Annotated in this window: 108 protein-coding genes and 1 riboswitch (1 of these 109 running past the window's edge); of the genes, 45 read left to right on the top strand and 63 right to left on the bottom strand. The window is 65.2% G+C overall.

Annotation, left to right across the window (positions count from 1 at the left end):
* From VDP74_RS03625 to VDP74_RS03590, 8 genes are all read right to left on the bottom strand, one after another.
* A protein-coding gene (locus tag VDP74_RS03625; protein WP_322998262.1) for an OmpA family protein crosses the window boundary here: on the bottom strand, positions 1–1,126 show its 5' portion. Its footprint begins 227 nt before the window's first position; only the first 1,126 of its 1,353 coding nucleotides appear in the window; it begins with the start codon at positions 1,124–1,126; the stop codon falls past the left edge of the window.
* The gene (locus VDP74_RS03620) at positions 1,123–1,932 is read right to left on the bottom strand and encodes a motility protein A (protein ID WP_322998261.1); all 810 of its coding nucleotides are present in this window, start codon (positions 1,930–1,932) and stop codon (positions 1,123–1,125) included. Before VDP74_RS03620 ends, VDP74_RS03625 begins: the two co-directional genes overlap by 4 nt.
* 187 nt (positions 1,933–2,119) lie before the next feature.
* Positions 2,120–3,085: a LysR substrate-binding domain-containing protein gene (locus VDP74_RS03615; protein ID WP_322998260.1), complete on the bottom strand. Its 966-nt coding sequence runs from the start codon at positions 3,083–3,085 to the stop codon at positions 2,120–2,122.
* Positions 3,086–3,136: 51 nt separating this feature from the next.
* The gene (locus VDP74_RS03610; protein ID WP_322998259.1) at positions 3,137–4,312 is read right to left on the bottom strand and encodes an ABC transporter substrate-binding protein; all 1,176 of its coding nucleotides are present in this window, start codon (positions 4,310–4,312) and stop codon (positions 3,137–3,139) included.
* A gap of 20 nt (positions 4,313–4,332) precedes the next feature.
* On the bottom strand, positions 4,333–6,225 hold the full coding sequence (locus tag VDP74_RS03605; RefSeq protein ID WP_322998258.1) for an FAD-dependent monooxygenase: 1,893 nt from the start codon (positions 6,223–6,225) through the stop codon (positions 4,333–4,335).
* Positions 6,226–6,415: 190 nt separating this feature from the next.
* Positions 6,416–7,054, bottom strand: a complete 639-nt coding sequence (gene yfcF / locus VDP74_RS03600; RefSeq protein ID WP_322998257.1) for a glutathione transferase — start codon at positions 7,052–7,054, stop codon at positions 6,416–6,418.
* A 48-nt stretch (positions 7,055–7,102) separates the two neighbouring features.
* Positions 7,103–7,651, bottom strand: coding sequence for a sterol desaturase family protein (locus VDP74_RS03595; protein ID WP_322998256.1), 549 nt, complete (start codon positions 7,649–7,651; stop codon positions 7,103–7,105).
* 107 nt (positions 7,652–7,758) lie between these two features.
* Positions 7,759–8,331 carry a TMEM165/GDT1 family protein gene (locus VDP74_RS03590; protein WP_322998255.1) on the bottom strand — a complete coding sequence of 191 codons (573 nt, stop codon included), beginning with the start codon at positions 8,329–8,331 and terminating at the stop codon, positions 7,759–7,761.
* 7 nt (positions 8,332–8,338) lie between these two features.
* A riboswitch (yybP-ykoY riboswitch) is annotated at positions 8,339–8,516 on the bottom strand.
* A 120-nt stretch (positions 8,517–8,636) separates the two neighbouring features.
* Between VDP74_RS03590 and nadA the strand changes: the two genes are divergently transcribed.
* On the top strand, positions 8,637–9,773 hold the full coding sequence (nadA, locus tag VDP74_RS03585) for a quinolinate synthase NadA (RefSeq protein WP_416232924.1): 1,137 nt from the start codon (positions 8,637–8,639) through the stop codon (positions 9,771–9,773).
* Positions 9,770–10,648 carry a carboxylating nicotinate-nucleotide diphosphorylase gene (gene nadC, locus VDP74_RS03580; RefSeq protein WP_322998253.1) on the top strand — a complete coding sequence of 293 codons (879 nt, stop codon included), beginning with the start codon at positions 9,770–9,772 and terminating at the stop codon, positions 10,646–10,648. The genes nadA and nadC overlap by 4 nt, the downstream gene beginning before the upstream one ends.
* A 78-nt stretch (positions 10,649–10,726) precedes the next feature.
* Here nadC and nadB read toward each other — a convergent pair whose 3' ends face one another.
* Together nadB and VDP74_RS03570 are read right to left on the bottom strand one after the other, a co-directional pair.
* The gene (gene nadB / locus VDP74_RS03575) at positions 10,727–12,364 is read right to left on the bottom strand and encodes an L-aspartate oxidase (RefSeq protein ID WP_322998252.1); all 1,638 of its coding nucleotides are present in this window, start codon (positions 12,362–12,364) and stop codon (positions 10,727–10,729) included.
* A gap of 19 nt (positions 12,365–12,383) precedes the next feature.
* On the bottom strand, positions 12,384–12,716 hold the full coding sequence (locus VDP74_RS03570; protein ID WP_322998251.1) for a c-type cytochrome: 333 nt from the start codon (positions 12,714–12,716) through the stop codon (positions 12,384–12,386).
* Between the two features lie 147 nt (positions 12,717–12,863).
* On the opposite strand from VDP74_RS03570, the gene VDP74_RS03565 reads away from it, so the two are divergent.
* Positions 12,864–13,358, top strand: coding sequence for a redoxin domain-containing protein (locus tag VDP74_RS03565; RefSeq protein WP_322998250.1), 495 nt, complete (start codon positions 12,864–12,866; stop codon positions 13,356–13,358).
* Here the strand turns inward: VDP74_RS03565 and VDP74_RS03560 are convergent.
* The 6 genes from VDP74_RS03560 to VDP74_RS03535 form a co-directional block, all read right to left on the bottom strand.
* Positions 13,243–14,100, bottom strand: a complete 858-nt coding sequence (locus VDP74_RS03560; RefSeq protein ID WP_322998317.1) for a slipin family protein — start codon at positions 14,098–14,100, stop codon at positions 13,243–13,245. The genes VDP74_RS03565 and VDP74_RS03560 overlap by 116 nt on opposite strands.
* Positions 14,100–14,429 (bottom strand): NfeD family protein, encoded by a 330-nt coding sequence (locus VDP74_RS03555; RefSeq protein WP_322998249.1) that lies wholly within the window; start codon positions 14,427–14,429, stop codon positions 14,100–14,102. The genes VDP74_RS03560 and VDP74_RS03555 overlap by 1 nt, the downstream gene beginning before the upstream one ends.
* A 66-nt stretch (positions 14,430–14,495) precedes the next feature.
* Entirely contained in the window at positions 14,496–14,885 is a 390-nt protein-coding gene (locus VDP74_RS03550; protein WP_322998248.1) for a DUF488 domain-containing protein, read from the bottom strand.
* A gap of 3 nt (positions 14,886–14,888) precedes the next feature.
* Positions 14,889–16,292, bottom strand: coding sequence for a class II fumarate hydratase (fumC, locus tag VDP74_RS03545; protein ID WP_322998247.1), 1,404 nt, complete (start codon positions 16,290–16,292; stop codon positions 14,889–14,891).
* Positions 16,293–16,355: 63 nt separating this feature from the next.
* Positions 16,356–17,399: a type I glyceraldehyde-3-phosphate dehydrogenase gene (locus tag VDP74_RS03540; protein ID WP_322998246.1), complete on the bottom strand. Its 1,044-nt coding sequence runs from the start codon at positions 17,397–17,399 to the stop codon at positions 16,356–16,358.
* A gap of 17 nt (positions 17,400–17,416) precedes the next feature.
* On the bottom strand, positions 17,417–18,391 hold the full coding sequence (locus VDP74_RS03535) for a D-2-hydroxyacid dehydrogenase (RefSeq protein WP_322998245.1): 975 nt from the start codon (positions 18,389–18,391) through the stop codon (positions 17,417–17,419).
* 127 nt (positions 18,392–18,518) lie between these two features.
* On the opposite strand from VDP74_RS03535, the gene VDP74_RS03530 reads away from it, so the two are divergent.
* On the top strand, positions 18,519–19,130 hold the full coding sequence (locus VDP74_RS03530) for a glutathione S-transferase family protein (RefSeq protein ID WP_322998244.1): 612 nt from the start codon (positions 18,519–18,521) through the stop codon (positions 19,128–19,130).
* Positions 19,131–19,290: 160 nt separating this feature from the next.
* Here the strand turns inward: VDP74_RS03530 and VDP74_RS03525 are convergent, their stop codons facing one another.
* From VDP74_RS03525 to proC, 6 genes are all read right to left on the bottom strand, one after another.
* Complete coding sequence (locus VDP74_RS03525; RefSeq protein WP_322998243.1) at positions 19,291–19,992, bottom strand: ABC transporter ATP-binding protein; 702 nt, start codon at positions 19,990–19,992, stop codon at positions 19,291–19,293.
* 2 nt (positions 19,993–19,994) lie between these two features.
* Positions 19,995–20,759: a high-affinity branched-chain amino acid ABC transporter ATP-binding protein LivG gene (livG, locus tag VDP74_RS03520; RefSeq protein WP_322998242.1), complete on the bottom strand. Its 765-nt coding sequence runs from the start codon at positions 20,757–20,759 to the stop codon at positions 19,995–19,997.
* Positions 20,756–21,982, bottom strand: coding sequence for a high-affinity branched-chain amino acid ABC transporter permease LivM (locus VDP74_RS03515; protein ID WP_322998241.1), 1,227 nt, complete (start codon positions 21,980–21,982; stop codon positions 20,756–20,758). The genes livG and VDP74_RS03515 overlap by 4 nt, the downstream gene beginning before the upstream one ends.
* Positions 21,982–22,911 carry an ABC transporter permease subunit gene (locus VDP74_RS03510; RefSeq protein WP_322998240.1) on the bottom strand — a complete coding sequence of 310 codons (930 nt, stop codon included), beginning with the start codon at positions 22,909–22,911 and terminating at the stop codon, positions 21,982–21,984. The genes VDP74_RS03515 and VDP74_RS03510 overlap by 1 nt, the downstream gene beginning before the upstream one ends.
* An 88-nt stretch (positions 22,912–22,999) precedes the next feature.
* Entirely contained in the window at positions 23,000–24,118 is a 1,119-nt protein-coding gene (locus tag VDP74_RS03505; RefSeq protein WP_322998239.1) for a high-affinity branched-chain amino acid ABC transporter substrate-binding protein, read from the bottom strand.
* Positions 24,119–24,344: 226 nt separating this feature from the next.
* Positions 24,345–25,178, bottom strand: coding sequence for a pyrroline-5-carboxylate reductase (gene proC / locus VDP74_RS03500; protein ID WP_322998238.1), 834 nt, complete (start codon positions 25,176–25,178; stop codon positions 24,345–24,347).
* 243 nt (positions 25,179–25,421) lie between these two features.
* Here proC and ugpB point away from each other — a divergent pair, with 243 nt between their 5' ends.
* The 4 genes from ugpB to VDP74_RS03480 are packed head-to-tail and all read left to right on the top strand — an operon-like array spanning position 25,422 to position 29,563.
* Positions 25,422–26,732 carry a sn-glycerol-3-phosphate ABC transporter substrate-binding protein UgpB gene (ugpB, locus tag VDP74_RS03495; protein WP_322998237.1) on the top strand — a complete coding sequence of 437 codons (1,311 nt, stop codon included), beginning with the start codon at positions 25,422–25,424 and terminating at the stop codon, positions 26,730–26,732.
* Positions 26,733–26,735: 3 nt separating this feature from the next.
* A complete protein-coding gene (gene ugpA / locus VDP74_RS03490) occupies positions 26,736–27,617 on the top strand; it encodes a sn-glycerol-3-phosphate ABC transporter permease UgpA (protein WP_322998236.1) in 882 nt (293 codons plus the stop codon).
* 13 nt (positions 27,618–27,630) lie between these two features.
* Positions 27,631–28,473, top strand: a complete 843-nt coding sequence (ugpE, locus tag VDP74_RS03485) for a sn-glycerol-3-phosphate ABC transporter permease UgpE (protein ID WP_322998235.1) — start codon at positions 27,631–27,633, stop codon at positions 28,471–28,473.
* Positions 28,474–28,486: 13 nt separating this feature from the next.
* Positions 28,487–29,563, top strand: a complete 1,077-nt coding sequence (locus tag VDP74_RS03480) for a sn-glycerol-3-phosphate import ATP-binding protein UgpC (RefSeq protein WP_322998234.1) — start codon at positions 28,487–28,489, stop codon at positions 29,561–29,563.
* An 84-nt stretch (positions 29,564–29,647) separates the two neighbouring features.
* Here the strand turns inward: VDP74_RS03480 and VDP74_RS03475 are convergent, their stop codons facing one another.
* From VDP74_RS03475 to VDP74_RS03450, 6 genes are all read right to left on the bottom strand, one after another.
* Positions 29,648–30,769: a branched-chain amino acid ABC transporter substrate-binding protein gene (locus VDP74_RS03475; protein ID WP_322998233.1), complete on the bottom strand. Its 1,122-nt coding sequence runs from the start codon at positions 30,767–30,769 to the stop codon at positions 29,648–29,650.
* Between the two features lie 121 nt (positions 30,770–30,890).
* Positions 30,891–31,415 (bottom strand): Dps family protein, encoded by a 525-nt coding sequence (locus tag VDP74_RS03470; protein ID WP_322998232.1) that lies wholly within the window; start codon positions 31,413–31,415, stop codon positions 30,891–30,893.
* Between the two features lie 97 nt (positions 31,416–31,512).
* Positions 31,513–32,469 carry a LysR substrate-binding domain-containing protein gene (locus VDP74_RS03465; RefSeq protein WP_322998231.1) on the bottom strand — a complete coding sequence of 319 codons (957 nt, stop codon included), beginning with the start codon at positions 32,467–32,469 and terminating at the stop codon, positions 31,513–31,515.
* 24 nt (positions 32,470–32,493) lie between these two features.
* Positions 32,494–34,551: an ATP-dependent DNA helicase RecG gene (recG, locus tag VDP74_RS03460; RefSeq protein ID WP_322998230.1), complete on the bottom strand. Its 2,058-nt coding sequence runs from the start codon at positions 34,549–34,551 to the stop codon at positions 32,494–32,496.
* 14 nt (positions 34,552–34,565) lie between these two features.
* Complete coding sequence (locus VDP74_RS03455; RefSeq protein WP_322998229.1) at positions 34,566–34,952, bottom strand: Rid family detoxifying hydrolase; 387 nt, start codon at positions 34,950–34,952, stop codon at positions 34,566–34,568.
* A gap of 70 nt (positions 34,953–35,022) precedes the next feature.
* A complete protein-coding gene (locus tag VDP74_RS03450) occupies positions 35,023–35,799 on the bottom strand; it encodes a ferredoxin--NADP reductase (protein WP_322998228.1) in 777 nt (258 codons plus the stop codon).
* Between the two features lie 268 nt (positions 35,800–36,067).
* Between VDP74_RS03450 and VDP74_RS03445 the strand changes: the two genes are divergently transcribed.
* From VDP74_RS03445 to VDP74_RS03435, 3 genes are read left to right on the top strand one after another with little or no spacing between them, the layout of a single operon-like run.
* Positions 36,068–37,111, top strand: coding sequence for an extracellular solute-binding protein (locus VDP74_RS03445; protein ID WP_322998227.1), 1,044 nt, complete (start codon positions 36,068–36,070; stop codon positions 37,109–37,111).
* A gap of 11 nt (positions 37,112–37,122) precedes the next feature.
* A complete protein-coding gene (locus VDP74_RS03440) occupies positions 37,123–38,772 on the top strand; it encodes an iron ABC transporter permease (RefSeq protein WP_322998226.1) in 1,650 nt (549 codons plus the stop codon).
* Between the two features lie 11 nt (positions 38,773–38,783).
* Positions 38,784–39,566, top strand: coding sequence for an ABC transporter ATP-binding protein (locus tag VDP74_RS03435; protein ID WP_322998225.1), 783 nt, complete (start codon positions 38,784–38,786; stop codon positions 39,564–39,566).
* A 10-nt stretch (positions 39,567–39,576) separates the two neighbouring features.
* Here the strand turns inward: VDP74_RS03435 and ntrC are convergent, their stop codons facing one another.
* The 6 genes from ntrC to rph all read right to left on the bottom strand — a co-directional run bounded on the left by ntrC (position 39,577) and on the right by rph (position 46,259).
* Positions 39,577–41,076 (bottom strand): nitrogen regulation protein NR(I), encoded by a 1,500-nt coding sequence (ntrC, locus tag VDP74_RS03430; RefSeq protein ID WP_322998224.1) that lies wholly within the window; start codon positions 41,074–41,076, stop codon positions 39,577–39,579.
* Positions 41,073–42,026, bottom strand: a complete 954-nt coding sequence (gene glnL, locus VDP74_RS03425; RefSeq protein ID WP_322998223.1) for a nitrogen regulation protein NR(II) — start codon at positions 42,024–42,026, stop codon at positions 41,073–41,075. The genes ntrC and glnL overlap by 4 nt, the downstream gene beginning before the upstream one ends.
* A gap of 11 nt (positions 42,027–42,037) precedes the next feature.
* The gene (gene glnA, locus VDP74_RS03420; RefSeq protein WP_322998222.1) at positions 42,038–43,450 is read right to left on the bottom strand and encodes a type I glutamate--ammonia ligase; all 1,413 of its coding nucleotides are present in this window, start codon (positions 43,448–43,450) and stop codon (positions 42,038–42,040) included.
* A 229-nt stretch (positions 43,451–43,679) separates the two neighbouring features.
* The gene (gene hemW, locus VDP74_RS03415) at positions 43,680–44,900 is read right to left on the bottom strand and encodes a radical SAM family heme chaperone HemW (protein ID WP_322998221.1); all 1,221 of its coding nucleotides are present in this window, start codon (positions 44,898–44,900) and stop codon (positions 43,680–43,682) included.
* A 10-nt stretch (positions 44,901–44,910) separates the two neighbouring features.
* Complete coding sequence (gene rdgB / locus VDP74_RS03410; protein ID WP_322998220.1) at positions 44,911–45,525, bottom strand: RdgB/HAM1 family non-canonical purine NTP pyrophosphatase; 615 nt, start codon at positions 45,523–45,525, stop codon at positions 44,911–44,913.
* Positions 45,522–46,259: a ribonuclease PH gene (rph, locus tag VDP74_RS03405; RefSeq protein ID WP_416232923.1), complete on the bottom strand. Its 738-nt coding sequence runs from the start codon at positions 46,257–46,259 to the stop codon at positions 45,522–45,524. The genes rdgB and rph overlap by 4 nt, the downstream gene beginning before the upstream one ends.
* A gap of 92 nt (positions 46,260–46,351) precedes the next feature.
* On the opposite strand from rph, the gene VDP74_RS03400 reads away from it, so the two are divergent.
* The 4 genes from VDP74_RS03400 to VDP74_RS03385 all read left to right on the top strand — a co-directional run bounded on the left by VDP74_RS03400 (position 46,352) and on the right by VDP74_RS03385 (position 50,534).
* Positions 46,352–47,260, top strand: a complete 909-nt coding sequence (locus tag VDP74_RS03400) for a YicC/YloC family endoribonuclease (protein ID WP_322998218.1) — start codon at positions 46,352–46,354, stop codon at positions 47,258–47,260.
* Positions 47,261–47,609: 349 nt separating this feature from the next.
* On the top strand, positions 47,610–47,861 hold the full coding sequence (locus VDP74_RS03395; RefSeq protein WP_322998217.1) for a hypothetical protein: 252 nt from the start codon (positions 47,610–47,612) through the stop codon (positions 47,859–47,861).
* Positions 47,858–48,823 carry a c-type cytochrome gene (locus tag VDP74_RS03390; RefSeq protein WP_322998216.1) on the top strand — a complete coding sequence of 322 codons (966 nt, stop codon included), beginning with the start codon at positions 47,858–47,860 and terminating at the stop codon, positions 48,821–48,823. Before VDP74_RS03395 ends, VDP74_RS03390 begins: the two co-directional genes overlap by 4 nt.
* Before the next feature lie 13 nt (positions 48,824–48,836).
* Complete coding sequence (locus VDP74_RS03385; protein WP_322998215.1) at positions 48,837–50,534, top strand: cbb3-type cytochrome c oxidase subunit I; 1,698 nt, start codon at positions 48,837–48,839, stop codon at positions 50,532–50,534.
* Here VDP74_RS03385 and VDP74_RS03380 read toward each other — a convergent pair.
* From VDP74_RS03380 to cbiM, 10 genes are all read right to left on the bottom strand, one after another.
* Positions 50,529–52,454 carry a chloride channel protein gene (locus VDP74_RS03380; RefSeq protein WP_322998214.1) on the bottom strand — a complete coding sequence of 642 codons (1,926 nt, stop codon included), beginning with the start codon at positions 52,452–52,454 and terminating at the stop codon, positions 50,529–50,531. The two genes, VDP74_RS03385 and VDP74_RS03380, sit on opposite strands and share 6 nt — an antisense overlap.
* Positions 52,455–52,510: 56 nt before the next feature.
* Entirely contained in the window at positions 52,511–53,371 is an 861-nt protein-coding gene (locus VDP74_RS03375) for an urease accessory protein UreD (protein WP_322998213.1), read from the bottom strand.
* The gene (gene ureG, locus VDP74_RS03370) at positions 53,371–54,213 is read right to left on the bottom strand and encodes an urease accessory protein UreG (protein WP_322998212.1); all 843 of its coding nucleotides are present in this window, start codon (positions 54,211–54,213) and stop codon (positions 53,371–53,373) included. The genes VDP74_RS03375 and ureG overlap by 1 nt, the downstream gene beginning before the upstream one ends.
* 22 nt (positions 54,214–54,235) lie before the next feature.
* A complete protein-coding gene (locus VDP74_RS03365; protein WP_322998211.1) occupies positions 54,236–54,985 on the bottom strand; it encodes an urease accessory protein UreF in 750 nt (249 codons plus the stop codon).
* Positions 54,986–55,000: 15 nt separating this feature from the next.
* Positions 55,001–56,710, bottom strand: a complete 1,710-nt coding sequence (locus tag VDP74_RS03360) for an urease subunit alpha (RefSeq protein WP_322998210.1) — start codon at positions 56,708–56,710, stop codon at positions 55,001–55,003.
* Positions 56,703–57,014 (bottom strand): urease subunit beta, encoded by a 312-nt coding sequence (locus VDP74_RS15300; RefSeq protein WP_416232922.1) that lies wholly within the window; start codon positions 57,012–57,014, stop codon positions 56,703–56,705. The genes VDP74_RS03360 and VDP74_RS15300 overlap by 8 nt, the downstream gene beginning before the upstream one ends.
* 278 nt (positions 57,015–57,292) lie before the next feature.
* The gene (gene ureA, locus VDP74_RS03350; RefSeq protein WP_322998208.1) at positions 57,293–57,595 is read right to left on the bottom strand and encodes an urease subunit gamma; all 303 of its coding nucleotides are present in this window, start codon (positions 57,593–57,595) and stop codon (positions 57,293–57,295) included.
* Positions 57,596–57,677: 82 nt separating this feature from the next.
* Positions 57,678–58,517 (bottom strand): ABC transporter ATP-binding protein, encoded by an 840-nt coding sequence (locus VDP74_RS03345; RefSeq protein ID WP_322998207.1) that lies wholly within the window; start codon positions 58,515–58,517, stop codon positions 57,678–57,680.
* Between the two features lies 1 nt (position 58,518).
* Positions 58,519–59,364 carry a cobalt ECF transporter T component CbiQ gene (gene cbiQ / locus VDP74_RS03340; protein ID WP_322998206.1) on the bottom strand — a complete coding sequence of 282 codons (846 nt, stop codon included), beginning with the start codon at positions 59,362–59,364 and terminating at the stop codon, positions 58,519–58,521.
* Positions 59,357–60,397: a cobalt transporter CbiM gene (gene cbiM / locus VDP74_RS03335; RefSeq protein WP_322998205.1), complete on the bottom strand. Its 1,041-nt coding sequence runs from the start codon at positions 60,395–60,397 to the stop codon at positions 59,357–59,359. Before cbiM ends, cbiQ begins: the two co-directional genes overlap by 8 nt.
* Positions 60,398–60,562: 165 nt before the next feature.
* Between cbiM and VDP74_RS03330 the strand changes: the two genes are divergently transcribed.
* Together VDP74_RS03330 and VDP74_RS03325 are read left to right on the top strand one after the other, a co-directional pair.
* Positions 60,563–61,789: an MFS transporter gene (locus VDP74_RS03330; RefSeq protein WP_322998204.1), complete on the top strand. Its 1,227-nt coding sequence runs from the start codon at positions 60,563–60,565 to the stop codon at positions 61,787–61,789.
* Entirely contained in the window at positions 61,786–63,015 is a 1,230-nt protein-coding gene (locus VDP74_RS03325; RefSeq protein WP_322998203.1) for an MFS transporter, read from the top strand. The genes VDP74_RS03330 and VDP74_RS03325 overlap by 4 nt, the downstream gene beginning before the upstream one ends.
* Before the next feature lie 88 nt (positions 63,016–63,103).
* Here the strand turns inward: VDP74_RS03325 and fabB are convergent, their stop codons facing one another.
* From fabB to VDP74_RS03310, 3 genes are all read right to left on the bottom strand, one after another.
* The gene (fabB, locus tag VDP74_RS03320) at positions 63,104–64,321 is read right to left on the bottom strand and encodes a beta-ketoacyl-ACP synthase I (protein WP_322998202.1); all 1,218 of its coding nucleotides are present in this window, start codon (positions 64,319–64,321) and stop codon (positions 63,104–63,106) included.
* Between the two features lie 11 nt (positions 64,322–64,332).
* Complete coding sequence (gene fabA, locus VDP74_RS03315; protein WP_322998201.1) at positions 64,333–64,845, bottom strand: 3-hydroxyacyl-[acyl-carrier-protein] dehydratase FabA; 513 nt, start codon at positions 64,843–64,845, stop codon at positions 64,333–64,335.
* 109 nt (positions 64,846–64,954) lie between these two features.
* Positions 64,955–65,392 carry a flagellar protein FlhE gene (locus VDP74_RS03310; RefSeq protein ID WP_322998200.1) on the bottom strand — a complete coding sequence of 146 codons (438 nt, stop codon included), beginning with the start codon at positions 65,390–65,392 and terminating at the stop codon, positions 64,955–64,957.
* Here VDP74_RS03310 and VDP74_RS03305 point away from each other — a divergent pair.
* Both VDP74_RS03305 and VDP74_RS03300 read left to right on the top strand, forming a co-directional pair.
* Entirely contained in the window at positions 65,391–66,161 is a 771-nt protein-coding gene (locus tag VDP74_RS03305) for an NRDE family protein (protein ID WP_322998199.1), read from the top strand. The two genes, VDP74_RS03310 and VDP74_RS03305, sit on opposite strands and share 2 nt — an antisense overlap.
* Positions 66,162–66,239: 78 nt before the next feature.
* Positions 66,240–66,701 (top strand): GatB/YqeY domain-containing protein, encoded by a 462-nt coding sequence (locus VDP74_RS03300; RefSeq protein ID WP_322998198.1) that lies wholly within the window; start codon positions 66,240–66,242, stop codon positions 66,699–66,701.
* A 42-nt stretch (positions 66,702–66,743) separates the two neighbouring features.
* Here the strand turns inward: VDP74_RS03300 and VDP74_RS03295 are convergent, their stop codons facing one another.
* On the bottom strand, positions 66,744–67,760 hold the full coding sequence (locus tag VDP74_RS03295) for an alkene reductase (RefSeq protein WP_322998197.1): 1,017 nt from the start codon (positions 67,758–67,760) through the stop codon (positions 66,744–66,746).
* A 142-nt stretch (positions 67,761–67,902) separates the two neighbouring features.
* Here VDP74_RS03295 and VDP74_RS03290 point away from each other — a divergent pair, with 142 nt between their 5' ends.
* The 10 genes from VDP74_RS03290 (at position 67,903) to VDP74_RS03245 (ending at position 77,824) form a co-directional block, all read left to right on the top strand.
* On the top strand, positions 67,903–68,559 hold the full coding sequence (locus tag VDP74_RS03290) for a TrkA family potassium uptake protein (RefSeq protein WP_322998196.1): 657 nt from the start codon (positions 67,903–67,905) through the stop codon (positions 68,557–68,559).
* A gap of 9 nt (positions 68,560–68,568) precedes the next feature.
* Positions 68,569–69,933, top strand: a complete 1,365-nt coding sequence (locus VDP74_RS03285) for a TrkH family potassium uptake protein (RefSeq protein ID WP_322998195.1) — start codon at positions 68,569–68,571, stop codon at positions 69,931–69,933.
* Positions 69,934–69,994: 61 nt separating this feature from the next.
* Entirely contained in the window at positions 69,995–70,810 is an 816-nt protein-coding gene (locus VDP74_RS03280; protein WP_322998194.1) for a transporter substrate-binding domain-containing protein, read from the top strand.
* Positions 70,811–70,933: 123 nt separating this feature from the next.
* A complete protein-coding gene (locus tag VDP74_RS03275) occupies positions 70,934–71,650 on the top strand; it encodes an ABC transporter permease subunit (protein ID WP_322998193.1) in 717 nt (238 codons plus the stop codon).
* Positions 71,647–72,330, top strand: coding sequence for an ABC transporter permease subunit (locus VDP74_RS03270; protein WP_322998192.1), 684 nt, complete (start codon positions 71,647–71,649; stop codon positions 72,328–72,330). The genes VDP74_RS03275 and VDP74_RS03270 overlap by 4 nt, the downstream gene beginning before the upstream one ends.
* Positions 72,331–72,429: 99 nt before the next feature.
* Positions 72,430–73,116: a hypothetical protein gene (locus tag VDP74_RS03265; protein ID WP_322998191.1), complete on the top strand. Its 687-nt coding sequence runs from the start codon at positions 72,430–72,432 to the stop codon at positions 73,114–73,116.
* A gap of 8 nt (positions 73,117–73,124) precedes the next feature.
* Positions 73,125–74,507 (top strand): MFS transporter, encoded by a 1,383-nt coding sequence (locus VDP74_RS03260; RefSeq protein WP_322998190.1) that lies wholly within the window; start codon positions 73,125–73,127, stop codon positions 74,505–74,507.
* Between the two features lie 88 nt (positions 74,508–74,595).
* Entirely contained in the window at positions 74,596–75,825 is a 1,230-nt protein-coding gene (locus VDP74_RS03255; protein WP_322998189.1) for an ABC transporter substrate-binding protein, read from the top strand.
* 93 nt (positions 75,826–75,918) lie between these two features.
* The gene (locus VDP74_RS03250; RefSeq protein WP_322998188.1) at positions 75,919–76,800 is read left to right on the top strand and encodes a pirin family protein; all 882 of its coding nucleotides are present in this window, start codon (positions 75,919–75,921) and stop codon (positions 76,798–76,800) included.
* Positions 76,801–76,843: 43 nt separating this feature from the next.
* Positions 76,844–77,824: a quinone oxidoreductase family protein gene (locus VDP74_RS03245; RefSeq protein WP_322998187.1), complete on the top strand. Its 981-nt coding sequence runs from the start codon at positions 76,844–76,846 to the stop codon at positions 77,822–77,824.
* Here the strand turns inward: VDP74_RS03245 and VDP74_RS03240 are convergent.
* The 3 genes from VDP74_RS03240 to asnB form a co-directional block, all read right to left on the bottom strand.
* Positions 77,812–78,942, bottom strand: a complete 1,131-nt coding sequence (locus VDP74_RS03240) for an alkene reductase (RefSeq protein ID WP_322998186.1) — start codon at positions 78,940–78,942, stop codon at positions 77,812–77,814. The two genes, VDP74_RS03245 and VDP74_RS03240, sit on opposite strands and share 13 nt — an antisense overlap.
* A 65-nt stretch (positions 78,943–79,007) precedes the next feature.
* Complete coding sequence (alkB, locus tag VDP74_RS03235; protein ID WP_322998185.1) at positions 79,008–79,658, bottom strand: DNA oxidative demethylase AlkB; 651 nt, start codon at positions 79,656–79,658, stop codon at positions 79,008–79,010.
* 11 nt (positions 79,659–79,669) lie between these two features.
* Positions 79,670–81,625, bottom strand: a complete 1,956-nt coding sequence (gene asnB / locus VDP74_RS03230; protein ID WP_322998184.1) for an asparagine synthase (glutamine-hydrolyzing) — start codon at positions 81,623–81,625, stop codon at positions 79,670–79,672.
* Positions 81,626–81,739: 114 nt separating this feature from the next.
* On the opposite strand from asnB, the gene VDP74_RS03225 reads away from it, so the two are divergent.
* From VDP74_RS03225 to VDP74_RS03185, 9 genes are all read left to right on the top strand, one after another.
* A complete protein-coding gene (locus tag VDP74_RS03225; RefSeq protein WP_322998183.1) occupies positions 81,740–83,080 on the top strand; it encodes a hypothetical protein in 1,341 nt (446 codons plus the stop codon).
* Positions 83,073–83,750, top strand: coding sequence for a hypothetical protein (locus VDP74_RS03220; protein ID WP_322998182.1), 678 nt, complete (start codon positions 83,073–83,075; stop codon positions 83,748–83,750). The genes VDP74_RS03225 and VDP74_RS03220 overlap by 8 nt, the downstream gene beginning before the upstream one ends.
* Positions 83,750–86,563 (top strand): ATP-binding protein, encoded by a 2,814-nt coding sequence (locus VDP74_RS03215; protein ID WP_322998181.1) that lies wholly within the window; start codon positions 83,750–83,752, stop codon positions 86,561–86,563. The genes VDP74_RS03220 and VDP74_RS03215 overlap by 1 nt, the downstream gene beginning before the upstream one ends.
* A gap of 10 nt (positions 86,564–86,573) precedes the next feature.
* A complete protein-coding gene (locus tag VDP74_RS03210; RefSeq protein WP_322998180.1) occupies positions 86,574–87,800 on the top strand; it encodes a hypothetical protein in 1,227 nt (408 codons plus the stop codon).
* A gap of 196 nt (positions 87,801–87,996) precedes the next feature.
* Positions 87,997–88,791: an exodeoxyribonuclease III gene (gene xth, locus VDP74_RS03205; RefSeq protein ID WP_322998179.1), complete on the top strand. Its 795-nt coding sequence runs from the start codon at positions 87,997–87,999 to the stop codon at positions 88,789–88,791.
* A gap of 33 nt (positions 88,792–88,824) precedes the next feature.
* Positions 88,825–89,172, top strand: coding sequence for a hypothetical protein (locus tag VDP74_RS03200; protein ID WP_322998178.1), 348 nt, complete (start codon positions 88,825–88,827; stop codon positions 89,170–89,172).
* Positions 89,169–89,828, top strand: a complete 660-nt coding sequence (gene gmk, locus VDP74_RS03195) for a guanylate kinase (RefSeq protein ID WP_322998177.1) — start codon at positions 89,169–89,171, stop codon at positions 89,826–89,828. Before VDP74_RS03200 ends, gmk begins: the two co-directional genes overlap by 4 nt.
* An 11-nt stretch (positions 89,829–89,839) precedes the next feature.
* Complete coding sequence (gene rpoZ / locus VDP74_RS03190) at positions 89,840–90,043, top strand: DNA-directed RNA polymerase subunit omega (protein WP_322998176.1); 204 nt, start codon at positions 89,840–89,842, stop codon at positions 90,041–90,043.
* A 17-nt stretch (positions 90,044–90,060) separates the two neighbouring features.
* Positions 90,061–92,325 (top strand): bifunctional (p)ppGpp synthetase/guanosine-3',5'-bis(diphosphate) 3'-pyrophosphohydrolase, encoded by a 2,265-nt coding sequence (locus tag VDP74_RS03185; protein ID WP_322998175.1) that lies wholly within the window; start codon positions 90,061–90,063, stop codon positions 92,323–92,325.
* A 238-nt stretch (positions 92,326–92,563) separates the two neighbouring features.
* Here VDP74_RS03185 and VDP74_RS03180 read toward each other — a convergent pair whose 3' ends face one another.
* Positions 92,564–94,519, bottom strand: coding sequence for a SurA N-terminal domain-containing protein (locus tag VDP74_RS03180; RefSeq protein WP_322998174.1), 1,956 nt, complete (start codon positions 94,517–94,519; stop codon positions 92,564–92,566).
* Between the two features lie 265 nt (positions 94,520–94,784).
* On the opposite strand from VDP74_RS03180, the gene ugpQ reads away from it, so the two are divergent.
* Together ugpQ and VDP74_RS03170 are read left to right on the top strand one after the other, a co-directional pair.
* On the top strand, positions 94,785–95,552 hold the full coding sequence (gene ugpQ, locus VDP74_RS03175; protein ID WP_322998173.1) for a glycerophosphodiester phosphodiesterase: 768 nt from the start codon (positions 94,785–94,787) through the stop codon (positions 95,550–95,552).
* 8 nt (positions 95,553–95,560) lie between these two features.
* Positions 95,561–96,517, top strand: coding sequence for a 23S rRNA (adenine(2030)-N(6))-methyltransferase RlmJ (locus tag VDP74_RS03170; RefSeq protein WP_322998172.1), 957 nt, complete (start codon positions 95,561–95,563; stop codon positions 96,515–96,517).
* Here VDP74_RS03170 and VDP74_RS03165 read toward each other — a convergent pair.
* A complete protein-coding gene (locus VDP74_RS03165; protein WP_322998171.1) occupies positions 96,490–97,221 on the bottom strand; it encodes a pseudouridine synthase in 732 nt (243 codons plus the stop codon). The genes VDP74_RS03170 and VDP74_RS03165 overlap by 28 nt on opposite strands.
* A 69-nt stretch (positions 97,222–97,290) precedes the next feature.
* Positions 97,291–97,629, bottom strand: coding sequence for a P-II family nitrogen regulator (locus VDP74_RS03160; RefSeq protein WP_322998316.1), 339 nt, complete (start codon positions 97,627–97,629; stop codon positions 97,291–97,293).
* A gap of 83 nt (positions 97,630–97,712) precedes the next feature.
* Between VDP74_RS03160 and argH the strand changes: the two genes are divergently transcribed.
* The gene (gene argH / locus VDP74_RS03155) at positions 97,713–99,146 is read left to right on the top strand and encodes an argininosuccinate lyase (protein ID WP_322998170.1); all 1,434 of its coding nucleotides are present in this window, start codon (positions 97,713–97,715) and stop codon (positions 99,144–99,146) included.
* A 96-nt stretch (positions 99,147–99,242) separates the two neighbouring features.
* Here argH and VDP74_RS03150 read toward each other — a convergent pair whose 3' ends face one another.
* The 7 genes from VDP74_RS03150 to surE form a co-directional block, all read right to left on the bottom strand.
* A complete protein-coding gene (locus VDP74_RS03150; RefSeq protein ID WP_322998169.1) occupies positions 99,243–99,980 on the bottom strand; it encodes a sulfurtransferase in 738 nt (245 codons plus the stop codon).
* 129 nt (positions 99,981–100,109) lie between these two features.
* Positions 100,110–101,300 (bottom strand): MFS transporter, encoded by a 1,191-nt coding sequence (locus VDP74_RS03145; protein WP_322998168.1) that lies wholly within the window; start codon positions 101,298–101,300, stop codon positions 100,110–100,112.
* Between the two features lie 37 nt (positions 101,301–101,337).
* Positions 101,338–102,648 carry a 23S rRNA (uracil(1939)-C(5))-methyltransferase RlmD gene (gene rlmD, locus VDP74_RS03140; protein WP_322998315.1) on the bottom strand — a complete coding sequence of 437 codons (1,311 nt, stop codon included), beginning with the start codon at positions 102,646–102,648 and terminating at the stop codon, positions 101,338–101,340.
* 4 nt (positions 102,649–102,652) lie between these two features.
* The gene (locus tag VDP74_RS03135) at positions 102,653–103,432 is read right to left on the bottom strand and encodes a 3'-5' exonuclease (protein WP_322998167.1); all 780 of its coding nucleotides are present in this window, start codon (positions 103,430–103,432) and stop codon (positions 102,653–102,655) included.
* Positions 103,429–104,265 (bottom strand): peptidoglycan DD-metalloendopeptidase family protein, encoded by an 837-nt coding sequence (locus VDP74_RS03130; protein WP_322998166.1) that lies wholly within the window; start codon positions 104,263–104,265, stop codon positions 103,429–103,431. Before VDP74_RS03130 ends, VDP74_RS03135 begins: the two co-directional genes overlap by 4 nt.
* 13 nt (positions 104,266–104,278) lie before the next feature.
* A complete protein-coding gene (locus tag VDP74_RS03125) occupies positions 104,279–105,094 on the bottom strand; it encodes a protein-L-isoaspartate(D-aspartate) O-methyltransferase (protein WP_322998165.1) in 816 nt (271 codons plus the stop codon).
* On the bottom strand, positions 105,091–105,837 hold the full coding sequence (gene surE / locus VDP74_RS03120; RefSeq protein ID WP_322998164.1) for a 5'/3'-nucleotidase SurE: 747 nt from the start codon (positions 105,835–105,837) through the stop codon (positions 105,091–105,093). The genes VDP74_RS03125 and surE overlap by 4 nt, the downstream gene beginning before the upstream one ends.
* Positions 105,838–105,972: 135 nt before the next feature.
* On the opposite strand from surE, the gene plsY reads away from it, so the two are divergent.
* Complete coding sequence (plsY, locus tag VDP74_RS03115; RefSeq protein ID WP_322998163.1) at positions 105,973–106,614, top strand: glycerol-3-phosphate 1-O-acyltransferase PlsY; 642 nt, start codon at positions 105,973–105,975, stop codon at positions 106,612–106,614.
* Between the two features lies 1 nt (position 106,615).
* Here plsY and tsaD read toward each other — a convergent pair whose 3' ends face one another.
* Positions 106,616–107,662, bottom strand: a complete 1,047-nt coding sequence (tsaD, locus tag VDP74_RS03110; RefSeq protein ID WP_322998162.1) for a tRNA (adenosine(37)-N6)-threonylcarbamoyltransferase complex transferase subunit TsaD — start codon at positions 107,660–107,662, stop codon at positions 106,616–106,618.
* Positions 107,663–107,768: 106 nt separating this feature from the next.
* On the opposite strand from tsaD, the gene VDP74_RS03105 reads away from it, so the two are divergent.
* The 3 genes from VDP74_RS03105 (at position 107,769) to VDP74_RS03095 (ending at position 111,037) form a co-directional block, all read left to right on the top strand.
* Complete coding sequence (locus tag VDP74_RS03105; RefSeq protein WP_322998161.1) at positions 107,769–109,061, top strand: NCS2 family permease; 1,293 nt, start codon at positions 107,769–107,771, stop codon at positions 109,059–109,061.
* Positions 109,062–109,145: 84 nt separating this feature from the next.
* Positions 109,146–109,526, top strand: a complete 381-nt coding sequence (gene trxA, locus VDP74_RS03100) for a thioredoxin (RefSeq protein WP_322998160.1) — start codon at positions 109,146–109,148, stop codon at positions 109,524–109,526.
* A complete protein-coding gene (locus VDP74_RS03095; RefSeq protein ID WP_322998159.1) occupies positions 109,523–111,037 on the top strand; it encodes an MFS transporter in 1,515 nt (504 codons plus the stop codon). Before trxA ends, VDP74_RS03095 begins: the two co-directional genes overlap by 4 nt.
* A gap of 14 nt (positions 111,038–111,051) precedes the next feature.
* On the opposite strand, the gene VDP74_RS03090 is transcribed toward VDP74_RS03095, so the two are convergent.
* Positions 111,052–112,038, bottom strand: coding sequence for a serine hydrolase (locus VDP74_RS03090; RefSeq protein WP_322998158.1), 987 nt, complete (start codon positions 112,036–112,038; stop codon positions 111,052–111,054).
* Positions 112,039–112,247 lie beyond the last annotated feature (209 nt).

Genomic DNA, 112,247 nt, shown 5'->3' with positions numbered 1-112,247 from the left:
CCCGGGCACTGGAGAGTTCCCAGTTCGAGGGATACCGGCCGTTGTTTCGCACGGGCACGGAATCCGTGTGGCCTTCGACTGTGATGTCGTAGCCGCCTTTTGACAGGACCCTCGCCATGCGCTTGAGCACGGCCAGGCCGTGCGCACTGAGATCGGCCTGGCCTGTGCCAAAGAGGATCTCGCTGTTGATGCGCAGGCTGACCGAGCGCTTGTTCACGATCACTTCGACTTCGCTGCCCAGATCATCCAGGGGCAGGGCGGCCGCCAGCGACTGACCTTCGGACTGCGCGTTGGCAGCCGGCTCGGCGGGTGCCGGAGGCTGCAGCGCTGCGGCAACTGCTGCAGGTTCGGAGGCGGGGCTGGCACCTGGCGCAGGCCGCGCGGAGACAGGGGGCGTCGGCGTGGGTTCCACTGCTGAGCCGGGGGCGGCAGTCGTTGGCGCCGGGTGTGAGGTCGCGGCAGCTGCCGGCGTTTCGGCGGGCACTGGAGGTGTGGCGGCCGCTGGCGCCGGCGCTGCACCCGGCGTAGCCGGCGAGGGCGTGGCAGCATCGGATTGTGGTGCAGCTGCCACCGGTGCGGGGGCTGGTTCGGCCGGGGGTTTGGGCGTCAGGTCTGCGGGGGTCGGATAGGCCGACGCCATGGCTGCCACAGCCTGAGATGGATAGGCGGACTGCTCGAAAGCGCCTGCGGGCGCCGCCGGGTAGGGGAACGCATCGTCCGGTGCGGGGATGCCGCTGGCGTGATCCGCCGCTGTCGCCCCTGCGGCGGCTGGCGCCGCAGGCAAAGGTGCTGCCGCGCCGGTTTCATCCGTGTCCCGGGTTGTGGGCTGGGAATGCAGGACCGGTTTTGCCGCTGCATCGGGATCGCGTCGCATGACGCCCCCCGAAAACGCCAGCATGACGATCATGGCGACCAGCAGCAGGGTCATCATGTCCAGGTAGGTCAGGAACCAGCCCTCCTCCTGCTGGGCCGGCGATCGGGTTTCCAGCCCCCAACGCGAGGGCGCGTCCGGGTCGGCCTTCAGGCGGCGCTGGGCCTGGCGGGCCCGTTGCAGCTCGGTTTCGAGTTCATGCATGCGCTGCACGAACTCGCGCGCTGGCTGCAGTTCCAACGGGCCGGATCTCATGAGGCCTGTTCCGTGCGCGGCACGGCTTCGCTGTCCTTGATCTCGTCGCGCACGTCGGCCACGAAGGCCTTGAGTGTTTCGCGCATCAGGGCTGGGCTGCGCTTCTGGCTCATCATGGAGATGCCCTGCATGATGGTGTTCATCAGCACCAGACGCTGTTCGGTGCGGCGTTCAAGCTTGACGGCGATGGGCTTGAACAGCAGGTTGGCCAGCAGCACCCCGTAGAAGGTCGTCATCAGGGCCAGCGCCATCTGCCGCCCGATCGCCGTGATGTCGCCATCGCCCAGCAGGAACAGCAGATTCACCAGGCCCACCAGGGTACCGACCATGCCAAAGGCCGGTGCGAAGCCCGCCATGACGCGAAACAGCTGCGCCTCGGCGTGTTCCTTGGCCTTCATGCGGGCGATGCGCCATTGCAGCAGATCCATGATGTCCTGTTCCGGGACATTGTCGATGACCAGCTGCACGCCGCTGCGCAAGAATGGATTGGAGACTTTTTCCAGTGCCTGTTCGACGGCCCGGATATCGCTTTGCATCCAGATCTTGGAAATCTGAACCAGGTCTTCGAGGTCGCGGTCCACGTGCAGTTTCTCGTGGTGCACGACGCTGCGGATCAGGCCGAAGACGCGCATGACTTCGCGTAGCGGGTAGGCGATGAAAGTAGCCGCAGCCGTGCCCAGCAACACGATGCCCAGGCCGGGCATGTCGACGAACAGTTTCGGGTCTTCGGCGGAAAACACCAGCACGACGGCCAGCAGCAGAATGCTGGCGACGATGCCGATCAGGGTCGAGGGATTCATGCGCATGACGGTGAGCAGGTCCGCAGGTGGACAGGAAGATGTAGCATCTTACCTTGATCCGTCCTGATGTCGGGGTTGGGCCAAAAGCCTGGGCAAGGCTCTTGCCGATGCCGCTCTCTCCATCCTCTTTAGTTCGCATAATGTGTATTATGTAAAGTCAAAGAACCTTCGGCAACCATCTATCTGTTCGGCCTCAGGAAGCCTGTCCCGCCTGTGATGCCGTCTTGCCCTTGCTCTTGCCCGCCTCGATCACCCAGCGGATGCATTCGAGGGCCTGCTCCACCGATTTCGGCAGCAACTCGTTTTTACGCCAGTACAGCGACACCGAACCGGAACCCTGCAGCGTCAATGGCAGGATCCGCAGCATGTCCATGCCCGACAACATCTGCGCGGACCGATGTGATGCCACGCCGATGATGTCGCTGTTGTTCAGCAGCGTGACATTGGCGATCACGGAATTGGATTCGATGTAGTTGGCCGGCAATTGGTAGCCGGCGACCGCTAGTGCGTCTTCAAGCGCCTTGCGGATCGGCGAGCCCTTGGGCCAGACAATCCATTGGTAGCGCAGGACGTCGGCCCAATCGACCCTGGGTTGCAGCAGCAGCGGATGCCGACACTGCACCACCAGATCAACGGGCTCGGTGTAGAGGACTTCGGTATTGAAGGCCGGCAGGTTCCCGGGCACGTCGACCGTGCGCCCCAGGACGATGTCCAGGTCGCCTTGGGCCAGCAGTCCCAGAAGCAGGTCCATGGAACCTTCCATGAGGTCGATGCGCAGCCCCGGCATGCGTGCCGTCATCTCCAGAACCGACAAGGGGCCGGCTTCCGTGGCCGCCACGCCCGATGCGCCCAGCGCGATGTGCCCTGCTCCGCCTTCGCTGAGGATCTTCATCTCGGCTGCGGCGCGATCCAGGGTGGCCTCGACGCGCCTGGCGTAGCCGATCAGCACCTGTCCATGGATCGTGGGCACCAGCCCGCGTGCGTGCCGGTCGAACAGGGTCAGGCCGATGTCGTGTTCCAGATCCTTGAGCCATTTCGACAGCGCGGGCTGCGTCGTGTGCAGCGCCGCCGCCGAATGGCTCAGGTTGCGCGTCTGCGCCAGACTGAGCAGGAAGCGCAGGTGGCGCAGGCGGACGCGGTCGGTCCAGTCAGTGCTCATGGCGGCTCGTCGTGCCGGATGACGCTGCCCAATGGGTTGCTCGTGGGCTCATCAGCCTTGCTTCCCCGGATCCTTCACAGCCTTGATGGTGTCGAATTCGACGTTCTGCAAGACTCCGTTGACGCGTTCGAGCTTACGGATGTATTCGTTCTGCACGATGTCGCGGGTCTCTGGGTCGATTTCCACGGGGCCGCGCGGGCTCATCCACTTCATGCCCTTGACCGCCGCCATGAAGGCATCGCCGCTGGCATCCCCACCGGTTTTTTCCAAGGCCTTGTAGATCAGTTGCATGCCGTCGTAACCGCCAATGGACATGAAGTTCGGTGCGTCGCCCGGGAAGCTCTTGGCATAGGCCGCCACAAAGGCCTTGTTTTCCGGCGAGTCGTGGGCGGCTGAATAATGGAATGCCGTGATCATGCCCAGGGCGGAATCGCCCAGTGCCGGCAGCGAATTTTCATCCGTCATGTCACCCGGCCCGATTTCCTTGATGCCCAGTTTGTCCAGCCCCAGTTCCCGGAAATTCTTCACCAGCGAGACCATGGAACTGCCGGGCGGGACGAAGAAGAAGAGCGCGTCGGGCTTGGCGTCCTTCACGCGCTGCAGGAAGGGCGAGTAGTCCGCCGTGTTGACCGGCGTACGAACTTCGCCGACGATCTTGCCGCCCAGCGAGGAGAAGGTCTTCTTGAACTGATCCTGGGCGTCGTGGCCGGGGCCGTAATCAGCCACCAGAATGTAGGCCGAATGGATATTGTTCTGGTAGGCCCACTTGGCCATGGCCCAGGAGCTCTGTGGCAGCGTCATCGACACGCGGGCGATGTAGGGCGATTTCTCGGTGATGGACGAAGTGGCCGCGTTCATGATGATCATCGGGACCTTGGCCTCGGTAGCCAGAGACGCCGCAGCAAAGGCATTGGGGGTCAGATCGAACCCCGCGAGGATGTCGACCTTGTCCTTGATCAGCAGTTCCTGGGCCTGGCGTTTGGCCACGGCGGGCGCAATGCCGGTGTCGTCCTTGACGATCAGGGTGATCTTGCGCCCTGCCACCGTGTCGCCATGTTCGGTCATGTACAGATGGACACCGTTCTGGATCTGCCTGCCATAGTCCGAGAACGGGCCGGAAACCGACAGGACCAGACCGACCTTGAGCTCTTTCGCCTGGACGACACCAGCCATCAGTGCCGCGCCCATCGACAGGGCGACGGCGCCCAGCGTGATCTTCAATTTCATAGTCTCTCTCCTTTGTATTTTCAACGTTGAGGTACAGCGAATGTTCCGATGAATGCCGCCAGGCGATCCATGGCGTCCAGCGGCAGCACCTGGGCGACATACTGATCCGGGCGCACCAGGACCAGCGCGCCGCGCCGGTCGACACCGCGCAGATCGAAGATGTCGATGTCCGGCAGCGCCGCGTAGATGTTCTCGACGTCGGCCAGGCGATAGGGGCCCATGCGCGGGATGAAGCCCACAGGCACCTGTCCGATATCGATCTGCGTGTGGTCCTGTTGATAGATGACCTTCACGTCGAATCGAGCGTTGTCATCGGCCCCGGCCGGCGTGTGGCGGCGCAGCGGTGATTCGGGAGATTCCGTCAGCCAACGCCCCAGCGCGGCGGTGGGCGAGGCCACGCCTGGCGCAGCCGAATCCGCAAACACGTACAGGCGCCAGCGGCCATCCGCTTTGGCCTCGTGCCCCAGGTGCCGGCGATTGGCGTCTGCAACCCGCATGACTTCGGCCGACCAGAAGCGTTTGCCGATGGGGAAACCTGTGGCCAGCGCCTGATCGTCGGGACGCGCCGTGATCATGGATGGCGCGTACTGGGTCATGAAGCCCTGAGCGAATTCGGTGATCCGCAGATAGGCGTCTTCGAATTCCGCCTGGCTGGCGAAATCCTCGGGTGCCTTTGCCATCTGGGCTGCCCAGAGCTTGTCCTGATCGATCAGGTCCCGGCCGATTTGCTGGCGTTCCGTTGCGTAGGTGGCCAGCAGCGACTCGGGGCTGCGTCCCTCCAGGACGTGGCCCAGCTTCCAGCCCAGGTTGAAGCCATCCTGCATGGACGCATTGGTCCCCTGCCCGGCCTTGGCGCTGTGAGTGTGGGCCGCATCGCCGGCGATGAACACCCGGGGCGTGCGCAGGCCGACCTGATCCTGGGGCACGTCATCGAAGCGCTCGCACAACCTGTGTCCGACTTCGTAGACGCTGTACCAGGCCACGTGACGTACGTCCAGCCGATAGGGATGAAAGATCTGCTGTGCCCGAGCGATGGTCTGCTCGACCGGGGTGCGGCGAACAGCGCCCTTGTCGCCGGCTGCGACGTCTCCCAGATCGACGTACAGCCGAAACAGAAAGCCGCCCTCGCGCGGGATCAGCAGGATGTTGCCGTGGGATTCCGACTGGATGGCGCATTTCACGCGGACGTCCGGGAAATCCGTCTCCGCCAGGATATCCAGCACGCCCCAGGCGTGATTGGCGGATTCACCGTGCAACGGCAGGCCCAGGGCCTTGCGCACGCCGCTGTGCGCGCCGTCCGACCCAATCACGTACCGGGCGCGGATCCTGCGTTCCTGTCCGGCTTTCGGGCCCGTGCTGTAGGCGAGCCTGACCTCGACCGGGTGATCGCCCGAGGGGGCGATGTCCAGCCCCTGGAACTCCAGGCCGTAGTCCGGCTTCATGCGCGTGGGCGCATAGGCCATGAATTCGGCAAAATAATCCAGCACCCGGGCGTGATTGACCGTCAGGTGCGGGTATTCGCTGACCTGCCTGGGGTCCTCGTCCAGGCGCGACACGCGCCGGATGTTTGTCGGGGTCTCGGGGTCCGGTTTCCAGAAGGCCGTCTCCGTGATGTGGCAGGCCTCAGCCATCAGGCGTTCCGCGAAGCCAAAGGCATCGAAGGTTTCCAGGCTGCGCTTTTGCATGCCGTCGGCCAGCCCGACTTCCAGCCGGGAGGCCCGGCGATCGATGATGCGTGTCGTGACCCCGGGAAACTGCGACAGCTGGGCAGCGGCGATCATGCCTGCCGGGCCGGCCCCGACGATCAGCACGTCGACGGTGTCTGGCAGATCTTCAGGCCGGTCGATGCCGACGCCCGCCGCATCCTGTATGCGCGGGTCGCGGGATACGTATTCGTGGTGGTGGTACTTCATGCAGTCTCCTGATTCCTGATCGCCAAGGTCGGCGCGGGCTGCGGAGCGCTGCGGAGCCATCCGCAACGCCCTCGCCCAGCCTCGGACTGCTGAGTAGTGTATGGACAAAAAGTCCGAATATTATACTTTTAGAGATGAAATATTCTTATTATCGATATGAAAAAATGTATACCTGGCATGCCTGGGGCACTCAGGTCTGCTGCCGCTCGTGAAAGCCGACCCAGCGTTGAACGGACGATCGGCCCCACTGCTCGTGGACATAGCCCGCCAGGTGGCTGGGAACCGGATCCCCGCAGGCGACCAGACGGTGCAGCATGAAAGCAAGCTCGAAATCGGCGACGCACCAGGCGCCAAACAGGTGTTTTCCTGTCGATGGCACCAGTCGCCCGGCCACGGACAGCAGTTTCTCGGCGGCCTGCCCGCCGGCGGCAGTCAGCGGCGGCAAGGGCTGGGACGGCCGGGTGAAAAGGTTTTCGGATGAGCGCTCCTGGCGCAGCGCTGCCAGGTCGGTGCGCACCCAGGCCTGGATCTGGCGCGCGCGTGCCCGCTGGCGCGCGTCCCGGGGATACAGCGCGGGGCCGGGAAAGGCCTCGTCCACGTACTCGATGATGGCCGATGATTCGGCCAGGGCGAAATCCCCCTGGACCAGGGCCGGCACCTTGCCGGTCAGAGACAGGTCGACGTATCCAGGCGCGCGCTGATCACCCCGCCCCAGGTCGACCGGAGTCATTTCAAAAGGCACGCCCTTTTCCGCCAGCGCAACGAACACCGACATGGCGTAGGGGCTGATGAAACGGGAATCGGTATACAGCATGAGGGGGGCGGACATGGGGTGGGCTCCTGGGCGATGAGAATGGGGGATCTGTGGAAAGGACGGTCAGCGATTCCGGTCCGTCAAGAATACTCGATCCCAGAACGATGTCGTCACCCCGTACCAGCCGTGAGCGCCGGGCCGGTGGTGCAGCGCGTGATCTCGTTTGCGCGCGTACATCCAGGATCCGGGGGCTGCCTTCCAGTGGTGCGTGGCATGGTGGACGAGCACGTAGAGCAGGTATCCCGCAGCCACCCCCAGGGTGGCCGACAGGCCGATCCAGCGACCCAGGGTCAAAGACAGGGGCCAGAGGACCAGCAGCCCCATCAGGGACAGGCTGACCACCGTAGATGTGCCGATCAGAGCGAAGGGCCGCTGGTGATGGATTTCATGCCAGCGCCTGAAGGGCTGCACGCCGTGCAGTACGAACCGGTGCAGGCAATACTCGATCAGGGTCCAGGTCAGGAAACCCAGAACCGCTGCCAGCAACAGCACCCAGCCGGGGCCGGCTCCCTGCCACAGCAGCATCCCCGTTCCGACGGCGAGCGCCGCCGGATACAGAACGAAATCCGCAAAATACCAGACAGGGGACTGTTCCAGCCTGAAGAGTGTCATGGCGAATCCGTATTCGGTTGGCTATCACCAGTATAGACATTCTCCTGGGGAAATCCCTAATCTCCGATATGCCCGAGCAGGTATGGCCGGCGGGATTTCCGTGTACTTCAGGACAGCCAGCCCGCCGCGTTCAGCAAGGTACCGATCCCGATGACAGCAAACAGTCCTGCGGCAGCCCCGTGTACCCATTTCAGCGGCAGCTTGCTGGCGGCCTTGTCGCCCAGGTAGACGGCCGGGACGTTGGCCAACATCATGCCCAGTGTGCTGCCAGCCACGACCGCCAGCAGACTGTCGAAGCGCGCCGCCAGGGCGATGGTCGCGATCTGGGTCTTGTCGCCCATTTCAGCCAGAAAGAACAGCACGATGGTGGTGGTCAGCACTCCCATGCCGTGCAGAGGCTTGGGTGTGTCGTCCAGCTTGTCGGGAATCAGCAGCCAGCCGGCCATCAGCAGGAAGGAAATGCCCAGTATCCATTGCAGGGTTGTCGGGTGCAGCAGATCGGCTACCGCAATGCCGACGGCCCCCGCCAACGCGTGATTGACCAGGGTGGCGATCAGGATGCCCAGACAGATGAGGCCGGGACGATGGTAGCGGGCCGCCAGCACCATCGCCAGCAATTGGGTCTTGTCGCCGATTTCGCCCAGAGCGACGACGCCGACAGAGATCAGGAATGCGTTCATGGAATGGATATCGGGGGCTGGCGCGACCACGTCTGCCGTCGGCCCCTTGCGACGGGAAACGCAGTCAGCGGTCTTGCCAGGCCATCGATGGCTGCCGGTGCCATGGTCGGACGACCAAGCGTGTTGACATCGGCTTCGGATGCGCCGCAATGGCGCCCGATCGGCTACTCCCCGGTGACGGGTGCGAAATTATAACCACCGCGACCGAAAAGCTCCAGTCCAAGGGGATGCAAGCGGCATACGCCATGGCTTTGGCGTATGATTCCCCGGTTCATCCTGTCTCTCTTCAAGCCCCCATTCTCATGATGTCTCCAGGTACCCGAATCGTCGAATTCGACCGCCCGGACATGGCCAGCGGAACTCTCAGCCCGGCGCAAGCCTGGGCGCGAGTCAATCCGCCCGTGTCCGCCGAGGAACGCGCCTTCCAGAAAGCCCGCATCCGCGCCCTGCTGGCGTCACGAGATGCCGTGTTGGTGGCCCACTATTACGTGGATGCAGACATCCAGGACCTGGCCGAGGAAACCGGTGGTTGTGTGTCAGATTCACTGGAGATGGCCCGATTCGGGCGCGATCACAGCGCCCAGACCCTGGTGGTGTCGGGCGTACGTTTCATGGGCGAGACCGCGAAGATACTGAGCCCTGAAAAACGCATCCTGATGCCCGACCTGGACGCAACCTGTTCGCTGGACCTGGGCTGCGATCCGGTTGCCTTCGCTCAATTTCGCGCCCAGCACCCCGATCGTACGGTGGTCGTCTACGCGAACACCAGCGCGGCGATCAAGGCCCAGGCCGACTGGATGGTGACCTCCTCGATCGGCCTGGAGATCGTGGCCGACCTGCATCGCCAGGGGAAAAAGATTCTCTGGGCGCCCGATCGCCACCTGGGGTCCTACATCCAGCGCGAGACCGGCGCGGACATGGTGCTGTGGCAGGGCTCGTGCACCGTGCATGACGAGTTCAAGGGCATCGAACTGGATCTCATGCGCAAGGAACACCCGGGCGCCCTGGTCCTGGTGCACCCGGAATCCCCGGCCTCGGTGGTCAGCCAGGCGGACGTGGTCGGGTCCACGTCGCGGCTGCTCGCCGCCGTCACGGAATCCTCCGCCATGACCTTCATCGTGGCCACCGACCAGGGGCTGCTGCACAAAATGCGCCTGGCCGCGCCTGAAAAGACCTTCATCGCCGCCCCCACGGCCGGCGAATCCGCCACCTGCAAAAGCTGCGCGCATTGTCCCTGGATGGCCATGAATTCCCTGAAGGGAATTGCCGACGCCCTGGAATTCGGCCGCAACGAAGTTCATCTGGATCCGGCACTGGGCCGTCAGGCGAAAATCTGCATCGACCGAATGCTGGATTTCGCCGCTGCACGTCGCCGCCCGGTGCGCCCCAGCGCCGATCTGGCCCAGGAACAGGCGTTGTTCGCCAAGGTCGGCCCCGCATGAGCAGCCGTCCGCCCTCTACCCTTCGCAATCCTCACGCGCCCTTCTCCCCCGCCCTGCAGGCGGCGTTCGATGCCCACATCGACCAGGCGCTGGCCGAGGACATCGGCACGGGCGACGTCACGGGCCTGCTGATCCCGGATCAGCAAGTCGAATCGGCCCGCGTCATCGTACGAGAACCCGCTGTGCTGTGTGGCGCCCCCTGGTTCGAGGCCGTCATGCACCGGGTCGATGACCGGGTCCTGCTGGACTGGGCATACGCAGAGGGTGATTGGATGGAACCCGATTCCGTCGTCTGCCGGCTGCACGGCCCGGCACGCGCCCTGCTGACGGCCGAGCGCACGGCCCTGAATTTCCTGCAGCTGTTTTCCGGCGTGGCCACGGCGACCCGCCGCTATGCGGACCTGGTCAGCGGCACTCGCGCTGCCGTCCTGGATACCCGCAAGACCCTGCCCGGCCTGCGTCTGGGGCAGAAATACGCGGTCCGGGTGGGCGGTGGCCGGAATCAGCGGCTGGCGCTGTACGATGGCGTCCTGATCAAGGAAAACCACATCGCCGCCGCAGGGGGCATCGCGCCTGCGCTGCAGGCCGCACACGCCTTGCCTTACGACGTCCCCGTGCAGATCGAGGTCGAGAGCCTGGACGAACTGCGTCAGGCGCTGGATGCCGGGGCGGCATCCATCCTGCTGGATAACTTCAGCCTGGATGATCTGCGCGACGCCGTCGTGCTGACAGCAGGGCGAGCGCTGCTCGAAGCCTCCGGCGGCATCACGCACGAAACCGTGCGGGCCATTGCCCTGACCGGAGTCGACCGGATCTCGGTCGGCAGCCTGACCAAGGACATCAAGGCCGTGGATTATTCGATGCGGATACTCTGATCCTGAAGCCTGTAGCCGGCGGCATGCTTCCGCCCACCCCGCGTTCGGGCCCGCTCATTGCAGCGGGCCCGAACGTTTTCAGCGGAAACCGGCATCAGGCGTCATGACGGTGGGCAGCGCGCGTGGCAGCGTCCAGGGGAAATCCTGGCAGTAGTGCAGGCCCCGGCTTTCCTTGCGCGACAAGGCGGCGGCCACCACCAGAGCCGCGACCTGGATCAGGTTGCGGCATTCCAGCAGGTCGCTGGTGACGCGATATTCCTGGTAGTAGGCCTCGATTTCCTGTTCCAGCAGGCTGATGCGCTGGCGTGCGCGACCGAGGCGTTTCTGCGTGCGCACGATACCGACGTAGTTGGACATGAGGCGTCGGACTTCGTCCCAGGCGTGCGTGACCAGCACGGCCTCGGCCCCGTCGCGGGCGCGGCTGTCGTCCCAGTCCGGCACCCGTTGCCCCGACATCGGCGCGGGCGCAGGCTGCGCATCGATATCGTGCGCCGCATTGCGGCCGATCACCAGACATTCCAGCAGGGAATTGCTGGCCAGGCGGTTGGCGCCATGCAGGCCGGTATAGGCGGTTTCCCCTACGGCGTACAGGCCCGGGATGTCGGTGCGACCGTTCAGGTCGATCACGACCCCGCCGCAAGTGAAATGCATGGCCGGCACGACCGGGATCGGTTCGCGTGTCATGTCGATGCCGAATTCCAGGCAGCGTGCGTGGATCGTGGGGAAATGTTCGCGGATGAATTCAGGCGACCGGTGGCTGATGTCCAGTTCCACGTGTGTCAGGCCGCGTTTCTTGATCTCGAAATCGATGGCGCGGGCAACCACATCGCGCGGAGCCAGTTCCAGGCGCTCGTCGTGCCATTGCATGAAGCGTTCGCCGGCCTGGGCACCGGCGGCCGCCGGCAGGCGCAGGACACCGCCCTCGCCGCGCACGGCCTCGGAAATCAGGAAGGATTTGGCCTGGGGATGGTACATGCAGGTGGGATGGAACTGCATGAATTCCATATTGGCCACCCGACAGCCCGCCCGCCAGGCCATGGCGATGCCGTCGCCTGTCGAGGTGTCGGGATTGCTGGTGTGCAGGTAGACCTTGCCCGCGCCACCCGTGGCCAGCACGACCTGGCCGGCCAGAAGAGTGCGCACCTGATCGCCGCGTTCATCGTAGACATAAGCGCCCAGGCAGCGAGCGGGTGCGTCGGGCATGGCCGAGCCGTGAGGCTCCAGGATGCGGCTGGTGATCAGTTCGACCCCGGAATGATGTTCCAGCAGCGTGATGTTGTGATGCGCCCGCACCTGCTGTTCCAGCGTCAACTGCACCAGGTGGCCGGTTTCGTCGGCAGCGTGGATGATGCGCCGCTGGCTGTGGCCACCTTCGCGGGTCAGGTGAAAGCCCAGTTCCGCCCCCTGGTCGGGGGTGAAGGGCACGCCCAGCTTGATCAACCAGTCGATGGCGGAAGGCCCTTGTTCGACGATGTGCCGCGTTGCCTGCACATCGCACAGGCCGGCTCCGGCCACCTGGGTGTCGGCCATGTGTTCGTCGTGGCTGTCCTGGGAATCCAGCACGGCGGCGATGCCGCCCTGGGCCCAGTTGCTGGCGCCATCCAGCAAGGCCTTTTTCGACAGCACGGCTACCTTTTTATCCGCCGCCAGGTGCAAGGCGACGGTCAGGCCCGCCAGGCCACTGCCGATGATCAGTACATCGTAGTGCGGATTCACCCAGGTGCTCCGGCGCCGATCAGTGCGCCGCGCCGGCGACGAGCCATTCGACCACGGTCTGGATGTCCGCATCGGAAATGCCGGCGTTGGGCGGCATGGGGATGGGGCCGTAATTGCCCGTGCTGCCTTCCTTGATGTGCTTGGTCAGGATGGCTGCGGCATCTGCCTGGCCTTTGTGTTTGGCAGCGACTTCGTCATAGGATGGCCCGATGACCTTTTTATCGACGGCGTGGCACGCCAGACAGGCATTCTTCGTGAGAATGTCCTTGACTTGAGCGTAATCCGGCGCTGCGTGGGCAAGCTGCCCCAGGGCCAGCAAGGGAATGCACAAAGCCAGTGCAGACAGTTTCATGAGTCAATCTCCAGTGTGCGGAAAAGAGGATTTGGGGCCTTATTACACCATGGCCGACCGTCGAATGTGGGAATACCGCCAAACATTGTAGGCCTTCCCTATTGCCCACGGGCGGGCCTATGATGGGGCTTGGCGCACTGGAAGGACATGGCGATGATCACGGGCGATCTGGCCCCCGCATGGGATGTGGAAAGCTGGCTGAATACCGATGCCCCGCTGTCGCTGGAAGACTTGCGCGGGTCAGTCGTGGTCGTCCATGCCTTTCAGATGCTGTGCCCGGGATGCGTGTCGCACGGCATCCCTCAGGCCAAATCCATCCATCAGGCTTTTCCGCCGGGACGGGTGCAGGTCATCGGCTTGCACACGGTCTTCGAGCATCACGCCGCCATGGGCGAAGTCGCCCTGCGGGCCTTCCTGCACGAATACCGTATCCATTTCCCGGTGGGCATCGATCGCCCGGACCCCCGGGGCAACCCCATTCCGCTGACCATGCAGGCCTGGCGCATGCAGGGCACCCCCACCCTCTTCATTCTGGACGAACAGGGCCGGATCCGGTTGCATCACTTTGGTCAGCTGGACGATCTGCGGGTGGGCGCGGCGATAGGCCAGTTGCTGGCGGAGTCGGACGCGTCTGCCCGATAAATCCGGCCAGCAGATCAATGGGGATCGGGAACACCAGCGTGGACGATTTGTCGCCCGCCACCTGCGTCAGGGTTTCCAGATATCGCAGCTGCATCGAGGACGGTTCCCGGGCCAGGGTATGGGCGGCTTCTGCCAGGGCCTGAGCGGCCTGACGCTCGCCTTCTGCGTGAATGACCTTGGCGCGCCGGTCACGCTCGGCTTCGGCCTGGCGCGCCATGGCGCGCACCATGGTTTCGTTCAGATCGATATGCTTGATCTCGACGTTGGTGACCTTGATGCCCCAGCCATCGGTCTGGGCATCCAGGATCGTCTGCACGTCCAGGTTCAGCTTTTCGCGTTCCGACAGCATTTCATCGAGTTCATGTTTGCCCAGGACTGCCCGCAGAGTGGTCTGCGCCAGTTGGCTGGTGGCTTCCAGGAAGTGTTCCACCTGGATGATGGCCTTGCCGGGGTCGACCACCCGGAAATACACCACGGCATTGACCTGCACCGAAACGTTGTCGCGGGAAATCACGTCCTGGGGCGGAATATCCATAGTGATCACGCGCATGTCTACGCGCACAATCTGCTGCAGGAACGGGATGACGATGATCAGGCCAGGGCCTTTCGCCCCCGTGAAGCGCCCCAGCGTGAAGACGACGGCCCGCTCGTATTCGCGCAGGATGTGAAAGAGCTTGAAGAGCACCAGCAGCAGAAAGATCAGTACGATCAGGCTGACACCGGAGCCCAGATCCAGAAACATCATGTGGATTCTCCTAAGGAAACATCGTGGTTCGTCACTGGTTCCACTTGCAGCGTCAGGCCTTGAGCCTGCATGACTCGGACGGTCTGCCCTGGATGCAGGGGGGTGGCGCAACGCACCAGCCAGATTTCGCCGCGCACCAGCGCCCGGGATCGACCCTGCGCATCGGACGGTTCGGTGACTTCGCCCAGCATGCCGGGCAGCTCTTCATTGCCCCCTTGCGCCCGACTGCGGTGAGCCTGGATGCCGATGACAACGGCCAACAGCAGCACCAGGCCCAGCAAGCCCAGGGCCCAGACCGATTGCGCCCCGAAATAGACCAACAGCATGCGTTCTCCTGCCCTGCCCGCCCCGCAGGCGGCCAGTCGATGAGTGAAGGGTGGCCGTGCGCCACCCTAGTGCGAGGCCTTGCCCCGATTGTGCCGAGCCCGATCCGTCAGCACCTGGGCCAGCACGACCGCCTGATTGTGTTCGGTATCCCGGGCGCCGTATAGCAGTGTGATCGCGCGCCCCTGGGCTGTCGACAGGATGTCGTCCATCAGATCCTGGGCGGCTTCGGACTGCAGTTCCACCACGTAATCGCGGCGAAACTGCTCCCAGCGTTCGGGTTGATGCCCGAACCATTTGCGCAGATCGGCGCTGGGCGCCAGATCCTTGCACCATCGGTCATGCTGGAACGAAGCCTTGGACAAGCCCCTGGGCCACAAGCGATCTACCAGTACGCGCAGGCCGTCGCTGTCGGCCGGCGATTCGTAAACGCGCTTGATCTGCACGGGGGTGCTCATGGTTCAGCCTTTGCTGGGATGGGTCATATCCAGGGGGACGATCCATTCATCGTACTGCGCATCCGTCAGGAAGCCCAGCGCCAGCGCGGACTGGCGCAGGGTGCTGTGCTCTTTATGGGCTTTTTTGGCGATGGCAGCCGCCTTGTCGTAGCCGATGTGGCGGTTCAGTGCCGTGACCAGCATCAGGTTCTTTTCCAGATTTTGTTCGATGCGGTCCGTGTTGGGTTCGATCCCTACGGCGCAGTGCTCGTCGAAGGACAGGCAGGCATCGGCCAGCAGGCCGATGCTCTCCAGCACGTTGTGCACCATGACGGGCTTGTAGACGTTCAGCTGGAAATTGCCCTGTGACCCTGCAAAGGCCACGGCGGCGTCGTTGCCATAGACCTGGACGCAGACCATGGTCATGGCCTCGCACTGGGTCGGGTTGACCTTGCCCGGCATGATGGACGAACCGGGCTCGTTTTCCGGGATGACCAGTTCACCGATGCCGCAGCGCGGGCCGCTGGCCAGCCAGCGCACGTCGTTGGCAATCTTCATCAAGGCGCCGGCCAGCGTGCGCAGGGCCGCCGACAGGCTGACCAGGGCATCATGGGCCGACAAGGCGAAGAACTTGTTTTCGGCGCTGCGAAATGGCAGGCCGGTGATGTCTGCGATGCGGGCGGCCGCCAATTCGCCAAAGCGCGGATGGGCGTTCAGGCCCGTGCCCACGGCCGTGCCGCCGATGGCCAGGTCGTAGACCCCGGGCAGCGCGGCCTGTACGGCATCCAGCGCGAAATCCAGTTGCGCCACCCAGGCGCTGATTTCCTGGCCCAAGGTGATGGGCGTGGCATCCTGCAGGTGGGTGCGGCCGGTCTTGACGATGCTCTGGTAGGCCTTGGCCTTGACATCCAATGTGGCGCGCAGTCTACCGACAGCCGGGAAAAAGTGCCGAGCCAGTTCGGTAGCCACGGCAATGTGCATGGCGGTCGGGAAGGTGTCATTGGACGACTGGCCGCGATTGACGTGGTCGTTGGGGTGCACCGGGGACTTGCTGCCGATGACGCCGCCCGCCAGCTCGATCGCGCGATTGGCGATGACCTCATTGGCGTTCATGTTGGACTGCGTGCCCGACCCGGTCTGGAAGACGACCAGCGGGAATTCCGCGTTCAGTTTGCCCTCGATGACTTCGTCGGCAGCGCGCACGACCAGGTTGCCGATGTCGGCCGGCAGTTCGCCCAGTTCGGCGTTGGCCTGGGCGGCGGCCTTTTTCAGCACGCCCAGCGCGTGGATGATGGGAGCCTGCCAACGGAAGCGATCCACGCCGATCGGGAAATTCTGGATGGACCGCTGCGTCTGGGCGCCCCAGTAATGCGCGGCAGGGACTTCGATCGCCCCCATGGAATCGGTTTCGGTACGGCTGTCGGCCATGATGTTGAACTCCTGTATCGTTTCGATGGAAAAACTGTCGAGCGGCTCGATCGTCGGATGGGCCTATTCGGGGCGGGCCGGCCGGAACAGGTCGGCCCAGATCCGGGCGATGTCCAGCATCCGGTTGGCAAAGCCCCATTCATTGTCGAACCACACCAGCAGATTGGCAAAATGCCCGTTGTTCACCCGCGTCTGTCCCAGGTCCAGTATCGCGGAATGCGCGTCGTGGTTGAAATCGATGGAGGCATGCGGCTGGCGGGTGCAGGCCAGCAGATGGGGACAGGACTGCGCAGCTTGCGTCAGCAAGGCGTTCAGCGCGTCGACCGAAGTCGCCTGGGCCAGATTGACGGTCAGGTCGATGGCCGAGACGTTCAGGATCGGCACTCGCACGGCCTTGGCCTGGATGCGGCCGGCCAGTTGCGGCAGCAGGCGTTCCACACCCTGGGCCAGGCCGGTCGTCACCGGCACGATGGACTGCATGGCAGACCGGGTGCGCCGCAGATCCGAATGGTGATAGCCGTCGATCATGGGCTGATCGTTCATGACGGAATGCAGCGTGGTCAGGAAGGCGCTGCGCACCCCGAGGTGACGATCCAACAGGTCCAGAACCGGCACGATGGCATTGGTTGTGCAGGATGCCGCCGATACGATCCGCTGGTCGGCTCGCAGGTCCGCGTCGTTGATGCCGTGCACGATGGTGCCGTCCACGTCGGCGGCGCTATGCCCGGGATTGGAGACCAGCAGGCGCGGGCAGCCCGCGTCCAGAAAGCCCTGCAGGCGCTCGCGCGTGCCGTAGGTGCCGGAACATTCCAGCAGCAGATCCAGGCCCAGGTCGCTCCAGGGCACCTCTGCGGGTTCCCGGGCATGGAACACCTGGATGTCCTGGCCCCGTACTCGCAGGCCACCGTCCAGCGCGCCGACTTCGCCTGGAAACACGCCGTGGGTAGAGTCGAAGCGGGTCAGGTAGGCCATGGATTCCAGATCGGCCGGCTCGTTGATGGCAACGATCTGAATGGCGTCCGGGTCGGCCGATTCCATCCAGGCGCGCAGCACGCAGCGCCCGATGCGGCCATAACCGTTGATGGCCAGTCGTAAAGGCAATGACATGGGGTCTCTATCCAATTTCAGCCATGGAATCCGGCCACCACGTTGCGTGGCGACTCGCGGCAGAAGGCTTCGATGTTGTCGCGCACCTGATGGGCCATGGCGCGGATGGCTTCTTCGCTGGCCCAGGCCACGTGCGGCGTCAGAATGAAGTTCGGAAACCGCAGCAGCCGCAGGATCGGGTGGTCGGGCGCGGGGGGTTCCTGCGTGGCGACGTCAAACCCCGCCCCGCTGATCTGGCCGCTTTGCAAGGCGCGTTCCAGGGCCCGTTCGTCGACCAGGCCGCCTCGGGCGGTGTTGATCAGCAGGGGCTTGCGTTCCATCAGGGCAAATTCGGCGTCGCTGATCATGCCGCGCGTCTGGTCGTTCAGGGGACAATGCAGGCTGATGACGTCGCTGGTGCGCAGCACGTGAGTGAACGACGTGTAGTCTTCGGTGAGCGAACCGGCATCCCGCCGCGCGGCGAACTGCACGCGCATGTCGAACGCCCGGGCGATTTCCGCGACGGCTTCGCCCAGGGCGCCCCGGCCGATGATGCCCAGGGTGGAACCCGCCAGGTCACGCACGGGAAAATCGAAATAGCAGAACTGGCCGCTGTCGTGCCAGCGTCCGTCCGCCACCGACTGCCGATAGGCCAGCAGATTGCGCCGCAGGGCGAGCATCAGGGAAAAGGTGTGTTCCGGCACGGTGTGGACGGCGTAATCGCGCACATTGGACACGATGATGCGGCGCTGGTTGCAGGCGTCCAGATCGACGTTGTCTGTGCCGGTGGCGGTCAGCGCCACCATGCGCAGGCGGGACGCCTGTTGCAGCACGGCCGCGTTCAGGACGACCTTGTTGGTGACGACGATGTCCGCATCCCGGATGCGTTCGGCCACCTGTTCCGGGCGGGTCCGCCCGTGAGCTACCCATTCGTGAGGGACCTCTGGCGCCGGGATGTCGATGGAGGCAGGCAGAGTGTCTCGATCCAGGAAGACGATGCGCAGAGGGTCCATGAGGGGCCTTTGAATGAGTGTTCCGTATTCGAAGAACCCTAGTCTACTCTAAGCCAGCCCCTCGGTTCGAGGCAGCGGTGGTATAACAGCCTTGACGTTCTGAACCTTATTTTTGGTCGAAAATACTATGAAACTCTATTATTTCCCGGGCGCATGCCCCTTGGTGACGCACATCGTGCTGGAATGGATCGGCAAGCCCTACGAGACCGAGCGCCTGACCCGCGAACAAACCAAGGAACCCGCCTACCTGAAACTGAACCCCGCCGGTGCCGTCCCGACGCTGGTGGATGGCGATTTCGTGCTGACGCAAAGCGCCGCCATCCTGGACTATCTGGCCGAACTCCACCCCGAGGCCAAGCTGCTGGGCGAGACGCCCCGCGCCCGCGCGGAAGCCCGCCGCTGGCTCAGCCTGTGCAATTCCGACATCCACCGCACGTTCAATCTGGTCTTTGCCGCGCCCTATTACAGCGGCGGCGACGAGGCAATTGCCAAGATTCTGGCCGCCAAGGCCGGCGAAAAGCTGAAAAGCCTGTTTGTCATCACCAACGATCGCCTGAAGGGCCGCAACTGGCTGGCCGGCGAACGCTCGGTGGCGGATGCCTACCTGTTCGTCATGCTGATGTGGGCCGACGCCAAGCAGATCGCTCTGCCCGGCATGGAAGAATTGCGCAAGTTCCAGAAGCGCATGCAGGACGACCCTGGCGTCCAGGCGGCGCTGAAGCAGCAGGGATTGATCTGACACAGGACAGCCCCCTGCGGGCTGTCCTGTGTACAGATCAATCTGAGCGGCCTGCAGGCCGCGAAGTGGGAGGGCCTGCGCATCGGGCTGCCCTGTGTACAGATCGATCACAGACGAAAATTGCCCGGCCAAGCCGGGCAGTTTTCATCCGCGACGCCGATCAGGCTCCCAGGTACGCCTTGCGGACCTCGTCGTTGCTGAGCAGGTTCGCACCGGTGTCGGCCAGGACGACCTTGCCGGTTTCCAGCACGTAGCCCCGGTCGGCCACCTGCAGCGCCTTGTTGGCGTTCTGCTCGACCAGGAAGACCGTGACGCCTTCTTCGCGGATCGTGCGGATGATGTCGAAGATCTGCGCAATGATCAGCGGCGCCAGACCCAGCGTGGGCTCGTCCAGCAGCAACAGTTTCGGGCGCGTCATCAGCGCCCGGCCGATGGCCAGCATCTGCTGTTCACCCCCGGACATGGTGCCAGCCCGCTGGGCGGCGCGTTCCTTGAGGCGGGGGAACAGATCGAAGACGTGGTCCATGCTTTCTTCGGTCTGGGCCTTGTCCAGGAAGAAGGCGCCCATGTTCAGGTTTTCCGCGACCGTCAGGTCGGGAAACACGCGTCGGCCCTCTGGAGAGATGGCGATGCCGCGCTGCATGACGGTATGCGTGGGCTGTTCGGTGATGTCATCACCCAGGAAGGTGATGCGCCCGGACCGGGCCCGAGGGTTGCCGCAGACCGTCATCAGCAAGGTCGTCTTGCCTGCGCCGTTGGCGCCGATCAGCGTGACGATCTCGCCTTGGTTGACCTCGACGGAGACATCGTCCAGCGCCTGGATGGCGCCGTAAAACGTGCTGATATTTTCCAGTTTGAGCACGGTCATTCCCCCAGATAAGCTTTGATGACGCGGGGATCCGTGCGGACCTCCTGAGGCAGGCCGGTGGTGATGGGCTTGCCGTGTTCCATGACCAGGATGCGATCCGACACCCCCATGATGAGGCTCATGTCGTGCTCGATGAGCAGCACCGCCACACCGTATTCGCGGCGCAACTGGTCGATCAGCGCCGACAGGTCGCGTTTTTCCTGGGGATTCAGGCCGGCTGCCGGTTCGTCCAGCATCAACAGGCGCGGCTGAGTGATCATGCAGCGGGCGATTTCCAGACGGCGTTGGTGTCCATAGGCCAGGTTGCCGGCTTCCCGGTTGGCGTATTGGCGGATGCCCATGAAATCCAGCCACTGGACGGCGCGTTTCTTGGCATCGGCCTCGGAATGCCGGAAAGACGGCAACTTCAGCAGCCCCGGGATCAGCCGGGTCTGCATCAGGGTGTGTTGGGCCACCAGCAGGTTTTCCAGCACCGTCAGGTTCTTGAACAGGCGCACGTTCTGGAACGTGCGCACCAGGCCGTGGCGGGCGACCTTGTGGCTGGGCAGGCCGGTGATGGCCTTGCCGTCCATGAGGATGTCGCCCGTGGTGGGTTTGTAGAAACCGCCCACGCAGTTGAAGACGGTGGTCTTGCCGGCGCCGTTGGGGCCGATGATGGCGAAGACTTCGTCGCGGCGCACGTCGAATTCGACCTGGTCGACGGCCAGCAGGCCGCCGAACCGCATGGTCAGTCCGCTGACCTTCAGCAATGTTTCACTCATGATTCCAATTCCACTTGCGGACGTTTCACCGGCAGCAGGCCCTGCGGGCGCCACACCATCATCACCACCATCACCAGGCCGAAGATCAGCATGCGGTATTCGGCGAATTCACGGGCGATCTCGGGGACCACCGTCAGCAGCACGGCTGCCAGGATGACGCCCAACTGCGAGCCCATGCCGCCCAGCACCACGATCGCCAGGATCAGGGCCGATTCGATAAAGGTGAATGATTCGGGATTGACCAGGCCCTGGCGGGCGGCGAAGAACGCCCCGCCGAACCCGGCAAACATCGCGCCCATGGTGAAGGCGGACAATTTGATGTTGCGTGGATTCAGGCCCAGCGAGCGGCAGGCGATCTCGTCCTCGCGCAGGGCTTCCCAGGCGCGGCCGATCGGCATGCGGATCAGGCGGCTGGTGAAATACAGCGTGAACAGCACCAGCACCAGGGCCATCAGGTACAGATAGGTCACCACGTCCTGGCTGTTGAAGGACCAGCCCATCAGTTCATGGAAGGTGGGAGAACCGTCCATCGAGCGGCGCACCATCTGATAGCCGAAGAAGGAGGGTTTGGGAATGCCGGAAATGCCATCCGGGCCACCGGTGAATGTGTACAGATTGATCAGCATCAGCCGGATGATCTCGCCAAAGCCCAACGTGACGATGGCCAGATAGTCGCCTCGCAGCCGCAGCACCGGAAACCCCAGGATGAAGCCGAACATTGCCGAGACCAGGCCGGCGAACGGCAGGGCTTCCCAAAATCCCCAGCCCGCCCAGTGATACAGCAGTGCATAGGTATAGGCGCCGGTGGCGTAAAAGCCCACGAACCCCAGATCCAGCAGGCCGGCAAAGCCCACCACGATGTTCAGCCCCAGCCCCAGCATCACGTAGATCAGGACCAGCGTGGCGATGTCCACCTGGGCACGGCCGGTGAAGAAGGGCCAGACCACGGCAAACAGCACCAGCACGATGATGGCCTTGTGGCGGGTCTTGTCAGAGAACGTGGGCAGCGTGAAGCGCGATGTGCCGCTGGATTTCTTGAATTTGACCAGGGGGCGCAGCATCTGCACCACAAAGACCAGCAGCATGCCGCCGATGATCATTTTCCAGTCGGGTTGCAGATAGGTTTCCTGGCCGCGCCGCAGAATCTGCAGACCGTAGACCGGCGCGATGATGACGCCGGCCATCACGGCGGCAATCAGCGAATTTTTGAGGTTGTGCATCATCAGACCTTTTCCACCTCGGGTTTGCCCAACAGCCCCGTCGGACGGAACATCAGGATGAAGACCAACAGCAGGAAGGCGACGATGTCCTTGTACTGCGACGAAATGAAGGCAGCGGCAAAGGTTTCCGCCAGGCCCAGAAGGACCCCGCCCAGCATGGCGCCGGGAATGCTGCCGATGCCACCCAGCACGGCGGCGGTAAAGGCCTTGATGCCGGCGATAAAGCCGATGAAGGGATTCAGCTTGCCGATGGCCAGAGCGATCAGCACCCCGCCGACGGCCGCCATCATGGCGCCGATCATGAAGGTGTAGGAAATGATGCGGCTGGTGTCGATGCCCAGCAGGTTGGCCATGTGCAGATCCTGGGAGCAGGCACGCGAGGCCTGGCCAGTGCGCGAGTATTTGATGAAGAGCGTCAGGCCCAGCATCATCAGCACGGTCACTACGATGATCAGGATGCGGGAATACGGCGCAGTCACGGTGAAATTACTGAGGCCGATGGTGAAATCGACGGATCCGCTGATCAGGGCCGGCACGGCCATGTCGCGGGCGCCCTGCCCTGTGGCAACCCAGTTCTGCAGGAAGATCGACATCCCGATGGCGGAAATTAGGGGCACCAGCCGGGGGCTGTTGCGCAAGGGAGCGTAGGCGATCTTCTCGACCGCGTAGCCGTACACGGCGGTCACCAGGATGGCCATGATCAGCATGATCAGGATCATGATGGGCAACGGCAGGCCGCTGTTGACACCAATGGCCGAGAGGGTCACGAGGCCGACATAGGCACCGATCATGTAGATTTCGCCGTGGGCGAAATTGATCATGCCGATGATGCCATAGACCATGGTGTAGCCAATCGCAATCAGGGCGTAAATGGCGCCCAGCGACAAGCCGTTGAACAGCTGTTGCGTCAAGAGGGGGAGCAAGTCGGACATAATGGCAGGGGATGTACAGGATAAAGGCCGGGCTTGGGGCCTGGCCGGGGGGATGCAGCCCCGGCGGTTGCCGGGGCTTGCCGAGCCCTTAGGGCTGGATCTGGGTCAGGTTGCCGTTGGCATCCCAGCGGAAGACGGCGAATTCAAAATGCTTCAGGTCGCCCTTGGCATCGTAATCCACCTTGCCGATGCCGGTGTCAAAGCTGTTGCCGTGCATGTAGTCGGCGACTTTGGCGGGATCGGCGCCCACAGCGTTGATGCTGTCGGCCAGCACCTGCACGGCGGCATAGGCCGTCATGGTGAAGGCGCCGTCCGGGCTGCGGTTGTATTTCTTGAAGTTCTCCAGGATCTGTTCGTTGCCCTTGCGTTTCGTGAAGTCGGCGGGCAGGGTCACCAGCAGCTTGTCGACAGCCGGGCCGGCAATGGCGGCCAGGTCCTTGTTGGCGACGCCTTCGGGACCCATGAACTGGGTGTCCAGGCCTTGTTCGCGAGCCTGGCGCAGCAGCAGACCCAGTTCGGGGTGGTAGCCGCCGAAATAGATCAGATCGGGCCCCAGAGCCTTCAGTTTCGAGATGACGGCGGAATAATCGCTGTCACCTACGTTGATGCCTTCGAACATGGCGATGTTCACGCCCTTTTCCTGCAGGGTCTTCTGCACCTGGGTGGCCACGCCCGAGCCATAGGTCTGCTTGTCGTGCAGGATGGCGACTTTCTGGGGCTTGAGTGCCGATGCAATGTATTCGGCGGCGAACGGGCCTTGCTGGTCGTCGCGCCCGATGGTGCGGAAGAAGAAGTGCGGCTTGATCGTGTCGGTCACCAGCGGCGAGGTCGCACCCGGAGTGATGGCGACGATGCCTTCCTGTTCGTAGACGTTGACGGCAGGTACGGTCGTGCCCGAGCAGGCATGGGCGACCGCGAATTTCGCCCCGGAATTCACGACGCGGTTGGCCGCAGGCACTGCCTGTTTGGGTTCGCAGCCGTCGTCGATCAGCAGGGGTTCGATTTTCATGCCTTTGATGCCGCCTGCGGCATTGAGCGCATCGATGGCAGTGAGCGCACCGGCCTGAATCTGATCGCCGTACTGGGTGTTGGGGCCGGTCATCGGCTGAGGGATACCGATCTTCAGCGTGTCGGCATGAGCGCCGGCAGCCAGCGACAGCGCGCCAAATGCCAGAATGACGGGGGTGATGCGCAACGTGAACTTCATTGAGTATGTCTCCGGTAGAGGCGCCACTGGCAATCGGAATGCCGGATCCGGCATTCAGGCCAGGGACGCCAAGCCTTGATTTTTGCTTCCGCCCTGAGCGGCACGCGTATTCTGACGATTTGGTCCGGAGGTGTCACTACGGTTAATCCCTGATGACTCAATGTAAATCCGGCTTTGCATGAGGGATCTCAAACGGTGCCTGTCCGCGAACGCCACTGCGGGTTGGTCAGGCAGAGAATTCTCGGGCCAATTCGCCCGCGCGCCGCGCTGCGGCGGCGACGGCCTCGCGCAGGATGTCGGTCTGCCCGCGTTGCTGGAATACGGCCAGGGCAGCCGCTGTCGTGCCGCCTTTGGAGGTGACTCGTTCACGCAGCACGGCGGGCGAATCGGGCGACAGCGTGGCCAGCTGCGTGGCCCCGTGAAAGGTCGCCAGCGCCAGCTGGCGCGCCTGTTCGGGCGCGAGCCCCTGATCGATGCCCGCGGCCATCAGGGCTTCGAGGAACAAAAACACATAGGCCGGCCCGCTGCCCGACACGGCCGTGACGGCGTCGATGGCGGCATCGTCGGCCACCCACAGGACGTCGCCGACCGCCCGCAACAGTTCTTCGGCCAGGGCGCGATCCGATTCGTCGACGCCGGGCAGCGCCGCCATGCCGGTCATGCCGCAGGCGATCAGGGCCGGGGTGTTGGGCATGCATCGCACGATCCGCGTGTAGGGGGCGGCATCGTCGCCCAGCCAGCGGGCGATCGCCGAACCCGGGATGCCGGCCGCGATGCTGATGACCAGGGTGTCGGGCTGCAGCCAGGGCCGGCACTGTTGGACGACCTGCGCCATGATCTGCGGCTTGACGGCGAAGAACCAGACCCGGCAGGCCGACAGCCGGGCGTCGGGTGCCGAAGCCGTCGTCGTGCCCTGGGATTCCCAGTGCGCGCGCGTGTCGTCGCCCGGGTCGATGACGTGAACGTCGGCTGCCGCGCAACGCCGGCCGATCAGGCCGCTGGCCAGGGCGTTGGCCATATTGCCGCCGCCAATCAGTGCAAGTGAGAGTCCTTTTTCCATAGCGGATCATTGTACGATCATGTCTTCGGAAACTGAACCAGGACAAGGCCCCACCTGCCCCGCCTCGCGGTTCGTATTCGTGTTACAACCCGTCTGCGCTGCCCTCGGGCGCACCCTTCGGAAGGCATCTATTGCGGCAAACAGGGATTGTCAAAGCCGACATGAACTCGTCACAATACCTGCCTACAATCCCCCTCGCCGCCACCCCGGCGGTTTCCGGGGAGGCATTCACAGGAGACTTTGATGGCATTTTCTCTTTCCCGCATGACCGTGCTGGCCGCTTTGTTGACCAGCGCCGGCGCTGCCCAGGCCGCCACCGACATCACCTTCTGGCATTCCATGGAAGGCCCCCTGGGCGAACGTGTGGACGCAATCGCCAAGGACTTCAACGCCAGCCAGTCGGACTACGTGGTGCACCCGGTCTACAAGGGCGCGTACGGTGAATCCATGAATGCCGGTATCGCCGCATTCCGGGCGGGCAACGCTCCTGACATCCTGCAAGTCTTCGAAGTCGGCACCGCCACCATGATGTACGCCAAGGGCGCCGTCATGCCGGTGCAGGAACTGTCCGACAAGGTCGGCGACCCGATCAACCCGAAAGATTTCCTGGGAGCCGTCGCGGGCTACTATTCGTCGCCGGATGGCAAGCTGGTATCCATGCCCTTCAACAGTTCCACGCCGGTGCTGTACTACAACAAGGATGCCTTCAAGAAAGCCGGCCTGAATCCCGATGCCCCGCCCAAGACCTGGCCCGAAGTCGCTGACGCTGCCAAGAAACTGCGCGCAGCCGGCATGGAATGCGGTTATTCCACGGCCTGGCCGTCCTGGGTGCTGCTGGAAAACTTCGCGGCCTGGCACAACGTGCCCTACGCCTCCAAGGACAACGGCTTCGGCGGCCTGGATGCCCGGCTGCTGCTCGACAGCCCGTTGTTCAAAAAACATATCACCTTCCTGTCCGACATGGCCAAGGCTGGTGAATTCACCTACGGCGGCCGCGGCGACGCGGGCAACGCCCTGTTCACGTCGGGCAAATGCGGCATGTACACCGGTTCCAGCGGCATGCGCGCATCGGTCATCAAGACCGGCCAGTTCGCCTTCGGGACGTCAACCCTGCCCTACTACCCCGACGTCAAGGGCGCCCCTCAGAACTCCATCATCGGCGGGGCCTCACTGTGGGTGTTCTCGGGCAAATCCGACGCCACTTACAAAGGTGTGGTCAAGTTCTTCAAGTTCCTGGCCAGCCCGGAACAGGCCGCTGCCTGGCACCAAGGCACGGGCTATGTACCTGTGACCAAAGCCGGCTACGAGCTGACCAAGAAATCCGGCTTCTACGACAAGAACCCCGGCACCGAAGTCGCGGTCCAGCAGCTCAATGCCGACACCACGGCCAACTCTCGCGGCATCCGCCTGGGCTACCTGCCGCAGATCCGCGACATCGAGGACGCGACGATGGAACAGATCTTCGCCGGCAAGACGACCCCGGAAGCCGGTCTGAAGAAAATGACCACCGAAGGCAACGCCCTGCTGGAGCGCTTTGAAAAGAGCGTGAAGTAAACGATGGAAAAACGCGTCGTCTTCCACCACCGAACCCTGCCCTGGCTGCTGCTGGCCCCCCAGTTGATCATCACGCTGGTCTTTTTCTTCTGGCCAGCCGGGCAGGCCCTGTGGCAGTCGTTTCGCCTGGAAGACCCCTTTGGCCTGTCCTCACAGTTCGTGGGGCTGGCCAATTTCGCCGACCTGTTCTCCAATGCGGACTACCTGGCCTCGTTTCGCACGACGGCCTGGTTTTCCGTGCTGGTGGCATTCGGCGGGCTGTCCATCTCGCTGCTGCTGGCAGTGATGGCCGACCGGGTGGTGCGAGGCGCCGCGATCTACAAGACCCTGCTGATCTGGCCTTACGCCGTGGCGGCCGCCGTGGCGGGGGTGTTGTGGCTGTTCCTGTTTTCGCCTTCCGTCGGCATCCTGGCCGTGGCTATGGTGCAGATGGGCCTGCCATGGAACCCGCGTCTGGATGGCAACGACGCCATGATCCTGATCGTCTTTGCCTCCATCTGGAAACAGGTGTCCTACAACTTCCTGTTTTTCCTGGCCGGGCTGCAATCCATCCCCCGGTCCCTGATCGAAGCCGCCGCCATCGACGGCGCCGGGCCGGCGCGCCGCTTCTGGTCCATCGTGTTTCCCCTGTTGTCTCCCACCAGCTTCTTCCTGCTGGTGATCAACTTCATCTATGCCTTCTTCGACACCTTTGCGGTGATCGACGTCGTTACGCAGGGCGGACCTGGCCAGGCAACCGACATCCTGGTCTACAAGGTCTACAACGCAGGCTTCAAGGGCCTGGACCTGGGATCTTCGGCCGCTCAGTCCGTGATTCTCATGCTGATCGTGATCACCCTGACCGCCATCCAGTTCCGCTACGTTGACCGCAAGGTCAACTACTGAGAGGACCGATAACATGGTTGAACGCCGTCCCCTGCTGGATCTGGTATCCCATGCCGTGCTGATTCTGGGCGTGGCCGTCATCGCCTTCCCGCTTTACGTGGCTTTTGTGGCTTCGACCCAGACCGCCCAGGAAGTCGCCCAGGCGCCCATGTCCCTGATCCCGGGCGGGCATTTCTTCAGCAACTACTGGGCCGTGCTGACCGGCAACGCCGTGAATACGCCGCCGGTAGGCCGCATGCTGTGGATCAGCACGTTCATGGCACTGGCCATCGCCGTCGGCAAGATCATCATTTCCATGCTGTCGGCCTTTGCGGTGGTGTATTTCCGCTTTCCGCTGCGCATGCTGTGCTTCTGGATGATCTTCGTCACCCTGATGCTGCCCGTGGAAGTGCGCATCGCACCCACCTATGCCGTGGTGGCCAATCTGGGCATGCTCAACAGCTACGCCGGCCTGACCCTGCCGCTGATCGCCTCGGCAACGGCCACGTTCCTGTTCCGGCAGTTCTTCCTGACCGTGCCCGATGAATTGGTCGAGGCAGCCCGCATCGACGGCGCCGGCCCCATGCGGTTCTTCAAGGACATTCTGTTCCCCCTGTCGCGCACCAGCATCGCCGCCCTGTTCGTGATCCAGTTCATCTACGGCTGGAATCAATACCTGTGGCCCCTGATCATCACCACCCAGGAAAACATGTACCCGGTGGTGGTGGGCATCCGCCGCATGATCGCCGGCGGCGATAGCGTGACTGAATGGAATCTGGTCATGGCAACCGCCCTGCTGGCCATGATCCCGCCTGCGGCGGTGGTCATCCTGATGCAGAAATGGTTCGTCAAGGGCCTGGTCGATACCGAAAAATAGGATAAACGTCTACATGGCAACCCTGAGCTTTCGCAATGTGCGCAAGACCTATCCCGGCGGCGTCGCGGTCATCCACGGCATCGACATGGAAGTCCGGGACGGCGAGTTCGTCGTCATCGTCGGCCCGTCCGGTTGCGGCAAATCGACGCTGATGCGCATGGTCGCCGGCCTGGAATCCGTCACGGACGGAGAGATCGCCATCGGTGACCGGGTCGTCAATACCCTGGAACCCGCCGAACGCAACATCGCCATGGTGTTCCAGAACTACGCGCTCTATCCCCACATGAGCGTCTTCGACAACATGGCTTACGGCCTGAAAATCCGCCGCATGGACAAGGCCGAGATCCAGCGCCGGGTCCAGGACGCAGCCCGTATCCTGGAACTGGACCATCTGCTGGACCGGCGGCCCCGGCAGCTGTCGGGCGGCCAGCGTCAGCGCGTCGCCATGGGCCGCGCCATCGTCCGGGAACCCTCCGTCTTCCTGTTCGACGAGCCGCTGTCGAACCTGGATGCAAAACTGCGCGTGCAGATGCGGCTGGAAATCCAGAAGCTGCACCAGCGCCTGAAAACCACCAGCCTGTACGTGACTCACGACCAGGTCGAGGCCATGACGCTGGCGCATCGCATGATCGTCATGAATCAGGGTGTTCCGGAACAGATCGGCACCCCCGCCCAGGTCTTCGAGCGCCCCGCCACGACCTTCGTAGCCAGCTTCATCGGATCGCCCCCCATGAACCTGCTGCACGTGAACGTAGACGCCCAAGGCCGCGTGCTGGGACCGGACGGCCAGGTGCTGCCCGTGCAGGCGCCCGCGTCTGCTTCAGGGGCCGCGCTGATCCTGGGCTTGCGCCCCGAGCACCTGCGCCTGAATGCCCCCGGCCTGCAGGCGCAGGTGGAAACCGTCGAGATCCTGGGGTCGGAACAGCTGATCCATGCCCGCTGGGGAGACCAGGCGCTGATCCTGCGATGCACCGTCACGGAAACCCGGGACCGGCCCCTGTCCCACGGGGACGCAATCACTTTGGGACCCGACGGTCAGCATCCGGCCCATTGGTTCGATGCCGACACCGGACGCAGGATCGACGACTAGCGCGCTGCTGGATCATTGCATCTGATCGTTGAAAAAAGGCTGGGCCCCGATCGGGGCCCAGCCTTTTTCATGCATCGGACAGGATTACTTGAAGACGGTCTTCGAGCCGTCCGCGTGCCAGGTGAACACGTCGAACTTGAAGGACTTCAGGTCGCCCTGTTTATTCCAGGAGATGTTGCCGATCGGGGTCTTGACCGAGTTGGCATGCAGCCAGGCGGCGACCTTGGTCGGGTCGTCCTTGCCCACGCCCTTGATGCCGGCGACGATCGATTCCAGAGCCGCATAGGCAGTCAGCTGGAATGCACCGCCCGGATTGCGGTTCTTGTCCTTGAAGGCCTTGACCACGGAGGCGTTGGCGGGATCAGTCGTGAAGTCGGCCGGCAGCGTCACCAGCATGCCTTCGACGGCCGGGCCGGCGATGGCGTTGATGTCGGGGTTGCCCACGCCTTCCGGACCCATGAACTTGGCCTGCAGGCCCTGTTCGGCGCCCTGGCGCAGCAAGAGGCCCATTTCAGGGTGGTAGCCGCCGTAGTAGACGAAGTCGGCACCGGCGGATTTCAGTTTCGTGATGACGGCGGAATAATCGCTGTCTCCGGCATTGATGCCCTCGAACAGCACGACTTTGATGCCGGCTTTTTCCAGATCGTTCTTCACGGCCGTGGCGATGCCCTGGCCATACGATTGTTTGTCATGCAGCACGGCCACGGCTTTGGGCTTGATCTTCTGCGCGATGAATTCGGCTGCGGCGGGACCTTGCTGGTCATCGCGGCCGATGGTGCGGAAGATCATGTCGTAGTTCTTGCCGTCGGTCACGGCGGGCGAGGTCGCGGACGGGGACACCATCACTACGCCTTCGTTGTTGTAGACCGGAGCCGCTGCGATCGTGGCGCCCGAGCACACGTGCCCGACCACATAGTGAATCTTTTCATTGACGACGCGGTTGGCGACGACCGGACCCTGTTTGGGTTCGCAAGCGTCATCCATCACCACGGCTTCGAGTTGTTTGCCCAGCACGCCACCACTGGCGTTGATGGTTTCGATCGCCGTGTCCACGCCTTCTTTGACCATATCGCCGTATTGCGTCAGTGCCCCGGTGTAAGGCCCCGCAATGGCGATCTTGATCGTGTCAGCGCTCGCCGCGGAAGACATCATCAAGCCGGTGGCAAGCCCCAAAGCTGCAACCATCGGCGTTAAGCGAATGTTCATACAACCTCCTTTGAAAGACCCAGAAAGAATACACGAAACCCCCGCAGGGCGGATCATGCCACGTACGGGGGTTTTCCCGACATCCTGCTGCGAGCCAGCCGGCTCGCGCGCACGGAACCGATCAGGCCAGCAGGCTGCGCAGCATCCAGGCGTTCTTCTCGTGGATGTCCAGGCGCTGGGTCAGCAGATCGGCGGTGGGCTGATCGTTGACCGCGTCGGCGCACTGAAAGGCCTTGCGGGCAGTCTTGGCGACGGCCTCGTTGCCGGCGACCAGCAGGCGCAGCATGTCTTCGGCCGAAGGCACCGAGGTGGGTTCCTGGATGGAACTGAGGCGGGCGTATTCGGCATAGGTGCCCGGCGCGTAATGGCCCAGGGCGCGGATGCGTTCCGCGATGGCGTCCAGAGCCTGCCAGGTTTCCGTGTACTGGGTCATGAACAACTGGTGCAGGGTGCTGAACATCGGGCCCGTGACGTTCCAGTGGAAGTTGTGCGTCATCAGGTACAGCGTGTAGGTGTCGGCCAGGGTGTGGGCGAGCTCGGAGGCAACGGCGGCACGGTCCTTGTCGGAAATGCCGATGTTGATCGGCAGGCCCGAAGGGGTCGTCTGGGCTTTGGGGGACGAGGTCTTTTTGGTGGCTTTGGCCATGAAATGCTCCGTTAAGACAAGACGGTTCCAGCATAGCACGACAGACGGAGCGCTCGGCGGCGCGGGCCTTTCGCAGCGGCCCGTGTCTTGCGCCGCCTCAATCGGCGGCAGTATCGGCGGCAACGGACTCTTCCAGCATTCTGACGCCTGGCATCCCGCTGCTGCGCACCGCCTGCACCAGGGCCTCGATGGCCGCCTGTCTGGGGAAGCTTTTGCGCCAGACCAGCACGACCCGCCGATCCGGTGCCGGCGGTGCGAACGGGATGAAGCGCAGCAGCTTGCTTTCGGCGCCCTGCATCCCCAGCGCGCTGGCGGGCATCACGGTGATGCCGATGCCGGCTGCCACCATGTGCCGGATGGTTTCCAGCGACGAGCCCTCGAAGGTGCGCTGGATGCCTTCGCTGGATGCGGAATAGCGGGACAGTTCCGGGCAGACTTCCAGCACCTGGTCGCGAAAACAGTGCCCGGCCCCCAGCAGCAGCATGGTTTCTTCCTTCAGGCGCTGCGAGGCGATATGCTTTTCGTGCGCCCAGGGATGATCATGCGGTAGGGCCACATAGAATGGCTCGTCGTACAGGGCGCACTGGGCCAGCCCGGTTTCGGGCAGGGGCAAGGCGACAATGGCGCAGTCGATTTCGCCCTGGCGCAGCAGTTCCAGCAGGCGGGTTGTGTAGTTTTCCTGCAGCAGCAGCGGCATCTGTGGCGTGCGGCGGATCTGCTCAGGCACCAGATGCGGCAGCAGGTAGGGGCCGATCGTGTAGATGACGCCCACCCGCAGCGGGCCTTCCAGGGGGTCGTGGCCCTGGCGGGCGATCTCGCGCAGATTGGCGCCCTCTTCCAGGACTTTTTGCGCCTGCGTCACTACTCGCAACCCGATAGGCGTGATGCCGACTTCGGCGCCGCCACGCTCGAACAGGACCACGCCCAGTTCTTCTTCCAGCTTCCGGATCGCCACGGACAGCGTCGGCTGGCTGACGAAGCAGGCTTCGGCGGCCCGGCCGAAATGGCGTTCCCGCGCCACCGCGACGATGTATTTCAATTCGGTCAGAGTCATCAGATCCCCCTTGGTATTCTTGGTCTAACTGCGCAGGTACTGGATGGCGCCTGCCATCCAGCGCTGCTGATGGGCCCGGGCATGGTCCGGAAAATCTGCTGACAGCCAGCCGGCAGCCGCCCGCGCCTGTTCCAGCAGGTCTTCGTCGGTATTCAGATCGGCAAAACGCAGCAGCGCCTGGCCGGATTGGCGCACCCCCAGTAATTCACCCGGCCCGCGCTGGGCCAGATCGCGCCGGGCAATCTCGAAGCCATCGGTGGTTTCGTACAAGGCGCGCAGGCGCTCGCGGGCCAGGGCCGACAGCGGTGGCTGGTACAGCAGCACGCAGGTGGATTCCCGCGCGCCGCGCCCCACCCGGCCGCGCAGCTGATGCAGCTGCGCCAGGCCGAAGCGTTCGGCGTGTTCGATGATCATCAGGCTGGCATTGGGCACGTCCACCCCGACTTCGATGACGGTGGTGCTGACCAGCAGATCCAGATCGTTGCGGCGGAAGGCGGCCATGGTGTCGGCCTTCTCCTGGGCTGCCAGGCGTCCGTGCATCAGGCCGACGCGCAAGTCGGGCAATTCGGCCCGCAGGTGTTCCCAGGTATCGACAGCCGTCTGCAGCTGCAGGGCCTCGCTTTCCTCGACCAACGGGCAGACCCAGTAGGCCTGCTGCCCCTCGCGCACGGCGGCGGCCACGTGCTGCAACAGCTCATCGCGCCGCTGATCGGCGAACAGGCGGGTGCGCACGGGCGTGCGCCCCGGCGGCAGTTCGTCCAGCACGGACACGTCCATGTCGGCGAAAAAGGCCATGGCCAGCGTACGCGGAATCGGTGTGGCGCTCATGCTGAGCTGGTGAGGGACGTGCGTTGCCTGGTCGCCCTTGCGGCTGAGCGCCAGGCGCTGGCCGACGCCGAAGCGGTGCTGTTCGTCACTGATCACCAGCCCCAGCGACTGGAACTGGACCTTGTCCTGAATCAGGGCCTGTGTGCCCACCGCCAACCGTGCCTGGCCCGAGGCGATATCCTGCAGCGCCTGGCGGCGGCGGGCAGCGGGCAATGCCCCCGTCAGCCAGGCGATCGAGACCCCCAGGGGTTCGAACCATTCGGAAAATTTTCGCCACAGCTGTTCCGCCAGAATTTCCGTCGGCGCCATGACGGCCACCTGGGCGCCCGCGTCGACCGCCTGCGCGGCAGCCCAGGCTGCCACCAGGGTCTTGCCGCTGCCCACGTCGCCCTGCAGCAGGCGGTGCATGGGGTGAGCGCAGCGCAGATCGGCCTGGATATCGGCCATGGCGCGGGCCTGCGCGGCGGTGGGACGGAACGGCAAGGCGGCCAGCAATTGGCGGCCCAGGTGCCCTTTGTCCAGCAGGGGCAGGCTGCGCTGCGCGCGCCGGCTGGCCCGGGCATCGGCCAGCGCCAGCTGCTGGGCCAGCAATTCGTCGAATTTGATGCGCCGCCAGGCGGGGTGTTCGTGTTCGGCCAGCGATGCCAGAGAAATGTCGGGACCGGGATGGTGCAGCAGGCGCAGGGAAGCCTCGAAATCCGCCAGTTCGTACTTCTGGCGCACGGCATCTGGCAAGGTGTCGCGCAGATCGGCCTGGTCCAGCGCCTGGCCGATGGCCCTGCGCAGGCTGACCTGCGACAGTCCCTGGGTCGTGGAGTAGACCGGCGTCAATGTGTCGGGCAGCGGAGTGCCTGGCTCGGACACCAGGGGGTGGATCATTTCCAGGCCCTGATAGCCCATGCGCACTTCTCCCCGGATGCGCACCCGGCGCCCTGGCTGCAGGCGCGCCTGCTGACCGGGATAGACGTGCAGCCAACGCAGCTGCATCTGACCGGTGCCATCCGAGAGCGTGGCCTGCAATTCGCGGCGTGGCCGCAGCCGGATATCGCTGTCGATGATGTCGCCCTCGAACAGGGCGTGCGTCCCCGGACGAGCCTGGGCCACTGGAGTGACGCGGGTTTCGTCTTCGTAGCGCAGGGGCAGATGCACGATGAAATCCGCCGGGGTGCGCAAGCCCAGGCGCTCGAAGAGGCGCGCCTGCCGGGTGCCTGCGGGCTTGGCTGGACGTTCGCCCGCCGAGGGGCGTGGGGCCATCGGGCGCGGCCCGATCAGAGCGCCAGGATGGCTTCGACCTCGAACTGGGCGCCCTTGGGCAGGCTGGCGACACCGATGGTGGACCGCGCCGGATAAGGCTGGGGGATGATTTCCGCCATGATGGCATTGGCACTGGCGAACTTGCTGAGATCCGTCAGGAACAGCGTCAGTTTGACGATATTGTCCAGCGAACCGCCAGCAGCTTCGATGACGGCTTGCATATTGGCGAAGGACTGGCGCACCTGGCCTTCGAAGTTCTCTGATACCAGTTCGCCGGTGCCGGGTTCCAGGCCGATCTGCCCGGACAGGAAGACCAGCCGACTCGAGGTCGTGGCCACTGCCTGGGAATAAGGACCCACGGCGGCCGGGGCCGAGTCGGAGTGAACGATTTCCTTGCTCATGATGGACTTCCCTGAATGAATTTCATAACTATCAGAGTTTACAGATCAATAGCAAAAAATAAAAGGTGGCTTATTTTTCAGCGAACGCACGTTCGAAGACGTAATCGCCCGGCTCGCCCACTCCCGGCGAGACAACGAAACCCCGGGCATCCAGCATGGCGCGGATGTCCGTCAGCATGGCCGGGCTGCCGCAGATCATGGCGCGGTCGGTCGCCGGATCCAGGGGCGGCAGGCCGATGTCCCGGAAGATCTGGCCGCTTTCCACCAGCGTCGTCAAGCGGCCCTGATGGGCGTAGGGCTCGCGCGTGACGGTCGGGTAATACACGAGTTTGTCGCGCACCAGTTCGCCCAGGAACTCGTCCTGGGGCAAGCCGCGGTTTATGTAGTCGGCATAGGCCAGTTCGCTGATGAAGCGCACGCCATGCATCAGCACGATCTTGTCGAAGCGGTCGTAGACGTCCGGGTCCTTGATGATGCTCATGAAAGGGGCCAGGCCGGTGCCCGTGGCGAACAGATACAGGTGGCGCCCAGGCTTCAGGTCGTCGACGACCAGGGTGCCGACCGGTTTCTTGCTGACCAGCACGGCGTCGCCCGGCTGCAGGTGTTGCAGGCGCGAGGTCAGCGGGCCGTTGGGGACCTTGATGCTGAAGAATTCCAGATTGTCTTCGTGGTTGGCGCTGGCGATGCTGTAGGCGCGCATCAGGGGCTTGCCTTCTACTTCCAGACCGATCATGACGAAGTGGCCGTTGTGGAAACGCAGGCCGGGGTCGCGCGTGGTCTTGAAGGAGAACAGCGTGTCGTTCCAGTGGTGCACGCTGAGGACTTGTTCGGAAATGAAGGCGGCCATGACGAGGGTCGATTGGAATTCGGTGATCAGATGAGGGAAATAGTACGGCGCATGCCCTGAAAAACAAAGACAACCCCGATGGGTTCAAGGGTTTTCTTGATTTGGCGCAAGACCGTGCACAGACGGCGGGCGACAAGGGCTGCTCAGGCCCGTATTGTAACGCGTGCCGCTTGCTTAAAATCAGCTGACATGCTAATTTTCCGTGCTAATTTTGATAATCATTATCATTCACTTGAGAATTTTCTCTAATCTACGGAATCCAGCGACCATGAAACCTCGTTCCAGCTCTTTTTCCCTCGTCCGCCGGCTGGGCCTGTGGGCCGCCACTCTCCCCCTGCTGACTGGGGGCGCCGTCCTGGCTTCCGAAGTCAATCTCTACACCACGCGTGAACCCAAGCTGGTCGAGCCACTGCTGGCGGCCTTCTCCAAGGATACCGGCGTCAAGGTCAATACCGTCTTCATCAAGGACGGTCTGCTGGAACGCGTGCGCACCGAAGGCGCGCAGTCGCCAGCCGACGTCCTCATGACCGTGGACATCGGCAATCTGCTGGACCTGGTGGACGGCGAAGTGACCCAGGCCGTCCAGTCCACGACGCTGGAAACCGCCATCCCCGCCAATCTGCGCGGGGCCGACGGCCAATGGTTCACGCTGTCGCTGCGCGATCGCGTCGCCTATGTAGCCAAGGACCTGGACGTCAAGGCCCTGAACTATGAAGACCTGGCCGACCCGCGCTGGAAAGGCAAGGTCTGCATCCGTTCGGGCCAGCATCCCTACAACACCGCGCTGATCGCCGCCATGATCGCCCACGACGGCGCCGAGGCGACCGAACAATGGCTGCGGGGCATGAAGGCCAACCTGGGTCGCGCCGCCACCGGAGGCGACCGGGACGTGGCGCGCGACATCCTGGGCGGAATCTGCGACGTAGGCATCGCCAATGCCTACTATGCCGGCCACATGAAGAACGCAGCACCTGACACCGACGCCCGCCGCTGGGGCGATGCGATCCGCGTCATCCGCCCGACCTTCAAGGGCTCCCAGGGCACGCACGTCAATATTTCCGGCGCTTCGGTGGCCCGCCATGCGCCGCACCGCGCCGAAGCCGTCCAGCTGCTCGAATACCTGGTCTCGGACAAGGCCCAGAGCCTGTATGCCCAGGCCAACTACGAATACCCGGTCAAGGCCGGCGTGAAGCTGGACCCCACGGTCGAGAGCTTCGGGCCGCTGCAGATTGATTCCCTGCCCTTGGCCGAGATCGCCCGCCATCGCAAACAAGCCAGCGAACTGGTCGACCGCGCTGGCCTGAGCCAATAGGCGCGCAACCCATGTCGGCGCCGGATTTTCGGTCCTGGCCGTGGCATGCCGGCATGATGGCGGCGGCGCTGGCGGTGCTGGCGCCGGTGCTGGCGCTGGTCGGCCAGGCGACCCAGGGCAGCGGCGCCCACTGGCACCACCTGCTGCAGTTCGTGCTGCCCGGCGTGCTGGGTCAGACTCTGCTGCTCCTGGCCGGCGTAGGCCTGTTGGCCGCTGCGCTGGGCGTGGGCGCGGCGTGGCTGGTGACGGCCTACGATTTTCCGGGGCGGGCCATCCTGTCCTGGGGGTTGCTGCTGCCGCTGGCCGTGCCGACCTACATCGTCGCCTACGCCTACCTGGATATCCTGCACCCCATCGGCCCCGTCCAGGAGGCCGTCCGGGCCCTGCTGGGCTATTCCAGCCCACGTGAATTCCGCCTGCCCGACGCGCGAGGCCTGCCGGGCGCCATCGTCCTGCTGGCCTTCGTGCTGTACCCCTACGTCTATCTGACGACCCGCAGCATGTTCGCCAACCAGGCGGCCCACCTGATGGAAGCCGCCCGGCTGCTTGGCCACGGCCCCTGGGCATCGTTCGTACGAGTGGCCTTGCCCATGGCCAGGCCGGCCATTGCCGTCGGCCTGTGCCTGGTCTTGCTGGAAACCCTGAACGACATCGGGGCCTCCGAATTCCTGGGGGTCCAGACGCTGACGGTGGCCATCTATACCACCTGGATCACCCGATCCGATCTGGCCGGGGCCGCGCAGATCGCCCTGGTAGCCCTGGCGCTGGTAACGGCGCTGATCACCATCGAACGCCACGGACGCCGCCGCCTGCGTTATACCGGCAGCCGGCGTGGCGCCGCCATCCGGCCCCACCGGCTGCGGGGCTCGGCCGGATGGCTGGCAAGCGCGCTGTGCCTGATGCCGATCCTGATCGGCTTCGTCGCGCCGGCCGGCTATCTGCTGGCACTGACGCTGGAACGCCTGGGGGCCGGGCTGTGGCCCTCGGCCGCCCTGCTGCGCGCCGCCTGGCAGACACTGGGCGTGTCTGCGGCCGCCACCGCGATCGCCCTGGCCGTCGGCCTGACCGTGGTCTGGAGCCGCCGCATCATGCACCGCGTCCCGGCGTGGCTGCGCGCCGTGCCTCGGCTGGCCACCCTGGGCTACGCCCTGCCCGGCACCGTGTTGGCCATCGGCCTGCTGTTCCCGGTCATGGCCCTCGAACACGGCCTGGCCTGGCTGCGCGCCACAGTGGGCCTGAACCCTGCAGGACTGATCCTGCTGGGCACGCCGCTGGCGTTGGCGCTAGCCTATGTCATCCGCTTCCTGACCATCCCGGTGGGCACGCTGGAATCGGGCCTGGAGCGTATTCCCGCCTCGTTCGAGCAGGCGGCCCGCCTGCTGGGCGAGAATGTTCATGGCACGCTGCGGCGCGTCCATCTGCCGCTGCTGCGGCCCGCCCTGGTCGCATCGGCGCTGCTCGTCTTCGTCGATGCCATGAAAGAACTGCCGGCCACCCTGCTGCTGCGGCCCCTGAACTTCGACACGCTGGCGACGTGGCTGTACGGCGAGGCGGCCCGAGGCACCTACGAGGAAGGCGCCATCGCCGCCCTGGGCATCGTGGCCGCCGGGCTGATCCCCGTGCTGATCCTGGCCCGCCTGCTGGACCGCCCGACTTCCTGAGACCTGACGATATGCTGGAACTCGACCACATTTCCCTGAGCTACGCCGCCGACTGCGGCCGGAACACCGTGCTGCGCGGCCTGGACCTGTCGCTGGACAGCGGCCAGATCGCCTGCCTGCTGGGTGCCTCGGGCTGCGGCAAGACCAGCGTGCTGCGGGCCATCGCGGGCTTTGAGCCGCTGGACCAGGGCGCAATCCGCCTCAACGGCTGCCTGCTGTCCGGTCCGGATACCTGCGTCGCCCCCGAGCACCGCCGCGTAGGCATGATGTTTCAGGACTATGCCTTGTTTCCCCACCTGACCATTGCCGCCAACGTGGGCTTCGGCCTGCGCCGGGAATCGCCCGACAAACGCCGGCAGCGCGTGCGCGAGATGCTGGACCTGGTGGGCATGAACGGCCTGGACGAACGGTACCCCCATGAACTGTCCGGCGGACAGCAGCAGCGCATCGCCCTGGCCAGGGCCTTGGCCCCCGAACCGGCTTTGCTCCTGCTGGACGAGCCGTTCTCGAATCTGGATGTGGATGCGCGGGAACGATTGGCGTTCGAATTGCGCGATCTGCTCAAGGCCGCTGGACGCACTGCGCTGGTGGTGACGCACAATCAGGCCGAAGCATTTGCCGTGGCCGACCGGATCGGCATTCTGCAGGCAGGCCGGCTGATCCAATGGGCGACGCCCTACGACACCTACCACCACCCGGCGACGCCCGAGATCTCTTCGTTCGTCCGCCGCGAGGCCTTGCTGGCCCAGCGCACCCAGGCCTGCCTGCGCGGCGCGCCGCCCGCTGCCGCCTGATCGGTTGGTCTCAGGCGTCTGCTCCGGGCGGGACGTCGTCCAGACCCAGTTCCTGGCATTTACGCGTCAGCGTATTGCGACCGATGCCCAGGATCAGGGCGGCCCGCCCTCGCTGACCATCCGCTTGCGCCAGGGCCTGGCGCAGCAGCACGCGTTCGAAGTCCTTGCGCAGTGATTCCATCAGATCGGGTTCGCGCCGTTGCAACCGAGCCAGCACCTCGTCAGCCAGAACCGCGCGCCAGTCGGTCAGTGCTCGTACCGGAGACGCCATGGGCGCAGCGCCTGCGCTCGCCAGGATCTCGGGCGGCAGGTCCTGCGCCTGCACCTGCGGGCTGGCCGTCATGACGGTGAGCCACTGGCAGATGTTCTCCAACTGGCGGATGTTGCCAGGGTAGCCGAAGCGTTGCAGAGCCAGAAGCGCATCGGAGCCCAGGGACCGGACTGGCACGCTCAGTTGAGCAGCGCTGCGCGCCAGGAAATGATGCGCCAGGCGTTCGATGTCCTCGGGCCGCTCGCGCAGCGGCGGCAGGCGCAATCGGATCACGTTCAGGCGGTGAAACAGGTCAGCTCGAAACAGGCCGGCCTGCACGCGGTCTTCCAGGGGCTGATGGGTAGCTGCCACGATCCGCACGTCAACCTGCATCGCACGGCTGCCGCCCACCCGGTAGAAGCTGTTTTCAGCCAGCACGCGCAGCAGCCGCGTCTGCAGTTCGGCTGGCATGTCGCCGATCTCATCCAGGAACAGCGTGCCGCCGTCGGCCTCTTCGAACCGCCCTCTACGCATCTGCACGGCGCCGGTGAAGGCGCCGCGTTCGTGTCCGAACAATTCGGCTTCCAGCAGATCGCGGGGAATGGCAGCCGCATTGACGGCCACGAATGGCCCTGCCGCCCGACGGCTGTGCTGGTGCAGTGCACGCGCCACCAGTTCCTTGCCGGTCCCCGATTCGCCGGTGATGAGCACGGTGGCGCTGGACTGAGCCAGGCGCCCGATGGCGCGAAAGACCTCCTGCATGGCGGGCGAGCGGGACGGCAGCATGGTCTCTTCACCTGCCGGGTCGGCCTCGGCCTGGACTCTCGCGGCTGGCGCCGGCGATCCGGACTGCTGCGCCGGGGACTGGTCCGCTGCAGCCCTCGAACGGCCCGCACGATCAGCCAGAGCCACGGCAGCCTGGATGTCGAAGGGCTTGGCCAGGTAATCGAAGGCACCCTGGGAAAAAGCGGCCACCGTGGTTTCCAGATCGGTATAGGCCGTCATCAGGATGACGGGCAGATCGGGCAGCGCCATGTGGACGCGCGCCAGCACGCCAAAGCCGTCCATCCCGGGCATGCGCACGTCGGACATCAGCACCGCCGGGGTGCGCGGGTCCGCCGAGCCGTCCAGCTCGTCCAGGGCCGCCAGCAAGGCCGCCCCCTCGGCGAAGGAACGGACTGCCCAACCGGCCTTGTCCAGGGCGCGTTCCAGCACCCAGCGCATGCCGGGCTCGTCGTCCAGTATCCAGATGGATCTCATGCTGTCTCCAGGGGCAGCAGCAGGCGGAATTCGGTATGGCCAGGCCGGGAATCGAATTCCAGCAAGCCGCCGTGCAGTTGCAGGCACGCCTGCGCCAGATTCAGTCCCAGTCCGGTGCCCTGAGCGCGCCCAGTGACCAGCGGATGAAAAAGCTTGTCCTGCAGCGCCGCCGGCACGCCTGGGCCGTTGTCGGCCACGGCGATCATCAGCGCCATGCGGTGCCGGGTGCGCAGGAACACCGGCTGATGGACGATGCGTGTGCGCAGCCGCAGCGTGGGTGATTCGATGCCTGGTGTCTCGGTCAGCGCCTGCGCCCCATTGCGCGCCACGTTCAGCAAGGCCTGCAGCAGACGGTCTCGGTCAGCGACGATGTCGGGTACGGATGTGTCGTAATCGCGTACCAGGGACAGCTGGCCGCCGAATTCCAGCTCTACCAGGGCCAGCGCCCGTTCACAAATCTCGTGTACGTTGAAGCACTGCGGTTCGATGTCCTGGCGCTGCGGCGATACCAGCCGGGCGACCAGGTCCGCCAGGCGGTCGGCTTCTTCGATGATGACCTGGGTGTAATCGCGCAGATCGGCGCGCGGCAGTTCCATGTCCAGCAACTGGGCAGCCGCCCTCAGGCCAGCCAGCGGGTTGCGGACTTCGTGGGCCAGGTTGCGCAGGGTTTCACGCTGCGCCGCCTGCCCCGCCAGGGCCTGCTGCTGGTCGTCCAGGCGGGCTGCCTGGTGCACGGGGATCTCGACCAGGCAGGCCCAGGGTTGCCCGGACAAGGGTGTCTTGAGTACGCTAGTCAGGTTGTCCAGGTACGGATCCAGCACCTGGCCCGTCAACTGCCGCCGGGACAATCCCAGCAGCTCTTCGGCCGCGCCGTTGGCGTAGGCGATCCGTCCGGATTCATCGAGCAGCAAGACCGCAGTCTGCAGCAGTTCGAAGCCGGACGGGTCCATCGCCAGGCCCCTTACAGGGTGTAGTACATGTCGAATTCGACCGGATGCGGCGTCACGCGCAGGCGATTGAGTTCGTTTTCCTTCAGGTTCAGGTAGGCGTCCAACAGATCGTTGCTGAACACACCGCCGCGCGTCAGGAATTCGCGGTCGCGATCCAGGGCCTCCAGGGCCTGTTCCAGGGACGAGCACACCGTGGGGATCTTGGCGTCTTCTTCCGGCGGCAGATCGTACAGGTTCTTGTCGGCCGGATCGCCCGGGTGAATCTTGTTCTGCACGCCGTCCAGGCCCGCCATCATCAGCGCCGAGAACGCCAGGTAGGGATTGGCCAGGGGATCGGGGAAGCGGGATTCGACCCGGCGAGCCTTGGGGTTGCTGACGTAGGGGATGCGGATCGATGCCGAGCGATTGCGGGCCGAATACGCCAGCTTCACCGGGGCCTCGTAGTGCGGCACAAGACGTTTGTAGGAGTTCGTGCCCGGGTTGGTGATGGCATTCAGGGCGCGGGCGTGATGGATGATGCCGCCAATGTAGTACAGCGCGAATTCCGACAACCCGCCGTAGCCATTGCCGGCAAACAGATTCTGGCCGTCTTTCCAGATGGACTGGTGGACGTGCATGCCCGAACCGTTGTCGCCGACGACGGGCTTGGGCATGAAGGTAGCGGTCTTGCCGTAGACGTGGGCGACGTTGCGGATCACGTACTTCATGATTTGCGTCCAGTCGGCACGCTGCACCAGCGTGGAGAAGCGCGTGCCGATTTCCAGCTGGCCGCAGTTCGCGACCTCGTGGTGGTGGACCTCGACGGGCACGCCCATCTGTTCCATCAGCAGGCACATTTCGGAGCGCATGTCGGCAAAGGAATCGATCGGCGGCACGGGCACGTAGCCGCCCTTGACGGCCGGGCGATAACCCTGGTTGGTGCCATTGGCATCGTCTGCATTGGACCAGGCGCCTTCGTTGGAGCGGATCTTGACGAAACTGCCTGCCATGTCCGAATTCCAGCTGATGCCGTCGAACACGAAAAACTCGGGTTCCGGGCCGAAATAGGCGGTGTCGCCCAGGCCACTGGACTTCAGGTAGGCCTCGGCGCGGCGCGCCAGGGATCGCGGGTCGCGGTCGTAGCCTTTCAGGTCGGACGGCTCGACCACGTCGCAAGTCAGGATCAGCGTGCTTTCCTCGCGGAAGGGATCCATGCGCGCCGTGGCGGCGTCCGGGACCAGGATCATGTCCGAGGCCTCGATGCCCTTCCAGCCCGGCAGCGATGAGCCATCGAAGGCCACGCCCGATTCCATGCGGTCTTCGTCGACCTGGCTGGCGGGAACCGTCAGGTGGTGTTCCCGACCCAGGGTATCGGTAAAGCGGAAATCCACGAACGCGACTTCGCGTTCGGCAATCATCTGGACGACGTTTTCAGGGGTGGACATACAGGCTCCTGCGCCAAAAGGATAAGAAGAAAATCAAGCCTGGGGCTTTGTCATGGTTAGCGGCATTCCTGCCGTCGATAAAGCTTAAGCAAATGCCGTGCCAGGTTTTTGGCACAAAGCCTGTCCCCAGATTTGCACGGCACTGAGGAACGTCATGGACGATATTTTCTCGTATGAGCAACTGAAAACGCACCAAATAGGTGCATATTTTAGAGCACAACGCACCATGTCAGGGCAGAAATTCCATCTGCAGGTCGTTCAGAAAGCGCCAGCCCTGCGGCGTGGCCTGCACCCGTTCCAGGCCGGGCATCAACAGGCCGCGATCCACGGCTCTTTGCATGGCCGGCAGAATGGACATCAGCGACAGGCCGGTGCGTTCGATGAACAGGCCGCCTTCGACCCCGCGCTTCAGGCGCAGCGCATTGAGCATGAACTCGAAGCCCAGGTCGGCGTGGCCAAGTTCGCGCTGTTCGACGATGTGCTTGCCGGTGTGTTCCTGGGCCAGCCGCATCCAGGCGTCCGGCATGCGCGCGCGGGCCTGGCGGATGATGCGATTCTGAAAGGAGATCTTGGAGTGCGCTCCGGGGCCGATGCCCAGATAGTCGCCGAACTGCCAGTAGTTCATGTTGTGCAGGCATTCCTGACCCTGGCGTGCATAGGCGGAGACCTCGTAGCGGTCGAAGCCCGCCGCCTGCGCCAGTTCCGCCACGCGGTCCTGCATGACGGCGCTTTGTTCGTCGTCCGGCAGGCGCGGTGGATACTTGGCAAAGACCGTGTTGGGTTCCAGCGTCAGGTGATATAGCGACAGATGCCCGGTCTGGAAGGCCAGTGCCTCGCGCAGGTCTTGTTCGCATTGTTCCAGCGTCTGCTGCGGCAGGGCGAACATCAGGTCCAGATTGACTCGATCCACGGCCTGTTGGGCCATGCCGATGGCCGCGCGGGCCTGAGCGGCGTCATGGATGCGGCCCAGGCGCTTGAGCTTGTCGTCGTCGAAGCTCTGGATACCCAGCGAAATCCGGTTGACGCCCGCCTGTGCATAGCCCCGGAAACGTCCAGCCTCGGCCGTGCCGGGATTGGCCTCCAGGGTGATTTCCGCATCCGGCGCCAGGCTGAGCGTAGCCCGCAGCAGGCTGATGATCTGGTCGATGGCGTCGGCCGACAGCAGGCTGGGCGTGCCGCCGCCGAAGAACACGGTGGACACCGGCCGCCCCCACACGTCGGGAATGGCCTGTTCCAGATCCGCCTGCAAGGCCTGCAGATAGGCCTGTTCCGGGAGATCCCCCTGCCGTTCGTGCGAATTGAAGTCGCAATATGGGCATTTGTGCACGCACCAGGGCACGTGCACGTAGACGGACAGCGGCGGCAAGGCCGCCAGCCCCGGCTTGCCCCGGACGGCGGGCCGGCCATCGCCTTGCGATTCGGCCTGTGGAACACGCACCAGCTTTTTCATGAGTCGACCTTCAGGATTGCGAACCGGCGTATTCGCCGTGCAGCGCCTGCAGCAACTGGCGCAGAGCCCGCGCCCGGTGGCTGAGCTGGTTCTTCTGTTCCAGCGGCAGCTCGGCAGCGCTCATGCCCAGGTCCGGCAGGTAGAAATAGGGATCGTAGCCAAAACCATTGGTGCCCCGGGGTTCGGCCAGGACTTCGCCGTCCCAGCTGCCTTCGACCACGATGGGGCGCGGATCGTCGGCGCTGCGGACATACACCAGGACTGCGACGTAGCAACCCCGTCGGTCCGCCTGGCCCGCCATGTCGGCCACCAGCCGGGCATTGTTGGCCGCATCCGAACGCGAGCCGTCGGCCGTCATGGCATAGCGCGCGGAATGCACGCCGGGGGCCCCGCCCAGGGCGCGGACGCACAGACCAGAATCGTCGGCCAGCGCAGGCAGTCCGGTGGTTCGGCTGGCATGCCGCGCCTTGGCCAGGGCATTTTCAACAAAGGTTTCGAAGGGTTCGTCAGCCTCGGACACCCCCAGGGCGCCCTGAGGCACCATCTCGATTCCGGCCGCAGCCAGGCTGACCGAAAATTCCTTGAGCTTGCCGGGATTGTTGGACGCGAGCACGACGCGGATCATTGCGCAGACTCCAGCGCGCCGGATTGAGCCCGGATCAACTGGCGGATGCCGCCATCGGCCAGGTCCAGCAGGGCCTCGAGCTGCTGGCGCCGGAAACTGCCGCCCTCGCCCGTGCCCTGCACCTCGACGAAATCGCCCGCATCGGTCATGACGACGTTCATGTCGGTATCGCAGCCGGAATCTTCGGCATAGTCCAGATCCAGGACAGCCGCACCACCGACCAGCCCCACGGAAACGGCCGCCACCTGACCGCGCAAGGGGTTGGCTGCCAGCAGCCCTCGGGCCTGCAGGCCGCGCACGGCCAGGGCCGCCGCCAGCCAGGCGCCGGTGATGCTGGCGCAGCGCGTACCGCCGTCAGCCTGCAGCACGTCGCAGTCCAGCTGCACGGTGCGTTCGCCCAGGGCGCCCAGATCGAAGACCGCCCGCAGGCTGCGGCCGATCAGGCGCTGGATTTCCTGGGTACGGCCGCTTTGCTTGCCCCGGGCAGCCTCGCGCTCGCCCCGGGTGTGCGTGGCGCGAGGCAACATGCCATATTCGGCCGTGACCCAGCCCTGCCCTTTGCCCTTCAGGAACGGTGGCACCTTTTCCAGCACGCTGGCGGTGCACAGGACACGGGTGTCGCCCATGCAAGCCAGCACGGATCCTTCGGCGTGACGCGTATAGCCGGTCAGCAGCTGGACGGGACGCAAGGCGTCGGCGGCGCGCCCGGAGGGTCGGGCGGCTGGGGTGGACAAGGGGGATTCGGACATGAATGAAGTTCCAGGCTGGGGAGCGGATGGCTCAGACTACAATGACGCCCTTATTGTAGAGAATCCCGAGACCCCCGATGATCCGTAGCATGACCGCCTATGGCGCGAGCCGTCTGGAAGCTGCACAAGGCGCCCTGGCTGTTGAGGTGCGCAGCGTCAACAACCGTTTTCTGGATCTGAGCCTGCGCGTCCCCGAAGACCTGCGTTTTGCCGAAGGCGCAGTCCGGGATCTGGTCGGCCGCCACGCGCTGCGCGGCAAGATCGAGGTCAAGATCAGCTACGGCCTGACGGAACAGAACGTACCCCGCCCCTTCGACGAAGCGGCTGTCCAGTCGCTGGCCGAGCAGCTGGCCTGGGCGCGTCGCCACATCCCGGACCTGCCCGCGCCCACGCTGGCCGAACTGCCACGCGAAGGCCTGGCCCGCAGCGGCCTGGATGCGGACGTCTGGCTGCCGCTGTGCGAACAGGCCTGCTCCCAGGCCCTGCAGGAATTCCAATCCGCCCGCGAACGCGAAGGCGCTCGACTGGCCCAGGCCATGCTGCAGATGGCCGATGACATCGTGCGCATCGTCGATCAGGTCGAAGTCGAACTGCCCGCGCTGGTGCAGCAGCACCAGGACCGCATTGCACAGCGGCTGCGCGAGGCGCTGATCGCTGCCAGCCCGGACGGTTTCGCCGCCATCAGCGGCGCTGAACTGACCGCCCGCATTGCTCAGGAAGCCAGCCTGTTCGGGCTGCGCGTGGACGTAGCCGAGGAACTCACCCGCCTGCGATCCCACCTGCAGGAATTGCGCGACATCCTGGGGGGCACCCATGCATCGACCAGGCGCGGCAGCGGCAAACGCCTGGATTTCCTGTTCCAGGAAATGAACCGCGAGGCCAATACACTGGGCTCCAAGGCAGCAGCCCTGACCGTCACCCAGGCGGCCATCGACCTGAAGCTGCTGATCGAGCAGATGCGCGAGCAGGCGCAGAACATTGAATAACAAATGCGGGCGCTGCCGACCCGCACGCAAGGATGGGTACAGCGGCCGATCCAGGCCGGGTTCCAGCGAAACTGCTGGAAAATCCCTGTTTCATTGCATACTTGATGCGCATTAAGGCTGTTCGCCTGCAACTCTGATAGCGATGCCCTGCAATCGCAGGGCGACATCCCCTGCCCGCGCAGTTCATGTGCTGCTGCCTGCGGCTATGCAACATCCAGATCCAACATTCGTTGCCATCCAAGACAAACAGACAACACCCGGTCTCCTTCCTCGCAGTAAGGGCTTCACCGCCTCGTGCGCTCCATCTTTCTAGACTGGATCCGCCATTCAGCCTGAAAGGGAGGGAACCATGGCACAGCGAGTGATTGATCTGGTCTTATCCGCCATTGCCGGTCTGGTCAGCGTCCTGCTGTCCTGGCCATACTGGCGCACCTTCAGCTATTGGGCCGAGTCCCCCGGCATGTGGGGGCTGTATTTCGTCCTGGGCTTCATCTTGGCGGTCTACGTGTTCTATGTATTCCTGGGCAGCCTGCGCACGCTGTTCCTGCACGACTCCCAGGGCCGCGACGCGGCACCCGTCTCCCAGGAGGACCGGCCATGAGCTGCCTGAACGGAACCGATTGCCGGGAAGGCGCCAAACGCCGCACTGCGCTCGCGATCCTGGCCCTGATGCTGGCCATTTTCCTGATCTTGTCTGTCTGGTCCTTCCTGCCTTCGCGCAAGCAGACCATCCCCTCGGCGGTCAGCTACGGTGAAGCCGACGCCGTGCAGGGCAAGCGCGTCTTCCAGGCCTACAACTGCATGGGGTGCCACACCATCGTCGGCAACGGGGCCTACTTGGGCCCGGACCTGACTCGTATCTACGCCGAAGCGGGCCCGGCCTGGCTGGCAGCCTTCCTGCCCTCGGCCGGAGGCTGGCCCACCCAGGCTGCCGTACAGGCCCAATTGCAAAACGCCGTGGTTCAGAAGGAAGCCGGTGCGACAGACGCACAGGGCTATCTCCGGCACTATCCGGGAGCTGCCGAACGCATCCAGCAGCGTGGCGGCCAGCACACGCTGATGCCCAATCTGCCTCTGCAGGCATCGGAAATCGCCGGACTGATCGCCTTCCTGAAATACACCTCCGCCATGGATACGGAGGGCTGGCCGCCCAAGCCGCGCGAGGGCCGCCGCCTGCCCGCAATCGCGCTGGCTGGTCAAGCAGCCGTACAGGGCCCGGCATCGACATCCGGCGCCCATGAGCAGGCCGCAGCGCCCGCCGAGGCGAACTCCAGCCCTGTCGCGCTGGGTCGAAAACTGGTCGGCGACCTGGGATGCGTGGCCTGCCACGCGTCCGACCAGAAACGCCTGGTCGGCCCGGGATGGGGCGGTCTGGCGGGGTCCAAGGTCGAATTGGCCGACGGAAGCACGGTGACGGCTGACGATGCCTATCTGGTCGAATCCATCCGCCGACCGGATGCCCGGATCGTGGCGGGCTATCCGCCAGGCGTGATGCCGCCCTACGACACGCTGATCAACGAATCCGACATGAAGGCCATCGTGGCCTATCTGCGCAGCCTTTGACGGGGAAGCCATCATGATCAAGATCGAATACACAACGCAGCGGCTCAGCCTGCGCTTCTTCCTGCTGATGCTGGTGCTCTTCCTGTTCCAGATGCTGTTTGGCCTGCTGATCGCCGTCCAGCACGTCGATCCGACGTTGCTGGCCGGCACCGCCAACTTCAATATTCTCAGGGCGGAACACACCAACCTGGGCATTCTCTGGATTCTGTCGGGGTTCATCGGCACGATGCTCTTCATCGGCCCACTGCTGTCTCACCGGGAACTGGCCGCCCCCTGGCTCATCCGGTTCCTGTTCTATGCCCTGCTCGTCATTACGATCTGGAACGTGCTGACCCAAGGACTGGCAGCCGACGGGATCGCCGGATGGTGGCTGGGGCAGCCCTGGCTGCAGGAAGGCCTGGAGTACCTGGAGGCCGGTCGCGCGGCCGACGTCGTCATCTTCATCGGTTTTGCGATCCTGGCCTGGGTGCTGATACGCACCTTTCCGCCGCGCCGCGAATGGAACGAGATTCACTGGGGGCTGGCCATCGGCGTCACGGCCCTGACCTTCGTCTGGCTGTTCGGGGTATTTTTCATCGAGCGACTGGACCTGCAGGAATATTTCCGCTGGTACGTGGTCCACTACTGGGTCGAAGGCGTCTGGGAAGTCATCCACATCAGCCTGGTGGGCTTTCTGCTGGTGCTGATGTTCAAGGCCAACGTCAAGGCGGTGGGCTATGCCGTGTTCTGGGGGGTCGCCATGGTCTGGCTATCAGGCCTGATCGGCAATGCACACCACTATTTCTGGATCGGCACCCCTGCCTTCTGGCAGTTCTGGGGCTCGCTGTTCAGCGCCCTGGAACCGCTACCGTTGGTGTTCTGCTTCTGGCATATTTATCTGGATGCGCACCAGGACGGCAAGCCGCTGGAAAACTCGCCAGCCTTCTATTTCATCCTGGGGTCTGTCGTGCTGGAACAGGTAGGTGCAGGCATCCTGGGCTTCACCATGACTTTCGCACTGACCAATGTCTGGTCGCACGGCACCTGGGTGACGCCCAGCCACGCCCACCTGGCCATGTTCGGCACCTTCGGCATGCTGGGCATTGCCGCAGCCTACTATGCCGTGCCGCTGCTGCGCGGCGTCCGGACCTTCGACCAGCGCCTGGGTCGGGTCGCCTTCTGGCTGGTGCTCACCGGCATGCTGGGCATCGCCTTCGCCTTTGCCATCGGCGGGACAATCCAGGTCTTCCTGTATCGTTCCATGGGCCTGAGCTGGTTCGGCGGCCAGGTTTTTCCGGCCATGCAGTTCTTCAAAGTCCTGATTCCGCTATTCGGCCTGGTGTTCGCAGTCGGCGCCGGGTTGCTGGTCTACGACCTGCTGACGCTGGGCCTGCGCCAGCGCGCGCCCGCAGCTGCCGACCTGCCCTTCCGGCAGATTTCCGCACCTCGCACCGGCTGGCGCTCGGCTCTCAAAGGCACCGAGGCCAGCCTATGGCTCATGGGCATGTGGATCTTCGGCGCCATCATCACACTGGGGCTGCTCAGCTTCAATCTGGATACTGTAGCGGCCGGCGACCCCACCATTCCCTATGTCCTGGCCGGGCTGGGCTATCCGGGCCTGCTGCTGATCACCCTGCTGTTCGTCTGGCGGTTCCTGGCCTCGCTGGAGGCCAGACCGGCAAGCCAATCTGCACAGCAGATGGGCGGGCTTGCAGTCGCCCGCGAATCATGAAGTACTGCGGGCGCGTCTGCGCCGCGCCCGCACGTGCCGCCAGGTGCGCAGGCTGATCTGGCGACGCAGTCGTCCGTTCTCCCGGATGCGCCGCGTATGCGCGGCGATCACATCGCCGCGGGTCAGCATGCCCAGCAGCCGGGATGGATCGGCGGGATCCACCACCAGCAGCCGACCCACGTTTTCGATCGCCATGTGATCGGCCGCCTGCCTCAGCGTAAGGGCTGGCGAGATGACGATGGGCGGGCGCACGATCAGGTCCCCCAACCGCGCCTGATCCGACCATTGCGCATCAAAAAAAGCCCGCCGGGTCAGCACACCCAGCGGCTGATCCCGGGCGTCCAGCACCGGATAGCCCTGATGCTGGGCCTCGATGCTGCCCAGGGCGATCCACTGCCGGATCTCGCCGATGGTCTGCTCCGCCCGCAGCGTGACCAGATCGCGCGCGCAGGCCGCCCCCACCAGAATCTGTTCCAGGTAGTCCGCCTTGTATTCCGACGGCACTCGCACACCACGCCGGGCGATCTTTTCCGTCATGATGGTATTGCGCATCATCAGCGCCGACATCAGGTAGGCGGCCGTGCAGGCTCCCAGCAAAGGCAGCAGGCCGGCGGGCTGACCGGTCGTCTCCAGCGCGAAGATCACCGTCGTCAGCAAGGCGCGCGAGGCACCCGCGAACAGCGCCGCCATGCCGATCAGCGCGGCGATGCGCGGATCCACCCCCAGCCAGGGCATGGCGTGCGCCAGCAGCAGACCAAAGATCGCACCCAGCGATCCGCCAATCGTGAACAGCGGCGCCAGCGTGCCGCCTGAAGTCCCGCTGCCCAGGCAGATCGACCAGGACAGGAATTTCATCAGGCACAGCCAGGCCAGCGCCCCCATGGCCAAGCGGCCGTTGAGGATGTCCTCGATGTTGGTGTAACCGACGCCCAGCGTCAGTGGCGCCGCCCAGCCCACCAGCCCCACCACCACGGCGCCCAGCGCCGGCCACCACATCCAGTGCACCGGCAGGCGCTCGAACCCGTCCTCGATGGCATAGACCAGATGCGTGACCGCCACGCTCAGGATCCCGATCAGGGCGCCCATCAGCACGTAGGCCACCAAGGCGCCGCCGCCCGGCGTTGTCACGGTATCCATCAGAAACACGGGGGTGGAGCCCATCAGCAGATCGCGCATGCCGGTGGCCGTGACACAGGCCAGCGCTACCGGGATCAGGGACCGGCCGCGCAGCTCGAAGAGCAGGAGTTCGACCGCCAGCGCCACGGCGGAGATCGGCGCGGCGAACACCGCCGCCATGCCGGCTGCCGCCCCTGCGGCCAGCAGGACCTTGCGCTCGCTGGCGGTGACTTTCATCAGCTGGCCGATCAAGGATCCCAGAGCGCCACCGGTGGCGATGATGGGACCCTCGGCGCCGAAAGGGCCTCCGGTCCCGATCACCACGGCCGAGGACAGCGGCTTGAGCCAGGTGATGCGTGTCGGAATCCGGGACTCGTTCAATAGGACCTGTTCCATGGCCTCCGGGATGCCGTGGCCCCGGATGGCCTTGGATCCCCAGCGCGCCATGAAGCCGGCTACCAGGCCGCCGGCGACCGGCACCAGGATCACCCAGGCCCCCAGATGCGGGACGGCGCCTGCCGGAGACGAAAAATCCGTGGACCAGGTGCCGTAGAAGCTCAGGTTCGTGATCAGGCCGATCAGTTTCATCAAGCCCCAGGCCACCAGCGCCGCGACGAACCCCAGGCCGACGGACACCGCGATCATGCGCAACAGCCGCCAATCCATGCGCGTCACGTCGCGCGGCATGCGTGCCTGCACCAGACTGGGAGCCAGATCCGGCGCCAGAGGCAGGCCACCGGAGGGGCTCCGTTCCTGGATGCGGGGCAAGGGAGAATCGGTGGCGGGAAGGGACGGTTCGGACATCAAATGGCGGGACCAGCTGAAAACCAGGGGAACCGAACATTATGACGGTTCAAGCTTTAAACAAGCTGAGCACCCCGATGGCCGACCAGATAGGGCCTGGCGGATGTCGCCGCTGCCGGCTGCGGTTCGAGGCAGCGGACAAACGCGCGGTCGAGCTTGTGCGACAGATCGACCAAGGTGAGATCCACGCCGCTGATGACGACGCCCTGCTCGCCCAGCGGCATCACTGCCGTCTGAGGAATGGCGTCGTCGGCGAACGGGCCGCGGCGGCGGATAAGCTCCTGGCCCGGATCGATGAGCACCCGAGAGCCCAGGGTTCGGTAGCCTCCCATGACGGCCGCGCCGGCCCAGCCCGTCGCGGCACCGCCCACGGCCAGGGTCTGATCGTACAGCGCCCTGCCCCCCATCGTGATGCGCAGGCGCTGCCGGTAGTCGCCCGGACTTTCCCCATGGCGTCCAAGCACCACATCATCGCGCAGATACAGGCGTGCGCCGGGTTCCAGCATCACGTGGATGAACCCCTGGTGCCGGCATCCGGCAGCGGCAATCTGCACCCCGGGTTCCCAGATGAGCGTACCGCCACCGGCCACGCGCACATTCACGGTGCTGCTGGATGCCTCGCCTCGCGGGCCGGGCAGCACCAGCGTCCCGCCGGCCGCCCCCAGCAACAGGGCGGCCTCGGGGCCTACGTCGATATCCCAGCGCCAGTTGTCCCCCCCCACCGGACCGGCGGCCCCGGCCACCAGGCGCACGGCAGCGGCCCCCTGAAGATCCCACGGCGCCGCCCAGGCCGAAGCGGCCTCGGTCGTAGTGCGCATCACCAGCGCCTGGTGGGAGTGGATTTTTTCGACGAAGCTGCGGCGCCTGCCGTCACTCAGCGCCCGCGCACGGACGCTGAGCCATGCATGTGACTGCATCAGGCCGCGCGGCTCGCCGAATGCCGGCGCGCGGCGACCTTGGCCCGCACCCAATCGATCAGCGGACCGATGCCGGTCTGTTCACGCAGGGATGTGAAGATGAACGGCAGATCCCCGCGCTTGGCGCGGGCATCGCGCTCCATGACGCTCAGATCGGCGCCCACGTAGGGTGCAAGATCGGTCTTGTTGATCACCAACAGATCCGAGGTGGCGGTCCCCGGCCCCCCCTTGCGCGGCACTTTGTCGCCGCCCGCCACGTCGATGATGAAAATCTGCTGATGCACCAGGCCACGGCTGAAGGTGGCCGTCAGGTTGTCGCCACCGCTCTCGATCAGGATGAGGTCAAGCGTTGGAAACTTGATTTCCAGTTCCTCGACGGCCTGCAGATTGGTCGAGATGTCGTCGCGAATCGCCGTGTGCGGGCAGCCGCCGGTTTCCACGGCGATGATGCGGTCCTTGCTGACGACACCGTTCCTGAGCAGGAAATCGGCGTCTTCGGTGGTGTAGATGTCGTTGGTGATGACGGCGAGATCCAGTTCCTTGGCCAATGCCCGGGCCAGCGCCGCCACGGCGGCCGTCTTCCCGGCCCCCACGGGGCCTGCGATGCCGATGCGCAAGGCACCTGCCCCTGTGCCCAGCGGGGCATGTTCGTCGTAGTGGATGTGCGAGGGATTGGCGACGATCGTGTTGGCGCCTTCCTGGCTGTGTTCGAGCCAGTAGGCGTGCTCGTGGTCGTTGTGATGATGATGTGTATGCCCGTGCTGATGACCATGGTCGTGATCATGATGGTGGTCATGACCATGATGGTGGTCGTGGTCGTGGTCGTGTGCGGTGTCGTTCATGAGACTCTCCTTGAGCCGGAAATCAGCTGGCAAACAGTCGTGAGTTCCACGTGGCGTGGAATTCGGCCGTGATATCAAGCAAATACCCCGCCGTCGAGGGTAGTGCGGCAAAATCGTCGTGATCGTGGCGTGCGGCCTGGTGCGCCAATGGCATCACCACATCGCGGCCCAGCCGCGCAATGAGCGCATTGACCTGGAAGGCATCCAGCCCCAGCAGCCGCACAGCGGCAATCGCCGGGCCATTCAGATTTTCGGTCAGCGACACGAGCGCGGCGTGCACCGGCTGCTGATGCGTGACTGCCGCCACCGCCCCCAGCGCCAGCGGCTGGTGCAGGCCCTGCGGCAGCTGCTCCAGGCCGGTCAGCAAGGGATCGGGCCAGACATGCGCGCCGGCGCGCAGCAACTGACGGCCCAGTCTCCGAGAGACAGCCTGCAGCGTCGGCGACGGGGTGCGCGCCGAGAATTCCTCGTCCAGGGGCTGAACGAATGCCGGCAGACCCGGCTGAGGCCAGGCCGCGCAGTCGCTCAGGCGCCGCGCGAAGTGCGCACAGGCCGTTGCCGTGAAACAGGCCGCGACCCAGCCGATCGAATGCAGCCGGCCTTGCAGAAAATGTTCCAGCGATGCCATATCGTCTACACCCTGGTATTTCGCTGCCGCCTCGAAGCCACCCGAATGCGAATGCGCGCCGGTGGGAAACCGGCCGTCGGCCAGCTGCAACAGCGCCGGCAAGGCCTGCGTGGCGATGTGTTCGTGGCTGCCGATCGTGTCCATGTCGCTGCCCGGAATCTAGAACAGGAAGTAGCGCTGCCCCATCGGCACCGTACCGGCGGGCTCGTGGTCGATGAGTTTGCCATCCACGCGCACCGCATAGGTGTCGGGGTCGACCTCGATCTTCGGCAAGGCCGTGTTTTCCGGCAGGTCGCGCTTGCGCCGGTCGCGGCAATTGTCGATCGGCACCAGGCGGCGCTTGATGTCGAGCCTGTCCTGCAAACCGTCGTCGATGGCCGCCTGCGCAACAAAGGCCACAGCGGTCGACGCCGTGGCGCGCGAGGCGTAATTGAAGCCCAATCGTTCCAGCACTGGCTGCGGCGTCGGGATGGATGCATTCGGGTCGCCCAGGGCGGCGATGGCCGCCATGCCGCCCTTGAACACTGCGGCGGGACGAATGCCGAACAGCGAAGGCTGCCAGAGCACGAAATCGGCCATCTTGCCGACCGCGATGGAACCCACGTAGCGGTCTATACCGTGCGTGACCGCCGGACAGATCGAATATTTGGCCACGTAGCGGCGGGCGCGGTGATTGTCTGCCCGGTCGTCGCCGGGCAGGCTGCCCCGGACTTCCTTCATGCGATGCGCAGTCTGCCAGGTCCGCATGACGACTTCGCCGATGCGGCCCATGGCGCGGGCATCCGATGACATGATCGACAGCGCACCCATGTCCTGCAGCACATCCTCGGCGGCAATGGTGCCGGCCCGGATGCGGCTCTCGGCAAAGGCCAGGTCGTTGGGTACCCTGGGATTCAGGTGGTGGGCCACCATGACCATGTCCAGGTGCTCGTCCACCGTATTGCGGGTGAAGGGCCGGGTCGGGTTGGTGGACGCCGGCAGCACGTAGGATTCGCCGGCGATCCGGATGATGTCGGGCGCGTGGCCGCCGCCCGCCCCTTCGGTGTGGTAGGCGTGGAAACAGCGCCCCCCTACGGCCTTCAGCAGATCTTCGACAAAGCCCGCCTCGTTCAGCGTATCGGAGTGGATCGCGACCTGGGTGCCTGATTCCTCGGCCACCGTCAGGGCCATGTCGATGACGGCCGGGGTAGCACCCCAGTCTTCGTGGACTTTGAAACCGGCTGCGCCGGCGCGCAGTTGTTCCCAGAGGGATTCCCTCTCCATGGAATTGCCACGCCCCAGGAACAGCACGTTGATCGGCCAGGGTTCCATGCCCTCGAGCATACGCGCCAGCCACCAGGCGCCTGGCGTGGCCAGCGTGGCCTTGGAACCTTCCGCCGGCCCCGAACCTCCGCCGATGACGGTGGTGGTGCCGGTCTGCAGCGCGGTTTCGAACATGTCCGGGCCCAGGAAGTGCACGTGCGAATCGATGGCACCCGGCGTCATGATGAGGCCGTTGCCGGACATGACCTCGGTCGACGGACCGATCACCAGATCCGGATGCACACCGTCCATGGTTTCCGGATTGCCGGCCTTGCCGATGGCGACGAATTTCCCGTCGCGCACACCGACGTCGGCCTTGATGATGCCCCAATGGTCGAGGATGATGGCGCCGGTGATGACCAGATCCGGCGTGCCGGCCGAGCGCGGCCGGTGCGACTGGCCCATCGATTCACGCGCCGATTTCCCGCCGCCGAAGACGATTTCGTCACCGCCGAAACACAGGTCTTTTTCCACCTCGATGACCAGATTGGTATCGGCCAGGCGAATGCGGTCTCCCGCAGTCGGACCATACGAGGCGACATATTCCGCGCGTGAGACTTCAGGCATCCAGATTCCCCTTGCACAGACCGCGCAGGCCGCGGACGACGCGTTCGCCCGTGATGGGCACCAGTTGGACCTCGATGTCGGCTCCGGGTTCGAAGCGCACGGAGCCGCCGGAAAGAATGTTCAGGTGCTTGCCCCAGGCCGCCTTGCGGTTGAATTCGAGCGCCGCATTGACTTCCGCGAAATGAAAGTGCGAACCGACCTGAATGGGTCGATCGCCGGCATTGACCACGCGCATCGTCGTCACCGCCTTGCCGGCGTTGATCTGCAGATCTTCGGGGCCGTACAGAATCTCGCCCGGAATGATCGGATCGTGTCGGGTGAGCGGTTCTTCGCTCTCGCGCCTGGGCGGCTGGCGCGCGCCGGTACCGGGTTGGCGCGGCGTGGACGGGCCGCTCACGCCAGAAGAAGGATGGCTTTCCGCGTCCGGATCGGGCAGCGGGTAGTCCTTGCCCGGATCGTCGGCCTGATGCTGCGCAGGGTGTCGATCGCCGCCCGGGCCAAGATCCGGGTTCTCGAACGGATTTTCGCCGATCGGGGTATCGTCGTTCGGGGGTTCGTCGTTCGGGGGTTCGTCGTGGGTGCTCATTGCAGGGGCTCCGTCACGGTAACCAGCTTCGTGCCATCGGGAAAGGTGGCCTCGACCTGCACTTGCGCCAGCATTTCGGGCACGCCTTCCATGACGTCCTCGCGCGAGAGCACGTGGCGACCGGCCTCCATCAGGTCGGCCACGCTCTGCCCGGCGCGCGCGCCTTCCAGGAGGTAGGCCGTGATGAATGCAGTTGCTTCAGGCAGGTTGAGCTTCAGGCCGCGTTCCTTGCGCTCCAGCGCCAGCTTGCCGGCCATGTAGATCATCAGCTTTTCCTGTTCATGTCGACTCAGAAACACGCTTTTCTCCTTAGTGCGCGCCGGCGCCCCAGCTCGTTCAGAGCGATTTCTCATGTTATACAGCGGAATCGAACGGGATGGCTCAGTCGCGATCCGCGCCACCCGCCTGCGCATGCGGGTGGCCGTGGCCATGGAGATGCGGGTGCGAATGCACGCTGCCGTCGGCGTGAACATGACGATGGGCATGTACGAGCCGGGCGCGCCTCAGCAGCGCCATGTCCGCCAGGATGTCGGCCGGGGCCCCGCGGGCCAGAAGCGTGCCTTGATGCAGCACATAGGCCTCGTCGGCGATATCGGTGATCAGCCCCAGGTCATGCGTGGCGGTGATCACGGTCTTGCCACTGCCACGCCAGCCAACCAGCAGGTCGATGATCTGGCTCTGGCTTTTCGGGTCGAGCCCGCTCAGGGGTTCGTCCAGCAACAGCACGTCCGGATCGGTGACCAGCACCGAGGCCAGCGCGACGCGCTTTTGCTCGCCGCCTGACAGGCGGTGCGGCGAGCGGTCGCGCAGATGTTCGAGTTCCATGTCCTGCAAGGCATGCTCGACGGCCTCGCGTACCCGCTGCTTTTCCCAACCCAGCTGCAGCGGCCCGAATGCCAGTTCGTCGAACACGGTGGGGTTGAACAACTGCACTTCCGCGTTCTGAAATACCAGGCCGACGCGACGCCGGAAGACCAGGGCCTGCGCATCGTCGGCAAAGGCCTCGGCCGTCAGCAGCTGGCCAAACGCCCTCGCCTCCCCGCGCTGGGCAAAGTACAGCGCAGCCAGCACGCGCAGCAGCGTCGATTTTCCCGAACCGTTGGCGCCCAGCAGCACGCTGCGACTGCCAGCCGGAATGCTCAGGCTGATGCCGTCCAGCGCGGCAACGCCGCGATAGCCGTAATGCACACCCTGAAGCGCAAAAAGATCGGCTATGGACATGTCATCGCCCCCAGTAAAAAGCAGCAAGAAAGATTGCGGTTGCGGCCAACAGCGCCAGCCAGTCGCGCGGCCGGGCGCGGAAATCCACCAGCATGCGGTCATCTCCGCGATAGCCGCGCGCCAGCATGGCCAGGTGGACCTCGTTGCTGAGCCACGCGCTGCGTTCGAAGAGCACGGCCATGGCCAAGATCAACGCATGCCGCGCCTGGCGCCTGTCCAGCCGCGCCAGTTGGCGGCTGCGTCGCGCCAGGAAGAGTTCCTGGGCGCCCTGCAGCAACAGGAACAGGTAGCGGTAGGCCATGCCCAGCATCATCACGGCCACGACGGGCATGCGCAGGCTGCGCAGGGCCTTCAGGATCAGCGGCCAGGGCGTGGTCATCACCAACAGACCCATGCAGCTGCTGGCGGCAAGCGCGCGCCCCATCACGAACGCCGCGCTGGACACGCCCTGCCGGGTGATGGCCAGGTGTCCGAAAGGCAGAGCCCAGAGCGTCTCGCCGGGCACCAGCACCAGGGCTGGCAAGGCGATGACACCTGTAAACAGGCAAACGCCGAGCCAGATGCGCAGCAGCGTCCGGCGCACGCTCAGGCGCGAAGCGACGGCCAGCAGCACCGTCAGCCCCAGCAGCGCATAGATCGGCAACAAGCGATGCATGACGAGTGCCGCCAGCATGATGAGCGTCAGTGCCAGCAGCTTGATGCGCGCATCGAGCCCCTGCAGCAATCCCTGTCGCGCTGCCGACCGATCGGCGCGCCGGGCATGCTCCATGGCGGCCAGCAGGCCTTCGGTGGATCGTTCCAGCCAGCTGCGCCGTCGCTGGTCAGCGCTGACAGGAGCATCAGTCACGTGAAGACCGACCCGATCGCCGCAGCAAGACAGCCAGCAGCAGCCACAGGAGAATGATCAGGCCGGTGCCGACGCAGGCCGACAGCAGGTAGCCAAAGGCATGGCCGTGCATGAAGGCAGGCGCGTAGTCCGGTATCGGCGAAGTCCAGACCGTGGCCAGCCGTGCCATGCCGGCTGGCGCAACCGCCGGGGCGGCGTGGTTCAGCGATTGTGCCGTGATCATGGCGTGATCAGTTGCAAAATCCTGGGGGGCCCATTCGCCCCAGGCGGTGGCGGTGGCCAACAGGCCCAGCGGGGTCAGGACCATCATGACGGCAAGGCCCAGCCACAGCCGGCGCAAAGTGACGCGGCCTGGCGCCTGCGGGCCGAGCTCCAGCCATTCGGGGTTCGATTTCTGCAACCACGCCAGGATGCCGGCCGTGGCCACCAGTTCAGCGGCGCCGGCCAGCGTCAGATGGGCAACGGCCATGGCGGGAATGGATACATGCAGCGGATAAGGCGCGTACAGCGGCGTGCCGTCGGCCGTGTGGAACAGCATGGGCTGCAGGCCCAGTTCAAGGGCCGTCGCCATACCGGCTGCATTGATGGCCAGGTAGCCTGCCAAACCAGCAGCCACGATCTGGCGCGTACGAGAGGCCGCCCCGCGCGTGCCCAGCCGGTACGTGGCCCAGGCGACACCGGCCCCGATGACGGCCATATTGAGGCTGTTGAAGGCGAACGTGGTGATGCCGCCATCGCCAAAAAACAGAGCCTGGATCAACAGCGCCATCGAAACTGCCAGCATGGCCGCCCAGGGCCCCAGCACGATGGTCGCAATGCCGATGCCAATGGCATGCGCCGTCGTGCCGCCCGGAATGGGCAGATTGAACATCATGACGACGAAGGAAAACGCGGTGAATACCGCCATGGTCGGCACCAGCCGCGTCGTCAGGCGCCGCCTGACTTGCCTGAGAGCCAGCCACCAGAACGGCATGACGGCTGCATAACCCACAACGCACGTCAGCGGACTCAGATAGCCATCTGGAATATGCATATGCACCCCACACGCTCGTGCCAGTCATCACGATTCTACAAACGGCCAGTCGTTCCCGCCAGCCGTCGGGTGCGCCCAGGGAATCATGTGGGCATTTTGCATGCGCCCGCTGCGCCACAAATCCGAGCGTACAATCAAGCGGGCGCGCTTCTGTCCGGATTCCCCATGAAAAACACACTGGCCCCCGCCCCCCTGATTCGCCCCGCCCCCCCGGCTGCCAAGCCGGGGGTTGCCTTTCCGGTACTGGGCGCCATCAGCCTGACCCACCTGCTCAATGACATGATGCAGTCGGTGCTGCTGGCCATCTATCCGGTGCTGCAGGGGCGCTTCGACCTCAGCTTCGTGCAGGTCGGTTTCATTACCCTGGCGTTCCAGTTTTCCTCATCCCTGCTGCAGCCCCTGATCGGACGCTTCACAGATCGCCGTCCCTTGCCGTATTCCCTGCCGATCGGCATGGGCTTCACCTGCTGCGGCCTGCTGCTGCTGTCGCAGGCCTGGAGCTTCCCGCTGGTGGTGCTGGCGGCCACGCTGGTGGGGGCGGGTTCGTCGGTCTTCCACCCGGAATCCTCGCGCGTGGCCCGGATGGCATCGGCCGGGCATCACGGCCTGGCCCAATCCATCTTTCAGGTCGGTGGCAACATCGGATCGTCCATCGGCCCGCTGCTGGCAGCCCTGCTGATCGTCCCGCACGGCCAGGGCAGCGTGGCCTGGGTATCCCTGGCTGCCCTGTTGGGCATCTGCATCCTGCTGGGCGTCAGCCGCTGGTATGCCGCCAATCTCACCAGCAGCCGGGGGCGCGCGTCCCTGGACAAGACCGATAACGGCCTGTCCAGCACCCAGGTGCGCAAGGCGCTGACCATCCTGATGCTGCTGATCTTCAGCAAGTATTTCTATCTGGCGGGCCTGAACAGCTACTTCACATTCTTCCTGATCGACCGCTTCGATCTGAACATCCAGCAGGCCCAGTATTCCCTGTTCATATTCCTGGCCGGCGTGGCCACCGGCACCCTGGTCGGCGGCCCCGTGGGCGATCGCATCGGCAGAAAACGCGTGATCTGGGGCTCCATCCTGGGCACGGCGCCCTTTTCCCTGGCCCTGCCGTACGTGAACCTGCACTGGACACTGATCCTGGTGTTCTGCGCGGGGGTGATGATCGCATCCGCCTTCCCGGCCATCGTCGTCTATGCCCAGGAACTCATGCCCGGCAAGACCGGCACCGTGTCAGGCCTGTTCTTTGGCCTGGCCTTCGGCATGGCCGGCATCGGCGCCGCCGTGCTGGGCAAACTCGCCGATGCCACCAGCATCGCGTTCGTCTACCACCTGTGCGCCTTCCTGCCCCTGTTGGGCTTTGCCGCCTTCTTCCTGCCCGACATGCGGCGCCGCCCCGCATGAGCGCCCGATCTTCCGCGATAGGACGCTGGCTGGTGGCAGCCAGCCTGCTGTTGCTGGCCGCCAATCTGCGCCCGCTGTTCCCCAGCACCGCCGTGCTGCTGCCCGACATCCGGCTGGGCCTGGGGCTGTCGGCCGCTGCAGCCGGCTATCTGACGACGCTGCCGGTGCTCTGCATGGGTCTGTTCGCGCCGTTGGCCCCGCGTTGCGCGCAGCGCATTGGCGTGGAGCGCACGCTGCTGCTGGTGCTGCTGATGATCACAGTCGGCACCGCGCTACGCGGCGTGCTGGACACAACCGGCCTGTTCCTGGGCACAGCCCTGGGCGGGGCCGGCATCGCCCTGGGTAACGTATTGCTGCCCAGCCTGGTGAAGCGGGACTTTTCGGACCGTGTCGCCCTGATGACCGGACTCTACACCATGAGCCTGGTAGGCGGCGCAGCCCTGGCGGCAGCCGGCACGCTGCCGCTGGCCCACCATTTGCCGGGGGGCTGGGCGGGTGGGCTGGCCATCTGGGCCATCCCTGCCTTGCTGGCCCTGCTGGCCTGGGCGCCCGTCGCCTGGCGAGCAGGCACTCGCCAGGCTGGCGCCAGCCGCCACATCCTGCCGGTCCGAGGCCTGCGCCGTGATCGCCTGGCCTGGGCCGTGACACTGTTCATGGGCTTGCAATCCGCCCTGGCCTATTGCGTGCTGGGCTGGATGGCCCCCATGCTGCGCGGCCGGGGCCTGAGCGGCACTGAATCGGGCCTGATCACTTCGGTATCCATCCTGCTGCAGGTGGTGTCCTGCCTGCTCGCGCCTATGCTGGCCGCGCGCGGCCGCGACCAGCGGGGCCTGGCTGTCTGGCTGGCCGCCACGGCCACGCTGGCCCTGATCGGCATGGTGCTCGGCCCTGCCTGGGCGGTCTGGCCGCTGGCGGTCGCCCAGGGCATTGGCCAAGGGGGGCTGTTCGCACTGGCCCTGATGCTGATCGTGCTGCGCTCGCGCGATGCGCACGTCGCGGCCCATTTGTCCAGCATGGCCCAGACTACGGGCTATATCCTGGCTGCCAGCGGGCCGCTCCTGATCGGTGTCCTGTACGCCTGGACCGGAGATTTCCAGGCGGCTACCGGACTGATCGGCGCCCTGGGATTGGCGACCGCCCTGGCGGGATGGCATGCCGGACGCAATGCGCTGGTGCGGGCCCACACGGTCACGGACGATCCTGCTGCGGCCAGCGCCGCTGGCTGAACCCCCCCTGCGGTCTCATGCAAAAAGGCCTGTGATGTGCAATCACAGGCCTTTTTTCCTATGGGGCCGCGCCCCGGATACTGAACGCTTACAGCCCGGCGCGAGAGAACACCAGAGTGGCATTGGTGCCACCAAAGCCGAAGCTGTTGGACAGGGCAGTCTGGATGTCGGCCCGAGCCACGGTTTCACGCAGGATGTTCATGCCTTCGGCTGCAGGGTCCAGCGTGTCGATGTTCGCCGACGCCGCGACGAAGCCGTGCTTCATCATCAGCAGGGTGTAGACGGCCTCGTTCACGCCAGCGGCGCCCAGGGCATGGCCCGACAGGGATTTGGTCGAAGCGATCCAGGGCTGGTCAGCGCCGAATACAGCGCGAATGGCTTCCAGTTCCTTGACGTCGCCCACCGGCGTGCTGGTGCCGTGGGTATTGATGTAGTCGACCCGGCCCTGCACGCCTGCCAGGGCCTGGCGCATGCAACGTTCCGCGCCTTCGCCAGACGGTGCCACCATGTCGTAGCCATCGGAGGTCGCGCCGTAACCGACGATTTCGGCCAGGATGGCAGCGCCACGGGCCTTGGCGTGTTCGTATTCCTCGACCACCAGGATGCCGCCGCCACCGGAAATCACGAAACCGTCGCGATCCGCATCATAAGTGCGCGAGGCACGCTCGGGCGTGTCGTTGTAGCGTGTGGACAAGGCGCCCATGGCATCGAACATGAAGGACAGCGACCAGTGTTCTTCCTCTGCGCCACCGGCAAATACGATGTCCTGTTTGCCCAGCTGGATCTGTTCCACGGCATTGCCGATGCAATGCGCGCTGGTGGAGCACGCCGAACTGATCGAATAGTTCACGCCTTTGATCTGGGCGCCCGTCGCCAGGCAGGCCGATACGCCGCTGGCCATGGCCTTGGTGACCATGTAGGGCCCCACGCGGCGCACGCCTTTTTCGTGCAGGGTCTGGATGCCATCGTTGATGGCGGAATGCGAGGCGCCGCCGGCGCCGACGATCAGGCCGGTGCGCGGATTGGAGACCTGTTCGGGCGTCAGACCGGCGTCCTGGATGGCCTCCTGCATGGCCAGCCAGGCATAGGCGTGACCATCGGCCATGAAACGACCGAGCTTGCGATCGATCTTGTCGAGCGCGTCCAGATGCACCGAACCCGCCACGTGAGACCGCAGCCCCTGAGCGGCGTATTCGGGTTGGTACGTGATGCCGGAACGGCCTGCGCGCAGGCTGTCGAGGACTTCGGACTGGTTATTGCCCAGGCTGGATACGATGCCCATGCCGGTGACGACCACACGACGCATAATCGAGCCTCCTAGAAATTGTCCGTGCGGGTGAAGAGCCCCACCCGCAGATCATGGGCCACGTAGATTTCGTGGCCATCGACTTCCATGCGCGCGTCGGCGATCCCCATGACGAGTTTGCGCATCATGACGCGTTTCATGTCGATGTGATAGCGTACTTTGTGCGCCGTCGGCAGGACCTGGCCGGTGAACTTGACCTCGCCCACCCCCAGGGCACGACCGCGCCCCTGGCCACCGCAGCAACCCAGGAAGAATCCCACCAGCTGCCACATGGCGTCCAGCCCCAGGCAGCCCGGCATGACCGGATCGCCCTGGAAGTGGCAGCCGAAAAACCAGAGATCAGGACGGATATCGAGTTCGGCGATGATTTCACCTTTGCCGTGCGAACCGCCGTGGTCGTCGATATGCACGATGCGGTCACACATCAACATGGGCGGCAGCGGCAGTTGGGCATTGCCCGGGCCAAAGAGTTCTCCGCGCCCGCACGCCAGCAATTCTTCGTAACTGTAGCTGTTTTTTTCCATGATGCCCCGTATCAAAACCGGCGTGCCGGCTGCCGCGCCCAATCCCCGGACGCAGGCCTTCAAAGTAAGTAAGCCTAGCAGTATAACCCGAGGTATCCGGATATTCAGATCAATGCGGCCCCACGGCATACCAGACTGTTACCGTTCCGCGCACGAACAGCGGCGGACTGGCGGGCCCCCAGGCGAGGACGCGGTGCACCAGCAGCAGCGGGCCCTGCGCGGGCCGCCCGTCGAACGCGCGGGTATTCAGATGCGATCCCTGCAGGGGTACGCAAGGCCCCTGCGTCGATCCCCAGCACAGTTCGGTGGCGACCTGGGCGGGACTGTCGTAGCTGCGCGAGGCATAGACCCGCGTGATCCGAGCGCCCGCCGGCAGCGGGGCGTCGATCTTGCCAGGCTGAAAAGACACGGTCACGGCCCGGCCCACTGCCTGCAGCCCCTGGCTGACGGCATCGCGGGTCCAGGCCCGATCCGCCGATGCCGCCAGGCCGGGAGACGCGACTGCCATCCCCAGGAGCAGCAGGCGGACGAGTATATTGTGCGTCATGTGCATCGCTTACCTTTCGTTGGGCCATCCGGGCTGGCCCGTTCTGATCGCTGCCAACCGGGACGAATTCCACGCCCGCCCTGCCAAGGCGGCCGGCCCCTGGCCGGGGCGCCCCGACGTGATTGCCGGGCAGGACCTGAGCGCAGGCGGCACCTGGCTGGGTTGGGCCGCCGGCGGCCGTTTTGCACTGCTGACCAACTACCGGGAACCCGGCCGCCCGACGCCGCCCGGCGCGCCTTCGCGTGGCACGCTGGTGCGCGACTACCTGCTGGGGTCGGATTCTGCCGCCGATTATAGTCAGGCCGTCGCAGCTCATGCATCGGACTGGGCCGGCTTCAACCTGATTGCGGGCGACGCGCGGCAGGTCTGCTACCTGGGCAATCGCGACCCATCGGGGCGCTCCCGCGCCCTGGTGCCCGGCCGTTACGTGCTGTCCAATCATCTGCTGGACACCCCCTGGCCCAAGGCCAGACGCTTGCGCGAAGCACTGGACGCCCTGCCCCCCGAGCGCTGGACACAGGACCCTGATCAGGTTTTCGATCTGCTGCACGACACCACGGCTGCGCACGCGACCGAACTGCCCGACACCGGCCTGCCGCACGCCATGGAGCAACTGCTAAGCAGCCCCTTCATCATCAGCCCGGACTACGGCACGCGGTGTTCCACCCTGATCGCCATCCGCGCCGACGGAGCGGCGCTGTTCAGCGAGCAGAGCTACGATGCCGCAGGACAGCCCACCGAGCGCCACGACTGGCGGCCCTGCGCCTAGAAACGCCACCACGCTGCGCGACCCGGGCCTGAGCCTGGGCCTAAAATACCCCTTTTCCCTCTTTACAGGACATTTCCCATGAGTACCGGCCTTGCCAGTCAGATTGCCGACGCCGTCAAATCCGCCATGCGGGCGCATGACAGCCTGCGCCTGGGGACCTTGCGCCTCTTGCAGGCGGCCATCAAGCAAAAGGCTGTGGACGAGCGCGTCGAGCCCGATGATGCGGCGATCATCGCCATCATCGAAAAACAGGCCAAGCAGCGTCGGGAATCGATTGCCGCCTTCGAGTCCGCCGGCCGCACCGACAGCGCGAAACAGGAAAGCGCGGAACTCGACATCCTGAAGGAGTTCCTGCCCCAGGGCGCCAGCCCCGAGGAAATCGCCGCAGCCATCGAGGCGGCCGTTTCGCAAGTCCAGGCCAAGGGTCTGCAAGGGGGCGCGGCCATGGGCGCCGTCATGGGCCAACTGAAGACCGCTCTGGCCGGCCGCGCCGACATGGCCGCCGTGTCCGCTCAGGCCAAGGCCCGTCTAGCGGGATGAGTCTGGGCATGGTGCTGTCCCTGTGGACAGCACGCCAGGCCCTCAGGCGGCCGGGACGGCTTCCGTGCAGGGCCGCAGCGCAATGCCATCGGCCAGGCGCTGCACCAGATCGGGATTCGACACAAAGGCCCGGCCAAAGGCCACGGCATCGCCTTCCCGTGTTTCAACTGCCTGCTGCGCCAGGCCCAGGTCGTAGCCTTCGTTCAGGATCAGGGCCCCGCCAAAGGCCCGGCGAATCACCGGCGTCAGCGCATCGGTCCCGGGATATTCGCGCACGCAGATGAAGGCCAGGCGCCGATTGCCCAGTTCGCGGGCCACGTGCCGGTACAGGGCGACCGGGTCGGAATCCCGCATGTCATGTCGATCACCCCGGGGAGACAGATGCACGCCGATGCGCCCGGCGCTCCAGACGCCGATGCAGGCATCGATTATTTCCAGCAGGAACCGGCTGCGGTTGCCGACCGAGCCGCCATATTCGTCCTGGCGGCAATTCGAACCGTCGTGCAGAAATTGGTCGATCAGATAACCATCGCCCGCGTGGATCTCCACCCCGTCGAACTCGGCCAGCCGGGCATAGCGGGCAGCCTGATCGAAATCGGCCACGATCCGGCGGATCTCATTGGGGTGCAGGCAGCGCGGCACGACATAGCAAGAGGCATCCATCAGACCGCTGGCGCCTGCCTTGCGGCAGGGGATGGCACTGGGAGCGACCGGCATTTCGCCAGACAGGAATTCGGGGTCGGACACCCGGCCCGCATGCCACAGACGCAGGAAAATGCGACCGCCCCGCGCGTGCACGGCCTCGGTCACGCTTCGCCACCCCTGGACCTGAGCCGAATTCCAGATGCCGGGCATGTCCGGGTAGCCTACTCCCAGGGGAGAAACCGACGCAGCCTCGGTGACGATCAAGCCGGCCGAGGCCCGCTGGGCATAATATGCCCGCAAGGCATCGCTGGGCACGCGCCCCTGGGCGGGTCGGATGCCTGCGGATGGCGCCATGACGATGCGGTTACGCAGCAGCACATCGCCCAACTGCAGCGGATCAAGCAAACTTGTCATATCATGCGATCAAAACGGGGAACGCCGGAACTGCGACACAGTTTGCTGCAACGCACAATCCAGACATCAAAAATCTTTAAAAATCCATCAGGGTTTTTACCAGATTTTTCGCAATCTGACTATTGGAGGAGTCGCCCAACGCATGGGACAATTTGCCGTCATAGGGCTGGGGCGCTTCGGCTCCGCCACTTCGCTGGAACTGATGCGCCTGGGCCATTCCGTGCTGGGCGTGGATGCGGACAACCGGGTCGTCGACCAGCACGCAGAACAACTCACCCGCGCGGCCATCGCCGACGTCACCGACCGCAATGCCCTGGCTGAACTGGGCCTGGACGAATACGACGTGGTGCTGGTGGCCATCGGCGAAGACCTGCAGGCCAGCCTGGTCTGCACGGTGCACCTGAAGTCCATGGGGGTGCGGGAACTGTGGGTCAAGGCCTCGTCCCGCGCCCATCACCTGATCCTCACCAAACTGGGAGTCAGCCGGGTCATCCACCCGGAAGAAGAAATGGGCATCCGCATCGCACAGGTGCTCAGCTACCCGATGGTCAACGACTACATCGCCTTGGGCAACGGTGACTTCGTGGTCGAGATCGAGGCCAGCGAACAGCTCAACGGCCGTACGCTGGGCGATGCCCTGATGACCGAGCCCCCGGACCTGATCCAGGCCCTGCTGGTCAAGCGCAAGGGCGCGACAACCCCTCACCCGCCTGCCCAGTTCGTGCTGCGTGCCAAGGACACGCTGATCCTGTTCGGCCCCCTGCAGCAGCTGAAGCTGGCTGCACCGAAATTGCGCTGACGCTCCGGCATGGCCAGACTGACCGTCCATCCCCTGCGCGCCTATCGCCGTGCCCGGCGCACGGGGCAGCTGCAAGCCAGCCCGCCCGCTGTCCTGGCGGGCAGCTTTCTGTTCCTGATCCTGCTGGGCACCTTGCTGCTCTTGCTGCCCGCCGCCCAGCAGCGGCCCATCAGCCTGTTCGAAGCCCTGTTCACCGCCGCCTCGTCGGTGACCGTCACTGGCCTGATGGTGATCGACCCGGCCCGGGACCTGAGCTTCCTGGGGCAGGCCGTCGTGCTGGGGCTGGTCCAGATGGGCGGCATCGGCTTCGTCACCTTTGCCATCATCGCTTCGCTGACGCTGGGCAAGCGGCTCAGCCTCAAATATCAGGCCCTGGCCCTGGAGGCCTTCAACCAGACCAGCGTCGCCCGCATCCGCCAGACCGCGCTGACCGTACTGAAATTTTCACTGGCCATCGAAGGCGCCGCCATCCTGATCCTGACTCTCTGGTGGTGGCGCAACGACTCGCTGGAGCACGCCTTCCTGCTGGCAGGCTTTCACGCGGTCTCGGCATTCAACAATGCCGGGATCTCCCTGTTCCCCGACAGCCTGGCCGGCTTCGTCGGCGATCCGGTCACCACCTTCGTCATCACCGGCTGCATCATCCTGGGCGGCCTGGGCTTCAGCGTCCTGGCCGATATCAACCAGAAGCGCGCCTGGCAGACCCTGGCCTACTACACCCGCCTGATGCTGATCGGCACACTGGTCCTGAACCTGGTGGCGCTGGCCCTGTTCTGGCTGATCGAATCCAGTAATCCAGCCACCCTGGGGCATCTGCCCTTGCCCAGCCAGGGGCTGGCGGCCTGGACCCAGGTGGTGGGCGCCCGCACAGCCGGCTTCGCCAGCATGGACGTGGACCAGCTGCGCGACAGCTCGCGCCTGCTGCTGATGGCCCTGATGTTCATCGGCGGCGGGTCCCTGTCTACAGCCAGCGGCATCAAGCTGGGCACCTTCATCATCCTGCTGGCCGTCGTGCGCGCCTATGTCCTGCAGCGCAAGGAAGTCGTGCTGATGCATCGCACGATCGCCCCGGAAACCATCCAGAAAGCCCTGGCGCTGCTGATGGTGTCGGGCCTGCTGGTATGCATGGGCGTGTTTCTGGTCAGCCTGTTCGAATCCCAGCCGTTCATCGCCATCGCCATGGAAGTCATGGCGGCGTTCACCACCACGGGCCTGAGCCCCGACCTGACCCGTTCCCTGAGCCTGCCCAGCCAGATCCTGTTGATGGCGCTGATGTTCATCGGCCGCCTGGGTCCGCTGACCCTGGTCTACAGCCTGGGCACCCAACGCTACAGCCGCGTCCGCTACCCGGAAGCCCCCATGCAGATTGGCTGAACCGTCTCATGATGTACTACTATTGTTTCTTTCCCGACCCTCAACACAAAGGATTCCGTCCATGGTGACATCCATTGCACGACAGGCGGTGCTGTGCGCCGCACTGGGCCTTGCGGGCCTGGCCACGGCTGCTTCGGCAGCCACCCTGAAGATCGGCACCGAAGGCGGCTATCCGCCCTGGAGCATGGTTGATGCCCAAGGCAAGGTCGCCGGCTTCGATGCCGACGTCGGCCACGCCCTCTGCCAGAAACTCGACATGAAATGCCGCTTCGTCGTGCAGGCCTTCGACAGCCTGATCCCGGCGCTGGAAGCCGAACGCTTCGATCTGGTGATTTCGGGCATGTCGGTCACTGCGGAACGCGCCAAGGTCATCTCCTTCAGCATCCCCTACGCCACGGAAGATTCCTCCTTCGTGCTGCCGACGGGCAGCCCGCTGCTGAAGGCCGCCGACCAGAAAGCCCTGCTGCAGGGCCTGGCCGGCAAGACGGTCGGCGTGCAAAGCGGCACCACCCAGGGCGCATTCCTGCAGAAATACGCTCCGGACATGAAACTCAAGACCTACGAGACCCAGGACCAGATGCAGATGGATCTGTCGGCCGGCCGCCTGGATGCCACGTTCTCCGAAGTCACGCCGCAAAGCCAATTCCTGGATACCACGGGCAAGGGCAAGTTCGCCATGGCCGACTACGTGGTGAAAAGCAGCGCCGATCCGGACATCCTGGGCCTGGGCATCGGTGCGGGCATCAACAAGAAAAACACGGAACTCAAAGCCAAGGTCGACAAGGCCCTGTGCGAACTGATCCAGGACGGCTCCATCAAAAAATCCAGCCAGAAATGGTTTGGCGTGGACCTGTCCAACTACGCAGCCTGCAAGTAACATCCGGCGCTGCGACCAACCCTGGCCGCCCCTCCGACCCCCGTCGGATGGGTATCCAGGGTTGGTTCGCCTTGATCCCGATCTTCTCTACCGTCCGGGCAATACCCCGGGACCGCTGATTTCATGAACGCTTCCCTGCACGACATCCTGAGCGCCGGCTGGGGCACCCTGCTGTTGCGCGGTGCCGGCATGACGGTGTTCATCAGCCTGTGCGGCATCGCACTGGGCATGATGATCGGTATCGCGGGCGCAGCCTGGAAATCGAACGGCAACTGGCTGGCGCGCGGGCTGATCAGCCTGTATACGCTGCTGGTGCGCAGTGTTCCCGAACTGCTCATCATCTATCTCCTGTTCTTCGGTACGGTCCGGCCGGCTGCCGACCTGGCCGACTGGCTCGAATGGGACGATCTGATGGGCAAGGTTTTCCCCATGCTGGTGGGCATCGTGGCCATCGGCCTGATTTCCGGGTCATACAGCGTCGAAGTCTTTCGCGGCGCCTTCAAGGCCATCGACCCCGGCCAGATCGAGGCCGCACGCGCCATCGGCATGCAGCGGCGCCAGATCCTGCGCCGCATCACCTTGCCGCAGCTCTTCTGGTATGCCCTGCCCGGCGCCAACAACGTCTGGCAAAACGCCCTGAAGGACACGGCGCTGATCTCGCTGGTCGGCCTGGTGGAACTGATGCGCGCGGCCGTGCTGGGGTCTGCGGCCACCCGAGCGCCGCTGACGCTCTACCTGATGGCCGGCATCCTGTATTTTCTGATCGGCGTCTGCAGCCAGGCCCTGTTCGTCTGGGCGGAACGCCACTTCGGGCGCGGCATGCAAGGGGCGGCCCGATGATCGAACTCTTCGAAAAAGCCATCCCGGTACTGACCGAGGGGTTCTGGATCACCCTGCGCATCGGACTGTTTGCCATTCTGTTCGCTTCGCTGCTGGGCCTGGCGGCCGCACTGATGCGGACCTCCGGACACCGCGTCGTCTCGGGTCTGTCTTTCCTGTACAGCACTGCGTTTCGCGGCACCCCTTTGCTGATCCAGCTGTTCCTGCTGTACTACGGCATCGGCACCCTGGAGTTCGTGCGCGAGCAGCCCGCCTTGTGGTGGCTGTTCTCGGACGGCGCACGCTGCGCCATCCTGGCCATCAGCCTGAACAGCGGCGCCTACATGAGCGAGGCAATCCGGGGCGGCCTGCAGTCCGTGCCGACCGGGCAGATCGACGCGGCGGTATCCTGCGGCATGAGCCGGCTGCAGGTGTTTCGCCGCATCCGCTTCCCGCTGGCCATTCGCCAGGCCTTTCCCGCCTACAGCAATGAACTGGTCCTGGCCATCAAGGGCACCAGCCTGGCCTCTACCATCGCCGTCATGGAACTGACCGGCTTCGCCCGCCGCCTGATGAGCCAGAGCTACCTGATCGTGGAAACCTTCATTATCGCGGGGCTGCTGTACCTGGCGATCAACGTGACACTGCTGGGTTGTGCCTGGCTGGTCGAACGCAGCCTGGGCATCCGCGCCGAACGCTGATCGGTCCGCACCTTCGCCTGAGCGCTGCGTTACCCTTCCATACAGCCGCCCGTGCCGGCTTGCCGGACAATATCTGCGCCCTCACTCAGGAGAACCCCCATGCGTGCGCCGTCCCCGTTTCGCTCCCTGACCCATCTGTCCATCGTGCTGGCAGCCTCGCTGCCGCTGGCCGCTCAGGCAGGCGGTACCGCCCAGGTCCAGGCGGGCGGGCAGCTTACGCAACTGGCCTGGCAGACTGACGGGGCTGTCCGCCTGGGCCAGGATCAAAGGCCGGATTACCTGATCGTGCGCGACGGCAAGGCCTATTCCGTCTCGATGCGGGGGCAGACGCCGGTAGTCATGGAGGTCGGTGGCCTGCTCCAGGGCCTGGGGGCGCTGGCCCAGTCCCGCCCCAACCAATACCTGCCCGAACGCGTCGATCAGGTGCAGGATACAGGCCGCACCGAAACCGTGGCCGGCATCACCGGGCACGTCTATCGCCTGACCGTGACGGATACCCAGGGCAGGACCCATCCCTCCGACGCCGTGCTGACGGCCGACCGCCGGGTCGTGGACATGACAGCCAGCTACCTGGCCAGCATGCAGTTGCTGCTGGGCCAGGCCAAGACCCGGCAACTCACCGGGGCGCTGCCGGCCGACCGGCGAGGCATCCTGCGCCTGGGACAGGATTTCGTCGTGCAGTCGATTTCCGGGCAGGAACCCCCTGCCAGTGAATTCACCCTGCCTGCGCAACCCACCAGCCTGCAGAACCTGCTGCAGGGCTTGCAGGGGCTGCAAAAGCAGTAGACTGCGGCATGCTCTCTGCCAATCAGCCCGCCATTCGCCGCATCCCTGCATTTACTACCATTGCACTGGCGCTGCTGATGATGTCCGTGGATTCCACGATCGTGGCCACGGTGCTGCACGAACTGCAGCGCGGCCTGGACACCTCGATCAACTGGGCGGGCTGGACCATCACCGCCTTTGCCTTCGGCTTTGTCCTGATGCTGCCCGTCAGCGGCAAACTCAGCGAGCGCATCGGCCGGCGCCGCGTCTTCCTGGTCTCCGTAGCGGTCTTCACGCTGGCCTCGCTGCTGTGCGGACTGACCGACAGCATCGCCATGCTGATCGTGCTACGGGCCCTGCAGGCAGCCGGCGGCGCCGGCATCACGCCTTCGGCCACCGGCATCGTCGTGGACTATTTCGGCGATGGCCGCGACCGGGCCGTCAGCCTGTTCGGCAGCATCTTTCCCATCGGCGCCATGATCGGCCCGATCTTCGGCGGCCTGTTCGTCACCTACTGGAACTGGCGCGGCGTTTTCTTCGTCAACGTCCCCATCGGCCTGCTCATCCTGTGGATGGCACTGCGCTACATTCCGCCCGACGCCCCCAGGGCGCAGAAATCCGGGGCGGGCATGGACTACCTGGGCCTGGGATATCTGGGCGTCTGCCTGCTGGCCGGCATGCTGGCCACCAGCTTTCTGGGGGAAAAGGATCTGCCTTTCGCCTCGCCCCAGATCCTGCTGCCCGCCGCCACGGCGCTGGTGGCCGGCTGGCTGTTCTTTCGCCACATCCACCGCAGCAGCCATCCCTTCATCGCGCCGCGCCTGATCCACGGCCCCGGTTTCGGTATCGTCAACCTGATCAACATGCTGTTTGGCGGCATCACGATCGGCGCCGTGGCCTTGATTCCGCTGTACGCCTCCAACCGCTACGGCATGGGGGCGTTGGGTTCGGGCGCCCTTCTGGTGTTCCAGGGCATTGCCGCCATCGCGCTGTCGCTGGCCTGTACCCTGACCATCCGGCGCACCGGCTACCGCCTGCCGCTGTACGTCGGCGGCACGCTGATCGCACTGGGCATGGCGCTGCTGGCGTTGCCGCCTATCCTGGGCATGGCGCCCTTCGCCTGGCTGGCAGCCACGGCCTTTCTGCTGGGCATGGGCACCGGCACAGTCAACCCGGCCAGCCGCAACGCGGGCCTGCAGCTGGCCCCACAGTCGGCCTCGACCCTGGCGGCCCTGCGCACACTGTCGATCCAGATCGGCACGATTACTTTTATCTCGATCGTGACCATGGTGCTGTCCACCTCTGCCGATCCGGGCCGCAGCCAGGCCTGGGTCTATGGCGTCTGGAGCCTGCTGGTCCTGGCCTCATTTCCCCTGATCACCCGCGTGCCAGAACACCGGGGCGCCTGGTAGGCTCGCCGCCAACCCCGACGGCGGCAGGCATATTGACCCCGCTGTAACGCTCCGATGGCATGATGATCCCCATTCGAAAGGAGTCCTCATGAGCATTCTCAACGCCCGCCTCGCGGCGGGACTGGCCCTGGCACTGGGCGCCCTGCCGGCCACTGCCAGCCCGATTTCCGATGACGTCATCCGCATCGGTTTCATCACCGACATGTCCGGCGTCTACGCCGACGGCGATGGCCCCGGCGGCGCGCATGCCATCCGTATGGCCATCGCCGACATGGGAGGCGAAATCAACGGCAAGAAAATCGAACTGCTGGTGGCCGACAGCCGCAACAAGGCCGACGTGTCCTCGGCACTGGCGCGAGACTGGTTCGACAACCAGCACCTGGATCTGCTGATCGGCGGCACCAATTCCGCTGCCAGCCTGGCGATGTCCGCCGTCGCGGCGGAAAAGAAAAAGCCGTTCATCACCTCGGGCGCGGGCTCGTCGGCATTCACCAACGCGCAATGCACGCCCTACACGATCCAGTACACCTATTCCACCCGGGGCCTGGCGCGAGGCACGGGCGCCGCTGTAGTCGAACACGGCGGCGCATCCTGGTTCTTCCTGACCACGGACTACACCTTCGGTCACGAACTGGAGCGCGACACCAGCGCCGTGGTGCAGGCTGCCGGAGGCAAGGTGCTGGGCTCGGTGCGCACCCCGCTGGGAACGGCCGATTTCTCCTCCTTCCTGCTGCAGGCCCAGAATTCGGGCGCCCAGGTCCTGGCGCTGGCCAACGCCACCGCCGATTTCGTCAATTCCCTGAAGACCGCCGTGGAATTCGGCCTGACGCGCACGATGAAACCCGTGGGCCTGACGGCGACCCTGCTGGACATCCATGCCCTGGGACTGGAGGTCACCCAGGGCATGTATTTCACAGTCCCCTGGTACTGGAACAAGAACCCGGCATCCGAGGCCTGGTCGCGCCGCTACGCCGAGACGATCGGACGCATGCCCACCTATGGCCAGGCGGGCGACTATTCCGCTGCGACCGCCTACCTGAATGCTGTGCGCCAGACTGGAACGGACGACGCCGACACCATCATGGCCTGGCTGAAATCCCATCCGGTGAACGATTTTTTCGTGCATAACGGCGTCATCCGCGCCGATGGCCGCATGATGAACGACCTGAGCCTGTTGCAGGTCAAGACACCTGCCGAAAGCACGGGGCCCTGGGATCTGCACAAACTCGTGGCAACCATCCCTGCCGAAACCGCCTACGGCCCCCTGAGCGAATCCACCTGCCCTTACCTGGACGCGCAAAACCGCTCACAGTCGTAGAATCGAGGAACCACCGGGCGCTCGCGCCGTCGGGCCACCACGCAGCAGGGCCCGCCGCCAGCCCCGCACCTACGATCCAACCGGGATGCCGCCATGGACGCCACACTGCTCATCGATCGCCGCACGCACGACCTGGGGGGCGGGTTCGTCGTCGGCCGCGTGCTGCCATTTCGCAAGCGCCGGATGGTCGGCCCCTTCATCTTCTTCGACCACATGGGGCCGCTGGAGATCGCACCGGGCGCCCCGCGCGCGCTGGATGTCCGGCCGCATCCCCACATCGGCCTGTCCACCGTAACCTATCTGCACAGCGGGGCCATCACCCATCGCGACAGCGTGGGCTCGCTGCAGGAAATACGCCCCGGGGAAGTCAACTGGATGACTGCCGGCAGCGGCATCACGCACAGCGAACGGCTGGAATACGCACGGTCGCACGGGGCCACCATGCACGGCATCCAGGCCTGGGTGGCGCTGCCACAGAAAGACGAGGAAACGGCGCCGTCCTTTCATCACCACCAAGGCGCGGCGGACCTGCCTGAAATCCACGAGGGCGGCGTTTCAGGCCGGCTGATCGCAGGCTCGATCGACGGCGCCACATCCCGCGTACCCACCCACTCGCCGCTGTTCTATCTGCACTGGGACATGCAGGCGGGCGCCCGGCGCACGCTGAGCGCCCAGTATCCGGAACGCGCAGTCTACGTCGCGCAGGGCGAAATCGAACTGGATGGACACATCGTGTCCGAAGGCCGCATGATCGTGCTTGAGACCGGGCACGATGCCACCATCCTGGCGCGCCAGGCATCGACCGTCATGCTGCTTGGGGGCGAACCCATCGGAGAACGCTTCATTTACTGGAATTTCGTGTCCTCTTCCCGGGATCGCCTCGAACAGGCCGCCGAAGACTGGCGCCAGCAGCGCATGGTCCTGCCCGCAGGCGACGACCAGGAATTCATTCCCCTACCCGAAGGCGCCGGCTGATTGCCCAGGCCCCGACGCCCCGCACTTTTCTTCCGGAGACAACATGCACCAATACCAGGCCCAGGTTCGGGACGGTCAAATCCACATCACCCAGAAAGACGCCGCCTCGCCCCTGCCCGGCCCCGGCCAGTTGCTGCTGCGGGTCCAGGCGGCCGGCCTGAACCGGGGAGAAATCCTGGCGCTGCGCCAATCCGGCGCCGACACCCCCGCCAGCCTGGGCATCGAGGCCGCAGGCGAGGTCATCGCGGTCGGCGCCAACGGCGACCCGTTTCAGGTCGGCCAGCGCGTCATGGGGCGGTGCAAGGGCGCATTCGCCGAACACGTGCTGCTGGATGCGCGCGATGCGATGCCAGTGCCTGCCTCCCTGACCTGGGATCAGGCGGCTGCCGTTCCCATCGCGACCATGGTGGTCTACGACATGCTGGTCACCCAGGGCCGCCTGATGGCGGGAGAATGGCTGCTGATCACGGGAATTTCCTCGGGCGTGGGGGTCGCGGCCTTGCAACTGGCCAAGGCGCTGGGTGCCCGAGTGATCGGTACCTCGGGCTCGGCCGACAAGCTGGCCGCATTGAAAGCCGAAGGGCTGGACCTGGGCATCCCGACGCGCCGCCCCGATTTCCACGACGCCGTGCAAAACGCCACTGAAGGCCGGGGCGCGAACCTGGTCGTCAACATCGTGGGCGGGTCGGTGCTGGCCGAATGCGTGCGCTCCCTGGCCTTTCAGGGGCGCCTGGCGACCGTGGGCTACGTAGATGGCGTCACCAGCGGGCCGCTGGACCTGGCGGCGTTGCACAGCCGGCGCTTGCGGCTGTTCGGGGTGTCCAGCAAGGGACTGAACGCCGCCCAGCGCCAGGACATTGTCCAGGGCGTCACCCGCGACGTATTGCCGCTGATCGCTGATGGACGGATCCGGCCGGTCATCGACCGGACCTATCCTTTTGCACAGCTGGCCGAGGCCATCGCCCATCTGGAATCCAACACGCAACTGGGCAAGATCGTCGTGACCGGGGCTCAGGCGGGCTGAACAAGCCCCTGGGCCTCGGGGTAATCGATATAGCCCTTGGCCCCGCCGCCATAGAAGGTCGCGCGATCCGCTTCGGCCAGAGGCAGCCCGTCGCGCAGGCGCCGCACCAGATCAGGATTGCTGATATAGGGGCGGCCGAACGCCACCAGGTCCGCCCGGCCGGACGCCAGCGCCTGCTGCGCCGACGCCAGGTCGTAGCCGTTATTGACCATCCAGGCGCCCCGTCCTCCGGCATCCCGGTAGGCGGCGCGCAGAGCATCGTAATCAAAGGCCTGCTGGCCTTGCTGGTAATCCCGTTCGCCCCCGGTCGCGCCTTCGATGATGTGGATATAGGACATGCCGTGCCGGGCCAGCCCGCGCACGACGTACTCGAACAAGGGCTGGGGTTCCGGGTCGAACGCATCATTGGATGGCGTCACCGGCGAGAGCCGGATGCCGGTGCGGCCCGGGCCGGTTTCCGCCGTGACGGCATCGACGACTTCCAGCAGCAGGCGCGCGCGATGCGCGATCGGCCCGCCATAGGCATCGCTGCGTTCATTGGCCCCGCGACGCAGGAACTGATCCAACAGATAGCCATTCGCGCCGTGGATCTCCACACCGTCGAACCCGGCATCCAGGGCAGCTCGCGCCGCACGGCGGTAGTCCTGCACGATGCCCGGCAATTCATCGACAGCCAGGGCCCTGGGCATGGACGTAGGCACGAAGCCGCCCTGTCCATCGGCATCGATCACATAGGTCTTGCCCTTTGCCTGGATGGCCGATGGGGCCACCGGAGCCCGGCCATCGGCTTGCAGGCTGACGTGCGATACCCGCCCGACGTGCCACAGCTGGACGACGATCTTTCCGCCACGGGCATGCACGGCATCGGTCACGGATCGCCAGCCGGCCAGCGCCTCGTCGGTGTACAGGCCCGGCACGTCAGCGTAGCCCTGCCCCTGCTGGGTAATGGCTGTGCCCTCGGTGACGATCAGGCCGGCGCTCGCCCGCTGGGCATAGTATTCGGCCGTCATGGCCGGAGGCACCGCCCGGGGGGAACGGTTTCGCGTCAGCGGGGCCATCACGATCCGGTTGGCCAGTTCCAGGCCGGCCAGGTCAAAAGCGTCGAACAGAGAGGTCATGCGGATTTACCTTGCTTGAAACGCAACGACCCTACTGTACCGCATCTGCCGCGCGGCCGAGTTCGTCACCCGGCCTTGCGGATCGTCAGATTGATCCGCCGGTTGCCCAGCTGCGCGTGGGGCGCGTCGGCCAAGGCCATGACGCCGTGATATCGCAGCCGATCCACGCCGCCCCAGACGGCCACGTCGCCGTGATGCAGCGATATCCGGAAGGCCCGCTCGCCGCGATCGTGGCCGCCGAACAGGAAGACCGCCGTCATGCCCAGGGAGACGGACACGATGGGAGCATTGAAATCGCGCTCGTTCTTGTCCTGATGCAGCGACAGCTTCGTGCCCGGCAGGTATTGGTTGATCAGACAGGCATCCGGCTCGAAGCCCAGGAACCCGGCATCAGCCGCAGCCTGCTGCGCCAGGTGCATGAAACACCCGGGCATGGCGGGCCAGGGGCGGCCGCACAGGGGATCGATTCCGTCATAGCGGTAGCCGCGCCGATCGGACGTCCATCCCAGCGCGCCGCAGTTGGTCGAAGCCACCGCGATGGTCAGACCGCCCGGCGTCACCATCTGGCGAAACGGGGATTGCGCGACGATGGCCTCAACGGCATCCAGCAGTTCAACCGCGCAGGGCGCCGCCTGGCCGCGCAGGACGACAGCCTGCGACCCCAGCCATTCGCGTTCGCCCTCGGCGGGGCTGCCGAACAGGTCCAGCGTCGTCATGTGCAGGCCTCTCAGGATTCCGCCAGCCACGCCTGGAACATCAACACCCCCCACAGACGGTACTGCCAGTTGCGCCGCCCGGACAGGTGTTCGGCCCATTTCTGCCGGATAGGGGCCGGATCGAGAAAACCTTCCTGGCGCAGGCGCGATTCGTCCAGCAGGCTCTCTGCCCAGTCTCGCAAGGGACCGCGCAGCCAATGATCGACGGGCACGCCAAAGCCCATCTTGGGCCGCTCGATCAGTGTCCTGGGCACATGCCGGTACAGCACCTGCCGCAGGAGCCATTTCGCCGAGCCGTCGCGCAGTTTGAGCGACTGAGGAATCCGCCAGGCGAACTCCACGACCCGATGGTCCAGGAAAGGCACGCGGCTTTCCAGGGATACGCCCATGGCCGCGCGATCGACCTTGACCAGGATGTCGTCCGGCAGATACATGAGGGCATCCAGGGCCATCAGGCGCTGCATGGGATCCAGGCCATCCAGGGCCGGCGGCCGGCCGCGCAGGACGGTTTGGGGTTCGCGCCCGCCCAGCACCAGGTCGGCGGGATCCCAACGCGAGATCGATTCCAGATACAGGTCATCCACGCGCCGCGCCGCCAGCATGCCCGCCCCCTGGTGCAGCTTTTCACCCAGGTGGGCACGGCGCAGCGAACCGGGCATCAGCGGGCGCAGAGGCCCCAGCACCGCCTGCCAGGCCGACGGCGGCAAGGCGCGCATGCCGGCAGCCGCCACGCGACGAACTGCATACGGCAGGCGGGCCACTTTGGCCCAGCGCTGACTGTTGCGCAGGTAGCGGCCGTAGCCGGCGAACAGCTCGTCGCCCGCATCGCCCGACAGAGATACCGTCACCTGCCGGCGGGCCAGTTGCGACACCAGAAAGGTCGGAATCTGCGAAGAATCGGCGAAGGGCTCGCAATACAGAGAGGGCAGCCGGGGGATGACGTCCAGCGCCTGCCGGGGCGTGACATACAGTTCGGTATGGTCGGTGCCCAGGTGCCGGGCCACGGCCAGGGCGTGCTCGGCCTCGTTGTAGCCGTCCTCGTGAAAGCCGATGGAAAAGGTTTTCACCGGTCGGCTGGACTGCGCCTGCATCAGCGCCACCACCGTGGACGAATCAATCCCACCCGACAGGAAAGCGCCCAGGGGCACGTCGGCCATCATCTGCTGGCCCACGGCGGACATCAACAGCGCTTCCAGGGCATCGGTCGCCTGTTCGGCGGAGCCGGAAAAAGGCGCGCGCACACCCGCCACCGCCACATCCGCCAGCGACCAGTAGGCCTCGATCTGCGGTTCCCGCCGGCGCTGCGAAACCATCAGCAGGCACCCGGCCGGCAGCTTGAAAATATTGCGGTAGATGGAATGCGGCGCCGGAATGTAGTTGTGGCGCATGAGCAGGCACAGGGCATCACGGTCGATGTCGGCCACACAGCGTGGATGCGCCTTCAGGGCCTTGAGTTCCGAGCCGAACAGAAAGCAGGCGGCGTCCCCCTGCCCCTGCCAACCGTAGTACAGGGGCTTTTCGCCCAGGCGATCCCGCCCCAGGGTCAGGACCCTGTCCTGGCGATCCCAGACCGCAAAGGCGAACATGCCGATGCAGCGTTCCACGGTCGCCCGGATCCCCCAGGCGACGAAACCGGCCAGCAGGGTCTCCGTATCGGAATGGCCCCGCCAGCCGGCAAAGCCCGCTGCGTCCAGTTCGCGCCGCAAGTCCAGGTGATTGTAGATTTCGCCGTTGAAGACCAGCATGTAGCGGCCGCTGGCGCAGGCCATGGGCTGATGACCGGCAGGCGACAGGTCCACGATGGACAGGCGCCGATGGGCCAGGCCGATACCGGCCTCGTCCGCCCAGGCGCCGGCATCATCGGGGCCTCGCGACACGATGGTATCGGTCATGCGTTCCAGAACGACGCGAGCCTGGCCCGTATCGCCGCCCGGCGCACCCTGCAGAAATCCCACCAAACCGCACATCCGGCATTCCCCTTGGTTTTTCGATTCCGATCTTGGTAACCGGCCTGCCCGGCTCATCGGACAGCTATTTTAAGGCGGCCGGGCCCGTACATTGAATCAAGTATGATTCGCAAGATGAACACCCCAGACTTCGCCCCGGCCCCAGAGGCCGTTTCTTTTGCCGAAGACGCCGACAGCAGTTCATTCGAAGGCTATTTCCGCGACCCCGCAGCGGCCGCGGAATCGCCCCTGGCCTGGCGGTTGGGCCAGCGGCTGGCCCTGCTGGACGCTCTGCGCGGGCTGTTCTCGGGCGGCCAGGCGACGGCGCAACTGCGATTGTGGGTATTCCTGGAACTGGCTGCCCTGCCCCAAGGCCGCCTGCAGCGCGACGATCTGAACCAGGCATTTTTCAGCCTCAGGCCCGAGGCGCTCGACGCGACCCTGAAACGCCTGCGCGATCTGAATCTGCTGGTCTGGGATGCCACTGCCCAGGACTACCACCTGTCGCCCCTGGCCCAGCAATTGCAGGGGCTGCTGGCCCCCCTGGTCCGCTCGGCGGACGAGGACGACGAAATGGCGGCCTTGCTGGCCCAGGTGGCCGGCGCTCAGGCGCTGGGCCTGTCCGACCCGGGCCAGATCCAGCACCTGCACGCGCAACTGGCGCGGCGCTACGACGAGTTCGCCGATGTCATCGCCAGCGGCTCGGAAGCCCGGCTGCGGGAAGCCCAGCCCCGTTTCGAGCGCGCATTGCATCTGGTGGAACGGGCCGGCGAGGCCCTGACGGCCTTGATCCGCAGCGACCACGACGATCCGCGCCTGGAACGCGAGGCGCGCGCCTTGGGGCGCGGCCAGGCACGGCTGCTGTCGATGGCCAGTCAGTTCACGCGGGCCCTGCAGCAGGCTGACCGCCAGCGCATCACCCTGGGCACCACCGGCATCACCAGTTCCGACGTCCGTCAATGGCTACAATCCCGGGGCGCCCTGCACGAATTGCTGGGCGACGCCCTGGCCATCAATCCGCAGCCGGTCTTCATCAGCGGCCACGAACTGGTGGACGTCGCCGAAGGCGAGTTCGAGCGCGACCGGCCCGACCCGCAGCGCAGCCAGGGGCTGCCACCGGCGGCGCAGGCAGCGTCAGGCACGCTGGAAACGCTGCGCATGCCACAGGAACTGGAAGACCTGATTGACCAGCTGGCCGACTGGACGGCCGGCGCGACACCCGAAGCGGCCGCCGCCCGCCCCGTGGCCCAGGCCGTGCTGGGCGGGCGCTACGCCCAGGCCGCCTACCGCCTGCAGCTGCTGCCGCTGCTGGGCGACGAACAGGCCAGCACGCTGCAGGGCCTGACGGGCGACCTGGCGCGATCCGCATGGCGCGCGGTCCTGCTGCCCGAGATCGTGGCCGTTCAGGATCCCTGCGTCGCGGCCCTGAGCGCCGGCCACCTCGAACCCGACATTTCGGATGACACTCATGCATGATGCTTTGGACGACGCCGCCTTGCTGGCGGCCGAACTGCTGGCTCGCCGCTGGCTGCCCCGGCAGCACCCGCGCGTGCGCCGCGCCCTGATCGACGCCGACGTCTGGCAGGCCGCCCAGGAACGCCTGGCTCAGGTGGGCCTGCGTCTGGTGGACAACATCCACGCAGACCATGTCACGGTCGCGCTGCTGCGCGGCGCCGAAACGGCCGTCTTCGGCGAAAGCGGCCTGAACGCCAACAACAACGCGCACTTGCCGCGCGATGCAGTGTCGCTGCTGGTGCTGCTGTGGTCGCTGATCGTTCTGCCCAAGCGCGAGCGCCAGGCTGCGCGGGCCGCCACGGACGACAGCGAAACCCAGACCGACATGTTCGCCGCCGAACGCCCCCTGCCCAGCGCCGCCAGCGTCAGCCCCACAGTGTCCTACAAGGCGCTGTTGGCGGATTTCGGTCCGCAACTGGGCCGCAAGACGCGCATGGACGGCAATCTGAAGCGCCTGGAAAACCGTGGTTTCATCACCCGACACGGCGACGACATCGCCGAAGGCCCACTGCTGGACCTGCTGCTGGACTACGACGCGCTCGCGCCGCGCATCCTGGAAGGCGCCCTGAGCGATGTGCTGGCCCGCACCCGGCATCACGCCGACGAAGACGAACCCAAGGACGATCTCTGATGTTCCACCTGCAATCCCTGGAACTGCTGCAGTGGGACTACTGCCAGCGCCTGACCCTGCCTCTGGACGGCGCCATCATCACGGTGGCCGGCCCCAACGGATCGGGCAAGACCACGCTGCTGGATGCCATGCGCACCCTGCTGGGACTGGACTGCTCGGGCGGGCGCAACTACAAGACCTACGCACGCCACGCCAACGCCGACACGACCTGGCTGCGCGCCGTGGTCGACAACCGGCCGCACACGCGCCAGACGTCCAGCCGGCCTTTCGCCCGCAATCTGCTGTACGCCGACCAAGTGACGCTGGCCTGCCGGATCGACCGCAACGGCGGCGACTGGCAGCGCCGCTACCTGATGGCCGACGGCGACGTACCCATCGAAACCCTGATCCAGTCCCCCGACAAGGACTGGCTGGGCATCGAGCATTGGCGCAAGCGCCTGGAAGGCGCCGGGCTGTCGCGGGCCATCGCCCGTGTGCTGGCCCTGGAACAAGGGCAGACCGACCGACTCTGCGAATATTCCCCCAAAGAACTGCTGCGTCTGGTGTTCGACGTGTTCGGTGACCAGGAAGTGCTCGATCGCTACGAAGAGGCCCGTCGCCACCTGCGCGACCAGCAGGCCGAAGTCGAATTGGCCGAACGCGAGCTCGCCCACGTCCGCGCCCAGCTGGCGGAACTGGAGGCCCGCGTCAACCTGTACCGCCAGCACCAACACAAACTGCGCGAACGCGAAACCCTGGTCACCGAAGTCGTCCCGGTACTGGACTGGCACGAAACCCGCAGCGACATCGCCAGCCGCCTGGCCGAACTGCACCGTCAGCGGCTGCATCAGTCCGGACTGCGGCAGCAGCGGTCACAGGATCGGCAGCGCCTGCTGCAGCTGCTGGACGAACGCCAGGCGCTCGACGTGCGCGTGCGCCAGCTGGAACAGGCCAGAAACCAGGCCCTGCTGGATCAACAGCAGGCCCGGGAAGCCGAACGCCCGATCGAAGACTTGGTCCGGCAGGCCGAGGAACTGCAAAAGCTCGCCGCCATCGAGGGCGACAGCGCCCAGTTGGCCGAGCGAGTGCGCGAACTGGAACGACAGAAGGCCGAGCTGAGCGGCCGCTGGCACGCGCTCAGCACACAGCGCAGCCAACTGCAGGCGGACCTGGACGGCTTGCAGGGCCAACAGCAATCGCCAACGCCCCCGGACGTGCAACGATTCCAGCGCTTGCTGCGCCAGCAGAACATTGCGCACCACCTGATGGCCGATGTGATCGACATCACCGATGCGCGGTGGCGGGCCGCAGCCGAAGGCGTGCTGCGGGCGGCGCGCTGGGTGGTCGTCTTGCACACGGCCGGCGACGAAGGTCGGGCCATGGCACTGGCAGAAAAGGAACGCTACCGCCATTACCTGGTGGCCGAGTCGGCTCCCGCCCCCGCGCAACCGCCGCCAGACAGCCTGCTGGCCGTGCTGCGGTTTTCGAATACGGCCCCTGCCTGGCTGCTGCAACAGCTGGCGCAGATCCGGCGTGTGGACAGCACCCAGGACGGAACACGGCAGTCCGGTGAATGGATCACCCCCGATGCCTACTGGCGCGATCGCCGGGGCGGGCGCAGCGTCTGGATCGACCCGGCGCAGCACCAGTTCGGCGCTGCTGCACTCTCGGCCCGCACCGACGCCCTGCGCCAGCAGGTGACGCGCCTGGACCAGCAACTGACCGAACTGGCCCGGCAGGAACAAGCGCTGCGCCGCCAGCTGGACGCCGCACGCCAGGCAGGCCAGGGGCGCCAGGCAGCACAGGAACTGGCCGAACACAGCGAAGCCTTCGAACGTGCCCGCCAGCAATGGCCGGCGCTGAAACAGGTCCGCCTGGCCGCCAGCGAGCACTGGACGGCGCTGGAAGCGGAACTGAAGCAGGCCATCATCACGCAGACCAAGACGGGCGGCCGCTACGACGCGTTGCAGTTGCGCCTGTCCGACGGCGAGCGCGATGCCGAGAGAGCCGAACGCGACTGGCAGGATCGCCGCCAGGAACAGCAGGGTCGCGCCGCCGTATCGCGCCGACAGAAGCACGATTTCCCGACATCCTGGATCACGCCGGACAAGATCCGGTCCCTGCTGGAGCACTACCAGTATGCCCGGCAGGCCAGGTTGCGCTGCGAATCCGTCGAACGCGAACTGCAGGAGGGCCAGTGGGAAACCGATGCGACGGTCGAGGACAAGCAGGTTCTGATGCAGGCCACCGTGGGCGACCAGGAATCACGGCTGTCCACCTGCAAGGCCCGCAACGCGGCCGCCACCACGGCCGTGAGCAACGCCCGCGAACGCTACATCGACGTGCTGCGCACCACCGTGCGCCGCTACCGGCGCAACATCACGGAACTGGGCACGCTGGCCGGCGTCGAAGTCAGCGCCGACATGCCGCACCTGGACAATGACGACACCGTGCTGCGCCAGGCCGAACTGAAGGTCAGCTTCAATTTCGACGGCAAGGGCCGCATCGGCCTGAACGACGGCGAGGCCTCGGGCGGCCAGCAGGTGATCAAGTCCCTGATCCTGCTGGTCGGCCTGCTCAAGGACGACGACATGTCCGGCGGCTTCGTCTTCATCGACGAGCCCTTCGCCCACCTGGACGTGCGCAACATCCAGCTGGTCGGCCACTTCCTGAAATCCACTCGCGCCCAGTACGTGCTGACGACTCCCATCACCCATAACGTGGAAGTCTTCGAGCCGGCCGACATCACGCTGGTGACCAGCAAAAAACCGCCCGACGCCCGCTGGGCGCCGCCCATTGGCGTGCTGCAGCGCCGGGCGGAACCGGTCACATAAGGCGCAGCCCATGAATGCGCCGGACTGGATCGAGACCCTGACCGGGCGGAACCGGCGAGACCTGCGGGCAGCGGCGCCCGCCCCGCAGGCCCTGCCGCTGCTGGACCCGGAGCAGGCGGCACTGCTGCGCTGCTGGGTACGCAGCGACGCCCAGCGGCGCAGCCGCGCAGCCCTGCTGAAGGACGCCGGGCCCAGTGGCATCGAAGGCGCCGAGACCCTGTGCGACCGCCTGCTGGCCGACGGCTGGATCACCCGCAGCGAACGCCTGAAAGGCGGGGCCTGGCATTGGGAGGCCATCGCCTGGCACGACCTGCCGCGCCTGCAGACCCTGTTGGGCGTGGCCGGACCGCGCCAGCGGGCCGAGAACCGTCAAGCGCTGCTGGACCAGGCCCAGGATTGGCTGCATGACCGGCGTGCCGCCATGGGCTCACCGAACTCCGACCTGTTCGATGCCCTGAGACGGGCCCTGACACAATTGGACAGCGAACGCACCTTGTCGTTGGATCGCCTGGCCGGCAGGCTGGCTCTGCTGCGCGCACTGGTGGATTGGCAGGACCAGCAACTGTCCGGAACCCGACGAGACTTCGCCCTGCATGCTGGCGGCGCCACCAAGGCCCTCTCGGCAGCCGACTGGCAATGGCTGGAAGCCGGCTTCGACCTGGAACAGTTACGCGTCAGTCGCTTCGCCCCCATGATCTGGATCGCCGGCGATCTGACCCTATCCTGGGATGCCGGGCAGAGTCTGTCGCTGGGTGCCCTGCACTGCCTGGGCGTGCCCGCCGATGACGTGCTTCAGGCCGCCGCCGTCAGCCCACCGCAGCGCTGGTGGCTGATTGAAAATCGCGCCAGCTTCGAGCGCCAGGCGCGGTGCCTGCCGCCGGGCGTCGCCCTGGTCTGGATGCCAGGCCGCCCGCCGATGGCCTGGATCCATGCCATGACCCACCTGCTGCGCCGGGCGCCGGCCCCCGCCTGGATCAGCGCGGATGCCGACCCGGCGGGCGTGGACATCGCCTGCCAGGTCGGCGCGTCGTGGCAGGCCGCCGGCCTGGACTGGGAGCCCCACCAGATGGGATTGGAGCAATGGGCCGCCACCCCGCAATACTGGCCCCTGAACGACCACGACCGCCAGTTGCTGCAGCGCCTGCTGGCGCGATCCGATCTGCCTGCCGGCCTGCGCGCCCTGTGCGAGGCGATGCAGACCGAAGGGCGTAAAGCGGAACAGGAAGGCTGGATTTAAGCCCATTGTCCAATCGGGCTGCGGATCAATTGTTCACTCTTGGTCGGATAACCATCAATCGTCTTGGCTGGTACCATGATGGCACTCACGCGATCCACACAGACCACGGGTCGCCCCATGCGATAGAGGCTGGAAACTTAACCTATAATTTAGGTTAAATTTATATTATAAGTAGCTGATTATAAATAGTTATTATATGAAATTTGCCACCTGGAACGTCAATTCCCTGAATGTCCGCCTGGGCCACGTCATCGACTGGCTGCAGGCCAACCCTGTTGATGCCCTGTGCCTGCAGGAACTGAAGCTGCCGGACGAAAAATTTCCGCAGGCCGCCTTGCGGGACATCGGCTACCACGCCTGCTGGGCGGGCCAGAAGACCTATAACGGCGTGGCGATCCTCAGCAAGGCTGAACCGATTGACGTGCAGCGCAACATCCCCGGCTATGACGACCCGCAGCAACGGATCATCGCCGCCACCCTGCCCGATGCCCAGGGGCGGCCAGTGCGCGTCATCAGTGCCTACTGCCCCAACGGTCAGGCCGTGGACAGCGACAAATACGTCTACAAGCTGGATTGGTTTGGTGCTTTGCGACGCTGGCTGGACCAGGAAATGGCCACCCACCCTGATTTGACGATCCTGGGGGACTACAACGTGGCCCCGGCGGATGCCGACGTGCACGATCCGGCCGCATGGGCCGGTGGCATTCTGGTGTCCGACCCCGAACGGCAGGCCTTCCAGGACCTGCTGGACCTGGGCCTGCAGGACACCTTCCGGCTGTTCGACCAGCCACCCAAGATCTTCAGCTGGTGGGATTACCGCATGATGTCGTTCCGGCGCAATGCCGGGGTGCGCATCGATCACATCCTGGCGACTTCCGATCTGGCCGCGCGCTGCCTGGGCTGCCAGGTGGACAAAACCCCCCGGGGCTGGGAAAAGCCATCGGATCACGCGCCGGTGGTGGCCGAATTCGGCGTATCCGACCGTCTATAATGAGAGTAAGCGTTAACTACAAAACCACCACCCATGCCGCTCGACAGTCGATTGATCGCCCAGCTTGACCAGGGACTGATCCTGGACATCACCCTGGAAGACCTGCCCTTTCGGGTCTATGTGGCGCAACGCCCGGCCGATGTGGAACAGGTTGCTGACCTGGTCCCGGCCGAACAGTTCCAGGGCGACGGCGACGTGCACGTGGCAGCGATCCACGACGGCGATGACGCCTCCGAACAGATCCAGGACGTCCTGTTCAACCTGAATCCGGGCGACGCCATCGTTTTCCTGTGCACGGGATCGCAGGCCTATGCCGACGCGCTGGCAGAACTGGGCCAGGCGCCCGACTCCGATGCGGCAACCGATGGGGGGCAGCAATGACGGCGCAAACCCATCCGCCCCACGCCGGCAACATCTTCATGGTGGTCGCCCCCAGCGGCGCCGGAAAGTCCAGCCTGGTCAACGCGCTGCTGGCCCAGGATGACACCCTGGCACTGTCGGTGTCCTGCACGACTCGCGATCCTCGGCCTGGCGAACGCGACCAGAAACACTACCGTTTCGTATCGGTGGATACCTTCCAGGCCCTGCGCGATCGTGGCGACATGCTGGAATGGGCGGAAGTCCACGGGCATTTCTACGGCACGCCACGCGACCGGGTCGCCCAGGCCATCGCTGGTGGCACCGACATCATCCTGGAGATCGATTGGCAGGGCGCACGCCAGGTGCGCCAGCACTATCCCCAGGCCATCGGCATCTTCATCCTGCCGCCTTCGATCGAAGCCTTGGAAACCCGACTGAACAAACGCGGCCAGGATGCACCCCAGGTCATCGCCCGCCGCCTGCTGGCGGCCGGCGGTGAAATGGCGCATGCGTCGGACTGCGAATATGTTATTATTAATCAAGACTTTAGCGTCGCATCACAGCAATTGCAGGCCATCGTCACGGCCGCTCGCCTGCGCTATGTGACGCAATCCATCCGCCACGCCGACCTGTTCATGCAGCTCGGCATCCGCAAACCTCTCGCCAACGCTAGCTGATCAGGAATCCTATGGCCCGCATCACCGTCGAAGACTGCCTCGAGCAAATCCCCAACCGCTTTGATCTGACTCTGGCGGCCACTTATCGTGCCCGCGAACTGGCCCAGGGCCACGAATCGCGCATCCAGAGCCACAACAAACCCACCGTGACCGCATTGCGCGAAATCGCCCAGAGCCAGGTCGGCACTGAAATGCTGCGCAAGGTCCCGACCTGATCCGATAAGGCAGGCTCATGGCGTTTTCAGGCATTCGCGGCGCATCATCCGGCTTATTGGCGGTTCTCCGCAAAGGCCCCAGACTGCGCCGGCGAAAACCCCATAACGCCCCGGCCTCCCTGCCCGCTGCCGCGCCCAGCCCGATCGCCTCGCTGGCAGGCCTGCAGCAGATCATCTCCGGCTACCTCTCGCCACGCGATATCGAACGCGTGCGCGAAGCCTACCGCTTTGCGGACAACGCCCACCTGGGGCAGTTCCGCGAAAGCGGCGAACCCTACATTTCCCACCCCATCGCCGTCACGGAAATCTGCGCAGGCTGGAAGCTCGACGCCGACTCCTTGATGGCGGCGCTGCTGCACGACGTCATCGAAGACCAGGGGGTCGCCAAACAGGAACTGGCCGAGAAATTCGGCCCCGACGTCGCCGATATCGTCGACGGCCTGACCAAGCTGGAACGCCTGGAATACGCGACGAAGGCCGAACAGCAGGCAGAATCCTTCCGCAAGATGCTGCTGGCCATGGCGCGCGACGTGCGCGTCATCCTGATCAAGCTCGCCGACCGGCTGCACAATATGCGCACGCTGGACGCCGTGGTGCCGGACAAACGCCGCCGGGTCGCCCGCGAGACCCTGGACATCTACACGCCCATCGCCCATCGACTGGGCCTCAATGCCCTGTTTCGCGAACTGCAGGACCGCTGCTTCAAGGCCATGTACCCGAACCGCTACGACGTTCTGTACAAGGCCATGATGGCGGCACGCGGCAATCGCCGCGAGGTCATCACGAAGATCGCCGAATCCGTGCGTACGGCACTGCCCGCCGCCGGTCTGGACGCCGAGGTCAGCGGGCGCGAAAAATCCCTGTACGGCATCTACAAAAAGATGGTCGAACAGAAGAAATCATTTTCCGACGTGCTCGACATCTACGGCTTTCGCGTCGTGGTCCACACCCTGCCCGAATGCTATCTGGCCCTGGGCACCCTGCATCAGCTCTACCGGCCGGTTCCCGGCAAATTCAAGGACTACATCGCCATCCCCAAGATCAATGGCTACCAGTCCCTGCACACCACCCTGATCGGCCCCTACGGCACGCCGGTCGAATTCCAGTTCCGCACCCGCGACATGGACCACGTGGCCGAGGAAGGCGTGGCATCCCATTGGCTCTACAAGGAACAGGGCACATCGCTGAACGACTTGCAGAAACGCACCCACCAGTGGCTGCAGTCCCTGCTCGACATCCAGAGCCAGACAGGCGATTCCGGCGAGTTCCTGGAACACGTCAAGGTCGATCTCTTCCCCGACGCGGTATACGTGTTCACGCCCCAGGGGAAAATCCTGTCGCTGCCGCGAGGCGCCACACCAGTGGACTTCGCCTACGCCATCCACACCGACGTGGGCAACCATGCCGTCGCCTGCAAGATCAACGGCGATTTCTCACCGCTGCGCACGGAACTGCACAGCGGCGATGCCGTCGAGATCATGACGTCAGCCGCCTCGCGGCCCAGCGCCCAGTGGCTGAATTACGTGCGCACCGGGCGGGCTCGATCCGAAATCCGCCACTATCTGCGCACCGAGCGCTACGAGGAATCCATCGCCTTTGGCCGCCGCTTGCTGAACCAGGCCTTCGACCAGTTGGGCATCGCCTACCCGAAGGACGACGATCCTCAGTGGGAACGCCTGGCCAAAGGCTCCGGCGGGGCATCGCGCATCGAAATCCTGGCCGACATCGGCCTGGGCAAACGCCTTGCCGCCGTCGTGGCGCGGCGCTTTGCCCCCGAAAACGCCATGCTGGAAACCACAGCCATGGCCGTGGACGAATTCAACGCAGTCAGCGGCGCCCCCATCGTCATCCACGGTAACGAGGGCCAGGCCGTGCAGCTGGCGCCATGCTGCGGGCCACTGCCGGGCGATGCCATCATCGGCGGCATTCGCCTGGGCCATGGCCTGGTCGTGCACATGAGCGACTGCCCGGTCGCGCAACGCCAGCAGGCAAAAGAGCCCGAGCGCTGGATTCCGGTCGTCTGGGATGCCACCACGGCCCGCCACCTGAGCACCCGTCTGGACATCACCGTCCTGAACGAGCGCGGCGTGCTGGGCCGCCTGGCGGCGGAAGTCACGGAAGCCGATTCCAACATCACGCAACTGACCATGCCCGACGAGGCCGCCGCCACCGCGCTGCTGCACCTCACCGTCCAGGTCGACAGCCGCAAACACCTGGCCCAGGTGATCCGCGCCATCCGGCACGTCCCTCAGGTCCAGAAGATCGTGCGGGCGAAAGGATAATTCCAGACTAAAAAAGGTTCACTGCGGACCTTTTCTGCCGGAATTATCGGAGCGCCTTGCAAGGCGCGACGTGGGGAGATGCCACAATCCAAGACAGGTCCCTGCGGACCATAATGCGCCTATAGAATCCGAGTCGCCTGCAGGCGACGGGGTGGAGAGATGCCTCTGCCCAAGAAGGCCTCTGAGACATCCCTGGCCGAAGGATGACAAGAGCGGCCTGCAAGGGCCGCTCTTGTCATCAATTGCTGCTGCTGTCGCCCTTCTCGATCAGCTGATGACCTTCTTCGGTGATCTTCACCTTCAGGGATTTCCGCAGATCGACCACCAGGGCCTGTTCTTCCACACCGCCCCAGATCTGTGCCAACTGCGTCCCCAGGCCATCCAGCGCAGGCTTATCGGTACTGCCCGGCTTGACCTGATCCAGCTGCACGATGGCATAGGCATCCGGCAGCGACACGCCGCCATACGCCGGCAAGTTCTGGTGCGGCACCCCGAAGGCCGCATCCATCACGGCCTTGCTCAGGCCGGCCGGATCCAGGCGGCTGATGGTGACGGGGTCCTGGAAACCTTCCGACGAGGACTGCTGTTTCAGCGACGCCAGGACCTTTTCGCCTGCGGCCACTGCAGCCGCCTGCGCACGTTCGGCCAGCAAGAGCGTCCGGATGTGCGCCTGTTCCTTGTCCAGGTCGGGCACATGAGCCGGCGTCACGGCATTCGCCCGCACCACGATCATGGTGTCGGGGGAAATCTCGATCACGCCGGAATTCTGCTTGTCGGTCAGCACCTGGCGGCTGAACAGAGCCTGGCGCACTCGCACATCGCCCAGGATGGCAGCGTCCTTGGATTTGGCAGCCGCATCGGGGCCGGCCTCGTCGGCCGTCAGCAGGCGATCACGGGCAATCCCCTGGACCTGGCGCACCTGCAGGCCCAGTTCCTTGGCGGCGGGCTCCAGGCTGTTCGCATTGTCGTACACCAGGCTGGTGAGCTTGGTGGCCATGTCGGCGAAACGGTCAGCGGCCAGCTGGCGACGGACTTCGGCTTCGACCTTGCTCCGAGCCTCGTCGAAGGTCTCGCCCTTTTCGGGCTGAACCTGGTTGGCGATGAAAACGTGATAGCCGTCCGGGCCCTTGACCGGGTCGGAGATTTCACCCTGCTTCAGCGCGAAGATGGCCTGTTCCATGGGCAAGGGCAAGGTGCCGCGCTGAATCCAGCCCAGCGTGCCGCCGTCCCGGGCCGTCCCGGCGTCCTGGGACTCCTTGCGAGCCAGTTCGGCGAACTGCTGCGGTTCCGTCCGGGCGCGGCGACTGACTTCCTGGGCGTTCGCCAGGGCCGCCTTTGCGGCCTCGTCCGAGGCGCCGGCCGGCAATTTGATCAGGATATGGCTGACATTCACCCGGGCAGGCACCACATAACGGGTCTTGTTCTGCTCGTAGTAGTCCTTCAGCTGGGCTTCGCTGACGGCCGGCACACTGGCCACGGCGGCAGCTTCGTCCAGCACCAGATAGTCGGCGGCCACCTGTTCGGGCAGGCGCAGATCGTCCTGGTGCGCGTCGTACCAGGCCTTGATGTCCTGGGGTTCGATAGCCACGTCCTTGGTGTAGTCCTTGGCCTGGAAGACGCGCAGGCGCACGGTGCGTTCCTCGGTCAGGGCGCGCTTCAGGCTGTCCAGCACGGGTTGCGGCAAGGCGGCAGTATCACGCACCGGGCCCAGCACCGTATCCAGCGCCAGTTCGGCCCGCTGGCTGGCTTCGAAATCCCGGGGGCTCATGCCGATGGACGCCAGAACCTCGTGGTAGCGGTCGGCGGAAAACTGGCCGTCTACCTGCACCTGAGGCATGGCGGCGATTGCGCGGCGCAAAGAGTTGTCCGACACGCTGAAGTGTTCCTGGGTGGCCACCGCAATCTGGACCTTGCGATCGATCAGTTGGTCCAGCAGCGCCTGGCGGGCCTGCGGGTTGTCCAGCAGCGCCGGGTCAAAGCGGCCCTGGCTGCTTTCCTGCATCTGCTGCAGTTGATTGCGCTGGGCCTGGGTGAATTCCTGCTTGGTCACGGAAAGCTTGCCGATCTCGGCCACGGCCGGATCAGCCGTCACGAAGGAATAGCCGCTGATGCCAAGAAACACGAAAGACGGCACCACCAGGATCAGGAGGATCAACTGCATCAAGCGCTGGTGCGTGCGTATGAAATCAAACATGGGCGAAGGTCCTGCAAAGGATGACGGCCGACGAGACCGGCACCATCCGGAACAAAAAAGGCGAACACCGTCGCCCCAACTGGCTGGCCGAAATCGACCACCTGAAATGTCACGCAGTTTAACACTGTGATGCCCAGGCTGTGCAGGCGGCCCGGCCGGGCCGGCCGTCAGCCGGACGCCCGCTCAGGCCAAGCATATCTTCAGGCTGCAGGTCAACCCGGCAAGCCGCTAAAATGGACAGGTTTCCCCATTCATCCGGATCCTCATGACGACACCGCATCCCGCCTGGTCCTGGCCTGCCTTCATTGCCCACCGGGGCGGTGGCCGTCTGGCACCCGAAAACACGCTGGCCGCCATGCGCACGGGTGTGGCCCACGGATTCCGGATGGCCGAATACGACGTCAAGCTCAGCCAGGACGGCGTCCCCTTCCTGCTGCATGACGACGACATCGACCGCACATCGGACGGGCACGGCCTGGCCAGCGCGCTGGATTGGAAGGCCCTGGCCGACCATGATTTCGGCGCCTGGCACAGCCGCGACTTCACCGGCGAGCCCGCCCCCACACTGCTGTCCGTCGCCCGCTACACGCAGGCATGCGTGATGCACAGCAACATCGAAATCAAGCCCACTACAGGGTACGAACACGACACCGGCATCGCAGTGGCCCGGGCCGCCGCCCGACTGTGGGCGGGCGCTGTCCTGCCGCCACTGTTGTCGTCCTTTTCCGAAACGGCCCTGGAAGCCGCCCGCACGGCAGCCCCGGAACTGCCCCGCGCCCTGCTCATCGAAGGCCCGGTGCCGTCCGACTGGCGGGCCCGCCAGACAGGCCTGGGCTGCATCGGCTTGAACATCGACACTGCATACGCTGACCGTGCCGTGGTGCGTGACATCCTGGATCAGGGCGCCACCCTGTCCATCTGGACCGTCAACGACCCGGACCGCGCCCGCGAACTGCTGTCCTGGGGCTGCCACGCGGTCTTCACGGACGCGCTCGACAGCGTCAACCCTCAGGCCCTGGGCCTGAACCCCTAGGCCGCCCCATGTTCAGCTACCGTCACGCCTTCCATGCCGGCAATCACGCCGACGTCCTGAAACACGCCATCCTGGTGCAGGTCCTGGATTACTTCAATCGCAAGGACAACCCCTACTGGGTGATCGACACCCATGCCGGGGCCGGGCTGTATGCGCTGGACGGCGACTGGGCCGGCCAAAGCGGCGAAGTCACCGAAGGCCTGGATCGCCTGCTGGGCGCCACCCAGCCACCCGCATTGATCGAGCGCTACCTGCACGTCATCCAGGACTTCAATCCCGACGGCGTGGCCAATCTGTATCCGGGCTCTCCCTGCCTGGCGCTGCATGCCATGCGCCCCGACGACCGCCTGCGTCTGTTCGAACTGCACCCCACCGAAGGACAGGTACTGGAAGACACGCTGCGCCAGCAGATGCGCGCCTCGCGCCGCCAGGTGGCGGTGGCCCGCGAAGACGGCTTTGCCGGCCTGAAGCGCCTGCTGCCGCCACCGCCCCGGCGCGGGCTGATCCTGATCGATCCGTCCTACGAAAACAAGCAGGACTACCGGCACGTGCTGCAGGCGTTGAAAGACGGGCTGCAGCGCTTTGCCCAGGGATGCTTCGTCATCTGGTACCCGCTGGTGCAACGCGTCCAGGCCCACGAAATGGTGCGTGCGCTGGAACGCCTGCCGGTAGACTGGCTGAACGCCAGCCTGACGATCCGCAAACCCTCGGCAGACGGCTTGGGCATGCACGGCAGCGGCATGTTCGTCGTGAATCCGCCCTGGACGCTGGAAGCCGAACTGCGCGCAGCCCTGCCCTGGCTGCAGGCGACCCTGGGGCAGGACGAGCAGGCGAAATTCAGCCTGACTCGCCCGACTCAGGCCCGACCGGGCAAAGAGGCCGAGCAGGACGAATCAGATTTCCGCGAGCCGCCGCCCGCCCGGCACGCGCTACCGCGTCAGAAACGCTCGCCTTCGCGCAGATAGCGCCACTGTCCCAGCGGCAGGTCGCCCAGTACGACCTGCCCCATGCGCACGCGTTTCAGGCCCACGACTTTCAGCCCGACCTGTTCGCACATGCGGCGGATCTGCCGTTTGCGGCCCTCGTTCAGGATGAAATGCAGCTGGTCTTCGTTCTGCCAGCGTACCTTGGCCGGGCGCAGCGCCTGGCCATCGAGCATCAGGCCGTGATTCAGCAGCGCCAGGCCGCCAGACGACAGCCGGCCGTCGACCCGCACCAGGTATTCCTTTTCGAGGCCGGAATCATCGCCGATCAGCTGGCGGGCAATGCGTCCGTCTTGCGTCAGCACCAGCAGCCCCTGGGAGTCGATATCCAGGCGCCCTGCGGGTGCCAGGCCACGCACGTGCGCCGGGTCAAAGGCCCGACGGCTCTGCCCGGCATGAAACTGGGTATCCGCCCGCACCAGGGACGCCGCCAGGCGATAGCCATGGTCGGCCTGGTGCGACACGTAGCCTACGGGCTTGTTCAGGATGATCGTGACCTTGTCGGTCTGGCGTCGCGTCGCCTGCCGTTCCAGCGAGATGCGGGCATTGGGCCAGGCCTTGGTGCCCAGTTCGCGCACGATCTGGCCATCCACACGGACCCAGCCGCGTTCGATGTAGGCATCGGCTTCGCGGCGCGAACACAGGCCGCGCTGGGCCATCAATTTTGAAATTCGGACAGGTTCCATGATGGAGCGCATTGTAGCGTTCACCAAGCCACCGTGTCGCCCAGGGCACCACTGCCGCCCAGCCGGGCGCTACAGGGCCTCGACGCCGGTTTCCCCGGTACGGATGCGAATGGCCTGTTCGACCGGCGTGACGAAGATCTTGCCGTCGCCGATCTTGCCGGTGCGTGCCGCGCGGATGATCGCCTCGATCACCCCATCGGTCTGATCCGCCGCCACCACCACGTCGATACGGATCTTGGGCAGGAAATCCACGACGTATTCAGCCCCGCGATACAGTTCCGTGTGGCCCTTCTGCCGCCCAAAGCCCTTGACCTCGGTCACGGTCAGGCCGTTCACCCCGAGTTCGGACAGGGCTTCTCGCACTTCGTCCAGTTTGAAAGGCTTGACGATGGCTGTGATCTGCTTCATGTCGGGTTGCGCCATGATCTCCGGTATCCGCTGAAAAGCTTTTAATATAGCGCAGGTCATGCCTCATTTATAATTTCCGCACTATGTCCAATACCCCATCCGCACACAATCAATTCGACAACAAATCCCAGGCGTGGTCGGCGCGGTTCTCCGAACCCGTCTCCGATCTGGTGAAACGTTACACGGCTTCGGTCAACTTCGACCAGCGCATGGCCGCCTTCGACATCCAGGGTTCTCTGGCGCATGCCGACATGCTGGCGGCCGTGGGCGTCATCGGCGCGGCCGACCTGGCCGACATCCAGCGCGGCATGGCGCAGATCCTGCAGGAAATCCAGGACGGCCAGTTCCAGTGGTCGCTGGACCTCGAAGACGTGCACCTGAACATCGAAAAGCGCCTGGTGGAATTGATCGGCGACGCCGGCAAGCGCCTGCACACTGGGCGTTCGCGCAACGACCAGGTCGCGACCGACATCCGCCTGTGGCTGCGCCACGAAATCGACCTGGCCATTGATCTCCTGGGCCAGTTGCGCGTCCGCCTGGCCACGCTGGCGCTGGAACACGCCAGCACCATCCTGCCCGGGTTCACGCACCTGCAGGTGGCCCAACCCGTCACCTTCGGCCACCATTTGCTGGCCTATGCGGAAATGTTCGGCCGCGATGCCGAACGCCTGGCCGACTGCCGCCGACGCACCAACCGCCTGCCGCTGGGCGCCGCCGCCCTGGCGGGCACCAGCTATCCCATCGACCGCGAACGGGTCGCCAAGACCCTGGGCTTTGACGAGGTCTGCCGCAATTCACTGGACGCCGTGTCCGACCGCGATTTCGCCATCGAATTCTGCGCCGCGGCATCGCTGATCATGACGCACATCTCGCGCTTGTCCGAGGAACTGGTCCTGTGGATGAGTCCACGTGTCGGTTTCATCGACCTGGCCGACCGCTTCTGCACCGGCAGTTCCATCATGCCGCAGAAAAAGAACCCCGACGTGCCCGAACTGGCCCGAGGCAAGACCGGCCGCGTGCACGGCCACTTGATGGCACTGCTGGTCCTGATGAAAGGCCAGCCGCTGGCCTACAACAAGGACAACCAGGAAGACAAGGAAGGCCTGTTCGACACGGCCGACACCATTCGCGACACGCTGACCCTCTTCGCCGACATGATGGGCGGGGTGCGGGTCAAGCCCGACGCCATGCGCGCCGCCGCCCTGCAGGGCTACGCCACCGCCACCGACCTGGCCGACTACCTGGTCAAGCGCGGCGTGCCCTTCCGCGACGCCCACGAAACCGTGGCGCTGGCGGTACGTGCCTGCGAACAGCGCGGCTGCGATCTGGCCGACCTGTCCCTGGACGAACTGCGCGCCTTCCATGCCGACATCCAGGACGACGTCTTCCAGGTGCTGACGCTGGAAGGCTCGGTCGCGGCCCGCAAGCACATCGGCGGCACCGCCCCCGAACGCGTTCGTATCGAGGCGCAACGGATATTGGATAAGTCTGGGCATGGATCAGTCCCTGCGGACTGATCCATGCCTGACGAATCGGAGCGGCCTGCAGGCCGCGACGTGGAGAGATGCTCCGGCTTGAGACCGGGGCACTTCATCCAGTCGCCCTTGATGACGCTAGGCCACCGGCACGGCCAGGTCCGTGCCCAGCGCTTCACGCTCGTCAAAGACGAAACAGCTGCCCTCGAACCCAGGGCCGCCGGTTTCCTCGAAATACTTGAGGATGCCGCCTTCCAGCTGATAGACATGGGTCAGGCCTTCCTCGGCCATGAAAATCGCGGCTTTCTCGCAGCGGATGCCGCCGGTGCAGAAACTGACCACCGTCTTGCCTGCCAGTTCAGCGCGATGCGTCCGCACTGCAGCGGGAAATTCTGAAAATTTGCTCAGCCGCCAGTCGATGGCATCGGTGAACGTGCCTGCATCCACCTCGAAACCATTGCGGGTGTCCAGCATCACGACTTCACGCCCTTCATCATCCAGGCCCTGCTCCAGCCAGCGCGCCAGGGTGGACGCATCCACCGCCGGCGCCCGCCCGGCTTCAGGCCGGATCGCCGGATGGTTCATGCGGATGATTTCACGCTTGATCCTGACCCGGGTGCGCCGGAACGGCACGGCATCGGAATAACTGTACTTGGCCTGCAGGGGCGCGAAGCGGGCATCCGCGCGCAGCCAGCCCAGGAACGCCTCGATGTCGTCCTGGCCGCCCGCCAGGAACGCATTGATGCCTTCCGGCGCGAGCAGCACCGTGCCTTTCAAGTCCAGCGCCAGGGTCCGGGCCAGGATGCGCTCACGCAGATCCGGCAGATCGTCCAGGGAAACGAACAGGTAGGCGGCAATGTTGGTGATGGGTGGCATGACGGCGGTCGGACAATGGATCAGGCCGCATTTTAGAGGCAATGCGTCGATGCAGCCTGCCCTCCCACACGCCTTCGTCACTGGTGGCCCCCTGCCAGACGATGGCCAGCCGCAGCCGGGGCGGCTGCGCTACCCGTCACGACGTCCGCGCCCCGCCGGCGTACCCAGCCCCAGCAACGCCACTGCAGCGAATGCCGCGCCGGTCAGGAACGTCGCCGAGGGCCCCCAGAATTGCCACAGCCAGCCGGCCAGGACGCTGGCCAGCAGCATGCACACGCCGCTGGCCAGGTTGAAGATGCCGAAGGCCGTGCCCTTCATGCCCGCCGGCGTCGTGTCCGCCACCATGGCGGACAGGATCCCCTGGCTGAACCCCATGTGCAGCCCCCAAAGCGCCGCGCCGGCCAGCAGCGACCCGACGCCGCCGGCCTTGACCGCCAGGGCCAGGTCCGCCAGCACCAGCAGGACCAGGCCGGCCGCCAGGACGGCGGAGCGCGGCACACGGTCCGATAGCCAGCCTGCCGGATAGGCGGACAAAGTGAAGAAGAGCGACATCACGATCAGCACGATGGGCGCCCAGGAGGCGCTCAGGCCCATGTCTTCTCCGCGCAGGATCAGGAACGCCTCGCTGAAGCGCGCCAGCGTAAACACCGCACCGATCGCCACCACCCGCCAGTAGGCGGCGCCGAAGTCGCGCGCCGCACGCCAGCGGATGGGCGAGCGAAACGGCTTCGTCCCATCCCGGTCCCCGCGCGTTTCGCGCACCCCCCAGAGCAGCAGCCCCATGGCGACGACGCCCGGCGCCACGGCGAACCACAGGACGTGCCGGATATCCGCGAAGACCAGCATCAAGACGACCGCCATCGCCGGCCCCAGGACCGCGCCCACGGTGTCCATGGACTGGCGCAGCCCGAAGGCCGCGCCGCGGATTTCCGGCGGCGTGACGTCGGCCACCAGGGCGTCGCGCGGCGCGCCCCGGATGCCCTTGCCGATCCGGTCGATGAAACGCGCGGCGAAGACCATGTCCACCGTCTGCGCCAGGGGAAACAAGGGTTTGCTGAGAGTTGCCAGGCCATAGCCCGCCAGCAACAGGGCCTTGCGGCGCCCCAGAAAATCGCTGATGGCGCCGGAAAAGACCTTGACGATCATGGCCGTGGCCTCGGCCACGCCCTCGATCACCCCCACTGTCAGCACGCTGGCCCCCAGGCCCGAGACCAGGAAGATCGGCAGCAGGCTGTGGATCAGTTCGGAAGACAGATCCATGAACAGGCTGACCAGGCCCAGCATCCAGACGGTGCGGGGAATGACGCGCTTTCCGCTCATATCCAAAACGGAATTCCCAGAGCGCATGCGACTTCCTTCAGGGTTCAAAGACCGCGATCGATTCCACGTGCGCCGTGTGCGGGAACATATTGACCGCGCCTGCGGCCTTCAGTGTCCATCCGCCCACATGGCACAGCATCCCGGCGTCGCGCGCCAGGGTGGCGGGATTGCACGATACGTAGACGACCCGACGCGGGCGCTCGTCGGGCGCGAGTTCCGCCAGGGCCTGCGCCACGGCCAGGGCGCCCTCGCGCGGGGGGTCGATCAGCATGCGATCGAAATGCCCCAGGCCGCGCAGCCAGCCGGCATCGACCTCGAACAGATTCAATTCGGCAAACTCGGTCCGCTCAGCCAGGCCCTGGCGTGCGGCGTCTTCGCGGGCGCGAGCGACCAGTGTGGCGCTGCCCTCGATGCCCACCACCGCGCGGCTGCGCGTGGCCAGCGGCAGACTGAAATTGCCCAGGCCGCAGAACAGATCCGCCACGCGGTCGTCGGGCTGAATGCCCAGCAGGTCCAGGGCCCGCGCGATCAGGACCTGGTTGATGTGCGGATTGACCTGGGTGAAGTCGGCGGGCTTGTAGTGCATGCGCAGGCCGTAGGCCGGCAGCGCATAGGCCAGCGCATCGGCCCGGGCCGGGTCCAGGGGATGGGCGGTGTCCGGCCCCTTGGGTTGCAACCACCAGTCGATGGCGTGCCGTTGGCCGAACTCGCGCAGGCGGTCCAGATCGGCCGGCGTCAGCGGTTCCAGGTGCCGCAGGCAGAAGACGGTGGCTGCGTCGCCCACGGCCACCTCGATCTGCGGCATGCGATGGGGCTGCGACAGGCTGCCGATCAGTTCGCGCAAAGGCATCAGCAGAGCCGATACGTGCGGCGGCAGTACCAGGCAGGACTGCATGTCGGCCACATAGCTGCTGCCGCGCTCGCGGAATCCGACCAGCACGCCGCCTTTTTTCTGCACCAGCCGCACGGACAGGCGGGCGCGATGGCGGTAGCCCAAGGTCGGCCCCTGCAGCGCGGGCAGGATCTGCAGCGGACGGACCTTGCCGATGTGCTCCAGCGCGTCTTCCAGGGAACGCTGTTTGACGGCGATCTGTGCGGCCGGTTCCAGGTGCTGCATGGCGCAGCCCCCGCAGACTCCGAAATGCGGGCACGGAGGCCGAGCGCGTTGTGAGGAAGGCTTCAGGACGCGTTCGACCTTGGCCTTGTCGTAAGACGGCTTGCGCCGCTTCACGCGGGCCAGGATCCGCTCGCCGGGCAGAGCGCCCTCGACGAAGACGACCTTGCCTTCGTGATGGGCGATTCCCTGCCCCTCGAGATCCAGCGATTCGATATCCAGGGGGTACACAATGGGTTCAGGCATGATTCCAGGCGGAGAGGAATTCCTTCCAGTGCGGTGCGTCGATGGCGGCCAGGGTGTCGCGCACCAGGTCGATTTCGGCGGCATAGGACGTGGCGTCCAGATCGCCCTTGATCAGGCGATACCGACAATAGACCAGCCAGGTGTTGACCACGTCGGTTTCACAGTAGTTGCGTACGTGGTCGCGGTCGCCCGCATGCCAGGTCTGCCAGACCTGGCCACCGTCCATGTCGAGCTTGCCGGGAAAGCCGCAGAGCTTGGCCAACTGATCCAGGGGAGCGTTGGCGCGGCCATTGAACTTCGCCAGCACATCCATCAGATCGACGTGGCGCGTGTGATAGCGGTTCAGGTAGTTGTTGAAGCGGAAATCGCGATCGTCCTCGCCGGTGTCCCAGTAGCGCGGGGCGGCCACGCCATGGATCAGGCTGCGGTAGTGCAGCACCGGCAGATCGAAGCCGGAGCCGTTCCAACTGACCAGCGTGGGGGTGTAGTGGCCGATCGTCTTGAAGAAGCCGGCAATCAGGGTGGATTCCGGATCGTCGGCCTGGCCGATGGTGCGCACGCGAAACCCTTGGTCATCGCGAAAGGCGCAGCCGATCACTGCCACCTGCTGCAGATGCAAGGGCAGGAAATCGTTGCCATGCGTCTCCCGGCGCTGGGCCAATGCGGATTCGATCAGCTCGGCATCCGACAGATCGGCCCACTGGGGATTCAGGCGCCGCAGCCCCGCCGCGTCTGGAATGGTTTCCAGGTCGAAGACCAGGGTGGGCGTCATCGAGCAGGCAGATAGGACAAGGGATTGACCGGCGTGCCCCGGCGGCGGATCTCGAAATGCAGGCGTGGCGAGGTGGTGTCGGACTGGCCGATCGTGGCGATCTTGGCGCCTTTCTTGACGATCTCGCCGGTCTTGACCAGCAGCGACTGGTTATGCGCATAGGCAGTGATGAAACCGTCGCTGTGGCCCAGCAGGATCAGGTTGCCCAGTCCTCGAACCCCGTTGCCGGCGTACATGACCTTGCCAGCGGCGGCGGCGGTCACCGGCGCCCCGATGGCGCCTTCGATGTCGATGCCCTTGGTGGTGTTGTTGAACCCCTGGATGATCTTGCCGCCCGCGGGCCAGCCCCAGCTGACCAGGCCGGCATCGCTGGCGCGGGAAGCCGTGGTGTCCACGGGGGCTGGCGCGCCGGTAGCCTCGGGCGTAGTGGAGGCCGCGCCGCCGGCAGGCTTGGTCTGCACCGGCGTGGCCACTGCCGTGGACGAGCCCGACGGCTGAGGCGTGTTGGCGTCCAGGCGCAGGACCTGGCCGATCGCCAGCTGGGTGGGGTTGGAAATATTGTTCAACTGGGCCAGGCGGGACACTTCCATGCCATGGTCCTGGGCGATCTTGTAGAGCGTGTCACCCGCACGCACCACGTAGGTGCCGCGCGCAGCCGCCTGCGCCCCGGAGGCCGCAGAGGCGTTGGAATGGTCCGCAACCGGGGCCCGCTGAGAGCGCGAGGCGCATCCGGCCAGGGCGACCGCCGACAGGACGGCGGCCAAAATCATCATGCGCCCGGTGCGCGGCGGTTGGGTGAACGGAGCATCTGTCACCAGCGTCCCATCGAGCATATGGTTCTCCTACTTAGGTCTGCGTGCCAGGACGCAGCGGTACGAATCGGACGTCTTCGAGTTCCACCCGATGCCAGGAAGAAGGACCGGTGCGCTCGAAGAGAATCAGTCTCTGGTGCGTCGAGCCCTCGGGGGCGATCAATCGCGCACCGATAGCCAGCTGATGCAGCAGGACTTCAGGGATTTTAACGCCCGCAGCCGCCACGACAATGCCATCGAAGGGCGCCCGGTGTTCCAGCCCTTGCATGCCATCGCCAAAGGACAGGCGCACCCGCCCCCGGGAACGCCCTTGGGACAGGTTCAGGCGCGCCTGGTCGTAGAGCCCGCGAATGCGCTCCACGGCGTAGACCTCGGGCACGAACTGCGCCAGCACCGCAGCCTGATAGCCGCAGCCGGCGCCGATTTCCAGCACCCGCTGGGGGTCCCGACCCTCGCACATGACGGCCAGCATATAAGCCACCACCCAGGGCTGCGAGATCGTCTGCCCGTAGCCGATGGGCAAGGCGGCGTCTTCGTATGCGCGGCTGGCCAGTCCCTGGTCGACGAAATCGTGGCGCGGCACCGTCTGCATGGCCGCCAGCACCCGATCATCGGTAATGCCCTGCTCGCGCAGCCTGCGCACCATCTGGGTGCGCAGGCGATCCGAATTCAGGCCCAGGTTGGCAGGCAGCGCGGATGCAAGGGCGGCGCCACCCTGGGCAGGCGCATGCGGCCCCAGGATGCGGGTATTGCTGTTGGCCACGGAATAACCCGGCCCCAGCGCGGAACTGCGCACCGGGCTGCGGGCGATCCGGAAAGACCGGTCCAGCGGATGGCGCGGTTTGTTCATCGATCGCCCACCCAATGGGCCACTGCCTGGGTCTGAGTATGATCGGTCAGATCCAGGCGCAACGGCGTGAGCGACACCGCCTGCGAGGCGATGGCGCCGAAATCCGTGTCGGGTCCGCCATCCAGGGCCGTGCCGACCGGCCCGATCCAGTACACCGCATCGCCATACGGAGTCGTGCTGCGGATGACCGGTTCGGAAGGGTGCCGGCGCCCGAGGCGCGTGGCCCGAAAGCCCGACAGCTGCCGATACGGCACAGCCGGGATGTTGACGTTGAGCAACAGGGGATTCTGCCAGGGCTGGTCGCGAAACCGCGTCACCAGTTCAAGCGCGACCTGGACGGCGGTATCCAGGTGCTTCCAGTCGCGCTCCACCAAGGAGAACGCCATGGACGGCACGCCGAACAGATAGCCTTCCGAAGCGGCCGCCACCGTGCCGGAATACAGGGTGTCTTCCCCCATGTTGGCGCCGTTGTTGATGCCGGACACTACCAGGTCGGGGCGAAAATCCAGCAAGCCGGTCATGGCGACGTGCACGCAGTCGGAGGGCGTGCCATTGACGAAATGAAAGCCGTTGGCCGCCTGGCGCAAGGACAGGGGCCGGCGCAGGGTCAGGGAATTGGACGCCGCGCTGCAATTGGTCTCAGGCGCCACCACGGTAATGTCGCCCAGCGGCCGCAAGGCCGCCGCCAGCGCCTCGATGCCCGCCGCGTTGTAGCCATCATCATTGGTGACCAGAATACGCATTGCCTTGTCTTCCTGCCTGAAACCGGATGGTGCGAATTGTACTCGGGGATATCCCCTGTCTGGGTGACGGGGCCGCCCATGCGCTTTAGAATGCCCCCATTCCAATTTTCCGCGACGGCCCGGCCGCCCTCTTCCATGTCCGAATTCTCTTTCATAGGCGGTTCCATCCTGGCTCTGGTGCTGGGATACCTGATCGGATCGGTGTCCTTCGCCGTGGTGGTCAGCCGGGTGATGGGCCTGCGCGACCCGCGCAGCTTCGGTTCGGGCAACCCCGGCGCGACCAACGTGCTGCGCGGCGGCAACAAGCTCGCGGCCTTGCTGACTCTGCTGGGCGATGCCGCCAAAGGCTGGCTGGCCGTCGCGCTGGCGGCCTGGGCCATCACCCAGGGCTGGCTGTCCGGCGCCGCGCTGCCGCTGGCGGGCCTGGGGGCGTTCCTGGGGCACCTGTATCCGCTGTTCCTGCGCTTTCGCGGCGGCAAGGGCGTGGCCACGGCGCTGGGCGTGCTGCTGGCCCTGCAACCCTGGCTGGCGCTGGCGACCGCGCTGACCTGGGTGATCGTGGCGGCCACGACCCGGTATTCTTCGCTGGCCGCCATCATGGCCGCCATCTTCGCGCCGTTCTACTACCTGCTGGGCAATAACGTCGCCTGGCGCATCAACGTGCTGACGGCCCTGGTCATCGTCTTCATCAGTGTGCTGCTGCTGGCCCGCCACCACGAGAACATCGCCCGCCTGCTCGCCGGCAAGGAAAGCCGCATCGGCAGCAAAAAGAAATAGTTCAGGCAGGGACGCAGACGTCCTGCAGGTCCCAGCGCGGCCGCACGGCAAAGCCCGCATCCTGCGGCGCCGCCAGGTCGACCAGGCCGGCCTTGACCCGCTGTACTGCAGCCCAGGCGATCATTGCGCCATTGTCAGTGCACAACTGCAGGGGCGGAAAATACGCCTGCCCACCCAATGCCGACAACGCCTCCTGCAACTGCTGCCGCAGATGGCGATTGGCCCCCACGCCGCCCGCCACGACCAAGGTCTTCAGTCCCGTCCGGCGCAGGGCCTGCAGGGATTTGGCCGCCAGCACGTCGACGATGGCGGCCTCGGTCGAGGCGGCCAGGTCGGCTCGCGCGCTCGGGTCGGCTTCCCGGCCTTCGGCCTGCAAGGCCCGCATGCGCGTCATGACGGCGGTTTTCAGGCCGCTGAAGCTGAAATCCAGATCGCCGCTATGCAGCATGGGACGCGGCAAGGCATGGCTGCGGGGATCCCCCTGCTGCGCCAGGCGCGACAATTCCGGTCCCCCCGGATATCCCAGCCCCATGAGCTTGGCGCTTTTGTCGAAGGCCTCGCCGGCCGCGTCGTCCAGCGTCTCGCCCAGCAACTGGTAGCGCCCCACCCCGTCGACGCGCATCAACTGGGTATGCCCGCCGGACACCAGCAGGGCAACGAAGGGAAACGCGGGGACTTCGTCGGCCAGCAGGGGCGACAGCAGATGGCCTTCCAGGTGATGGATGGGAATCGCCGGCACATTCTGCGCCCAGGCGAACGCTCGCGCAAAGCCCGCGCCCACCAGCAGGGCTCCCGCCAGGCCAGGCCCGGCCGTATAGGCCACGGCATCCAGATTTTCTGGGCGCACGCCGGCCTCGTCCAGCACTTGCCGAGTCAGCGGCACGATACGCCGGATGTGGTCGCGCGAGGCCAGTTCCGGCACCACGCCGCCGTATTCGCGGTGCATGGCGATCTGGCTGTGCAAGGCGTGCGCCAGCAGGCCACGGTCCGTGCAGGCAATCGCCACGCCCGTTTCGTCGCAGGAACTCTCGAATCCGATGATCAGCATAGGGCGCAGTGTACCGCTGTTCCCAAAAGGGTTTTGAGCGCCGTAGAATGAGGTCGTTGCAGAAAATACGTCGTCAATAAATCGCTTCAACATCTGGGGACAGATCATGTTCGAACAGCTCTTCAAGCTCAAGGAACACGGGACCAACGCCCGTACCGAACTGCTTGCCGGCCTCACCACTTTCCTGACGATGTCCTACATCGTGTTCGTCAATCCCGACATCCTGTCGAGCACGGGCATGGACAAAGGATCCGTCTTCGTGGCCACCTGCCTGGCGGCCGCCCTGGGGTCGCTGATCATGGCCTTCGTCGCCAACTGGCCCATCGGCATGGCGCCCGGCATGGGGCTGAACGCGTTCTTCGCCTTCACCGTGGTCGCGCAGATGGGCTATTCCTGGCAGCAGGCGCTGGGGGCGGTGTTCATCTCGGGGGTGGTGTTCGTCATCCTGACCGTCACCGGCGCCCGAGAATGGCTGGTGGCCGGCATTCCAGCCTCGCTAAGGGCCGCCATCGCAGCCGGCATCGGGCTGTTCCTGGGCATCATCGCCCTGAAGACCGCCGGCATCGTCGTCCCCAATCCGGCCACCATGGTCGGTCTGGGCGACCTGACCCACGCCACTACGCTGTTTGCCATCCTGGGCTTTTTCATCATCGCCGCGCTGGGGGCCATGCGGGTAAAAGGCGCGATCCTGATCGGGATCCTGGCCATCACCCTGCTGTCCATCGTGACCGGCCTGACTCAGTACCAGGGCATCTTCTCCGCGCCGCCCAGCCTGGATCCCACGTTCTTCAAGCTGGACATCGCCGGAGTGCTGAACACCGGGTTCTTCCACATCATCCTGGTGTTCGTGCTGGTAGAAGTCTTTGATGCGACCGGCACGATGATCGGGATCGCCACGCGCGCCGGCCTCGTCACGCCGAACAATCCGGGCCGCCTGGGCCGCGCCCTGCTGTCCGACAGCTGCGCCATCGTCGCGGGCTCGTTCCTGGGCACCAGCAGCACCACGGCCTACATCGAAAGCGCCTCCGGCGTGCAGGCGGGCGGGCGCACCGGCATGACCGCGCTGGTCATCGCCGTGCTGTTCCTGCTGGCGCTGTTCCTGTCGCCGCTGGCCGGCATCGTGCCCGCCTACGCCACCGCGCCCGCCCTGCTGTACGTGGCCTGCCTGATGCTGCGCGAACTGGTCGACGTGCAATGGGACGACATCACCGAATCCGTTCCTGCCGCCATCGCCGCCGTAGCCATGCCCCTGACCTACTCCATCGCCAATGGCCTGGCCTTCGGCTTCATCAGCTACGTGGTGATCAAGGCCCTGTCGGGGCGTTTTCGCGACATCCACCCGGCCACCCTGCTGGTCGCCGTGCTGTTCGTCATCAAGTACGCCCTGTTTCCCGGCTGAGTCTTGCAAGGCAGGTACACTGCCCCCATATGATCAGAAATCCGGCAAGCGGCCTTTTGCCGCCTGCCACAGTCAGGAGCCCGCATGAGCATCATTGAACTCACCCAGGAAACCTTCCAGGAAGCCACCCAGGCCGAACAACCCCTGATCATCGACCTCTGGGCGCCGTGGTGCGGTCCGTGCCGCCAGTTTGCCCCCACCTTCGAGGCCGCTGCCGAGAAACACCCGGACGTCACCTTCGCCAAGATCAACACCGAAGAACAGCAGGAACTGGCCACGGCCCTGCGCATCCGCTCGATTCCGACCCTGATGGTATTTCGCGAGAACGTGCTGCTGTTCCAGCAGGCTGGCGCCCTGGCGGCATCGCAGCTTGAAGAACTGATCACCCAGGTCAAGGCCGTCGACATGACGCAGGTGCACGCCCAGATCGCCGAACAGGAAAAGGCGTCCTCGACCACGCATTGAACCTCCCTCACCCCGCCCGCCCATCCAGCGCCCACCGGCCAGACCCTGGCCGGTGGCGCATTCTGGGCATCCTGCTGACCACCATCTTCATGTCCCTGATCGGGGTCAGCATCGTCAACGTCGCACTGCCCTCGATCCAGACCTCCCTGAACGCCTCGCAATCCGATATGCAGTGGGTGCTGTCGGGATACGCGCTGACGTTCGGCGTAGTGTTGGTTGCGGCGGGCCGCGCGGGCGATCTGATGGGGCGCGGCGGCCTGTTCCTGGCTGGCGTGGCGCTATTCACGCTGTCGTCCATCGCCGCCGGCCTGGCGCCGAACGCCGACTGGCTCAATGGTGCGCGCTTTCTACAGGGGGTTGGGTCAGGCCTGCTCAACCCGCAGGGCCTGGGCATGATCCAGCACTATTTCCGCGGCGCCGAACGCGGTCGCGCCTTTGGCTATTTCGGCACTGTCGTCGGATTTTCCGTGGCCATCGGTCCGGTGCTGGGCGGTCTGCTGATCGAACTGGGCGGCCTGCACCTGGGCTGGCGGCTGACGTTCCTGGTCAACGTGCCCATCGGCATCGCCGTCATCGTTCTGGGGCTGAAGTGGTTTCCCCGGCCCCTGCTCCAGCGCCCGGACCGCGTCCACCCGCCAGGCGCGGCAGGCAACCCTGACGCCCAGGCCGCCGCGCGACTGGGATGGCGTTCCCTGGACCCCGTCGGATCCCTGCTGCTGGGGCTGGCCGTGCTGTCGGTCCTGTACCCCTTCGTCGAATCCCGCACTTCGCCACTGACCTGGGCCCTGCTGCCGCTGGGCCTGGCGCTGGCCGGCCTGTGGATTCTCTGGGAACGCGGCGTAATGCGCCGAGGCGGCAGCCCCATGGTCGATCTGCGCATTTTTTCCACTGCCAGCTTCAGCAACGGCGTCCTGATCATGGCGCTGTATTTCCTGGGCATGACCAGCGTCTGGGTGCTGGTCGCCCTGTACGTACAGCAAGGCCTGGGCATGTCGGCCCTGGAATCGGGGCTGTTCGGCATTCCCGCCGCCCTGTTCTCGTCCTGGGCGGCCGACTGGGCCGGTCGCCGGGTCATGGCCTACGGCCGCAAGATCGTCATCGGCGGCCTGTTCCTGGCCCTGCTGGGCCTGGGCCTGAGCATAGGGGTGATCCTGCTGCAGGCCTATGGCCTGATCAGCGCCTGGTGGCTGCTGCTCACCCTGTCCTTCATCGGGCTGGCGCAGGGATCGGTCATCAGCCCCAACCAGGCCCTGACGCTGATGGACGTGCCTCTGGATTACGCCGGCAGTTCGGGGGCCATCATGCAGACGGGCCAGCGCATCGGAACATCCGTGGGCATCGCCATGATCACCGCCGCCGTGTTCTGGACGCTGGACGGATCCTCGTCGTGGCACCTGGCCACTGCGGCGGGCTTTGGCGTGATCGCCGCAGTCGTCGTGCTGGCTCTGGTCTTCGCCTACAAGGACCAAAGCGACCGCCGCAGGCAAAGTCGCACAATCATCGCGGAGTGATCCCGCGACGGGGTCTATTTCGCGGCCATCCTGCTGCTCAGGACGCGCCGCACGCGCACCGCATCGCCAAAGCGCGAACCGCTCATGCCCTGGGCGTTGAGCAGCACCATGGCCAACTGCCGACCGCCCAGCTCCAGCATCATGACCAGGCAATTGCCGGCCTCGCGGGTTGTGCCGGTCTTGGACGCCAGGATCGCCCAGTCAGGCCTGCCCACCAACATATTGGTATTGTGGAAGGTCTGGCCCGCAAGCTTGTCTCCAGGGTCGGTCGTGAACTGCCGGATCAGCGGCTGTTCTGCAGCGGCCTTGACCAGCCGCACCAGATCGCCGGCCGAGGACACGTTTTCATTGGACAGGCCGACGGGTTCCACGAACCTGGAATTGCTCATGCCCAGCACCTGAGCCTGGGCGTTCATGGCATCGACAAATGCCCGTATGCCGCCTGGATAGGTGCGCCCCAGGGCATGGGCCGCGCTGTTTTCGGACGACATCAGCGCCAGATGCAGCAGATCCGAGCGGCTGAGGCTGGCACCGACCGCCAAGCGCGACGGCAGTTCACTGGGCACGGCATTGTCGCTGGCGTCGATGCTGATCATCTCGTCCATGGGGAGGCCGGCCTTGACCACCACCAGGGCGGTCATCAGCTTGGTGATCGACGCGATCGGCCGCACCTCGTCCGGCTCGCGGGCGAACAGGACATCATTCGTACCCATGTCTTTCACCAGAATCGTGGTGGAGGTCAGCTTTTCGATTTCCTTGGTCGGATTGCGCGTGACCAGCGAAGCACGGGCCGCAGCGTCCGGGTCCAGGGGGTCTGGCTGTGCGCCCCAACGCTGGACCGCAATGCGTTTGCCGTAGCCATGCTGGCAGATCGGCAAGGCGGGTTGGGCATTGCAAGGATGGAAATTGGCGACCTGAGCAGACGCGGCCGACGGCCACAGCAGGGTTGCCGCCAGGGCCAGCATGACGCAGGATGCCGCCCGCACGTATCGCAATGCCATGACCGCCCCCGATTGATCGACGCGACGCAAGACCACACCCGGCTTGCCTGATGGACCCTGCAAAGCATCTTACTATTATTTTCCGGAGATCAGAAAGAAACGGGCGCCCTCGCAAGGACGCCCGCTTTCCACTCAGACCGAACGATCAGGCGGCATCAGCCGAACAGGCCCGGCAGCCAGAGGCTGACGGCGGGCACGTAGGTGATGAA

This window comes from Castellaniella sp. (assembly GCF_034674885.1).
In the GTDB taxonomy this organism is placed as follows: Bacteria; Pseudomonadota; Gammaproteobacteria; order Burkholderiales; family Burkholderiaceae_B; genus Castellaniella.
The sequence above is the reverse complement of the archived record's forward strand: the minus strand, read 5'-3'. Positions and strand labels throughout refer to the sequence as shown.

Excerpts from the sequence above, each read along its gene's own strand:
- VDP74_RS03375 (WP_322998213.1), bottom strand. The coding sequence starts at position 53,371 with ATGCAGTCACATGCATGGCTCAGCGTCCGTGCGCGGGCGCTGAGTGAC.
- VDP74_RS03555 (WP_322998249.1), bottom strand. The coding sequence starts at position 14,429 with ATGCTGTTGGTCTATTTCGGGGCGCAATCGGTCTGGGCCCTGGGCTTG.
- VDP74_RS03260 (WP_322998190.1), top strand. The coding sequence starts at position 73,125 with ATGCTCTCTGCCAATCAGCCCGCCATTCGCCGCATCCCTGCATTTACT.
- VDP74_RS03325 (WP_322998203.1), top strand. The coding sequence starts at position 61,786 with ATGAGCGCCCGATCTTCCGCGATAGGACGCTGGCTGGTGGCAGCCAGC.
- VDP74_RS03255 (WP_322998189.1), top strand. The coding sequence starts at position 74,596 with ATGAGCATTCTCAACGCCCGCCTCGCGGCGGGACTGGCCCTGGCACTG.
- VDP74_RS03305 (WP_322998199.1), top strand. The coding sequence starts at position 65,391 with ATGTGCATCGCTTACCTTTCGTTGGGCCATCCGGGCTGGCCCGTTCTG.
- VDP74_RS03365 (WP_322998211.1), bottom strand. The coding sequence starts at position 54,985 with ATGGACACGATCGGCAGCCACGAACACATCGCCACGCAGGCCTTGCCG.
- surE (WP_322998164.1), bottom strand. The coding sequence starts at position 105,837 with ATGCGTATTCTGGTCACCAATGATGATGGCTACAACGCGGCGGGCATC.
- VDP74_RS03225 (WP_322998183.1), top strand. The coding sequence starts at position 81,740 with ATGAACACCCCAGACTTCGCCCCGGCCCCAGAGGCCGTTTCTTTTGCC.
- VDP74_RS03160 (WP_322998316.1), bottom strand. The coding sequence starts at position 97,629 with ATGAAGCAGATCACAGCCATCGTCAAGCCTTTCAAACTGGACGAAGTG.
- VDP74_RS03510 (WP_322998240.1), bottom strand. The coding sequence starts at position 22,911 with ATGTCCGACTTGCTCCCCCTCTTGACGCAACAGCTGTTCAACGGCTTG.
- VDP74_RS03390 (WP_322998216.1), top strand. The coding sequence starts at position 47,858 with ATGAGCTGCCTGAACGGAACCGATTGCCGGGAAGGCGCCAAACGCCGC.
- VDP74_RS03610 (WP_322998259.1), bottom strand. The coding sequence starts at position 4,312 with ATGAAATTGAAGATCACGCTGGGCGCCGTCGCCCTGTCGATGGGCGCG.
- VDP74_RS03145 (WP_322998168.1), bottom strand. The coding sequence starts at position 101,300 with ATGAGCGGAAAGCGCGTCATTCCCCGCACCGTCTGGATGCTGGGCCTG.
- ntrC (WP_322998224.1), bottom strand. The coding sequence starts at position 41,076 with ATGAGATCCATCTGGATACTGGACGACGAGCCCGGCATGCGCTGGGTG.
- glnL (WP_322998223.1), bottom strand. The coding sequence starts at position 42,026 with ATGGACCCGTCCGGCTTCGAACTGCTGCAGACTGCGGTCTTGCTGCTC.
- nadC (WP_322998253.1), top strand. The coding sequence starts at position 9,770 with ATGAGCAGCCGTCCGCCCTCTACCCTTCGCAATCCTCACGCGCCCTTC.
- VDP74_RS03565 (WP_322998250.1), top strand. The coding sequence starts at position 12,864 with ATGGCGATGATCACGGGCGATCTGGCCCCCGCATGGGATGTGGAAAGC.
- VDP74_RS03105 (WP_322998161.1), top strand. The coding sequence starts at position 107,769 with ATGTTCGAACAGCTCTTCAAGCTCAAGGAACACGGGACCAACGCCCGT.
- VDP74_RS03515 (WP_322998241.1), bottom strand. The coding sequence starts at position 21,982 with ATGATGCACAACCTCAAAAATTCGCTGATTGCCGCCGTGATGGCCGGC.
- VDP74_RS03590 (WP_322998255.1), bottom strand. The coding sequence starts at position 8,331 with ATGAACGCATTCCTGATCTCTGTCGGCGTCGTCGCTCTGGGCGAAATC.
- trxA (WP_322998160.1), top strand. The coding sequence starts at position 109,146 with ATGAGCATCATTGAACTCACCCAGGAAACCTTCCAGGAAGCCACCCAG.
- VDP74_RS03435 (WP_322998225.1), top strand. The coding sequence starts at position 38,784 with ATGCTGGAACTCGACCACATTTCCCTGAGCTACGCCGCCGACTGCGGC.
- argH (WP_322998170.1), top strand. The coding sequence starts at position 97,713 with ATGTCCAATACCCCATCCGCACACAATCAATTCGACAACAAATCCCAG.
- hemW (WP_322998221.1), bottom strand. The coding sequence starts at position 44,900 with ATGAAAAAGCTGGTGCGTGTTCCACAGGCCGAATCGCAAGGCGATGGC.
- yfcF (WP_322998257.1), bottom strand. The coding sequence starts at position 7,054 with ATGTCCGCCCCCCTCATGCTGTATACCGATTCCCGTTTCATCAGCCCC.
- VDP74_RS03560 (WP_322998317.1), bottom strand. The coding sequence starts at position 14,100 with ATGTTTCTGGATCTGGGCTCCGGTGTCAGCCTGATCGTACTGATCTTT.
- fabB (WP_322998202.1), bottom strand. The coding sequence starts at position 64,321 with ATGCGTCGTGTGGTCGTCACCGGCATGGGCATCGTATCCAGCCTGGGC.
- VDP74_RS03090 (WP_322998158.1), bottom strand. The coding sequence starts at position 112,038 with ATGGCATTGCGATACGTGCGGGCGGCATCCTGCGTCATGCTGGCCCTG.
- VDP74_RS03385 (WP_322998215.1), top strand. The coding sequence starts at position 48,837 with ATGATCAAGATCGAATACACAACGCAGCGGCTCAGCCTGCGCTTCTTC.
- fabA (WP_322998201.1), bottom strand. The coding sequence starts at position 64,845 with ATGGAAAAAAACAGCTACAGTTACGAAGAATTGCTGGCGTGCGGGCGC.
- ugpB (WP_322998237.1), top strand. The coding sequence starts at position 25,422 with ATGGCATTTTCTCTTTCCCGCATGACCGTGCTGGCCGCTTTGTTGACC.
- proC (WP_322998238.1), bottom strand. The coding sequence starts at position 25,178 with ATGGAAAAAGGACTCTCACTTGCACTGATTGGCGGCGGCAATATGGCC.
- VDP74_RS03330 (WP_322998204.1), top strand. The coding sequence starts at position 60,563 with ATGAAAAACACACTGGCCCCCGCCCCCCTGATTCGCCCCGCCCCCCCG.
- VDP74_RS03245 (WP_322998187.1), top strand. The coding sequence starts at position 76,844 with ATGCACCAATACCAGGCCCAGGTTCGGGACGGTCAAATCCACATCACC.
- livG (WP_322998242.1), bottom strand. The coding sequence starts at position 20,759 with ATGAGTGAAACATTGCTGAAGGTCAGCGGACTGACCATGCGGTTCGGC.
- VDP74_RS03220 (WP_322998182.1), top strand. The coding sequence starts at position 83,073 with ATGCATGATGCTTTGGACGACGCCGCCTTGCTGGCGGCCGAACTGCTG.
- VDP74_RS03185 (WP_322998175.1), top strand. The coding sequence starts at position 90,061 with ATGGCGTTTTCAGGCATTCGCGGCGCATCATCCGGCTTATTGGCGGTT.
- VDP74_RS03300 (WP_322998198.1), top strand. The coding sequence starts at position 66,240 with ATGAGTACCGGCCTTGCCAGTCAGATTGCCGACGCCGTCAAATCCGCC.
- VDP74_RS03150 (WP_322998169.1), bottom strand. The coding sequence starts at position 99,980 with ATGCCACCCATCACCAACATTGCCGCCTACCTGTTCGTTTCCCTGGAC.
- VDP74_RS03200 (WP_322998178.1), top strand. The coding sequence starts at position 88,825 with ATGCCGCTCGACAGTCGATTGATCGCCCAGCTTGACCAGGGACTGATC.
- alkB (WP_322998185.1), bottom strand. The coding sequence starts at position 79,658 with ATGACGACGCTGGACCTGTTCGGCAGCCCCGCCGAGGGCGAACGCGAA.
- VDP74_RS03380 (WP_322998214.1), bottom strand. The coding sequence starts at position 52,454 with ATGTCCGAACCGTCCCTTCCCGCCACCGATTCTCCCTTGCCCCGCATC.
- VDP74_RS03250 (WP_322998188.1), top strand. The coding sequence starts at position 75,919 with ATGGACGCCACACTGCTCATCGATCGCCGCACGCACGACCTGGGGGGC.
- VDP74_RS03130 (WP_322998166.1), bottom strand. The coding sequence starts at position 104,265 with ATGCTCGATGGGACGCTGGTGACAGATGCTCCGTTCACCCAACCGCCG.
- VDP74_RS03270 (WP_322998192.1), top strand. The coding sequence starts at position 71,647 with ATGATCGAACTCTTCGAAAAAGCCATCCCGGTACTGACCGAGGGGTTC.
- VDP74_RS03530 (WP_322998244.1), top strand. The coding sequence starts at position 18,519 with ATGAAACTCTATTATTTCCCGGGCGCATGCCCCTTGGTGACGCACATC.
- recG (WP_322998230.1), bottom strand. The coding sequence starts at position 34,551 with ATGGCCCCACGCCCCTCGGCGGGCGAACGTCCAGCCAAGCCCGCAGGC.
- ugpA (WP_322998236.1), top strand. The coding sequence starts at position 26,736 with ATGGAAAAACGCGTCGTCTTCCACCACCGAACCCTGCCCTGGCTGCTG.
- VDP74_RS03475 (WP_322998233.1), bottom strand. The coding sequence starts at position 30,769 with ATGAACATTCGCTTAACGCCGATGGTTGCAGCTTTGGGGCTTGCCACC.
- VDP74_RS03595 (WP_322998256.1), bottom strand. The coding sequence starts at position 7,651 with ATGACACTCTTCAGGCTGGAACAGTCCCCTGTCTGGTATTTTGCGGAT.
- VDP74_RS03505 (WP_322998239.1), bottom strand. The coding sequence starts at position 24,118 with ATGAAGTTCACGTTGCGCATCACCCCCGTCATTCTGGCATTTGGCGCG.
- VDP74_RS03360 (WP_322998210.1), bottom strand. The coding sequence starts at position 56,710 with ATGCCTGAAGTCTCACGCGCGGAATATGTCGCCTCGTATGGTCCGACT.
- asnB (WP_322998184.1), bottom strand. The coding sequence starts at position 81,625 with ATGTGCGGTTTGGTGGGATTTCTGCAGGGTGCGCCGGGCGGCGATACG.
- VDP74_RS03455 (WP_322998229.1), bottom strand. The coding sequence starts at position 34,952 with ATGAGCAAGGAAATCGTTCACTCCGACTCGGCCCCGGCCGCCGTGGGT.
- VDP74_RS03265 (WP_322998191.1), top strand. The coding sequence starts at position 72,430 with ATGCGTGCGCCGTCCCCGTTTCGCTCCCTGACCCATCTGTCCATCGTG.
- VDP74_RS03240 (WP_322998186.1), bottom strand. The coding sequence starts at position 78,942 with ATGACCTCTCTGTTCGACGCTTTTGACCTGGCCGGCCTGGAACTGGCC.
- VDP74_RS03470 (WP_322998232.1), bottom strand. The coding sequence starts at position 31,415 with ATGGCCAAAGCCACCAAAAAGACCTCGTCCCCCAAAGCCCAGACGACC.
- gmk (WP_322998177.1), top strand. The coding sequence starts at position 89,169 with ATGACGGCGCAAACCCATCCGCCCCACGCCGGCAACATCTTCATGGTG.
- VDP74_RS03480 (WP_322998234.1), top strand. The coding sequence starts at position 28,487 with ATGGCAACCCTGAGCTTTCGCAATGTGCGCAAGACCTATCCCGGCGGC.
- VDP74_RS03445 (WP_322998227.1), top strand. The coding sequence starts at position 36,068 with ATGAAACCTCGTTCCAGCTCTTTTTCCCTCGTCCGCCGGCTGGGCCTG.
- xth (WP_322998179.1), top strand. The coding sequence starts at position 87,997 with ATGAAATTTGCCACCTGGAACGTCAATTCCCTGAATGTCCGCCTGGGC.
- VDP74_RS03440 (WP_322998226.1), top strand. The coding sequence starts at position 37,123 with ATGTCGGCGCCGGATTTTCGGTCCTGGCCGTGGCATGCCGGCATGATG.
- fumC (WP_322998247.1), bottom strand. The coding sequence starts at position 16,292 with ATGGCCGACAGCCGTACCGAAACCGATTCCATGGGGGCGATCGAAGTC.
- plsY (WP_322998163.1), top strand. The coding sequence starts at position 105,973 with ATGTCCGAATTCTCTTTCATAGGCGGTTCCATCCTGGCTCTGGTGCTG.
- rpoZ (WP_322998176.1), top strand. The coding sequence starts at position 89,840 with ATGGCCCGCATCACCGTCGAAGACTGCCTCGAGCAAATCCCCAACCGC.
- VDP74_RS03605 (WP_322998258.1), bottom strand. The coding sequence starts at position 6,225 with ATGAAGTACCACCACCACGAATACGTATCCCGCGACCCGCGCATACAG.
- VDP74_RS03280 (WP_322998194.1), top strand. The coding sequence starts at position 69,995 with ATGGTGACATCCATTGCACGACAGGCGGTGCTGTGCGCCGCACTGGGC.
- VDP74_RS03615 (WP_322998260.1), bottom strand. The coding sequence starts at position 3,085 with ATGAGCACTGACTGGACCGACCGCGTCCGCCTGCGCCACCTGCGCTTC.
- VDP74_RS03210 (WP_322998180.1), top strand. The coding sequence starts at position 86,574 with ATGAATGCGCCGGACTGGATCGAGACCCTGACCGGGCGGAACCGGCGA.
- VDP74_RS03125 (WP_322998165.1), bottom strand. The coding sequence starts at position 105,094 with ATGAACAAACCGCGCCATCCGCTGGACCGGTCTTTCCGGATCGCCCGC.
- VDP74_RS03215 (WP_322998181.1), top strand. The coding sequence starts at position 83,750 with ATGTTCCACCTGCAATCCCTGGAACTGCTGCAGTGGGACTACTGCCAG.
- VDP74_RS03450 (WP_322998228.1), bottom strand. The coding sequence starts at position 35,799 with ATGGCCGCCTTCATTTCCGAACAAGTCCTCAGCGTGCACCACTGGAAC.
- ugpQ (WP_322998173.1), top strand. The coding sequence starts at position 94,785 with ATGACGACACCGCATCCCGCCTGGTCCTGGCCTGCCTTCATTGCCCAC.
- glnA (WP_322998222.1), bottom strand. The coding sequence starts at position 43,450 with ATGTCCACCCCTGAAAACGTCGTCCAGATGATTGCCGAACGCGAAGTC.
- VDP74_RS03295 (WP_322998197.1), bottom strand. The coding sequence starts at position 67,760 with ATGACAAGTTTGCTTGATCCGCTGCAGTTGGGCGATGTGCTGCTGCGT.
- ureG (WP_322998212.1), bottom strand. The coding sequence starts at position 54,213 with ATGAACGACACCGCACACGACCACGACCACGACCACCATCATGGTCAT.
- VDP74_RS03395 (WP_322998217.1), top strand. The coding sequence starts at position 47,610 with ATGGCACAGCGAGTGATTGATCTGGTCTTATCCGCCATTGCCGGTCTG.
- VDP74_RS03465 (WP_322998231.1), bottom strand. The coding sequence starts at position 32,469 with ATGACTCTGACCGAATTGAAATACATCGTCGCGGTGGCGCGGGAACGC.
- VDP74_RS03285 (WP_322998195.1), top strand. The coding sequence starts at position 68,569 with ATGGCCAGACTGACCGTCCATCCCCTGCGCGCCTATCGCCGTGCCCGG.
- tsaD (WP_322998162.1), bottom strand. The coding sequence starts at position 107,662 with ATGCTGATCATCGGATTCGAGAGTTCCTGCGACGAAACGGGCGTGGCG.
- VDP74_RS03135 (WP_322998167.1), bottom strand. The coding sequence starts at position 103,432 with ATGACGCCCACCCTGGTCTTCGACCTGGAAACCATTCCAGACGCGGCG.
- VDP74_RS03290 (WP_322998196.1), top strand. The coding sequence starts at position 67,903 with ATGGGACAATTTGCCGTCATAGGGCTGGGGCGCTTCGGCTCCGCCACT.
- VDP74_RS03570 (WP_322998251.1), bottom strand. The coding sequence starts at position 12,716 with ATGAAACTGTCTGCACTGGCTTTGTGCATTCCCTTGCTGGCCCTGGGG.
- nadA (WP_416232924.1), top strand. The coding sequence starts at position 8,637 with ATGTCTCCAGGTACCCGAATCGTCGAATTCGACCGCCCGGACATGGCC.
- ugpE (WP_322998235.1), top strand. The coding sequence starts at position 27,631 with ATGGTTGAACGCCGTCCCCTGCTGGATCTGGTATCCCATGCCGTGCTG.
- VDP74_RS03180 (WP_322998174.1), bottom strand. The coding sequence starts at position 94,519 with ATGTTTGATTTCATACGCACGCACCAGCGCTTGATGCAGTTGATCCTC.
- VDP74_RS03400 (WP_322998218.1), top strand. The coding sequence starts at position 46,352 with ATGATCCGTAGCATGACCGCCTATGGCGCGAGCCGTCTGGAAGCTGCA.
- cbiM (WP_322998205.1), bottom strand. The coding sequence starts at position 60,397 with ATGCATATTCCAGATGGCTATCTGAGTCCGCTGACGTGCGTTGTGGGT.
- VDP74_RS03620 (WP_322998261.1), bottom strand. The coding sequence starts at position 1,932 with ATGCGCATGAATCCCTCGACCCTGATCGGCATCGTCGCCAGCATTCTG.
- VDP74_RS03170 (WP_322998172.1), top strand. The coding sequence starts at position 95,561 with ATGTTCAGCTACCGTCACGCCTTCCATGCCGGCAATCACGCCGACGTC.
- VDP74_RS03345 (WP_322998207.1), bottom strand. The coding sequence starts at position 58,517 with ATGTCCATAGCCGATCTTTTTGCGCTTCAGGGTGTGCATTACGGCTAT.
- VDP74_RS03550 (WP_322998248.1), bottom strand. The coding sequence starts at position 14,885 with ATGAGCACCCCCGTGCAGATCAAGCGCGTTTACGAATCGCCGGCCGAC.
- VDP74_RS03540 (WP_322998246.1), bottom strand. The coding sequence starts at position 17,399 with ATGTCATTGCCTTTACGACTGGCCATCAACGGTTATGGCCGCATCGGG.
- VDP74_RS03535 (WP_322998245.1), bottom strand. The coding sequence starts at position 18,391 with ATGGACCCTCTGCGCATCGTCTTCCTGGATCGAGACACTCTGCCTGCC.
- VDP74_RS03275 (WP_322998193.1), top strand. The coding sequence starts at position 70,934 with ATGAACGCTTCCCTGCACGACATCCTGAGCGCCGGCTGGGGCACCCTG.
- VDP74_RS03165 (WP_322998171.1), bottom strand. The coding sequence starts at position 97,221 with ATGGAACCTGTCCGAATTTCAAAATTGATGGCCCAGCGCGGCCTGTGT.
- rdgB (WP_322998220.1), bottom strand. The coding sequence starts at position 45,525 with ATGATCCGCGTCGTGCTCGCGTCCAACAATCCCGGCAAGCTCAAGGAA.
- VDP74_RS03310 (WP_322998200.1), bottom strand. The coding sequence starts at position 65,392 with ATGACGCACAATATACTCGTCCGCCTGCTGCTCCTGGGGATGGCAGTC.